The 110,990-nt window shown below is 71.5% G+C and carries 112 protein-coding genes, 1 tRNA gene, 2 pseudogenes and 2 riboswitches (2 of these 117 cut by a window edge); of the genes and pseudogenes, 51 read left to right on the forward strand and 64 right to left on the reverse strand.

Features of this window, described 5'->3' with window-relative positions; translation table 11 throughout:
- Window positions 1-235, forward strand: the 3' end of a protein-coding gene (locus tag AC54T1_RS01025; protein ID WP_496910703.1) for a GNAT family N-acetyltransferase. Its footprint begins 302 nt before the window's first position; the window shows 235 of its 537 coding nt (coding positions 303-537); the start codon falls outside the window, past its left edge; it ends in the stop codon at window positions 233-235.
- A gap of 30 nt (window positions 236-265) precedes the next feature.
- On the opposite strand, the gene AC54T1_RS01030 is transcribed toward AC54T1_RS01025, so the two are convergent.
- Together AC54T1_RS01030 and AC54T1_RS01035 are read right to left on the reverse strand one after the other, a co-directional pair.
- A complete protein-coding gene (locus tag AC54T1_RS01030) occupies window positions 266-868 on the reverse strand; it encodes a GNAT family N-acetyltransferase (protein ID WP_496910704.1) in 603 nt (200 codons plus the stop codon).
- 88 nt (window positions 869-956) lie between these two features.
- The gene (locus tag AC54T1_RS01035) at window positions 957-2,150 is read right to left on the reverse strand and encodes an FAD-dependent oxidoreductase (protein ID WP_496910705.1); all 1,194 of its coding nucleotides are present in this window, start codon (window positions 2,148-2,150) and stop codon (window positions 957-959) included.
- A gap of 144 nt (window positions 2,151-2,294) precedes the next feature.
- Here AC54T1_RS01035 and AC54T1_RS01040 point away from each other — a divergent pair, with 144 nt between their 5' ends.
- From AC54T1_RS01040 to AC54T1_RS01050, 3 genes and pseudogenes are all read left to right on the forward strand, one after another.
- Entirely contained in the window at window positions 2,295-3,113 is an 819-nt protein-coding gene (locus AC54T1_RS01040; RefSeq protein WP_496910706.1) for an alpha/beta hydrolase, read from the forward strand.
- A gap of 158 nt (window positions 3,114-3,271) precedes the next feature.
- Window positions 3,272-3,516 (forward strand): annotated as a pseudogene (locus tag AC54T1_RS01045) (integrase core domain-containing protein); the annotation flags it as partial.
- A gap of 110 nt (window positions 3,517-3,626) precedes the next feature.
- Window positions 3,627-3,917 carry a LysR family transcriptional regulator gene (locus AC54T1_RS01050; RefSeq protein ID WP_496910707.1) on the forward strand — a complete coding sequence of 97 codons (291 nt, stop codon included), beginning with the start codon at window positions 3,627-3,629 and terminating at the stop codon, window positions 3,915-3,917.
- Between the two features lie 44 nt (window positions 3,918-3,961).
- Here AC54T1_RS01050 and AC54T1_RS01055 read toward each other — a convergent pair whose 3' ends face one another.
- From AC54T1_RS01055 to AC54T1_RS01100, 10 genes and pseudogenes are all read right to left on the reverse strand, one after another.
- Entirely contained in the window at window positions 3,962-4,504 is a 543-nt protein-coding gene (locus AC54T1_RS01055; RefSeq protein ID WP_496911250.1) for an ATP-binding cassette domain-containing protein, read from the reverse strand.
- Entirely contained in the window at window positions 4,501-6,045 is a 1,545-nt protein-coding gene (locus AC54T1_RS01060) for a hypothetical protein (RefSeq protein WP_496910708.1), read from the reverse strand. Before AC54T1_RS01060 ends, AC54T1_RS01055 begins: the two co-directional genes overlap by 4 nt.
- A gap of 106 nt (window positions 6,046-6,151) precedes the next feature.
- Window positions 6,152-6,334, reverse strand: a complete 183-nt coding sequence (locus tag AC54T1_RS01065; protein ID WP_496910709.1) for a hypothetical protein — start codon at window positions 6,332-6,334, stop codon at window positions 6,152-6,154.
- Between the two features lie 63 nt (window positions 6,335-6,397).
- The gene (locus AC54T1_RS01070) at window positions 6,398-7,195 is read right to left on the reverse strand and encodes an ABC transporter permease (RefSeq protein ID WP_496910710.1); all 798 of its coding nucleotides are present in this window, start codon (window positions 7,193-7,195) and stop codon (window positions 6,398-6,400) included.
- Between the two features lie 4 nt (window positions 7,196-7,199).
- The gene (locus AC54T1_RS01075; protein ID WP_496910711.1) at window positions 7,200-8,132 is read right to left on the reverse strand and encodes an ATP-binding cassette domain-containing protein; all 933 of its coding nucleotides are present in this window, start codon (window positions 8,130-8,132) and stop codon (window positions 7,200-7,202) included.
- Between the two features lie 3 nt (window positions 8,133-8,135).
- On the reverse strand, window positions 8,136-8,717 hold the full coding sequence (locus AC54T1_RS01080; RefSeq protein ID WP_496910712.1) for a hypothetical protein: 582 nt from the start codon (window positions 8,715-8,717) through the stop codon (window positions 8,136-8,138).
- 11 nt (window positions 8,718-8,728) lie between these two features.
- On the reverse strand, window positions 8,729-9,316 hold the full coding sequence (locus tag AC54T1_RS01085; protein ID WP_496910713.1) for a hypothetical protein: 588 nt from the start codon (window positions 9,314-9,316) through the stop codon (window positions 8,729-8,731).
- 74 nt (window positions 9,317-9,390) lie between these two features.
- Window positions 9,391-9,669: an uberolysin/carnocyclin family circular bacteriocin gene (locus AC54T1_RS01090; RefSeq protein WP_496910714.1), complete on the reverse strand. Its 279-nt coding sequence runs from the start codon at window positions 9,667-9,669 to the stop codon at window positions 9,391-9,393.
- Between the two features lie 529 nt (window positions 9,670-10,198).
- A pseudogene (locus tag AC54T1_RS01095) lies at window positions 10,199-10,357 on the reverse strand (hypothetical protein); the annotation flags it as partial.
- Window positions 10,358-10,375: 18 nt separating this feature from the next.
- Window positions 10,376-10,753, reverse strand: coding sequence for an endonuclease/exonuclease/phosphatase family protein (locus AC54T1_RS01100; RefSeq protein WP_496910715.1), 378 nt, complete (start codon window positions 10,751-10,753; stop codon window positions 10,376-10,378).
- 84 nt (window positions 10,754-10,837) lie between these two features.
- On the opposite strand from AC54T1_RS01100, the gene AC54T1_RS01105 reads away from it, so the two are divergent.
- Window positions 10,838-11,050, forward strand: coding sequence for a hypothetical protein (locus AC54T1_RS01105; protein ID WP_496910716.1), 213 nt, complete (start codon window positions 10,838-10,840; stop codon window positions 11,048-11,050).
- A gap of 31 nt (window positions 11,051-11,081) precedes the next feature.
- Here the strand turns inward: AC54T1_RS01105 and AC54T1_RS01110 are convergent, their stop codons facing one another.
- The 3 genes from AC54T1_RS01110 to AC54T1_RS01120 form a co-directional block, all read right to left on the reverse strand.
- The gene (locus AC54T1_RS01110; protein ID WP_496910717.1) at window positions 11,082-11,996 is read right to left on the reverse strand and encodes a MerR family transcriptional regulator; all 915 of its coding nucleotides are present in this window, start codon (window positions 11,994-11,996) and stop codon (window positions 11,082-11,084) included.
- 159 nt (window positions 11,997-12,155) lie between these two features.
- On the reverse strand, window positions 12,156-14,480 hold the full coding sequence (purL, locus tag AC54T1_RS01115; protein ID WP_496910718.1) for a phosphoribosylformylglycinamidine synthase subunit PurL: 2,325 nt from the start codon (window positions 14,478-14,480) through the stop codon (window positions 12,156-12,158).
- Window positions 14,481-14,573: 93 nt separating this feature from the next.
- On the reverse strand, window positions 14,574-15,389 hold the full coding sequence (locus AC54T1_RS01120; RefSeq protein ID WP_496910719.1) for a hypothetical protein: 816 nt from the start codon (window positions 15,387-15,389) through the stop codon (window positions 14,574-14,576).
- Between the two features lie 79 nt (window positions 15,390-15,468).
- On the opposite strand from AC54T1_RS01120, the gene AC54T1_RS01125 reads away from it, so the two are divergent.
- Window positions 15,469-16,467 (forward strand): ketopantoate reductase family protein, encoded by a 999-nt coding sequence (locus tag AC54T1_RS01125; protein WP_496910720.1) that lies wholly within the window; start codon window positions 15,469-15,471, stop codon window positions 16,465-16,467.
- A 6-nt stretch (window positions 16,468-16,473) separates the two neighbouring features.
- Here the strand turns inward: AC54T1_RS01125 and AC54T1_RS01130 are convergent, their stop codons facing one another.
- Window positions 16,474-17,130: a 4'-phosphopantetheinyl transferase family protein gene (locus AC54T1_RS01130; RefSeq protein ID WP_484343496.1), complete on the reverse strand. Its 657-nt coding sequence runs from the start codon at window positions 17,128-17,130 to the stop codon at window positions 16,474-16,476.
- A gap of 259 nt (window positions 17,131-17,389) precedes the next feature.
- Here AC54T1_RS01130 and AC54T1_RS01135 point away from each other — a divergent pair, with 259 nt between their 5' ends.
- Window positions 17,390-18,079: a DUF2599 domain-containing protein gene (locus AC54T1_RS01135; protein WP_496910721.1), complete on the forward strand. Its 690-nt coding sequence runs from the start codon at window positions 17,390-17,392 to the stop codon at window positions 18,077-18,079.
- Window positions 18,080-18,115: 36 nt separating this feature from the next.
- On the opposite strand, the gene AC54T1_RS01140 is transcribed toward AC54T1_RS01135, so the two are convergent.
- Both AC54T1_RS01140 and AC54T1_RS01145 read right to left on the reverse strand, forming a co-directional pair.
- Window positions 18,116-20,224, reverse strand: coding sequence for an acyl-CoA dehydrogenase family protein (locus tag AC54T1_RS01140; RefSeq protein WP_496910722.1), 2,109 nt, complete (start codon window positions 20,222-20,224; stop codon window positions 18,116-18,118).
- 93 nt (window positions 20,225-20,317) lie between these two features.
- Window positions 20,318-20,965, reverse strand: a complete 648-nt coding sequence (locus AC54T1_RS01145) for a TetR/AcrR family transcriptional regulator (protein WP_484343499.1) — start codon at window positions 20,963-20,965, stop codon at window positions 20,318-20,320.
- Window positions 20,966-21,041: 76 nt separating this feature from the next.
- Between AC54T1_RS01145 and AC54T1_RS01150 the strand changes: the two genes are divergently transcribed.
- The 4 genes from AC54T1_RS01150 to AC54T1_RS01165 all read left to right on the forward strand — a co-directional run bounded on the left by AC54T1_RS01150 (window position 21,042) and on the right by AC54T1_RS01165 (window position 26,198).
- A complete protein-coding gene (locus AC54T1_RS01150) occupies window positions 21,042-22,394 on the forward strand; it encodes an acetyl-CoA C-acetyltransferase (RefSeq protein WP_496910723.1) in 1,353 nt (450 codons plus the stop codon).
- Window positions 22,391-23,767, forward strand: a complete 1,377-nt coding sequence (locus AC54T1_RS01155; protein WP_496910724.1) for a 3-oxoacyl-ACP reductase — start codon at window positions 22,391-22,393, stop codon at window positions 23,765-23,767. The genes AC54T1_RS01150 and AC54T1_RS01155 overlap by 4 nt, the downstream gene beginning before the upstream one ends.
- On the forward strand, window positions 23,764-24,843 hold the full coding sequence (locus tag AC54T1_RS01160; protein WP_484343502.1) for a MaoC family dehydratase: 1,080 nt from the start codon (window positions 23,764-23,766) through the stop codon (window positions 24,841-24,843). Before AC54T1_RS01155 ends, AC54T1_RS01160 begins: the two co-directional genes overlap by 4 nt.
- A gap of 116 nt (window positions 24,844-24,959) precedes the next feature.
- Window positions 24,960-26,198 carry a hypothetical protein gene (locus AC54T1_RS01165; RefSeq protein ID WP_496910725.1) on the forward strand — a complete coding sequence of 413 codons (1,239 nt, stop codon included), beginning with the start codon at window positions 24,960-24,962 and terminating at the stop codon, window positions 26,196-26,198.
- A gap of 31 nt (window positions 26,199-26,229) precedes the next feature.
- Here AC54T1_RS01165 and AC54T1_RS01170 read toward each other — a convergent pair whose 3' ends face one another.
- The gene (locus AC54T1_RS01170) at window positions 26,230-26,520 is read right to left on the reverse strand and encodes a helix-turn-helix transcriptional regulator (protein WP_484343504.1); all 291 of its coding nucleotides are present in this window, start codon (window positions 26,518-26,520) and stop codon (window positions 26,230-26,232) included.
- Window positions 26,521-26,581: 61 nt separating this feature from the next.
- On the opposite strand from AC54T1_RS01170, the gene map reads away from it, so the two are divergent.
- Together map and AC54T1_RS01180 are read left to right on the forward strand one after the other, a co-directional pair.
- Complete coding sequence (map, locus tag AC54T1_RS01175; protein WP_496910726.1) at window positions 26,582-27,355, forward strand: type I methionyl aminopeptidase; 774 nt, start codon at window positions 26,582-26,584, stop codon at window positions 27,353-27,355.
- A 57-nt stretch (window positions 27,356-27,412) separates the two neighbouring features.
- Complete coding sequence (locus AC54T1_RS01180) at window positions 27,413-28,927, forward strand: outer membrane protein assembly factor BamB family protein (RefSeq protein WP_496910727.1); 1,515 nt, start codon at window positions 27,413-27,415, stop codon at window positions 28,925-28,927.
- On the opposite strand, the gene AC54T1_RS01185 is transcribed toward AC54T1_RS01180, so the two are convergent.
- On the reverse strand, window positions 28,917-30,023 hold the full coding sequence (locus tag AC54T1_RS01185; protein ID WP_496910728.1) for an FAD-dependent oxidoreductase: 1,107 nt from the start codon (window positions 30,021-30,023) through the stop codon (window positions 28,917-28,919). The two genes, AC54T1_RS01180 and AC54T1_RS01185, sit on opposite strands and share 11 nt — an antisense overlap.
- A 47-nt stretch (window positions 30,024-30,070) precedes the next feature.
- Entirely contained in the window at window positions 30,071-30,397 is a 327-nt protein-coding gene (locus tag AC54T1_RS01190) for a GNAT family N-acetyltransferase (RefSeq protein WP_496910729.1), read from the reverse strand.
- A gap of 90 nt (window positions 30,398-30,487) precedes the next feature.
- Here AC54T1_RS01190 and AC54T1_RS01195 point away from each other — a divergent pair, with 90 nt between their 5' ends.
- Window positions 30,488-31,120, forward strand: coding sequence for a pentapeptide repeat-containing protein (locus tag AC54T1_RS01195; RefSeq protein WP_484343509.1), 633 nt, complete (start codon window positions 30,488-30,490; stop codon window positions 31,118-31,120).
- 15 nt (window positions 31,121-31,135) lie between these two features.
- On the opposite strand, the gene AC54T1_RS01200 is transcribed toward AC54T1_RS01195, so the two are convergent.
- Window positions 31,136-31,921 carry a class I SAM-dependent methyltransferase gene (locus AC54T1_RS01200; RefSeq protein ID WP_496910730.1) on the reverse strand — a complete coding sequence of 262 codons (786 nt, stop codon included), beginning with the start codon at window positions 31,919-31,921 and terminating at the stop codon, window positions 31,136-31,138.
- A 176-nt stretch (window positions 31,922-32,097) separates the two neighbouring features.
- On the opposite strand from AC54T1_RS01200, the gene AC54T1_RS01205 reads away from it, so the two are divergent.
- The 3 genes from AC54T1_RS01205 to AC54T1_RS01215 all read left to right on the forward strand — a co-directional run bounded on the left by AC54T1_RS01205 (window position 32,098) and on the right by AC54T1_RS01215 (window position 36,225).
- Entirely contained in the window at window positions 32,098-33,324 is a 1,227-nt protein-coding gene (locus AC54T1_RS01205; RefSeq protein ID WP_496910731.1) for an RtcB family protein, read from the forward strand.
- Window positions 33,325-33,387: 63 nt separating this feature from the next.
- Complete coding sequence (locus tag AC54T1_RS01210) at window positions 33,388-34,683, forward strand: AAA family ATPase (RefSeq protein WP_496910732.1); 1,296 nt, start codon at window positions 33,388-33,390, stop codon at window positions 34,681-34,683.
- Window positions 34,684-34,686: 3 nt separating this feature from the next.
- Window positions 34,687-36,225: a tetratricopeptide repeat protein gene (locus AC54T1_RS01215; protein ID WP_496910733.1), complete on the forward strand. Its 1,539-nt coding sequence runs from the start codon at window positions 34,687-34,689 to the stop codon at window positions 36,223-36,225.
- 55 nt (window positions 36,226-36,280) lie between these two features.
- On the opposite strand, the gene AC54T1_RS01220 is transcribed toward AC54T1_RS01215, so the two are convergent.
- Window positions 36,281-37,693, reverse strand: coding sequence for an aminotransferase class V-fold PLP-dependent enzyme (locus tag AC54T1_RS01220; RefSeq protein ID WP_496910734.1), 1,413 nt, complete (start codon window positions 37,691-37,693; stop codon window positions 36,281-36,283).
- 48 nt (window positions 37,694-37,741) lie between these two features.
- A riboswitch (SAM riboswitch) is annotated at window positions 37,742-37,855 on the reverse strand.
- A gap of 107 nt (window positions 37,856-37,962) precedes the next feature.
- Between AC54T1_RS01220 and AC54T1_RS01225 the strand changes: the two genes are divergently transcribed.
- Entirely contained in the window at window positions 37,963-38,397 is a 435-nt protein-coding gene (locus tag AC54T1_RS01225) for a rhodanese-like domain-containing protein (protein ID WP_496910735.1), read from the forward strand.
- Window positions 38,394-39,614, forward strand: coding sequence for an O-succinylhomoserine sulfhydrylase (locus tag AC54T1_RS01230; RefSeq protein ID WP_484343516.1), 1,221 nt, complete (start codon window positions 38,394-38,396; stop codon window positions 39,612-39,614). The genes AC54T1_RS01225 and AC54T1_RS01230 overlap by 4 nt, the downstream gene beginning before the upstream one ends.
- On the opposite strand, the gene AC54T1_RS01235 is transcribed toward AC54T1_RS01230, so the two are convergent.
- From AC54T1_RS01235 to purD, 9 genes are all read right to left on the reverse strand, one after another.
- Complete coding sequence (locus AC54T1_RS01235; protein ID WP_496910736.1) at window positions 39,562-39,903, reverse strand: HAD family hydrolase; 342 nt, start codon at window positions 39,901-39,903, stop codon at window positions 39,562-39,564. The two genes, AC54T1_RS01230 and AC54T1_RS01235, sit on opposite strands and share 53 nt — an antisense overlap.
- The gene (locus AC54T1_RS01240) at window positions 39,818-40,321 is read right to left on the reverse strand and encodes a pyridoxamine 5'-phosphate oxidase family protein (protein WP_484343520.1); all 504 of its coding nucleotides are present in this window, start codon (window positions 40,319-40,321) and stop codon (window positions 39,818-39,820) included. The genes AC54T1_RS01235 and AC54T1_RS01240 overlap by 86 nt, the downstream gene beginning before the upstream one ends.
- Before the next feature lie 130 nt (window positions 40,322-40,451).
- Window positions 40,452-40,916, reverse strand: coding sequence for a GNAT family N-acetyltransferase (locus AC54T1_RS01245; RefSeq protein WP_484343521.1), 465 nt, complete (start codon window positions 40,914-40,916; stop codon window positions 40,452-40,454).
- A gap of 91 nt (window positions 40,917-41,007) precedes the next feature.
- On the reverse strand, window positions 41,008-41,238 hold the full coding sequence (locus AC54T1_RS01250) for a hypothetical protein (protein ID WP_484343522.1): 231 nt from the start codon (window positions 41,236-41,238) through the stop codon (window positions 41,008-41,010).
- Window positions 41,239-41,264: 26 nt separating this feature from the next.
- Complete coding sequence (purQ, locus tag AC54T1_RS01255; RefSeq protein ID WP_484343523.1) at window positions 41,265-41,981, reverse strand: phosphoribosylformylglycinamidine synthase subunit PurQ; 717 nt, start codon at window positions 41,979-41,981, stop codon at window positions 41,265-41,267.
- A complete protein-coding gene (purS, locus tag AC54T1_RS01260; protein WP_484343524.1) occupies window positions 41,978-42,244 on the reverse strand; it encodes a phosphoribosylformylglycinamidine synthase subunit PurS in 267 nt (88 codons plus the stop codon). Before purS ends, purQ begins: the two co-directional genes overlap by 4 nt.
- Before the next feature lie 126 nt (window positions 42,245-42,370).
- Window positions 42,371-43,384 carry a siderophore-interacting protein gene (locus AC54T1_RS01265; RefSeq protein ID WP_484343525.1) on the reverse strand — a complete coding sequence of 338 codons (1,014 nt, stop codon included), beginning with the start codon at window positions 43,382-43,384 and terminating at the stop codon, window positions 42,371-42,373.
- Window positions 43,385-43,507: 123 nt separating this feature from the next.
- On the reverse strand, window positions 43,508-44,455 hold the full coding sequence (locus AC54T1_RS01270) for a phosphoribosylaminoimidazolesuccinocarboxamide synthase (RefSeq protein WP_496910737.1): 948 nt from the start codon (window positions 44,453-44,455) through the stop codon (window positions 43,508-43,510).
- Window positions 44,452-45,747, reverse strand: coding sequence for a phosphoribosylamine--glycine ligase (gene purD, locus AC54T1_RS01275; protein ID WP_496910738.1), 1,296 nt, complete (start codon window positions 45,745-45,747; stop codon window positions 44,452-44,454). Before purD ends, AC54T1_RS01270 begins: the two co-directional genes overlap by 4 nt.
- 189 nt (window positions 45,748-45,936) lie before the next feature.
- Here purD and AC54T1_RS01280 point away from each other — a divergent pair, with 189 nt between their 5' ends.
- The gene (locus AC54T1_RS01280) at window positions 45,937-46,872 is read left to right on the forward strand and encodes an anti-sigma factor RsbA family regulatory protein (RefSeq protein ID WP_496910739.1); all 936 of its coding nucleotides are present in this window, start codon (window positions 45,937-45,939) and stop codon (window positions 46,870-46,872) included.
- A gap of 82 nt (window positions 46,873-46,954) precedes the next feature.
- Here the strand turns inward: AC54T1_RS01280 and AC54T1_RS01285 are convergent, their stop codons facing one another.
- Window positions 46,955-48,241 (reverse strand): adenylosuccinate synthase, encoded by a 1,287-nt coding sequence (locus AC54T1_RS01285; RefSeq protein ID WP_496910740.1) that lies wholly within the window; start codon window positions 48,239-48,241, stop codon window positions 46,955-46,957.
- Window positions 48,242-48,413: 172 nt separating this feature from the next.
- Window positions 48,414-48,872 carry a DUF3151 domain-containing protein gene (locus AC54T1_RS01290; protein WP_496910741.1) on the reverse strand — a complete coding sequence of 153 codons (459 nt, stop codon included), beginning with the start codon at window positions 48,870-48,872 and terminating at the stop codon, window positions 48,414-48,416.
- 98 nt (window positions 48,873-48,970) lie between these two features.
- Here AC54T1_RS01290 and AC54T1_RS01295 point away from each other — a divergent pair, with 98 nt between their 5' ends.
- Entirely contained in the window at window positions 48,971-49,336 is a 366-nt protein-coding gene (locus tag AC54T1_RS01295) for an STAS domain-containing protein (protein WP_484343531.1), read from the forward strand.
- Between the two features lie 16 nt (window positions 49,337-49,352).
- Here AC54T1_RS01295 and AC54T1_RS01300 read toward each other — a convergent pair whose 3' ends face one another.
- Window positions 49,353-51,584 (reverse strand): SpoIIE family protein phosphatase, encoded by a 2,232-nt coding sequence (locus AC54T1_RS01300; protein ID WP_496910742.1) that lies wholly within the window; start codon window positions 51,582-51,584, stop codon window positions 49,353-49,355.
- A 149-nt stretch (window positions 51,585-51,733) separates the two neighbouring features.
- Here AC54T1_RS01300 and AC54T1_RS01305 point away from each other — a divergent pair, with 149 nt between their 5' ends.
- Complete coding sequence (locus AC54T1_RS01305) at window positions 51,734-52,162, forward strand: STAS domain-containing protein (protein WP_484343533.1); 429 nt, start codon at window positions 51,734-51,736, stop codon at window positions 52,160-52,162.
- Between the two features lie 118 nt (window positions 52,163-52,280).
- On the opposite strand, the gene fbaA is transcribed toward AC54T1_RS01305, so the two are convergent.
- Entirely contained in the window at window positions 52,281-53,303 is a 1,023-nt protein-coding gene (gene fbaA / locus AC54T1_RS01310) for a class II fructose-bisphosphate aldolase (protein WP_496910743.1), read from the reverse strand.
- A 205-nt stretch (window positions 53,304-53,508) separates the two neighbouring features.
- Between fbaA and AC54T1_RS01315 the strand changes: the two genes are divergently transcribed.
- Window positions 53,509-53,634, forward strand: a complete 126-nt coding sequence (locus AC54T1_RS01315) for a hypothetical protein (protein WP_496910744.1) — start codon at window positions 53,509-53,511, stop codon at window positions 53,632-53,634.
- A gap of 113 nt (window positions 53,635-53,747) precedes the next feature.
- Entirely contained in the window at window positions 53,748-54,212 is a 465-nt protein-coding gene (locus AC54T1_RS01320; protein ID WP_496910745.1) for an LppA family lipoprotein, read from the forward strand.
- A gap of 19 nt (window positions 54,213-54,231) precedes the next feature.
- Here AC54T1_RS01320 and AC54T1_RS01325 read toward each other — a convergent pair whose 3' ends face one another.
- A complete protein-coding gene (locus tag AC54T1_RS01325) occupies window positions 54,232-54,894 on the reverse strand; it encodes a TrmH family RNA methyltransferase (protein ID WP_496910746.1) in 663 nt (220 codons plus the stop codon).
- A gap of 66 nt (window positions 54,895-54,960) precedes the next feature.
- Here AC54T1_RS01325 and AC54T1_RS01330 point away from each other — a divergent pair, with 66 nt between their 5' ends.
- The 3 genes from AC54T1_RS01330 (at window position 54,961) to AC54T1_RS01340 (ending at window position 57,395) form a co-directional block, all read left to right on the forward strand.
- Window positions 54,961-55,821, forward strand: coding sequence for a hypothetical protein (locus AC54T1_RS01330; RefSeq protein ID WP_484343538.1), 861 nt, complete (start codon window positions 54,961-54,963; stop codon window positions 55,819-55,821).
- Between the two features lie 78 nt (window positions 55,822-55,899).
- Window positions 55,900-56,622, forward strand: a complete 723-nt coding sequence (locus AC54T1_RS01335; RefSeq protein WP_496910747.1) for a DedA family protein — start codon at window positions 55,900-55,902, stop codon at window positions 56,620-56,622.
- 32 nt (window positions 56,623-56,654) lie between these two features.
- A complete protein-coding gene (locus AC54T1_RS01340; RefSeq protein WP_484344233.1) occupies window positions 56,655-57,395 on the forward strand; it encodes an HAD-IIA family hydrolase in 741 nt (246 codons plus the stop codon).
- An 84-nt stretch (window positions 57,396-57,479) separates the two neighbouring features.
- Here AC54T1_RS01340 and AC54T1_RS01345 read toward each other — a convergent pair whose 3' ends face one another.
- From AC54T1_RS01345 to AC54T1_RS01365, 5 genes are all read right to left on the reverse strand, one after another.
- Window positions 57,480-58,391 carry a hypothetical protein gene (locus AC54T1_RS01345; RefSeq protein WP_496910748.1) on the reverse strand — a complete coding sequence of 304 codons (912 nt, stop codon included), beginning with the start codon at window positions 58,389-58,391 and terminating at the stop codon, window positions 57,480-57,482.
- Window positions 58,392-58,474: 83 nt separating this feature from the next.
- The gene (locus AC54T1_RS01350) at window positions 58,475-58,780 is read right to left on the reverse strand and encodes a hypothetical protein (protein WP_484343541.1); all 306 of its coding nucleotides are present in this window, start codon (window positions 58,778-58,780) and stop codon (window positions 58,475-58,477) included.
- A 138-nt stretch (window positions 58,781-58,918) separates the two neighbouring features.
- Entirely contained in the window at window positions 58,919-59,482 is a 564-nt protein-coding gene (locus AC54T1_RS01355; RefSeq protein WP_496910749.1) for a hypothetical protein, read from the reverse strand.
- A gap of 5 nt (window positions 59,483-59,487) precedes the next feature.
- Window positions 59,488-60,078 carry an orotate phosphoribosyltransferase gene (gene pyrE / locus AC54T1_RS01360; RefSeq protein ID WP_484343543.1) on the reverse strand — a complete coding sequence of 197 codons (591 nt, stop codon included), beginning with the start codon at window positions 60,076-60,078 and terminating at the stop codon, window positions 59,488-59,490.
- A gap of 9 nt (window positions 60,079-60,087) precedes the next feature.
- A complete protein-coding gene (locus AC54T1_RS01365; RefSeq protein WP_484343544.1) occupies window positions 60,088-60,879 on the reverse strand; it encodes an SDR family NAD(P)-dependent oxidoreductase in 792 nt (263 codons plus the stop codon).
- Window positions 60,880-60,941: 62 nt separating this feature from the next.
- Between AC54T1_RS01365 and bla the strand changes: the two genes are divergently transcribed.
- The 4 genes from bla (at window position 60,942) to AC54T1_RS01385 (ending at window position 64,433) form a co-directional block, all read left to right on the forward strand.
- Complete coding sequence (gene bla / locus AC54T1_RS01370; RefSeq protein ID WP_484343545.1) at window positions 60,942-61,916, forward strand: class A beta-lactamase; 975 nt, start codon at window positions 60,942-60,944, stop codon at window positions 61,914-61,916.
- Window positions 61,917-61,942: 26 nt separating this feature from the next.
- Window positions 61,943-62,737 carry an exodeoxyribonuclease III gene (locus AC54T1_RS01375; protein ID WP_484343546.1) on the forward strand — a complete coding sequence of 265 codons (795 nt, stop codon included), beginning with the start codon at window positions 61,943-61,945 and terminating at the stop codon, window positions 62,735-62,737.
- 45 nt (window positions 62,738-62,782) lie between these two features.
- On the forward strand, window positions 62,783-63,592 hold the full coding sequence (locus AC54T1_RS01380) for a DUF4190 domain-containing protein (RefSeq protein ID WP_484343547.1): 810 nt from the start codon (window positions 62,783-62,785) through the stop codon (window positions 63,590-63,592).
- 388 nt (window positions 63,593-63,980) lie between these two features.
- Window positions 63,981-64,433, forward strand: a complete 453-nt coding sequence (locus AC54T1_RS01385; protein WP_484343548.1) for a septum formation family protein — start codon at window positions 63,981-63,983, stop codon at window positions 64,431-64,433.
- 18 nt (window positions 64,434-64,451) lie between these two features.
- Here AC54T1_RS01385 and thiC read toward each other — a convergent pair whose 3' ends face one another.
- On the reverse strand, window positions 64,452-66,125 hold the full coding sequence (thiC, locus tag AC54T1_RS01390; protein ID WP_496910750.1) for a phosphomethylpyrimidine synthase ThiC: 1,674 nt from the start codon (window positions 66,123-66,125) through the stop codon (window positions 64,452-64,454).
- Window positions 66,117-66,226, reverse strand: a riboswitch (TPP riboswitch). (Overlaps the previous gene by 9 nt.)
- A gap of 112 nt (window positions 66,227-66,338) precedes the next feature.
- Between thiC and AC54T1_RS01395 the strand changes: the two genes are divergently transcribed.
- Both AC54T1_RS01395 and AC54T1_RS01400 read left to right on the forward strand, forming a co-directional pair.
- Window positions 66,339-66,998 carry a maleylpyruvate isomerase family mycothiol-dependent enzyme gene (locus AC54T1_RS01395; protein ID WP_496910751.1) on the forward strand — a complete coding sequence of 220 codons (660 nt, stop codon included), beginning with the start codon at window positions 66,339-66,341 and terminating at the stop codon, window positions 66,996-66,998.
- A 2-nt stretch (window positions 66,999-67,000) separates the two neighbouring features.
- Window positions 67,001-67,639: a maleylpyruvate isomerase family mycothiol-dependent enzyme gene (locus AC54T1_RS01400; protein ID WP_484343551.1), complete on the forward strand. Its 639-nt coding sequence runs from the start codon at window positions 67,001-67,003 to the stop codon at window positions 67,637-67,639.
- Between the two features lie 38 nt (window positions 67,640-67,677).
- On the opposite strand, the gene clpB is transcribed toward AC54T1_RS01400, so the two are convergent.
- On the reverse strand, window positions 67,678-70,347 hold the full coding sequence (gene clpB, locus AC54T1_RS01405) for an ATP-dependent chaperone ClpB (RefSeq protein ID WP_484343552.1): 2,670 nt from the start codon (window positions 70,345-70,347) through the stop codon (window positions 67,678-67,680).
- A 259-nt stretch (window positions 70,348-70,606) separates the two neighbouring features.
- On the opposite strand from clpB, the gene AC54T1_RS01410 reads away from it, so the two are divergent.
- Window positions 70,607-71,629: an LppM family (lipo)protein gene (locus tag AC54T1_RS01410; RefSeq protein WP_496910752.1), complete on the forward strand. Its 1,023-nt coding sequence runs from the start codon at window positions 70,607-70,609 to the stop codon at window positions 71,627-71,629.
- Between the two features lie 27 nt (window positions 71,630-71,656).
- Window positions 71,657-72,655, forward strand: coding sequence for an alpha/beta hydrolase (locus AC54T1_RS01415; protein WP_496910753.1), 999 nt, complete (start codon window positions 71,657-71,659; stop codon window positions 72,653-72,655).
- Window positions 72,656-72,751: 96 nt separating this feature from the next.
- Here AC54T1_RS01415 and mnhG read toward each other — a convergent pair whose 3' ends face one another.
- The 9 genes from mnhG to AC54T1_RS01460 form a co-directional block, all read right to left on the reverse strand.
- Entirely contained in the window at window positions 72,752-73,117 is a 366-nt protein-coding gene (gene mnhG / locus AC54T1_RS01420; protein ID WP_496910754.1) for a monovalent cation/H(+) antiporter subunit G, read from the reverse strand.
- Window positions 73,114-73,524 carry an MrpF/PhaF family protein gene (locus AC54T1_RS01425; protein WP_496910755.1) on the reverse strand — a complete coding sequence of 137 codons (411 nt, stop codon included), beginning with the start codon at window positions 73,522-73,524 and terminating at the stop codon, window positions 73,114-73,116. Before AC54T1_RS01425 ends, mnhG begins: the two co-directional genes overlap by 4 nt.
- On the reverse strand, window positions 73,521-74,120 hold the full coding sequence (locus AC54T1_RS01430) for a Na+/H+ antiporter subunit E (protein WP_484343557.1): 600 nt from the start codon (window positions 74,118-74,120) through the stop codon (window positions 73,521-73,523). Before AC54T1_RS01430 ends, AC54T1_RS01425 begins: the two co-directional genes overlap by 4 nt.
- On the reverse strand, window positions 74,117-75,661 hold the full coding sequence (locus AC54T1_RS01435; RefSeq protein WP_484343558.1) for a Na+/H+ antiporter subunit D: 1,545 nt from the start codon (window positions 75,659-75,661) through the stop codon (window positions 74,117-74,119). Before AC54T1_RS01435 ends, AC54T1_RS01430 begins: the two co-directional genes overlap by 4 nt.
- Complete coding sequence (locus AC54T1_RS01440; RefSeq protein WP_484344234.1) at window positions 75,658-76,119, reverse strand: Na(+)/H(+) antiporter subunit C; 462 nt, start codon at window positions 76,117-76,119, stop codon at window positions 75,658-75,660. The genes AC54T1_RS01435 and AC54T1_RS01440 overlap by 4 nt, the downstream gene beginning before the upstream one ends.
- An 8-nt stretch (window positions 76,120-76,127) precedes the next feature.
- Entirely contained in the window at window positions 76,128-79,181 is a 3,054-nt protein-coding gene (locus AC54T1_RS01445) for a Na+/H+ antiporter subunit A (RefSeq protein WP_496910756.1), read from the reverse strand.
- A 177-nt stretch (window positions 79,182-79,358) separates the two neighbouring features.
- The gene (locus AC54T1_RS01450; protein ID WP_496910757.1) at window positions 79,359-80,441 is read right to left on the reverse strand and encodes a hypothetical protein; all 1,083 of its coding nucleotides are present in this window, start codon (window positions 80,439-80,441) and stop codon (window positions 79,359-79,361) included.
- A 3-nt stretch (window positions 80,442-80,444) separates the two neighbouring features.
- A complete protein-coding gene (gene dcd, locus AC54T1_RS01455; RefSeq protein WP_484343561.1) occupies window positions 80,445-81,020 on the reverse strand; it encodes a dCTP deaminase in 576 nt (191 codons plus the stop codon).
- Between the two features lie 105 nt (window positions 81,021-81,125).
- Window positions 81,126-81,635: a TM2 domain-containing protein gene (locus AC54T1_RS01460; RefSeq protein ID WP_496910758.1), complete on the reverse strand. Its 510-nt coding sequence runs from the start codon at window positions 81,633-81,635 to the stop codon at window positions 81,126-81,128.
- A gap of 83 nt (window positions 81,636-81,718) precedes the next feature.
- Between AC54T1_RS01460 and AC54T1_RS01465 the strand changes: the two genes are divergently transcribed.
- Window positions 81,719-81,789, forward strand: a tRNA-Gly gene (locus tag AC54T1_RS01465).
- 131 nt (window positions 81,790-81,920) lie between these two features.
- Here AC54T1_RS01465 and AC54T1_RS01470 read toward each other — a convergent pair.
- From AC54T1_RS01470 to AC54T1_RS01480, 3 genes are all read right to left on the reverse strand, one after another.
- Window positions 81,921-82,397 (reverse strand): aromatic ring-opening dioxygenase LigA, encoded by a 477-nt coding sequence (locus tag AC54T1_RS01470; protein ID WP_484343563.1) that lies wholly within the window; start codon window positions 82,395-82,397, stop codon window positions 81,921-81,923.
- A gap of 304 nt (window positions 82,398-82,701) precedes the next feature.
- Window positions 82,702-83,220, reverse strand: a complete 519-nt coding sequence (locus tag AC54T1_RS01475) for a DinB family protein (RefSeq protein ID WP_496910759.1) — start codon at window positions 83,218-83,220, stop codon at window positions 82,702-82,704.
- Between the two features lie 24 nt (window positions 83,221-83,244).
- Window positions 83,245-84,189: a hypothetical protein gene (locus AC54T1_RS01480; RefSeq protein ID WP_484343565.1), complete on the reverse strand. Its 945-nt coding sequence runs from the start codon at window positions 84,187-84,189 to the stop codon at window positions 83,245-83,247.
- Between the two features lie 199 nt (window positions 84,190-84,388).
- Here AC54T1_RS01480 and AC54T1_RS01485 point away from each other — a divergent pair, with 199 nt between their 5' ends.
- Window positions 84,389-85,633, forward strand: a complete 1,245-nt coding sequence (locus AC54T1_RS01485) for an amidohydrolase (RefSeq protein ID WP_496910760.1) — start codon at window positions 84,389-84,391, stop codon at window positions 85,631-85,633.
- Window positions 85,634-85,762: 129 nt separating this feature from the next.
- Here the strand turns inward: AC54T1_RS01485 and AC54T1_RS01490 are convergent, their stop codons facing one another.
- Window positions 85,763-86,464, reverse strand: coding sequence for an HAD hydrolase-like protein (locus AC54T1_RS01490; protein ID WP_496910761.1), 702 nt, complete (start codon window positions 86,462-86,464; stop codon window positions 85,763-85,765).
- Window positions 86,465-86,832: 368 nt separating this feature from the next.
- Here AC54T1_RS01490 and AC54T1_RS01495 point away from each other — a divergent pair, with 368 nt between their 5' ends.
- The 4 genes from AC54T1_RS01495 to AC54T1_RS01510 are packed head-to-tail and all read left to right on the forward strand — an operon-like array spanning window position 86,833 to window position 89,857.
- A complete protein-coding gene (locus AC54T1_RS01495; protein WP_484344235.1) occupies window positions 86,833-87,678 on the forward strand; it encodes a DUF4397 domain-containing protein in 846 nt (281 codons plus the stop codon).
- 13 nt (window positions 87,679-87,691) lie between these two features.
- Window positions 87,692-88,477, forward strand: coding sequence for a class F sortase (locus AC54T1_RS01500; protein WP_496910762.1), 786 nt, complete (start codon window positions 87,692-87,694; stop codon window positions 88,475-88,477).
- A gap of 35 nt (window positions 88,478-88,512) precedes the next feature.
- Window positions 88,513-89,088 carry an RNA polymerase sigma factor gene (locus AC54T1_RS01505; protein WP_484343569.1) on the forward strand — a complete coding sequence of 192 codons (576 nt, stop codon included), beginning with the start codon at window positions 88,513-88,515 and terminating at the stop codon, window positions 89,086-89,088.
- Window positions 89,075-89,857, forward strand: coding sequence for an anti-sigma factor (locus AC54T1_RS01510; RefSeq protein ID WP_496910763.1), 783 nt, complete (start codon window positions 89,075-89,077; stop codon window positions 89,855-89,857). Before AC54T1_RS01505 ends, AC54T1_RS01510 begins: the two co-directional genes overlap by 14 nt.
- 2 nt (window positions 89,858-89,859) lie before the next feature.
- Here AC54T1_RS01510 and AC54T1_RS01515 read toward each other — a convergent pair whose 3' ends face one another.
- From AC54T1_RS01515 to AC54T1_RS01525, 3 genes are all read right to left on the reverse strand, one after another.
- Window positions 89,860-91,716, reverse strand: coding sequence for an NHL domain-containing thioredoxin family protein (locus AC54T1_RS01515; protein WP_496910764.1), 1,857 nt, complete (start codon window positions 91,714-91,716; stop codon window positions 89,860-89,862).
- A gap of 72 nt (window positions 91,717-91,788) precedes the next feature.
- Window positions 91,789-92,469 (reverse strand): histidine phosphatase family protein, encoded by a 681-nt coding sequence (locus tag AC54T1_RS01520; protein WP_496910765.1) that lies wholly within the window; start codon window positions 92,467-92,469, stop codon window positions 91,789-91,791.
- A 56-nt stretch (window positions 92,470-92,525) separates the two neighbouring features.
- On the reverse strand, window positions 92,526-97,127 hold the full coding sequence (locus AC54T1_RS01525; protein WP_496910766.1) for a DUF7927 domain-containing protein: 4,602 nt from the start codon (window positions 97,125-97,127) through the stop codon (window positions 92,526-92,528).
- Between the two features lie 169 nt (window positions 97,128-97,296).
- Here AC54T1_RS01525 and AC54T1_RS01530 point away from each other — a divergent pair, with 169 nt between their 5' ends.
- Together AC54T1_RS01530 and AC54T1_RS01535 are read left to right on the forward strand one after the other, a co-directional pair.
- Window positions 97,297-97,773, forward strand: a complete 477-nt coding sequence (locus tag AC54T1_RS01530) for a hypothetical protein (protein WP_496910767.1) — start codon at window positions 97,297-97,299, stop codon at window positions 97,771-97,773.
- 82 nt (window positions 97,774-97,855) lie between these two features.
- Entirely contained in the window at window positions 97,856-100,135 is a 2,280-nt protein-coding gene (locus AC54T1_RS01535; RefSeq protein WP_496910768.1) for a SpoIIE family protein phosphatase, read from the forward strand.
- 110 nt (window positions 100,136-100,245) lie between these two features.
- Here AC54T1_RS01535 and AC54T1_RS01540 read toward each other — a convergent pair whose 3' ends face one another.
- The 3 genes from AC54T1_RS01540 to AC54T1_RS01550 all read right to left on the reverse strand — a co-directional run bounded on the left by AC54T1_RS01540 (window position 100,246) and on the right by AC54T1_RS01550 (window position 101,906).
- A complete protein-coding gene (locus AC54T1_RS01540) occupies window positions 100,246-100,536 on the reverse strand; it encodes a DUF6458 family protein (protein ID WP_484343576.1) in 291 nt (96 codons plus the stop codon).
- A gap of 103 nt (window positions 100,537-100,639) precedes the next feature.
- Entirely contained in the window at window positions 100,640-100,858 is a 219-nt protein-coding gene (locus AC54T1_RS01545) for a hypothetical protein (RefSeq protein WP_496910769.1), read from the reverse strand.
- Between the two features lie 49 nt (window positions 100,859-100,907).
- Window positions 100,908-101,906, reverse strand: a complete 999-nt coding sequence (locus AC54T1_RS01550; protein ID WP_484343578.1) for a chymotrypsin family serine protease — start codon at window positions 101,904-101,906, stop codon at window positions 100,908-100,910.
- 102 nt (window positions 101,907-102,008) lie between these two features.
- Between AC54T1_RS01550 and AC54T1_RS01555 the strand changes: the two genes are divergently transcribed.
- The 3 genes from AC54T1_RS01555 to AC54T1_RS01565 all read left to right on the forward strand — a co-directional run bounded on the left by AC54T1_RS01555 (window position 102,009) and on the right by AC54T1_RS01565 (window position 105,164).
- On the forward strand, window positions 102,009-102,887 hold the full coding sequence (locus AC54T1_RS01555; RefSeq protein ID WP_496910770.1) for an aminoglycoside phosphotransferase family protein: 879 nt from the start codon (window positions 102,009-102,011) through the stop codon (window positions 102,885-102,887).
- Between the two features lie 136 nt (window positions 102,888-103,023).
- Window positions 103,024-104,577 carry an NCS1 family nucleobase:cation symporter-1 gene (locus tag AC54T1_RS01560; protein WP_496910771.1) on the forward strand — a complete coding sequence of 518 codons (1,554 nt, stop codon included), beginning with the start codon at window positions 103,024-103,026 and terminating at the stop codon, window positions 104,575-104,577.
- A 74-nt stretch (window positions 104,578-104,651) separates the two neighbouring features.
- A complete protein-coding gene (locus AC54T1_RS01565; protein ID WP_496910772.1) occupies window positions 104,652-105,164 on the forward strand; it encodes a GNAT family N-acetyltransferase in 513 nt (170 codons plus the stop codon).
- 83 nt (window positions 105,165-105,247) lie between these two features.
- On the opposite strand, the gene AC54T1_RS01570 is transcribed toward AC54T1_RS01565, so the two are convergent.
- Window positions 105,248-107,278 carry a bifunctional copper resistance protein CopD/cytochrome c oxidase assembly protein gene (locus AC54T1_RS01570; RefSeq protein WP_496911251.1) on the reverse strand — a complete coding sequence of 677 codons (2,031 nt, stop codon included), beginning with the start codon at window positions 107,276-107,278 and terminating at the stop codon, window positions 105,248-105,250.
- A gap of 124 nt (window positions 107,279-107,402) precedes the next feature.
- Between AC54T1_RS01570 and AC54T1_RS01575 the strand changes: the two genes are divergently transcribed.
- The 5 genes in view from AC54T1_RS01575 to AC54T1_RS01595 are tightly spaced (at most 16 nt apart) and all read left to right on the forward strand, a layout consistent with a single transcriptional unit that may run on beyond the window.
- Complete coding sequence (locus AC54T1_RS01575) at window positions 107,403-108,401, forward strand: AAA family ATPase (RefSeq protein ID WP_484343583.1); 999 nt, start codon at window positions 107,403-107,405, stop codon at window positions 108,399-108,401.
- Window positions 108,402-108,417: 16 nt separating this feature from the next.
- The gene (locus tag AC54T1_RS01580) at window positions 108,418-109,317 is read left to right on the forward strand and encodes a DUF58 domain-containing protein (protein WP_484343584.1); all 900 of its coding nucleotides are present in this window, start codon (window positions 108,418-108,420) and stop codon (window positions 109,315-109,317) included.
- Window positions 109,304-109,792, forward strand: a complete 489-nt coding sequence (locus tag AC54T1_RS01585; protein WP_484343585.1) for a hypothetical protein — start codon at window positions 109,304-109,306, stop codon at window positions 109,790-109,792. Before AC54T1_RS01580 ends, AC54T1_RS01585 begins: the two co-directional genes overlap by 14 nt.
- Window positions 109,786-110,838 (forward strand): vWA domain-containing protein, encoded by a 1,053-nt coding sequence (locus tag AC54T1_RS01590; protein ID WP_496910773.1) that lies wholly within the window; start codon window positions 109,786-109,788, stop codon window positions 110,836-110,838. Before AC54T1_RS01585 ends, AC54T1_RS01590 begins: the two co-directional genes overlap by 7 nt.
- Window positions 110,835-110,990, forward strand: partial view of a vWA domain-containing protein gene (locus tag AC54T1_RS01595; RefSeq protein ID WP_496910774.1) — the 5' end (the start) only. 873 nt of this gene lie beyond the right edge of the window; the window shows 156 of its 1,029 coding nt (coding positions 1-156); the start codon lies at window positions 110,835-110,837; the stop codon falls past the right edge of the window. Before AC54T1_RS01590 ends, AC54T1_RS01595 begins: the two co-directional genes overlap by 4 nt.

The following is a 110,990-nucleotide window of genomic DNA, read 5'->3' on the forward strand; positions in this document are numbered from 1 at the left end:
GCTCGGCAGTGCCCTCCTCGCGGAGGCTGAACGCATCGCACGGGAGGAGTGGCGACTCCCGCTCATGCGGATGACGGTCCTCAGTTTCCGCCGGGAGCTCCTCGAGTACTACGGGCGTCGCGGGTATCGCGCGACCGGCGAGGTGATGCCGTTCCCGCCAGCCGGGGTCGAGCACCTCGTCGTCGTCCGCCAGGAGGGCCTGCAGCTGCTCGTCCTCACCAAGGACCTCACCTGACGCCGTCGGCGTCGCGACAGCCGGAGCAGGTCAGGCTGCGGGTGCCACGAGCCACTTCTCGAACGCCAGCGGACCGTCCGCGTCGGTGTGCGTCCGCGCGTCGTAGAGCCGCGTGTAGCCCGTCGCGACGTAGAGGTTCGCGGCCTCGGGCTGCCGGGAGCCCGTCGAGAGGAAGAGACGCTCGTAGCCGGCTGCCGCGGCGCGCGCCTCGAGCTCCGCGAGGACGATGCGGGCGAGCCCCCGACGGCGGTGGTCGCTGTGCGTCCAGATCCGCTTGAGCTCCGCGGTGGGGACGGCCGGAGCGCCGGTGCGGTCCCTGCCCACGTGGGGGTGGGTGCTACGGCTGATGTCCCCCTCCTCCGGTTCGGTCCGGCGGCGGAACGCACCGCCTGCGACGGCGACGCCGGCCTCCATGAGGAGGAGGAAGTCGCCGTCGGGCGGGAGGAACTCGTCGGCCTCGTAGTGGCTCATCTCCGCGCCGAGCAGCTCCTCACCGAGCAGCGCGGCGTACAGCCGGACGTACGTGCTGTGGAGGTCGTCGAGGAGGGGACGCACGAGAGGGTCGCTCAGGTGCACGGAGCGGAGCTCGAAGCCGTTCGGGCTGGAGGTCCGGGTGGGGGTCGCGCAGGTCATCCCTCCATTCTGCGGCCGCCCCCGGCGCGCTCAGGGCCGTCCCGGGTGTGTGCCTGAGCACGTCCGTGTCGAGCGGACCGCCGCCTCCCTAGGCGCCGCGGCCCGCGAACCGCGCCAGCCGGAACCGCTCCGCCGACGCACCGACCGGGCCGTCGACCGGCTCCGTCGCCAGGTCCCGCAGCACCCGCCCGAGTGCCGGCGCGAACTTGAAGCCGTGGCCCGAGAACCCGGCTGCGACCGTCACGCGCCCGAGACGGTCGAGGACGAAGTCGTGGTCCGGCGTCGTCGTGTACGTGCAGGAGATGGGGACGGCCGTGGACGGGTCGATGCCCGGCACCCACTGCTCCACGTAGTCGAGCAGCTGTGCGAGCTGGGTGGACTCCGGCTGGAAGGTGCGGTGGTCGGGGTCCGTCCGCGGCCCGACCCCGTGGAAGCCGACCTTGATGCCCTCCCCCGGCGTCGCGAGGCCGTACGTGCCGCTCGGCCACCGGGCGCCCGGTCCGGCGAGCGCCGGGCCGAGGTCCTGGGTGAAGCTCGGCCACTGGGCCTCGGCGGGCGCACCTTCGCGCAGCGCGAAGTGCGCGGGCTGCTCCTGCGTGACGACGAGCGGCAGCGCCCTGCCGTCAGCCGCGGCACCGCGACCGAGCAGCGGCCCGACCAGACCGGCGCTCCACGCCCCGACCGCGACGACGACCCGCTCCGCCAAAAGCTCTCCACCGTCGGTCACGACGCGGACACCACCAGCCTCGTGCTCGAGCCCGAGGACCTGCACCCCGTGCCGCACCTGCGCGCCCCGCGCCCGCGCCACGGCCTGGAACGCCTCGACGGCACGGTCGGCATGCAGCCGTCCGGCCGTCTCGGACTCGTGCAGGACAGGCCCGTCGAAGCGCAGCCCCGGCCACCGCTCGGCTGCCTCGTCCGCGGAGAACCACGCGTGCGCGATCCCCCGGGCCGCGAACGCCTCGGCGATCGCCGGCCGCGCCGTGTCGCCCGCGCCGCCGCTCAACCCGCCCGTGAGCGTGAGCAGCTCGAGACCGGCGTCCGCCTCCAGCCCGCGCCACAGCCCGAGTGCCTCCTGGGCGAGGTCGAGGTACTCCGGCTCCGGGTACGTCGTGCGGTAGATCCGCGACGCCCCGTGCGACGCGCCCCGCACGTGCCCGGGCTCGAAGCGCTCGAGGAGCACCACCTCCCGGCCCGCACCCGCGAGCGCCCACGCTGCCGCCGACCCCATGACCCCGCCGCCGACGACGACCGTTCCGACCCGCTCCACCTGCTCGACCACCGTTCGTCCCGCCGCCCGGACCGTCCCGAGCGTCCCGCCGACGGTATCCCTCGAGCCACGCCGCGGACGCCGCCGCCCGCATCCTGACGCATTCTGTCGATCCGTCGAACTATCCTCATGGGACTCAACGACGAGGAGAGAAACATGAAGACCCTGGAAGCGATCGTCCTGCGCCACGACGACGTCGAGGACACCACCATCACGCAGGTCGACACCGACGAGCCGTCGGGCAGCGAGCGTCTCCTGCGGAACGTCTCCGTCCCGACCCTCACCCCCTACCTGCCCGATCCCGACAAGGCGACCGGCACGGCCGTCATCGTCGTCCCGGGCGGTGCGCTGCACTTCCTCGCGATCACGAACGAGGGTGAGCGCATGGCGCAGCGCCTCAACGAGCAGGGCATCGCGGCGTTCGTCCTGCGCTACCGGCTCGCGCCCACCCCGGTGGAGCCCTCCGAGGTCGGCCCGTACATGGAGAAGCTCTTCGCGGACCGCGCCCACATGGGTGAGATCTCCCAGTCCCGCCGGGCGCCCGCCCTCGAGGACGGGGTCGCGGCGCTGCGCACCGTCCGGGAGAACGCCGAGGAGTGGGGCATCGACCCGCAGAAGGTCGGCATGGTCGGCTTCTCCGCCGGTGGCTTCGTCACCCTCACGACGCTGTTCGACAGTGCGCCCGAGGACCGGCCCGCGTTCGTCGCGCCGATCTACCCCGCGTGGTGGGACGACGTCGTCGTCCCCGAGCCCGCGCCGCCGATGTTCCTCGCCTGGGCGACGAACGACCAGCTCAACGAGTCGATCGTCCCGTCCTGCCTGCGCCTGTACACGGCGTGGCAGAAGGCCGGGGCAAAGGTCGAGGCCCACGGGTACGTCGACGGCGGGCACGGCTTCGGTGCGCGCATCCAGGGCGACGCCACGGACGCCTGGTTCGACGTGTTCGCCTCCTGGATCCGCCGCGTCGGGTTCTGACCCGGACCATCTGGTCCAGCGACCGCTGACGCTATCGGCCGCGGTTCGCCGCGACGAGCCACACCGGGCACCCCACGCTGGTCGCCACCGTCCTGACGGTGCGCTTCAGGCCCTTCTCCCGGGCTCCGGGAGAAGGGCGGGCTGCTCACTCGTCGTCGCTGACCGACCTGGAGGTCACCCACTCTCATTCCAGGCCGCGGGTCTCCGACGACAACCCGTACTCCGATCCGTGGTTCAAGACGCTCACGTTCGCCTCGGCGTTCCCCGAGCGCTTCGCCTCGGTGGGCGACGCCCGGGCGTTCATAGCCGACGTCGTCGACGGATACAACGATCACCAAAACCACTCACGGATCGGCCTGCCCCCCCGACCGAGGTCCACTACGGCCTGGCCGGCGCCGCTGCGATGGCCTGGACCTGGTCGCCATCGCGGAGACACCGATGCCGTGCACATCGAGCCGTTGACACGCCTGTCCCAGTCTGGGAGTATCGCAACGATATCCGTGGGGACAATCTATGTTAATCGCCGAAATTCAGGCATTCGTAGCGGTGGCGTGCCATGGCACCGTGAACGACGCGGCCAAGTCGCTCCAATACAGCCCGTCCGGAGTCAGTCGCCAGCTCCGGGCCCTCGAGAGCAGCCTCGGACTTCAGCTCTTCTTTCGCGAGAACGGTCGGCTGAAAATGACCCGACAGGGCGCGGAGATCCTGCCGCTTGCGGAGTCGATCCTCGCGCTTTCCAAGGCGCTCGCAGGATCGGCTGAGCGCAACCGTGAATCCCAGCTTGCGGAGCCGCACCTGCGGTAGGTCGTAGCCGTCCAGCACCGGACCGTCGCGGGCCAGGCACTTGCTCACGCAACCTGCGAGCGACCAACAGGCTCGCGTTCCCGTCCACCGAGGTTCAGGGTGACGTCCGGAGCAATCGTGCTGGGTAGCTGGTGCGCAATGAGAACCACCGCCTTGGTGGTCCGCCAGCCCTCGATCTCGTCCCAGAGGACCTCGCACGCACCAGCGTCGAGCCCGTTCATCGGTTCGTCGAGCAAGACGAGGTCGAAGTCGCCCAGCGTGCACATGAGGAGCCACAGCTTCCGAGCGTTTCCCGTCGACAGCTCCTTCGCCTCGTGGTGCAGCCACGGCGAGAGCCCGTACCGCTCCGCCCGGACGCGCGACTCCTCAACGGATCGCCCTATGCAGCGTGAGGCGAATTCCAGGTGCTCGGCAACAGTCATGTTCGGATAGAGCGCCAGTTGCGTGCGACACACCCGCCGTTTCGCGCGAGCTGAGCTGGTGTGCGCGGCGTGGCCGTCCACGAGCACGCTGCCGGACCAAGGCCGCAGATAGCCGCTCCCTACCTCCAGCAGGGTTGTCTTTCCGGTCCCATTGTCGCCACCTATACGGGTGAGGGCTCCGCGGGAGAATGCGAAGCTGACGCCTTCGAGGACAGGACCGCGGTCGCTCCGGTACCCGGCTGTGACACCGCTGAACTCAAGGGCAGGCGTTGGATACGAAGGCTCAGACATTGGATACCTACTCCTAGAAGGATCGTGGCATAAGCGCATTGGGCCAGGCTCCACCACGGGCCGTTTCCCATACCCAGCGCGGGAGCCGTGAGCAACAAGATGACGAAGGGCGCGAGGGGACCCGGGGTTGACGTTCCATCAACTCGGATCCGGGGAGGGACGAGCGTCTCGCCGATGGTCGCGGCACCAACCAGGGCCCACGCCATCGCCAAGGGCTTCAGAGAGACCGTCCCCGACATGACAGTCTGGGCGAGTGCCACCATGATCGCTGGTGGTGTCACGAGGACGAGGTGGAACACCAAAGCGTTCCCCGCGATGTGAATGCCGGTGAGCCCGGAGTTCTCCCACTCGAAACGGTACCGGTTGATCATGGAACTGGGGCCCACGATGCTGAATGTCAGGCCCACCATGATCAACAAGGTGATGAAGAGGTAACCCGTGGTCGCAGGGAAGACCCACTGACGGACGACGGTTGGATCAAGTCGCGCCCCGCCAACCACGAGACCGAGCAGGAACACCATCGCGGCGACTATCGTGCGTGCACTCTTGCCTAGAGTCGCCGCGGACCTGTGTGTCCCGAACTCACGCGCAGCACGATGGTATGCCGTCGTGACAACCCCATACCGGGAAAGTCGCTTGGGGTGGTGCTTCTTCGCAGGAGATCGCTGGCCCAGAAAGAATGAGTGGTGAGAAAGCACCCTCAACCGCCACAGCAGAACCCCTCCCACCAGGGGCACGAGAGCCGAGCCTGCAGTGAGCACCCATCCGGGAGGATCGACGAGCCATGACCCACCGAGCACCTCGAGGCCGCCGACGCTGACCGTTGCGACGACGCGACCGATGCCTACGCCCGCACAGGTGACCAGTCCCAGGACAAGCACAGTCTCGCGGGGATCTACCAGCCGCGACGGGCGTGACCGAACCGCCAATGTGGCCGTGGTGCACAGCGTCACGAGCAGTCCCAGGACAGGCACCAGCAGCACCCACGAGTGGGCCGCGAAGCCTCCGCGCGTGGACTCGAGCAGCCAGAGCGCGACCACGTTCGAGGTCACGATGGCAAGGTAGATGATCAGGGTAGGCACAGCGGAGTAGGCGGCGAAGACGGCCAGCGGCGGCATGTCCAGTGCTCTGAACAGGGCCCCGTTGGGTGGATCCACGACCTGCTGGAGTTGCTGCCCAGTAGCTTGCTTCACCCAGACAGCAGCAATGAGGTAGCCGTCGGCGACCAGGACCACGAAGACTCCCAGCTCGAGCGAGTGGGGGTTGTCCTCGAATAGTCGAGGGACAGCCACCCCCAGCACCGCACCGGCCAGCACTCCGGCAACCACCAGCAAGCAACGCAATGAGAACAGGACTGCGATGAACCCACGCCACCCTATGAGTGGGCGGAACGGCGCGTACTTCTCGAGGGCCACGAACAACAGAGCACACTTCGTGTACCGCGTCCAGGCCTTAGCTGCTGGGACTGACGCAGTCATCGCATTCCCTTCGAGATGACAGCGCGATCCGCAGTCGGACGAATCAGCTGTTTGCCACGCTTCGGAGCACAGCTCCGACGACGCAGACCAGCCCCACGAGCCAAACAGCTGCGAGTATCCAGGACCCAGCGCCGCCGGCGCGAGCAACGGCATCGTAGATAAGTGCAGCAATCATCACGAAACTGACTGCGACGAAGACGCCGAGGATCGGCTTTATCATGTTCATGCTGCCTGTCTCTCTCTTGATGATCCGGTGCGATTGCTTCTTGAGTGTTCAATCTTGATCTCTTCACCCCGTGCGGACGTCTTCCCGCCGGAATGCGACAAGCGCCAGGACCAACAATCCCGTCGCGAAGGCCGCGAAGACTGCCAATGCTGTGGTGACGTCTGAGTGGACGGCCATGATGAGCGGCTCCTCGATCGACAAGCCGGCTTGAACTGTCGCAGCGGCGCGAAATGGCAGGTAGTCGCCGATGAGGCTGAGTTGCGACGAATCAGTTACCAGACCCATCCCTGCCACCGCCCGTTCGACACCGAAGGGAAGCACGAGCAGCGCCGCCAGAGCGACCACCTGATGACGGATGAGCGTGCCGAAAGCCAGCCCCACCACGCACCACCCGATACTCGCGGCGAAGATGCCGCACGTGCCGAGCACCACTTCGCGCGCAGTCAAGGAAGCCCCGGCAGGACTGCCGAGCACAGACAGCGAGATGCCTATGTTGGTCGCCACGGTCACGACTGTGAGGACCAGTGTGAGACAGGCCACCGCCAGTCCCTTGGCAGCCATGACCCGGATTCGGTGCGGTTGGATCAAGAGCGCGGTGCTCAGCGTCCCGTGGCGCCGGTCCCCTGCCACAGAGATCACTGCCAAAATCCCTCCGAACACGGGGGCCAGCGAAGGCTTCATGACGGTGACCATGAGTCGCTCAGGTGCAGAGACCGTGGCGCCATCGTCCACAAGCATCCACACCACGCCACTGTAGGCAGCTGACCCGATCGCGCTCGCGACGATTCCCAGTCCGAGGAGCAGCCAGGTCGTTCGCACGGAGCGAAGGCGCCGCCATTCGTAGCGGACCATTCTCTTCATGCCATCACCTCCCTTGCGGGACTAGAAGCGGAACACCGACGACTGCTGCACGGCTATGCCCCGCCGAGACGGACAGGTATGCCTGTTCGAGGCTGGCTGACTCCGCATACAACTCGTAGAGCGTGACGTCGCACTCTCGCGCGAGCACCCCCACGCTCTCGAGCGAGAGTCCATGAACCCGTAACCGTACCCCGTCAAACACAAGCATATCCGCGCGTTCACCCAGGAAATCGCCTAAACGGCGCATGTTGTCCGCTCGAACGAGGACATGACGTCCTCCGTGGGCTTCGAGAAAACCTGCGAGCGAGTCATGGGCGAGGAGTCTCCCACCGCCGATCACGACGACGTCGTCGACGAACTCCTGGAGCTCCGAGAGGATATGGGACGACAGCAGCAGAGTGTTGCCCTGGTCCGCGTACTCGCGCAGGAATCGTTTGAGCCACGCCATTCCTTGAGGGTCCAGCCCGTTGGCCGGCTCGTCGAGAATCAGGGTGTCAGGGCGCCCAAGGAGCGCACACGCAAGGCCAAGTCGTTGCCGCATCCCGGTGGAGAAGGTTCCGATGCGACGCGAGCCTGCATTCTCCAGCCCAACCAGGCCGAGCGTTTCCTCACATCGCTTGTCCGAGACCCCGAGCCCTCCCGCCACCATCAGCAGGTGGCTGCGAGCGGTACGACCGGGGTGCCACGCGTTGGCGTCCAGCAGCGCCCCGACCCGTCGTCCAGGAGAAGACAAAGACGAATACGGCAGCCCGTCGAAGAGCGTGGTGCCGTCTCCACGCTCAAGACCGAGCATGAGCCGCATCGTCGTGGACTTTCCAGAGCCATTCGGACCGAGCAGCCCCGTCACGCGGCCAGGCAGAGCGGAGAAGGTGAGGTCCGCGACGGCAGGCACCGTTCCGTGGGTCTTTCCGAGCTTGAGCACGTCTACGCGGGCCACGGATCAGCCGATACCGGTCAAGAGCCCGAGCAAGACGGACACGGACACCACGACAAGGGCACGAACCCAGGGAAGCTCACGAAGCTCAGGTAGGAACAGCAACGGAGCCAACAAGCCGGACAAACCTTTGATCACCCACACCGCTGCATGGTTTTCCGTGCCGGTGGGAGGCATTGCGATCGCATACACCTGAAAGCCGATGAAGCAGACCGCGATCGTCAGGCAGAACAGCCCGATCCTCAGCGGACCGACGGATCGCACCGCGGAGAACAAGTGGCGCTCCAACTTGGACGCGACGAGCAAGAACACCGCGAGGGCGAACGCGGTAAGCACGACTCCGACCACGAGCGCGGCTTTGAGTGCCAACCCTTCGAGCCGGACGTCATCAATTTGCTCAGACATTTCTGCTGACAGGTTGGCGCTCAGTAGATCGTAAGCAGCCGGCGCGCGAAAAAGGATCAGCGTCGAGCACACCGCAAAGATGGCCATCACCGTCAAGCGGCCTGTTGCTGATTCCGCCTCTGGCGCATCGTCGTCGACCGCCTGCTCTCCGGCGACGACTGGAAAGCGGATTGCTTCGGTCATGGAGTTGCCTTTCACCGCGATGTGATGAGGGTGGTCTCGATAAATGCACCAACCAAGATAAGAATGAGTCCTAGCGCGAGCAGACGCAGCGAGACGGGAACGGCACCGAGATACTCTCGCCCGAAGCTGGAGCGAACCGTCGAGCCAGCCCACATGGACTTGACGACCGGGTAGAGGCCGGCAGTCGCAGCCAGGAGGATGCCGCCAAATTCGAAGGGCAAGTACGCACCAGTTTCGAGAAGCAGTCGGCCCAGGCCCGAATTTGTGACCCCGACCGACATGGTGGCGCCGACGAACAACGAGGTCATGACGAGCCCCCCTAGGGCGGAGATGCCGAAGGTCAGGATGCCGGAGTACATAAGCAGCGCGGCGACAGTGTTCGTGCCGAGGATCGTGAAGAACCCGATCCCGCCTCGAGTACTCTCGCCCCCCTGAAGGCTCTCGACCGCCCAGTTGGGGTCGATCTCGCGGAAGCCGATCGCCCCCCCGACTGCAGCGATCACCAAGGCGATGCCGAAGGCAGTCAGCGCTGGACCTCGTAGCCGTGACGACGGCGGCGCGACCGCCAGAGCGACCGCGGGCTCGCGAACGCGGGCCATAGAATCCCCTCCCCTTTCCCTTCCCACCGATGGGCGGCCTGCGCACTGGGCACAGGCCGCCCTAGACGAAGACGTCAGGCGATAGCCGCGGTCTTGCCCTTGGTGGTGATGTACCAGGTCACCGTTGCGGCAATGGCACCGATGATTCCGGCACCGAAGACGATGATCACGGCGCGCAGCGCCCAGCCGCCGGCCGCGATGGCCGCCACAATCTGGGAAGCTGCGGCAGTCGAAATGCCGAGAGAGCCGGCGACCCACAGTCCTGCAAAGGACAAGGTCGCAAGTCCGATCACGGCGACCACGACAGCAACACCGTATTCACCGAGGTTGCGCTTAGACACTGCAGATTGCATAGCGTTTTCCTTACTCGTATGAGCACCCCGAATGAGGCGCTTCGGCCCCGATCAAGACCGGTCAAGTTGATGCAACCAGGCTCGCCTGTTCAGCAATCCAACTCTCGCCAGAGCTTCTCGGTGGTATTTAGACCTTAGCGGCGCACAGCGACCTGGCAACCATCCAGCACAATCTGTGGAGCTTCATGACATTCCCGCACGAGGCCTTGACAGAAGGGCCTGAGGGTTCATCAGAATCGCAGCGGGAGGACTGAGATGCGCCGATACGATCGGGGCCCGATGCGGCAGTGGGAAACACCCGGAGTCAGCTATCTCTTTCATTCGGGTCCACGCGAACTCGATGGACTGAAGTCCCGGGTTGACGGCTCGCGAGTGATCTCGTGGGCCAGTACCCCTCACTTTCGGCCGCTGCAGTGACAGGGGACAGTGCGGAGCGTGGGAGCGGCGAAACCGTCCCGCTCGTAGATGGACACGCGCGCGCCGACGCCACCAAGCGCAGGCACGCCTCGATGAGGCATAGAGTCGAGGTCCTTGGGGAGCCGAAGTTTAGGCAGGCAGTGATGGCGCGCGGGTGCGCACCGGGCGTGGCGACGTTGCGGTACGCCTCGGCCAGCGCCGGCCGGTGCTCCGGTGACCGGAACGACGCGTGGTCGTGCGTCGCGTTGAAGTCGCCGAGGAGGATCTGCGGGCGCGGGGCGGCGTGCGCCTACTCCGCGAGCCGGTTCAGCTCGTCGGCCCACGGCCCCGCGCGGCCGCCGACCGGCGGCACGGGGTGGACCGCGGTGATGCGCACCTCCACGCCGTCGAGCGTGAGGAGTGCCGTCGGCATATCGAACGAGCACTCCACCGCGCGGCCGAGGTCCGTCAGCTCGGTCGCGTTCCACAGTCCGCTCCCGTCAGCGCTGCCCGCCGGCGGGTCCCCGACCCGGTACGGCAGGACGTCGTCGAGACCGGCCGCGCTCAGGCGCCGGACCATCGGCTCGGTGAGCTCGACGATCGACAGGACCCCGACGTCGTGCTCGCGCACGAGGTCGACGACCTGCTCGGCGTCCGCCTGACCGTAGAGGGCGTTGACGGAGAGCACCTGACCAAGACGGTCAGCACGGCGCGGACGACACTCCGGAGAGCGCCACGCCGAGGAGGGACGGTTCCTCCGGTGGAGCCGCCGATGTTCCTCGCCTGGGCGACGAACGACCAGCTCAACGAGTCGATCGTCCCGTCGTGCCTGCGCCTGTACACGGCGTGGCAGAAGGCCGGCGCGAAGGTCGAGGCCCACGGGTACGTCGACGGTGGGCACGGCTTCGGTGCGCGCATCCAGGGCGACGCCACGGACGCGTGGTTCGACGTGTTCGCCAGCTGGATCCGTCGCGTCGGGTTCTAGCCTCGGACGGTGGCGGGCCGGGCCGCGGTGCTCACGGCGCGGGTGACTCGCGAGCGACGAGCTCCACGGCCAGCTCCATGCACCGCAGGCGGGCCGAGGAGAAGTCGTAGGGCATCTTTCCGATGGCGTCGAAGACGCTCGCGGCCCCCCGCCCCGCGCCCGGACCTCGGCGGACCTCGTCCTCGCCCTCGTACGCGGTCGCGGGGTGCTCATCGTCGTCCCAGGAGTCGATGAGCGCCTCGTCGGCCTGCGCCAGGCCGGACTCCTCGATGACGGCGTCCAGCGCCCGCTCGAAGGCGGCCCGGGCGGCGGCGACCTGCGCCACGCGCGGGTCGTCGACCGCCACCGTGTCGTCGAGCGCCTCCTCGGCAGCGTCGACGCGGTCGGACTCCTCCCGCAGCTCCGGGTGTGCCGCCAGGGCGACGTACCGGGTGGTGTTGACGGCCGCGACGAGCGGGCCGAGCGTCCGCTCGATGACGAGCAGGTTGTCGAGGTCGGGATGGCGCAGGGCACCCTCAGGCACGGTCTCGAGGCGGCGGGCCACGGCGTCGGAGAGCAGGCCCACCCGACTGCCCCGGGCGCGCATGCGCTGCACGGCGGCCCGCTGCCGCCGCAGCTCCGCATCCTGAGCCGCGAGGCTGCGCTCCAACCGTTCCAAGGCACGTGCGACGTCGCTGGCGCCCGCAGGAGCCGCGTCAGCAGGAGCCGCGTCAGCGAAGGCGTCACGGATCTCGCCGAGGGCGATTCCGGCGTCCGCCATCCTGCGGATCCACAACAGCCGGATCATCTCCTCGTAGCCGTAGCGGCGACGGCCGTCGCTGCCCCGCTCGGGCTCAGGGAGCAGGCCGATCGCGTGGTAGTGGCGGATCGCCCGTGGCGTGGTCCCGACGAACGATGCTGCGTCACCGATCATGACCTGGCGTGGCGGGATGACGGACGAACTCATGAGCGGGCCTTCCTCGGGGGCGGGACGTGGGTCCACCGGACCACATGACGCTACGGAAGGTGCAACTCCACGAGTTCCGCAGCTGAGACGACGCGGGGCGCCACCGGTCTCCGGTGGCGCCCCGTGTGTGGCGCTCGATCAGGCGGATCGTCGGCGAGATCAGCCGAAGATGGCCGGCAGCGTCCGGGTGTGCGCCTCGCGGGCCTCGTCGAGCGGCAGCGTGAACAGGCCCTCGATCTCGAGCGCCTCGACACCGTCGACGTCGTGGCCTGCCTCGCCGATCTTCAGGTACGGCACGCCGCGGGCGACGCACGCGTCGACGAAACGGACCTCCTCGCCGCGCGGCACGGCGACGAGCGCCCGGGCTGCGGACTCGGAGAACAGCGCCTCGAACGGGGTCACGCCGTCGCGCGAGACGACACCGTCGATGGAGACGCGTGCCCCGACGCCGAACCGCAGGCTCGCCTCGATGAGTCCCTGGATGAGCCCGCCCTCGGAGAGGTCGTGCGCGGCGTCGACGAGCTCGTCGCGCGTCGCGTTGATGAGCACCTCCGCGAGCGCCCGCTCGGCGGCGAGGTCGAGCCGCGGCGGGAGGCCACCGAGGTGGTGGTGCACGACGTCGGCCCAGGCGGACCCGTCGAGCTCCGCGCGCGTGGTGCCGAGGAGGAAGATCGCCTCGCCCGCGGTGCGCCAGCCGGACCCGGTGGCCCGGGACACGTCGTCGAGCACACCGAGCACACCGACGACCGGCGTCGGGTGGATCGAGGAGTCGATCTGCCCGGGCTCGCCGGTGCCGTTGTAGAGGGACACGTTGCCGCCGGTGACGGGGACGCCGAGCGTCTGGCACCCGTCGGCAAGGCCCTCGATGGCCTCGACGAGCTGCCACATGGAGTCGGGGTCCTCGGGGGACCCGAAGTTCAGGCAGTCCGTGATGGCCAGCGGGCGGGCGCCGGTCGCGGCGACGTTGCGGTACGCCTCGGCGAGCGCGAGCTGCGCGCCGGTGCGGGGGTCGAGCTTGGAGTAGCGCCCGTTGGCGTCCGTGGCGAGCGCGACGCCGAGACCCGTCGACTCGTCGACGCGGATGACGCCGCCGTCGTCGGGCTGGGCGAGCGCCGTGTTGCCCTGGACGAAGCGGTCGTACTGGTCGGTGACCCACGCCTTGGAGGCGAGGTTCGGCGAGGACAGCAGACGCAGCGCCGTGGCGCGGAGCTCCTCCGCGGTCTCCGGCCGGGCGAGGCCGGCGGCGACGACGGTGTCGACGTTGAGGCCGTCCTGCCAGGCCGGGCGCGCGTAGGGGCGGTGGTAGACCGGTCCCTCGTGGGCGACGGTCTTGGGGTCGACGTCGACGATCCGCTCGCCGTGGTGGTCGATCGTCAGGCGGCCCGAGCCGTTGACCTCACCGATGATGGCGGTCTCGACGTCCCACTTGCCGGTGATCGCGAGGAACGCGTCGAGCTTCTCGGGCGTGACGACAGCCATCATGCGTTCCTGCGACTCGGACATGAGGATCTCGCCGGCGTTGAGCGACGGATCGCGCAGCAGCACGTCGTCGAGCCACACGTGCATGCCGCCGTCACCGTTGGACGCGAGCTCCGATGTGGCGCAGGAGATGCCCGCGGCGCCGAGGTCCTGGATGCCCTCGACGACCTTCGCCGCGTAGAGCTCGAGGCAGCACTCGATGAGCACCTTCTCCATGAACGGGTCGCCCACCTGGACGCTGGGGCGCTTCGCGGGGACGCCGTCCTCGAACGTCTCCGACGCGAGGATCGAGGCGCCACCGATGCCGTCGCCCCCGGTGCGCGCGCCGAAGAGGATGACCTTGTTGCCCGTGCCGGACGCGTTGGCGAGGTGGATGTCCTCGTGGCGCAGCACGCCGAGGCACAGGGCGTTGACGAGCGGGTTGCCCTGGTAGGAGGAGTCGAAGACGAGCTCCCCACCGATGTTCGGCAGCCCGAGGGAGTTGCCGTAGCCGCCGACGCCCGCGACGACGCCGTGCACGACGCGCGCGGTGTCCGGGTGGTCGACGGCGCCGAAGCGCAGCTGGTCCATGACGGCCACCGGGCGCGCGCCCATGGAGATGATGTCGCGGACGATGCCGCCGACACCGGTCGCGGCGCCCTGGTACGGCTCGACGAAGGACGGGTGGTTGTGGGACTCGACCTTGAACGTCACGGCCCAGCCGTCACCGATGTCGACGACGCCCGCGTTCTCCCCGATGCCGACGAGGAGGTGCTTCTTCATCTCGTCCGTCGTCTTGGCGCCGAACGTGCTCAGGTGCACCTTGGACGACTTGTACGAGCAGTGCTCGGACCACATGACCGAGTACATCGCGAGCTCGGCCGCGGTGGGGCGCCGCCCGAGGATGTCGCGGATCCGCTGGTACTCCTCGGGCTTGAGCCCGAGGGCCGCGTACGGCTGCTCCTCGTCCGGTGTGGCTGCTGCGTGCTCGACGGTGTCCAGGGTGGGCTTGCTGGGGGCGGTCATCAGTTCCCTCATCGATGGTGTGCCCGACGACGGAGCACGGCTGGCCGAGACGCGGTCAGTTTAGCCGTGGGGCGCCCGCGGGCGGACGCCGTCTCACCCGCGCCGGGCGCCGCCCTCGGCGGGCACCGGAGGCGCTCCGCGGAGCAGGAGGACGCGCCCGACCGCGAGCGCCATGACGAGCCCGGTCACCACGACGAGCACGAGGGCGCCCTCCGCAGCGCTGGCGTGCGCGACGAGCACCGGCGACGCGCACCCCGTGCCCGCGGGATCCGGGATGCACCCCTGGACGAGCATGCTCTCCCCGTCGGTGACCACGCCCCGGCCCCCGTGCGCGACGGCCGCCACGAAGAAGCCGAGCAGCCGGACCGCCCCGGGCAGCTGCGCCAGGTACACCTCGAACAGGACGCACCCACCCGCGATCGCGACCGTCACGGGCAGCCGCCGGACGAGGGTCTGCAGAGCCACACCCAGGACCGTGAGGATCACGAGGAGGACCAGCCCCCGGCCGATGCCCGCGAGGGTGGCGAGCCACGCCTCGCTCGCGGACGGTGCGAGCTCGTCGTGGAACGCGTAGCGCGGGTCACGGTCGCGGACCGCGTGGACGACGCCGGTCGCGGCGAGCGTGACCCCGAAGGCGGCGGTCCCTGCGACGAGGACCCACCGCACGGCGCCCGCGAGGACCGTCACCAGCTCCCCGGGCGATCCCGGCAGGCTGCTCCCGGACGCCCGCAGCACACCCCACGCGAGCGCGAGCAGCGCCAGGTGGACCGCAGCGCCGGGGACGGCCTCCGGCGCGGCACCCAGGAACGTCGACGCCGGCGTCCACGACCGGAGTCCTGCGACCGCCCCGACGAGGAGCATGCCGATGAGCGCCGTCGCCCTCGTCGCGGCACGGTCAGCGCTCGTCATGCCCGCGACCCTAGGGGGCCACGCACGCAGACACAACGGTCACCGCCCGTGCGCGACACCGCCCCCCTAGGATCGGGCGATGAGATACATCATCGTCGGCGCTGGCGCCGTGGGCGGGACCATCGGTGCCCGACTCTTCGAGTCCGGTCATGACGTCGTGCTCGTCGCACGTGGGAAGCACCTCGACGCCATCGCGTCGAACGGTCTCGTCCTCGAGACCCCGCAGGGCTCCACCACACTCCCCGTACCTGTCGTCTCCGGCCCTGACGAGCTCCGGCTCGACGACGGCGACGTGCTCGTCTCAGCCGTGAAGTCGCAGGACACCGCCCGCGTCCTGGCGGACTGGGCGGACGCACCCGTCGGTGCGCAGGGCACGCCCGCCGCGCACCGGCTCCCTCTCGTCACCGCGCAGAACGGGGTCGCGAACGAGATCGCCGCGTTGCGGGTGTTCCGTCGCGTCTACCCGGTGTGCCTGTGGCTCCCCGCGTCCTACCTCACCCCCGGGGTCGTCCAGGCCGAGGGTTCTCCCCGCTCGGGGATGCTGACGATCGGCCGGATGCCCGGTCAGCTCGACGAGGTGACGGCACAGATGGCGCTCGACCTCGGGAAGAGCCACTTCGCCGCCATCGAGGACGCCCAGGTGATGCGGTGGAAGTACGGCAAGCTCCTGAGCAACCTCCGCAACGGGCTCGAGGCTCTCGTCGGCGGCGACGCGGACGCCCGAGACCTCTCGGAGGAGCTGCGCCGCGAGGGGGAAGCAGCGCTCACCGCCGCTGGCATCGACTTCTCCACACCAGAGCAGGAGGCGGCTCGTCGAGGAGACTCGGTCCAGGTGCTCCCCGTCGGCGACGGCGAACGGGGCGGCAGCTCCACCTGGCAGAGTCTTGCCCGAGGAGCCACAGGTATCGAGGTCGACTACCTCAACGGTGAGATCTCGCTCCTCGGGCGGCTGCACGGCGTGGCGACCCCGGTCAACGACGCGGTGCAGCTCGCTGCCCGCGGAGCCCTGCGTGAACGACGTGGGGCGGCACCGTACGACGTCGCGACGATGCGACAGCTCGTCCTCGCCGCGCGCTGACCCGTCTCAGACGAGGACGACGACCGCGGCCTCGTACCCGGGGCCGACGTCGATGTCGGACATCCACGTCGCGGGGACCGGGCGGCCCTGCCAGCGCAGGAGCTGAGGCGCCTCGTCGGGCGCACTCATCTCGAGGTCCGGCGGCGGGAGGGTCATGCCGTCGCCGGTAGCCTTGAGCACCGCCTCCTTGCGGACCCACCAGCGCGTGAGCGCCGCGCTGCGGTGCGGGAACTCGAGGAGCACCTCACGTTCCGCCGGAGTGAGGAGCACGTCGTCGATGCCACCGGACGCGTCAGCCTCGTCGATGACGTCGTGGGACTCCACGTCCACGCCCACCGGCCCGGAGTCGGTGACGGCGCACACGACGCGGTCCCCGGCGGTCGCGATGTTGGAGAACATCCGCAACGGCGGGTACACGAGCTCGGGCTTGCCGTACTGGCCGAGGCTCTCGAAGACGAGCTCGCGAGGATCCCAGCCCAGGCGCTGGGCGACCATGATCCGTCGCATCGCGTGGGCCGAGATGAACCGGCGCTGGGTAAGGTCGTTATGGATGGCGGACGCGCGGTGGCGCTCGCGGTCGTCGAGCAGGCGGGCTGCGGCATAGAGCTCCGCGCCCGCGAGGGCGACGCCCCACGAGACACTCACGTCGGCATCGGTGAGCACGCTCATACTGTCCTTTTCTGAACCGTGCAACAGGTGGAGAACGACGATGAGAGCCCGCGGCCAGCAGTTCTTCCCATCTGTCCGGGGAGAATCCGCGCGATCTCGGCTCTATTGTTCGATCGTCTGGATCATCGCCTCGTTGGGGCTGTGTGCATGTTCACCCGGTATTTCACCCCCGGAGTCTCCCACGAGCACGGCATCTCCGACATTCACGTCGCCAACGGACAACCCGTCCGAGCCTCCATCCACAGGCCCCGGCGTGACGCTCGTCCCGGTCGATGCCTCAGGGCCGGTCCCGGTGTTCTCGGGCGACGCCTCGACGGCCGTCGCGCCCGACGCCGACACGGGCGCCGTCCTCACGACGATCGTCGGCGTCCCACCGGGCGCGGACACCGCGGGCACGCCGGAGGACCCGCCCCGGGTCCGCTACGTCGTCACCGTCCCCGACGGCACGACCCCCGAGGTCCAGCTCGACCAGACCGCCGCGCTCGTCAGCCCGCAGGGACCCCTCGTCGCGGGGTTCGCGGCGCCGGTCGTCACCGATGCCTCCGGCCTCCCGGTCCGGGTGTCGTGGGAGACACCCGGCGCAACGGACGGGGGCGCGCTCGCGCTCGACCTCGTACTGCCCGGCGACGCCGCGTTCCCCGTGACGGTCACCGTCCATGTCGGGGCCTCGGTGGTCGCCGGGACGGCGTGGGGTGACAACGAGGGCGGGACGTCACTGGCCGTCACACCGTCCCAGTGGGGTCGGGTATCCGGCATGGCTGGGCAGACGTACGGCTGGGCGGACCTCGTCGAGGCGGACGCCTCGGTGGACAGCACCGTCATGGAGCACCAGTTCCGGTGCCACCAGATCGGGGCACCGGACAAGGCGACGTGGAACCTCGAGCCCTGGCGGCCGGACGTCTCGTTCCTCTCGTACGTCGCGGCTCGCTGCAACCCGGTGTGACGCGGCGGAGCCCCGGCCGGGGCCCCGCCGCGTGGATCAGCGCTGGCGCGCCTTGAGCGCCTTCTCCGAGATGGGCTCGTCGCCGCTGGCGCGCCGCAGGCGGTAGTACTCGCGGGCCTCGTCCTGCCGGATCTTCTCCGCGCCCGACGCGATGGCGGCGCGCAGGTGCTCGGGGCCGTAGCCCCAGGCGTCGACGAGATCCTGGGCGTGCGGGCGCAGCCGCGCGATGAGGCGGTCGATGTACGACGTCACGGTGCGCGCCCGCTGCCCGGAGAGCCGGCCGTTGATGAGGTACCAGGCGAGGTTCTTCTCGATGACCGTGAGGCCGTAGAGGTCGCGCACCCACGTGAGGACCTGACGCGTGCCCTCGTCCGAGATCGAGCTCAGCCCCTGCGTGAACGCCTCCCACTGGACGAGGTCGGCGTGGGCGCGTGCGGCCTCGATGAGCTGGTGCTGGTGGGTGTTGAACAGCTGCGCGGCGGCGACACGGGACAACTTGCTTGCCGGGCGCAGCGCGGTGCCGAGCTCCGCGACCATGGCCTCGACGCGGTCCGTGAGGAGCTCTCGCTGCGTCGCCTCCTCGCGCAGGTGACCGGCGGACCGGCGGACCGAGCCGGAGTCGACGATCCCCTGGGCGATCCGGCTCAGGGGTGTCTTGTAGAGCACCGTGTCCGCTGCGCGCTCGACGACGAACCGCGCCATACCGATGCCGTCGATCCCCTTGAGGTCCTTCGAGAAGTCCGTGAGGAGCCGCTTGCCCACGAGCTGCAGCAGGACGGTGTTGTCGCCCTCGAACGTCACGTAGACGTCGAGGTCCGCGCGCAGCGAGACGAGCCGGTTCTCGGTGAGGAACCCCGCGCCGCCGCACGCCTCGCGGGCGGTCTGCAGCACGTCGAGCGCCCGCCACGTCGAGGTCGGCTTGAGGGTCGCAGCCATCGTCTCGAGGTCCTCGCGTGCCTCCGCGGTGTCCATCTCCCCGGAGAACACGGCGTGGAAGAGGTCGAGCAACCGGTCGTGCGCGAAGTGCCCCGCGTAGGTCTCGGCGATGAGCGGGAGCAGGCGGCGCTGGTGCTCGCCGTAGTCGAGGAGCACCTCCTCGTCCGTGTCGGACGCGGCGGTGAACTGGCGGCGCTCGTTGCCGTAGCGCACGGCGATCGCCAGGGCGATCTTGCTCGCGGCGCCCGCAGCGCCGTCGAGGGACACGCGACCCTGGACGAGCGAGCCGAGCATCGTGAAGAACCGGCGTCCGGGGCTGTCGATCGACGACGTGTAGGTGCCGTCAGGTGCGACCTGGCCGTAGCGCGCGAGGAGGTCCTGGAGCGGGACGCGGACATGGTCGAAGTGCAGTCGGCCGTTGTCGATGCCGTTGAGCCCGCCCTTGAGGCCGTCGTCCTCGCCACCGATGCCGGGCAGGAACGCACCGGCCGTGCCGTCGGGCAGCGTCTCGCGGATGGGGACGTAGAAGGCGTGCACGCCGTGGTTGACGGGCCTGCCTCCGGGCGGCGCCGTGACGAGCTGCGCGAAGACGACGGCTGCGGTGCCGTGCTCGCCGGCGTTGCCGAGGTAGTCCTTCCACGCCGCACGGAACGGGGTGTGGATGACGAACTCCTGCGTCGCGGGGTCGTACGTGGCGGTCGTCCCGATGCTCGCGACGTCGGACCCGTGGCCCGTCTCGGTCATCGCGAACGCGCCGGGCACGTCGACGCTCATGGCGCCGGGCAGGAGCCGGTCGTGCTGCTCGGGCGTGCCGAGGTGGAGGATCGCGGCACCGAAGAGCCCGAACTGGACCCCCGCCTTGATCTGCAGCGACGGGTCGGCCGCGAGGAGCTCCTCGAAACCGGCGAGGTTTCCGCCGGCATCGTCCTTGCCGCCGAGACGCTCGGGGAACGCCCGCAGGACACCTTCCTGCTGCACGAGGAGCCGGAGCTGGTCGAGGACGCGGGCGCGGTGCTCGCCGACCGACAGGCCTTCCTGCTTGTGGAAGCGGGGGTCGCCGGCGATCACGCGCGCCGCGGCGCGCAGCTCCGCCCAGCGCCCCAGGAGGTCCTGGCCGAGGGAGGCGACGTCGATGCCCGGGTCGGCGGGCGGGATCCTCGTGTCGGCGGTGGACCGCCCGGACGCGGGACGGTCGGAGAGGGTGGTCATGGCGGTTCCTCCATCGGCGCAGGATCTGCTGGCGTGCGGGTCGGTGCTCAGTGTCGGTGTCCGGGTTCCGGACGGGCTCAGGTGCGGGTGCGGTCAAGTGCGGGTGCGGTCACGGGCGAGGACCCCGACGGGCCCACCCCACAGCCATGCGGTGACGCGGTCGGTGAGCTCCTCGCGGGTGGGTGCACCCGCCTCGGAGCGGTTCTCCAGCCACCACTCCCCGGAGCCGCGCACGAACCCGACGGCACCGGCGCCCCAGGCTGCGGCGTCGGACGGGTCGGCACGCATCTCCTGCGCGAAGGGCTGGGCGACGAGCTCGATCATCGAGTCGAGGAACGGCAGGCCGGGAGCGGTCCGGGTGACGAAGTAGTAGACGTTCGGTGAGTGCTCGATCATCTCGAGGTACACCGCGACCATGGAGCGCAGGGAGTCGCGGGGGGTCGTCGCCGTGCGTGCTGCGTCGGCGAGCGCGTCACGCATCTGCGCGACGACGGCCTCACCGACCGCGAGCTGGAGGCCCGGCTTGTCGGTGAAGTAGCGGTAGACGATGGACTTCGAGGTTTTCGCGTACGCGGCGATCTCGTCCATGGAGATCTCGGGGCCGGCCTTGTGGACGGCTCGTCGTGCGGCGTGCACGAGAGCGATCCGCCGGGCCGCTCGGTGGTCGTCCCAGCGCGTGCTGCGTCCGTCGGCACCGGTCTGGGTGCCGGGAGGCGTCGTCATCTCTGTGGCAGGACTCACAGAACCGACAGTATCAGGTACTGTGGGTGCTGGACATCGGTACGACCTATCCAGCAACGACGCGAGGAGCTCTCTAGTGTCTGGTACCCCGCCCACCCCGACCCCTCCGACCACCCGAGACGCCGTCATCGTCGGAGGGAACCGCACCCCCTTCGCACGCGCGGGCGGGAAGTACTCCACGGCGAGCAACCAGGACCTGTTCACCGCAGCCCTCGAGGGCCTCGTCGCCAGGTTCGGCCTCCAGGGTGAGCGCATCGGCGAGGTGGTCGGCGGCTCGGTGCTCAAGCACTCCAGGGACTTCAACCTCGTCCGCGAGTGCGTCCTCGGCTCCTCGTTGTCCCCCCAGACCCCCGCGTACGACCTCCAGCAGGCCTGCGCGACCGGCCTCGAGGCCGTCATCGGCGTGAGCAACAAGATCCGCCTCGGGCAGATCGAGTCCGCGATCGCCGGTGGGACCGACACGATCTCCGACGCACCCATCGCCGTCTCCGAGGGCCTGCGCCACGTGCTGCTCCGGGCCTCGCACGCCAAGACGCTCGCCGCCCGCGTCAAGGCGTTCTCCGCGCTGCGCCCCCGCGACATCGCGCCGAGCACCCCGCAGACCGACGAGCCCCGCACCGGGCTGTCGATGGGCGAGCACCAGGCGATCACCACCGCCCGGTGGGGCATCACCCGCGAGGCCCAGGACCAGGTGGCCTACGACAGCCACCACCACCTCGCCGCCGCCTACGACGCGGGGTTCTTCGACGACCTCGTCACCCCGTTCAAGGGCCTGACCCGCGACCAGAACCTGCGCGCGGACACGTCCCTCGAGAAGCTCGCCTCCCTCAAGCCCGTCTTCGGCACGACGCTCGACGTCCCGGCGACGATGACCGCGGGGAACTCCACCCCGCTCACCGACGGCGCGAGCGTCGTCCTGCTGGGATCGCGCGAGTGGGCGGCGGAGCACGACCTGCCCGTCCTCGCCCGCGTCGTCGACGGCGAGGCCGCGGCGGTCGACTACGTGCACGGCCACGAGGGCCTGCTCATGGCGCCCGTCCACGCCGTCCCCCGCCTCCTGGCCCGCAACGGGCTCACGCTCGACGACATCGACTTCTTCGAGATCCACGAGGCGTTCGCCTCCACCGTCCTCACCACGCTCGCCGCGTGGGAGGACGAGGACTACTGCCGCACCGAGCTCGGCCTCGACGGTGCGCTCGGGACGGTCGACCGCACCCGCCTCAACGTCAACGGCTCGTCGCTCGCTGCCGGGCACCCGTTCGCGGCGACCGGCGGCCGGATCGTCGCGACCGCCGCCAAGCTCGTCGCAGCGCGCGCCGCCGAGACCGGCCGCCCTGCCCGCGCGCTCATCTCCGTCTGCGCCGCCGGCGGCCTCGGCGTCGCGGCCCTCATCGAGTCGGCGGACGCCGGGAACGAGGCAGCACAGTGACCGACACCTACACCTCGCTCGTCAACGGGGGACTCACCGGGACCCTCGCCAAGAAGCTCGGGCTGCCCCGCCCCGCGATCCTGCGCCGGTACAGCCCGGGCGCACCGCCCGTCCCCGGGCCGGTGCTCGTGCTCGGCGGGACCGTGGGGACCGGCAACGACGCGGACGTCGTGGCACAGCTGCTGCTCAACGACACGGTCGGCGGTGGCACCGAGATCGACGTCCGCCGTCACCCCGCCGGCGCCAACGGACCCCGGTGGGGCGCCATCGTCGTCGTGCTCACCGAGGCGGCCCACCCGGACGACCTCTCCGGGCCGATGCTCGAGCTCGCGGGCGCCCTGCGCTCCCTCGAGCGCGGCGGCCGCGTCGTGACGATCTCCCGGGCCGCCACACCCGACGACGCACCCGCCGTCGCCGCCGCCCGGCAAGGGGTGGACGGGGTGCTGCGGTCGCTCGCGAAGGAGCTGCGGGCAGGCGCGACCGGCAACGGGATCGTCCTCACGGGCGACGTCCCGCTCGCCGCACCGTCCGTCGGCGGGGCGCTCGCGTTCCTGCTGTCGACGAAGTCGTCGTTCGTCGACGGCCAGTTCCTCACCGTCTCCAGCAGCGGTGGCGCGCCGGCCGACGACCCCTCGCGTCCCCTCGCCGGGCGGGTTGCCGTCGTCACCGGGGCCGCGCGCGGCATCGGTGCGTCGATCGCGCGGACCCTCGCTCGGGACGGTGCGACCGTCGTCGCCGTCGACGTCCCCGCAGCCGGTGAGCAGCTCGCCGCCGTCGCCAACGAGATCCACGGCACGGCGCTGCAGCTCGACATCACGACGCCCGACGCCGGGCAGCGGATCATCGAGCACGCCAGCGCGCGCCACGGTGGCCTGGACATCGTCGTGCACAACGCAGGGATCACGCGGGACAAGCTGCTCGCCAACATGAAGCCCGAGACGTGGGACTCCGTGCTGGCCGTGAACATCGCCGCTCAGCTGCGCATCAACGAGGCCCTGCTCGCGTCCAGCGTGTTCCGCGACGCGCCGCGCATCGTGTCGCTCGCCTCGACGAGCGGGATCGCAGGGAACCGCGGCCAGACGAACTACGCGGCGTCCAAGGGCGGGGTCATCGGGATGGTGCGGGCCACCGGCCCGCTGCTCGCCGACGTCGGGGGCACGGCGAACGCCGTCGCCCCCGGGTTCATCGAGACCGAGATGACGGCCCGGATCCCGTTCGCGACCCGAGAGGTGGCACGACGCCTCAACTCTCTGCAGCAGGGCGGGCAGCCGGTCGACGTCGCCGAGGCCGTCGCGTTCCTCGCCTCACCGGCTGCTGGCGGGATCAGCGGGACGGTGCTGCGGGTGTGCGGCCAGAACCTCGTAGGGGCGTGAGCGACGTGACGGCGAACGGTCGGACCGCGGGCACGGACCGCCCGACGACGGTGCGGACGCTGCCCGACGTCCCAGGGCTCGGCGGGCTGTACGCGCGGGCAGTCGCACCACGACCCGGCCGGGTGCTCGCACACCTGCCGGGCCTCGGCCGGCAGGACGACGCCGGCGCGCCGTCCCTGCCCGACGTGACGTACCGGGTGGCCGGCGTCGTCGCGGACCCGGAGCGCCTGCTCGCCTACCAGCGGCTCCTCGGCGAGCCGGCGGACGACCGGCTCCCCGCGGGGTTCGTGCACGTCCTCGCGTTCCCCGTCGCCATGGCCCTCATGGTCCGTCCCGACTTCCCGCTGCCCGTCGCGGGCATGGTGCACCTCGCGAACCACGTGACCGTCCACCGGCAGATCACGGCCGACGAAGAGCTCGAGGTGCACGCGTGGGCGGACAACCTCCGCCCCCACCGACGTGGCACGCAGGTGGACCTCGTCACGGAGGTCGCTGCCCGGTACGGCGAGGGGGACGCGACGCGCGTCGTGTGGCGCGGCGTCTCGACGTACCTCGCCACCTCCTCCTCACCCGCCGCCGCGACACCCCCCGACCTGTCCGACGCCCAGCGACGCGCCCAGAGCCCGGCGTCGGACAACTCCGGGAGCGCGCTCGAGCTGTCCGACGCCTACGGGTCGTCGCCTCGTCACGACGCGGACACCCGGGCTGTGCGGTTCCCGACCGGTCGGTGGACGCTCGACGCTGCCACCGGCCGCCGGTACGCCGCCGTTTCCGGGGACCGGAACCCCATCCACCTCAGCGGCCTCACCGCGAAGGCGTTCGGGTTCCCGCGGGCGATCGCCCACGGGATGTACACGGCGTCGCGCGCGCTCGCCGAGGTGGGCCTCGCTCGCGGCGACGCGTACGAGTGGACCGTGGAGTTCGCCAAGCCCGTCCTGCTGCCCGGTCGGGTCGCGGTAGCGATCACCCCCGACGGTGCGGCCGGGTTCGGGCAGGGCCCTCGCGCCTACCGGTACGTCGGCTGGAACGCGAAGAGCGGCAAGGAGCACTTCACCGGGGCGGTCACGCCTCGCTGATCCGCACCACGTGCGCGCCGGGCACTGCGGGGCTGTGGCGGGTCAGGACCGGACCGCTGCACCTCGCCCCGCGACCTGAGCGCGGCTCGCGCGGCACTCGGGCTACGCTCGGCGCCGTGTCCGACGTCGTCCACTACCGCGAGTACCCGCTGGGCCGTGCCGGGCGGGTGCTCGATGCCGTGTGGGCCGTCGTGTGGCCCGCCGTGGTGGGGGGCGCGCTCGGAGCAGCGGTGCTCGTCCTCGGGCTCGCCGTCATGGAGCAGGACGCGACGCTCACCGTCGACCTCGAGGCCAGCGCGCGCCGTGCGCTAGGTGTCGCCGTCCTCGTGCTCCTCGTGCTGTGGCTCGCCGCGTGCCTCGTGAGCGCGGCGCGGTCGCTGCTCTACGCGCGCCGGCTCACCCGCTACCGGGGCGACCCGGCGTGCCAGGCCACTCCCCCGACTCCCGCCCAGCGCGCGGTCGCCAGGGCCGGTTACGGCACGAGCGACATGAAGCCCTTCTCGACGTTGCGCATCCTCGGGTTCCTCCTCGCAGGGACCGGCACGTTCCTCGTCGTGCTCGCGCTGACGACGCTCGACAGCGACGGCGCAGCGGAGGCGCTCCTCGGCAGCGCGATCGCCGTGGCGGTGGGCGTCGGGCTCGTCCGTCTCGTGACCGTGCTGCGTCGCCGACTCGCGGCGACGCCCGTGTCCTGGCGGCACAGCCCGACGGACCCCGGCAACGCCGAGCAGCCCGTCCGGGCCGTGCCGCTGCCGGGCCGCTACCGCGTCGCTGTGTGGGCGGACCGGGTCGCGCGAGTGCTCGCGCTCGGGGCGGCCGCCCTTCTCTCCGTCACCGCTTCCGTCGCCCTCGGACCCGCAGCCGGCACGCCCGCCCTGGTCCCGTGGGTCGTGGAGAACGGTCCGGAACCCGGAGCGGGGCTCCTCGCCGCGCTCTTCGCGTCCGCGGTGGCGACGGTCGCGCTCCTCGTCGTGGCGCTCGTCGTCGAGGCGGTGCGACACAGCCTCCTGCTGGGAGTGCTCGACGGGATCGCGGCGGGATCGGACCGCACCACGGACGGGATCCCGGCGACCCGCCCCGACCCGCGGCTCACCGCGGAGGTGCTCGGCGACCGCGGGCCGGTGCGGCGGGCGGCCCAGCTGCTCGCCGGCAGCGCGTCGCTGCTCCTCGTGGTGGTGGGCCCGACGACCGCCGCCGTCGAGGCGCGGACCGGCGCGACGTGGGACGGCGGTCCGGTGCTCGTCGTGGGCGCCGTCGTGGCGATCGTCGTGGCCCTCGGCAGCGAGCTCGTCACCGCGGGCCGGGACCGAGAGCGCCGCAACCGGCTGCTGCGGACGTGGCCGCGGTCGATCTGATCCGCACCCGAGGGCACCGGCCGGATGCCGCCTACGAGGCGAGGCGCTCCGCGGACGCCCGGCCCGTGCCGGCCGGCTGAGCGTCGGTGATCTCCGCCCAGACGGCGTCGAGCGACAGGGCGAGGACGCCTGCGATCGCGGCGATCGTCGGGAACGCCGGGGTGGCGACGCGCCCCGTCTCGATCTTGCGGAGGGTCTCGGGTGAGATGCCCGCGTCGAGGGCGGTCTGGAGGATGGACCGCTCACCCCGGGCGGCGCGCAGGAGGGCACCGAGGCGTCGTCCGCGTTCGACGTCGGCAGAGGTGTGCGGCAGTCGGACCATGCCGATGACTATACCGGGATAGTATTACCGGGACAGTGTTGGACCGACGGACGAGGCCCCCGTGATCGAGATCTTCAGCCCCCGCGAGCTCCCCCGTGCACGAGCGACCGGGGCGCTCGTCGCCCACATCCTCCACACGCTGCGCGACCGCGCGACGGTCGGGACGAACCTCCTCGACATCGACCGGTGGGCCAGGGCGATGATCCTCGAGGCGGGCGCCGTGTCCTGCTACGTCGACTACGCACCGTCGTTCGGCCGCGGGCCGTTCGGCCACTACATCTGCACCTCCGTCAACGACGCGGTGCTGCACGGCCTCCCCCACGACTACCGCCTGCGGGACGGCGACCTCCTCACGCTCGACCTCGCGGTGTCGCTCGACGGCATCGTCGCGGACTCCGCCGTGAGCTTCGTCGTCGGCGCAGCGGCACCCGAGGACCTCGCGCTCATCGACGCGACGGAGCGCGCACTCGACGCCGCCATCGCCATCGCCGCGCCGGGCGCGCGCATCGGCGACCTCTCGCACGCCATCGGGACCGTCCTCACCGACGCCGGATACACCGTGAACACCGAGTTCGGGGGGCACGGCGTCGGCTCGACGATGCACCAGGACCCGCACGTGGTGAACAACGGCCGGCCCGGGCGCGGGTACGCCCTGCGCCCCGGCCTGCTCCTCGCGATCGAGCCGTGGGTCATGGCCGACACCGCGACCCTCACGACCGACCCGGACGGCTGGACGCTGCGCAGCGCCACCGGCTGCCGGACCGCGCACAGCGAGCACACCGTCGCCATCACCGACGACGGGGCGGAGATCCTCACCCTGGCGCCGCAAGCCTGAGCCGCAGCCTGTCCCGGACCCGCAGGGACCTGTCCCGATCCACTTAGTATGAGCGGCATGTCCCAGCCCTTCGGTCCGCCGCCGCCCCCACCGCCGCCCCCCGGGCACCTCCCGGACGGGCACGGTGCGTCGCACCAGGGCCCGCCGCACCAGGGCCCGCCGGCCCACCCGCAGAGCGTGGGGGCACGCCCGCCACGTCCCCGGGGCGTCGTGATCACCTGGGTCCTGGCCCTGGTCCTCGTCGTCGGCGCGGCCGCAACGGGGGCGCTCGCACTGACCGGGGTCCTCGGTCCGTCCGAGGACACGCAGGCCACGGAGGATGCCGAGGCCGCGGAGGACACCGAGGAGACGGAACGAGCTGACGACGACGCGTCCGACGACGAGGCCGACCAACCGCCGCCGGACGGCCCGGTCGCTCCTGACGGCACCTGGGCACCCGACGAGTGGACCGTGACTGCCGCGGACGTCGCAGCCTCGGGACTGGCGCCCGACGCCGGTGCGCTCGTCTTCTTCCCGCGGGAGAGCGGCGTGCCGGTCCTCGACGGGGTCGCGCTCATCCAGCTCTGGGCGAGCGAGACATCGGTCGGGCTCATCGGGGTCGATGCTGCGACGGGCGAGCACCTGTGGGTGCTCGACCTGGCGACGGACGGCGGCTACGCCCAGTGCTCCGTGCACACCTTCGACGAGTTCGTCTGCGTGGGCACGACCCCGGCCGACGAAGGCATCCTGTTCACGGTCGATCCGGACACCGGTGCGCGGACCGACCTCTGGTCCGGCGCGAAGGTCCTGCCGCTGATCTCGCCGGAGGGGTTCGTCACCATCGACGGCGCTCGTGTCGAGATGTACGACACCCACGGCGACCCCCTGTGGACACATGACGTCAAGAACGCCTCGAACGTGCGCGTCACGGCCCTGACGGACGATCGACTGGTGGTCCTCACCTCCACGTCGGTCTCGCTCCACGACACGGAGGACGGCGCCGAGCTCTGGAGCAACCCCGTGAGCGGTTCGACCAGCGCGAAGATCCTCGACGACGGTTCGGTGTTCGTGTGGAGCGCAGCGGGGGTGCAGCTCTTCTCAGGAGACGGAGAGGAGCTTGTCGACGCGGAGGGCCAGTTCACGAACATCGACTGGTTCAGCACGACCGCGCCCGACGTCCTCGTCCTCCTGGACGACGAGGACGTCCGGGCCTTCTCGACGGCCGACGGCGACGAGGTCTGGTCGGTGGACAACCCGTCGATGCACTGGTCGATGACGTTCGACGACGTCGTGGTGCTCACCCGCACGGGCACCGACACGGTGACCGCTCTCAGCCTGGAGGACGGCGCGGAGCTGTGGAGCCTGCCCGTGGTGCCGTCCGCGATCACGACGAGTGACGGGGAGAACCTCCTCGTCCAGGATCTCACCGCGGTCACGGCCTACTCGTCGACCGACGGCACGGTCGCGTGGTCCGTGGACGCCGCCGACGTCGGGATCGATGCACTAGCGGCCGTCACGTCACACCACGGCCGGGTCGTCCTCTCGGGCGCCGACGCCGCCGGAGCGCTCGTCACGCACGTCTTCACGCCCTGACGGCGTGACCGGCGTCGGGATGCACGCCGCCGGTCGAGCGGGGGCGACCCCGCGCGGCCTGTGACGCCGCCACCGCAGCGCCCCGCCCGGTCCGGGTCGCCCCGATGGTCGAGGCCCCGGCCCCGTAGCCCGCGAGAAGGACGCGCGGGTCACGGGCCGCGCGTGCGCCGTCCGTCGTGATGCCACCGCCGGACTCCCGCAGGCGCAAGGGAGCGAGGTGCCCGACGACGGGTCGGAACCCCGTCGCCCAGAGGATCACGTCGGCCGGCACGACCTCCCCGTCGGGGAACACCACCCCGTCCTCGACGATCTCCGTGAACATGCCGTGGGACACGAGGATGCCGCCCTCGATCCCCCGCTGGTACTCCGGGATGAGCGGCAGGCCCGTCGCGGCGACGACGGACAGGGTCGGCAGCCCGGCGTCGGTGCGAGCGGCCACGCTGCGCTCGACGTCACGCCCCCACTCGGCATCGAACTCCCGCTCCCCGAACACCGGCGGCCGACGGGTCGCCCACGTCGTCGACGCACCGGCCGCAGCGAGCTGCAGCAGGAACTGCACCGCGGACGTCCCGCCGCCGACGACGACGACGCGCTGCCCGCGGAACTCCTCCGCGGACCAGAAGTCCCTCGTGTGCAGCTGCCGGCCGCGGAAGCGGTCGCGCCCCGGGTAGTACGGCCAGTGCGGCCGGTCCCATGTGCCGGTGGCGTTGATGACCGTCGCGGTCTCCCACGTCCCGGAATCGGTGACGACAGTGAGCGGGCCAGTGGGTCCGTCGTCGGACCGCACCTCCCGGACCGTGACGGGCCGGTGCACCGGCAGGCCGAGGTCGTGCTCGTAGTCGCCGTAGTACCGGGCGACGACGGCGGACGCCGGCTCGGTCGGGTCCGGGGTGCCGAGCGGCACACCGGGCAGGTCGTGGATCCCGTGCGCGGCGCCGAGGGTGAGCGACGGCCAGCGGTGCCGCCACGCACCACCCGGCCCGTCGTTGGCGTCGAGGACGACGAACGACGACCCCGGCTCGTGGCCCCGTCGGAGCAGGTGGTACGCGGCCGAGAGGCCGGCCTGGCCGGCGCCGATCACCACCACGTCGAGCACGTTGCCTCCTCCGGTCGTCTGCCAGGGGAACCCCGCGGCGCGTGGGGCTATTCCGTCGCCGCGTCGGCGGCGCCGCCGAGCCGCGCGAGCAGCCCCTCCCGCACGCCCGGCCACTCCTGCGCGTGCGTCCAGTCGTAGAGCGACGTGCTCCCGCGCACGACGTCGTCGTCCCCGAGGACCGTGAAGGCAAGCCGTCCGGGCGTCGCGTGGGCCGCCTCGATGTCGTGCGTCATCGACGCCGTGGTGTCGGGGACCGCGACGGCCATGCCCGCCCAGAGCTCGTCGTCGACCATGTCCGCGAGCGCCGGGGCGTGCTCGACGGCGAGCGGGACGAGGCGGACCCCGTGGCCGGTGAGAGCGGTGTCGTGGTGCATGCGGCAACCCTGCCAGAGGTGCCGGGCCTGGCTCAGCCTGTTTACCGTGAGCGTGCCGTGGGCGTCGGTGGCGCGTGCCAGAGTGGAGCCATGGCCGACGAGACGACCCCCGACGACGCTTTCGACCCGCCCTCGACGACGCTCGAGCCAGAGGCCTACATCGAGGACGGCGTGTACGACGGTGTCGACCTGCGCGACGTCGACGCGTCGGACTCCCGGCTCATGGACTGCACGTTCAGCCGCACGAACCTCTCGGGCCTGCGGCTCGAGTCGGCCCGCCTCATGGACTGCACGTTCGAGACCGTGACCGCCGACTCCCTCGACGCATCGAGCGGCTCGTGGCAGACGGTGTCCGTGCGGTCGAGCCGCCTCGGTGGCGTCCAGGCGTACGGGAGCGAGTGGGTGCGCGTGACGATCTCGGGCACGAAGATCGACTACCTCAACCTCCGGGACACCCGGCTGACAGGCGTGACGTTCGAGAACTGCGTCATCGGGGAGATCGACCTCACAGGAGTCCGTGCGAGCGACGTCCGGTTCGTCGAGACCCGGGCGGACAGCGTCATCACCAAGAACGCCCAGCTGAAGAAGGTCGACCTCACGGGTCTGCGGATGTCGAAGATCACCGGGCTCGCAGGCCTCAAGGGCGCAACGATCAGCGCCGAGCAGCTGGACGACCTCGCTCCCCTGCTCGCCGGGCACCTGGGCATCGTCGTCGCGGACTAGCGCCGTGGTTGCGGACTAGAGACCGCCCACCGGCTTCACGAGACGAGTCACCACGTACCTCGTCCGCCCGGTGTCGAACGCCTCGAACCCGCGCGACCCCTCGACCGCAGCGAAGCGCCGCATGAGCGGGTGCACCACCCGCGGGAGCCAGGACCCGATGAGCTCGCGCTTGCGGGTGTCGTCGCGCCGCAGGGCCGCCACCACTCCGTCCGTGACGTCCTCCTCATGCTCCAGCACGAGCCCTGAACCCTGCAGCTGACGCATGAGCTCCGGCACGTCGTCGGTAGCCCGGAAGTCGGCGAACAGCAGCCGCCCGCCCGGGCGGAGCACCCGGCGCACCTCCGCGAGGAACGCGGGCACGGACGGGTAGCAGTGCGACGACTCGACGTTGAGCACGACGTCGAAGGATGCGTCCGGGAAGGGCATCGCCTGGGCGTCGCCCCGGACGAACCGCAGCCCGGGCGCCCGCCGGTGGGCGCGGCTCAGCCTCACCGCCGCGGCCGAGAAGTCGAGGCCGACGACGGAGCGCGGCTGGTGGTGACGCGCGACGTACGAGCTCCCGCCACCGCGCCCCGACCCCACCTCGAGCACGTCGAGCCCCTCAAGGCTCACGTCGCCGATGGTCTGCTCGTACAGGTTGATGCACAGCCGGTCCGGCTCGTCCTCGGTCGACAGGACGAGGTCCCCGGCGTCGTCCACCGACGGCGCGTAGCCGTAGTTCATGAACGCCCACTCCGGCCGACGCACCCGCAGCGCGAGCACCTCGTACGCCGCACGCCACCCCAGACCTCGTCTGCTCACGCTCGCCCCCAGCTCGCCGTGGACACCGACGTGCCGCCGGCGGTCCCCACACCCTGGCACACCGGGGTGCGCAGCAGCAGGCTCCGGCGAACAATTGCCTGGGCATCACAGCGCGCGCCCGGCTACGGTCGCAGACCCCGCGCCGCGACATCCGGCGCCCGTCCGAGAGAGCAGCCATGCACACCGAGTTCCCCGTCCCCCTGCCCGGCGCCCAGGCGTCCACCCTCATGTGGGCGCACCCCCACGAGGTCGAGCAGCAGGCGCTGCAGCAGCTGCGCAACATCGCGGCACTGCCGTGGGTCGAGGGCGTACGTGTCATGCCCGACGTCCACCTGGGCAAGGGCGCGACGGTCGGGTCGGTCATCGCGATGCGCGACGCGGTCTCCCCGAACGCCGTCGGCGTCGACATCGGGTGCGGCATGATCGGGGTTCGCACGTCGCTCACCGCGGCAGACCTGCCCGACGACCTCGGGCCGCTGCGTGCCGCGTTCGAGCGCGCTGTTCCCGTGGGTTTCCATGCGCACTCGTCCCCGGTGGACGTCCGGCGCCTGCGTCCGGTCCACGCCGGGCCGGCCAGCGCCGCGTTCGTCTCCGGCACCGAGGCCCTGTGGCGGCGCTTCGAGACGCTGCACGGTGGTGTCCAGCAGCTTGAGGCCCGCGCCCGCAAGCAGCTCGGCACGCTCGGCGGCGGCAACCACTTCATCGAGCTGTGCGTCGACACCGACGACGTCGTGTGGTTGCAGCTGCACTCCGGGTCGCGGAACATCGGCAAGGAGCTCGCGGAGCGGCACGTGTCGATCGCCAAGGGTCTCGACCACAACCTCACGCTGCCGGACCGCGACCTCGCGGTGTTCCTCGCCGGCACCCCACAGATGGACGCGTACCTCAACGACCTGCGCTGGGCGCAGGAGTTCGCGGCACGCTCGCGTGCGGTGATGATGGCGCTCGTGGTCGACGAGGTCCGGCGTGCCTTCACCGGGCTCGACGTCCAGTTCGACGAGGCCGTCAACGTCCACCACAACTACGTCGCGGTGGAGCAGATCGACGGCGCCGAGCTCATCGTCACCCGCAAGGGCGCCATCCGTGCGGGCCGCGGCGAGCTCGGCCTCATCCCGGGCTCCATGGGCACCGGCTCGTACATCGTCCGGGGCCTGGGCAACGACGCGTCCTTCCAGTCCGCGTCGCACGGCGCGGGCCGGCGGATGTCCCGCACCCAGGCGAAGAAGCGCTTCACGACGACCGACCTCGCCGAGCAGACCGCCGGCGTCGAGTGCCGCAAGGACGCCGGGGTGGTCGACGAGATCCCCGGTGCCTACAAGGACCTCGACTCCGTCATCGCCGCTCAGTCCGACCTCGTCGAGGTCGTCGCACGGCTGCGGACGGTGTTGTGCGTCAAGGGGTGAGTGGGGACTCCTCACCGCTCCTGGCGCCGCCCCGGCCGCGACTGCGCCGGTAGGCTCCGGCGCATGAGCGACGCCCTGTTCACGAGCCTGTTCGCCGCCCTCGAGGCGGCCCCCTCGAACACCGAGCTGCGCCTGCAGGTGGCACGGCTCCTGCTCGAGCGGGGCCGCGTCGAGGACGCCGTGACCCACGCGGCGACGGCGCTCACCCACGAGCCGCGGTCGGCGGAGGCGCTCGCGATCCTCAGCGAGGCGACGTCGGCGCTGCGGTCTCCGGCGCCGGCTGATCCGGTCGGTCCGCCCGCGGCGGCACCCGCGGCGCCGACAGACGGTGCAGGCTTCGACTGGGACCGGGCCGAGTCCGACCTCGACGGCGTCGCCGTCCCGCCGCCCTTCGTCGACCCGGCGAACCCGGCGGACCCCGCCGCCGAGGGTGAGCCCCTCCTCGTCGCACCCGGCAGCGGGGAGGTCGCGCCCGTCGTCGACGAGTACACGACCCGCGTGACGCTCGCGGACGTCGGCGGCCTCGAGACCGTCAAGCGCCGCCTCCACGAGTCCTTCCTCGAGCCCATGCGCCACCCCGAGCTGGCGAAGGCGTTCGGCAAGTCCCTGCGCGGCGGGCTCGTCCTCTACGGCCCGCCCGGCTGCGGAAAGACGTTCATGGCGCGCGCCATCGCGGGCGAGCTCGGCGCCCGGTTCCTCACCGCGAACCTCTCCGACATCCTCGGCTCCCACTTCGGGGAGACGGAGAAGAACCTCCACGCGTTGTTCGAGCGGGCGCGCGCACTCACGCCCGCAGTCCTCTTCCTCGACGAGATCGACGCGATCGGCGCCAAGCGCTCGAGCATCGGCACCGGGTGGTCGGGCATGCGCGCCATGGTCGACCAGCTGCTCATGGAGCTCGACTCCATGACGGGGGACAACGACGGGCTCTTCGTGCTCGCCGCGACCAACAGCCCGTGGGAGGTCGACCCCGCGCTCATGCGCCCCGGTCGCTTCGACCGGACGCTGCTCGTCCTGCCGCCTGACGAGCCGGCCCGGGCAGCGATCCTCCACATGCACCTCGACCGGCGCCCCATCGCGGGCATCGACCTCGGCGAGCTCGTCCGCAGCACCGACGGGTTCTCCGGCGCCGACCTCGAGCACCTCGTCTCGTCGGCCGCGGAGCAGGCGATGCTCCGGTCGATCCAGGCGGGCCAGGTCCAGCCGATCACGATGACCGAGCTGCGCCACGTCCTGCGCGAGATCAAGCCGTCGACGGGCGCCTGGATCGCGGCGGCCAAGAACGTCGTCGCGTTCGCCAACACCGACGGGCGGTACGACGACCTCGCGGAGTTCATCGCCTCCCGTGAGCGCCGCTGAGCCGTGACCGACACCGTCGACGCCGCGGTCTACCGCGTCGAGTCGTTCCTCGCGGTGGGTCAGGTGACCCGTGCCGACACCCTGGTGCGCGAGACGCTCGCCCAGCATCCCGGGGACGCGCGGCTGCTGCTCACGCTCGCCAGGCTCCTCGAGCACCAGAAGCGCTGGCCCGAGGTCATCGAGGCCGGCACCGCCGCGCTCGCCGCCGACCCCCGCCACGGGTCGGCCCACGCGGTCGTCGCGTGGGCCGCGATCCAGGTGGGCGACGCCGACCTCGTGACCCAGCACGCCTCTGCCCTTCTCGCCGCGGACCCGCAGCACGGTGTCGCGCACATGTGTCTCGCGTTCGTCGCGGCGACGCACCGCGGACCGGACCGGCGGGAGCGGGTCCGCCGCCACTACCGGCTCGCGCTCGAGCACGGCAGCGGGGAACCGTGGTTCTTCACCAACGCCGCGGCCGTCGAGCGTGCCGTCGGCGACACGGGCGAGGCCCGTCGGATCCTCGATGCCGGGCTGGCGCAGCACCCCCAGGACAGGGAGCTGCTTGAGGCGCGCGCGAAGATCGGGACGACGGACGAGTCGCTGGAGATCATCACCGGGCTCCTCACCGGCTCACCCACCGACTCCACGCTGCAGACCACCTTTCATGCCGTGGTCTCGCGCCAACGCCGGCGCTTCCTCATGATGCTGTGGCTCGTGCCCGCGCTGCTCGCGACCGGGACGGCCCTCGTCGACGGACGCGGTCGCGTCGTGTGGGTCGCGCTCGTCCTCGTCGTGGCGGTGCTCGTCGGGTGCATCCGGTTCTCGTCGGCCGAGAAGCTGCCCATGTCGGTCCGCCGCGAGCTCGCGGCACGGACCCCGTGGCGCAGGGTGGTGCGTGGGTGCAGCACCGTCGCGATCCTCACCGGCACGGTGGGCGGTGTGGTGCTCGCGGGCGGCGGGATCCCCGGAGCGTGGCTGCTCCTGCTCGCGACCGCTGCGTGGGTCGGCGCGCGCGCCGCGAGCTTCTCGTACGAGGTGCGACGCGCGCGGAGCATCGACGAGGTCGCCGCGGCGAGCGTGGAGGCTGAGGGGACGGCGCCCGACGCGCGGTGGGCAGCCCCGGCCATGACGACGCTCGTGACCGACCGGACCGGTCGAGCTCTGTGGACGCCGGTCGTGCTCGTCCCGTTCGTGCTCGTGGCACTGTCCGATGCCGGCCCACCTGCGGACCTCGCTGCCCGGTCCGCCCTGGGTGTCATCGTCGCCGTCGTCGCGCTCACCGCGACCGCCGAGGCTGCCGTCCTTCAGCGCTGGAACCAGGCCGGGTGGTGGCGCCGTGTCCAGGCCGCTGTGCTCGCCCTGACCGCCACCGTGCTGCTCGTCCTTCTGCTCGTGACGTCGTTCGGTCGCCTCCAGGAGGCCACCCGGGCCTGGGGGGACGAGGAGCGCGACACCTCGGGCGAGACGGTGACGGTCCCGCCCGGTTTCCACGAGCCCTCGACGACAGTGCCGCCGATCGAGCTCCCGAGGATCCCACCGATCACGGTCCCGGACTTCTAGGACCGCGCAGCGTCACCGGGAAGCGTCACCGGGGAGCGTCACCGGGTCGCGGGGTTCAGGCGTTCGCGAGCTCGGCGACGATCGCCTGCACCGGCGCCGGACCGCACGCCGACCCGCCCGCGCCGAGCGTCGCGGCCGCCGTCCCGACCAGCCCGGTGAGACCGGTCACCTGCGGCAGCGGACGAGGGTCGTCCACGACGGCCCAGCAGCCGTCGACGACCTCGTACTGCACGGTCGGACCGGCGGCGAGGTAGGACGCGAGCGCCCCGACCAACCGGTCGACCTCCTCGAGCACCGTCCCGACGCCGACGCTCGCGCGGATGGCTCCGGCGTCGTACCCGAGGCGGGACAGGAGCGGGTGTGCGCAGAAGCGACCGTCGCGCACGCCGATGCCGTGCTCGGCGGACAGGTACGCCGCGACGAGGCCGGGGTCGTGTCCCACGACGGAGAAGGTGACGACACCCACTGGGTCGACGGCGTCGGCCCAGGCACGCACGACCTCGACGCCCGGGATCGCTCCGAGGCCGGTGACGAGGCGGTCGCGCAGGATCGCCTCGTGCGCCTCGAGCTCCGCTGCGGGGACCGACGCGAGGGCGTCGCAGGCCGCCGCGAGCGCGACGGCGCCGACGACGTTGGGCGAGCCGGCCTCGTGCCGGGCGGGCGCCGTCGTCCACTCGACGTCGACGAGGCCCACCTGCCGCACGGCGCCACCACCGGCGAGGTACGGCTCACCGGCGTCGAGCCAGTCGCGGCGTCCGACGAGCGCGCCGGACCCGAAGGGCGCGTACGTCTTGTGCCCGGAGAAGGAGACGTAGTCGACGCCGGTCTCCGCGAGCGAGAAGCGGCGGTGCGGGACGAGCTGGGCGCCGTCGAGGGCGACGCGCGCTCCGGCGTCGTGGGCGATCCGGACGAGGTCGGTGAGCGGCAGCGACTCACCGGTGACGTTCGAGGCACCGGTGACGGCGACGAGCGCATAGTGCGTGGCAGCGAGCTCGGCGCGCAACGCCTCGAGCGTCGCGGCGACGGACGACTCGCCCGTGAGGACGGTCGCGCCCCCGGCGCTGCGCTGCCACGGCAGGAGGTTGGCGTGGTGCTCGACGTCGAGGACGAGGACGCGCCCGGGCGTCCCGGACTCGTCCGTCGGGACACAACCGGCGAGCAGGTTGAGGGAGTCGGTCGTGTTGCGCGTGATGATCGTGACGTCGTCCTCGCGGGCGCCGACGAACTCGCCGATGGTCCGGCGGGCCGACTCGTAGAGGGCGGTGGAGACCTGGGAGAGGTACCCGGCACCGCGGTGCACGCTCGCGTACAGCGGGAGCACCTCGGCGACCCGGTCGGCGACGGCGCGCAGCGCCGGCGCGCTGGCGGCGCAGTCGAGGTTCGCGTACGCGACGGTCCGGCCGTCGACGAGCGGCACGCGCGTCTCGGACCCGACGACGGGCAGACATCCTGTGGTGGCGATCGACATGGTGGTCCTCCGGAAAACTCCTGGGGGACCAGCGATGACGACGACCAGACCCCGCGCTTGCCGACGTCGGGCGACGTCGGCCAGGTCTTCACCCGGGGCACCCCACCGCGGAAGGAGGGTTGCCGGCCAGCAAGCCGGGGCTGTCTGCTGGCACTCGTGACCTGTCTCAAGGATCCGGAACGCCTCAGGACGTGTCAACGCGCGAGCCCCATTTGTCTTACATCCTGGACGGGCTGTCTCACGGCGGGGGTCGCGGGTGATCCTCGACCATGACCTACGCCGGAGACCTCACACCCCACGATGCCTGGGCGCTCCTCGCGGAGAACCCCGCCGCCGTCCTCGTCGACGTCCGCACCGAGGGTGAGTGGCGCCAGATCGGCGTGCCCGACGTGAGCGAGCTCCCCGGTGACCGAGAGGTCGCGTTCGTCCAGTGGGTGACCCCGGCCGGACCCAACGAGGACTTCCTCGCCGAGCTCGCGGCCGTCGGTGTGGAGCCGGGCGACGGGCGCCCGGTGGTCTTCCTGTGCCGCTCCGGCCACCGCTCCGTCGCTGCCGCGACCCGGGCCACCGAGGCGGGGTTCAGACCGTCGTACAACGTCCTCGAGGGATTCGAGGGTGACACCGACGCCTACGGTCAGCGGACCGTCAACGGCTGGGTGCGCCGCGGTCTGCCCGCGACGACGTACACCGGGGAACCGTCATGACCGACCGTGACCTCCGTCCCGCGACGCTCGCCGTGCGCGGCGGGCAGGTCCGGAGCAACTTCGAGGAGACGTCCGAGCCGCTCTTCCTCACCCAGGGATTCGTCTACGCCAGCGGCGCCGAGGCCGAGGCGGCCTTCGCGGGCGACGTCGACCACTTCATCTACTCCCGCTACGGCAACCCCACGGTCCACATGTTCGAGGAGCGCCTGCGCCTGCTCGACGGCGCCGAGGCCTGCTACGCGACGGCGACGGGCATGTCCGCGGTGTTCACGTCCCTCGCGGCGCTCGTGACCTCGGGATCGCGGATCGTGTCCGCCCGCGCCCTCTTCGGGTCCACCGTCGTGATCTTCGACGAGATCTTCGCCGGCTGGGGCATCACGGTCGACTACGTCGACGCCCACGAGCTCGACCAGTGGCAGGCGGCGCTGTCCACCCCGGCGGACGTCGTCTTCTTCGAGACGCCGTCCAACCCCATGCAGGACATCGTCGACGTCGCGGCCGTGTGCGAGCTGGCCCACGCCGCGGGAGCCGTCGTCGTGCTCGACAACGTGTTCGCGACGCCCGTGCTGCAGCGGCCGTTCGAGCTCGGCGCCGACGTCGTCGTCTACTCCGCCACGAAGCACATCGACGGACAGGGCCGCGTCCTCGGCGGCGCGATCCTCGGCTCGAAGGAGTACATCGACGGGCCGGTGCAGAAGTTCATCCGCAACACCGGGCCGTCCCTCAGCCCGTTCAACGCATGGGTGCTGCTCAAAGGACTCGAGACCCTGAGCCTGCGGGTCCATGCCCAGACCGCCGCGGCGCTGCGCATCGCCGAGCACCTCGAGACCCTGCCCGGGATCAGCCGGGTGCGCTACCCGTTCCTGCCGTCGCACCCGCAGTACGAGCTCGCCCGGAAGCAGCAGACCGGTGGCGGCACGGTCGTGACGTTCGACCTCGAGGTGCCTGAGGGCACCGATGCGGACACCGCCAAGAAGCGCGCGTTCGCGTTCCTCGACGCGCTCGAGATCGTCGACATCTCCAACAACCTCGGCGACGCGAAGTCCCTCATCACGCACCCTGCGACGACGACGCACCGGCGGCTCGGCCCCGAGGGGCGCGCCGCCGTCGGCATCGCGGAGACGACCGTGCGCCTGAGCGTCGGCCTCGAGGACCCGCTCGACCTCATCGAGGACATCGAGCGCGCACTCGGGCGGGAAGCTCGACGAGCGACCTGATGACGGGATAGCGCCGGTGCGCAGCCAGCACTGAACGGTGCCGGTCGAGCCACACCGCGTCCCACCCTGCCGCGAGCGCGCCCTCGACGTCGGTGGCGGCACTGTCACCGACCATCACGCAGTCCGCCGGCGCGACCCCGAGCGCGTCCGGGCTCCGGGACTGGGTCACCGCTCGAGCGTGACGCTCCGGCGCCACGGCCCCGTCAGAGGTGGACGGTCTCGTTCTCGCCACCGTCGTAGCGCTCACCCTTCCTCTTCGCCTTGAGCAGGCTGAGCACCGTCGCGACACGGCCCGGCCCCTTCCAGTACTCGGCCGTCTCCCCGTGCACGACGACGAGAGCGACACCCGGTGACAACGGCCCGTCAGGGAACCATGCCTGAGCGGACCGGCTCCAGTGCGCCTCGATCTGGAGCGGGTCCGTGACGACCTCCGCCGGCCCGGACACGGAGAGCCACGCGGTGCTCGTCGCGAAGGAGACGTTGGCCCCGGAGCCGGCGCGGATCTGCTGCACCTTGGTGCTGTCGAGGTCCGTGAAGAACCACAGGTCGCCGTCGAAGTCGATGTCCTGCACACCCATCGGGCGGGACACGAGGCGGCCGTCCGACGCGACGGTCGTGAGCATCGCGATGTGCGCGTCCTTGACGATCTCCGTGACCAGGCGCATCGTCTCGTCGTGGGTGGTCGTCCCGTCGGTCTGATCGGTCATGGTGCCTCCTCGGCAAGGGCTCACCGCCCGCTGCGGCGCGCCCGTGCCGTCCACGGTAGGCAGGGATCCGCCGGCCCGCAGGGCGAACCGTCGCGGGCGGCAGACGCCGTGGGCGCGGCCGGCTCCCGGCTCAGACGTCGGTGAGGAGGTGCACCTCGTAGCAGACCGAGGACTCGTGCTCCACGTACGGTCCGTAGCGGGCGATCGGCGTGTACCCGTGGGCGCGGTAGAGCGCGGCCGCCTCGACGAGCAGGTCACCGGTCTCGAGGACGAGGTGCGTCAGCCCGTCGGCACGGGCACGCGCGTGCAGCTCCCGCAGCAGGACGTGACCGAGCCCGCGGCCACGAGCCTCCGGAGCCACGTAGATCCGCTTGATCTCTCCGACCCGTCCCGTCCCGACCTCCGGGTACCAGCCGGTGACTTCCTGCACGGCGCCGCAGCCGACAGCGCGACCGTCCAGGCGCACGACGACGTTCGCGAGAACGTGCTCGCCCCTCGGCACCGGCCCGGGTTCCTCCTCGTCGCCGTAGCGCCCGGCGATCTCGGCGCGCTGCGCGTCACGCAACGTCCCGGCCTCGACGTCGTCCCACGGCACGACGTCGAGGGAGACGAGCCCAGCGGCCGTCAGGGTTGGCGGAACGCCAGCGCGAGGACCAGCGGTGCGAGCACCGCTGCCGGTCGAGGCGTCAGTCGCCGCCACCGCCACCGCCGCCGTCTCCCCCGCCGCCGTCCCCACCCGAGGAGTCACCGCTGTCGCTGCTCCACCAGCCCCCACCATCGGAGCCGCTGTCGCTCGAGTCGCCGCTCCGGCGGGGACGGCCGGCACTGGACGCCCTCCCACCCCACACGGAGATCGCCACGAGGCCGACAATGACGATCCCGACGATGCTGACCCCGATGATCTCCTGCATGTCCATCCGTTCCCGTCGTCGAGCGAGGCGCGTCAGGCCCGAACGAGCGTGCTGAGCACCGAGGTGAAGAACTTCAGCCCGTCGGTCCCGGCGCGCGGTCCGGCGTCACCGGCGGTGCCGAAGCCGACCTCGACCGCGTGCTCGGGGTGCGGCATGAGCCCGACGACGTTCCCGGCCTCGTTCGAGATTCCGGCGATCCCGCGGCGCGAGCCGTTGGGGTTCCAGCCGGAGTAGCGGAACACCACGCGGCCCTCGCCCTCGAGCTCGTCGAGGGTGTGCTCGTCGGCGACGAACTGGCCGTCCTGGTTCTTCAGCGGGACGGTGATCTCCTCACCGACCGTGAAGTCGCGGGTCCACGCCGTGCTCGCATTCTCGACCGTGAGGGTCTGCTCGCGGCAGATGAAGGCGAGGTGGTCGTTCTTCACCATCGAGCCGGGCAGCAGGTGCGTCTCGGTGAGGATCTGGAACCCGTTGCAGATGCCCAGGACGGGCAGGCCGCCCTTGGCCGCGTCGACGAGGGTCTCCATGATCGGCGCGAAGCTCGAGATCGCACCGGCGCGCAGATAGTCCCCGTAGGAGAAGCCGCCGGGCAGCACGACGGCGTCGACCTCCTTGAGGTCGGAGTCCGCGTGCCACAGCGGGACCGCCGTGCCACCGGCTAGCCGGACGGCGCGTGCTGCGTCGCGGTCGTCGAGCGTCCCGGGGAACGTGATGACGCCGACGCGGGCGTCGGTGAGCGCCCCGGTCACAGGCCCTTGACCTCCACGGCAGCGTCGACGACGTTGACGACGTCCTCGATGACGGGGTTGGACAGGACCCGCTCGGCGGCGGCGCGCGCCGCCGCGAGGACCTCAGGGGTGACGTCGCCGTCGACCTCGAGCTCGAACCGCTTGCCCTGGCGGACGCTCGTGAACCCGGTGAACCCCAGCCGTGGCAGCGCCCCGGCGACGGCCTTCCCCTGCGGGTCGAGGATCTCGGGCTTGGGCATGACGTCGACGACTACGCGTCCCACGGGGACTCCTCGTGCTCGGTACGGGCGCAGTGCTTGGTGCAGTGCGGGCTCAGCGGTGATCTTATCGCCCTCCTCACCCGAGGATCAGGGCCGTCCCCCGGGCTGAGACGCACGCGTTCCCGGGCGTCAGTTCTCGGCGCGACCGCGTCGCCAGTACCCCATGAAGGCGACGGAGCGACGGTCGATCCCGAGGTCCCGGACGAGGTGCCGGCGGAGCTCACGAACGACCGCGGCCTCGCCGGCTATCCACGCGTAGCAGTCGCCGAGCGGCCCGGTCTCGTCGGAGTGGTAGAACGGCGTGTCCCACAGGATGGTGGCGTCGATGTCGACGTCCTCCGGCTCGCTCCCGGCGAGCGCATCAGCAGCGGCGAGGATCTGCGCGGCAGCCGCCCGCTCCTCCTGCCGGGCCTGCAGGCACGCACGGACCGCGGCGTCGAGCCGTTCTCCGTGGGGGTGCACCGTGCCGTCGGCCGTGTGCCTCGGCAACCACGTGACCGACACACCGTCGGGCACGGTGACCGGCAGGACGTCGTCGTCGCCAGGGACCTCGATGTAGGCGTGCGCGCGGCTGCCCGCGGGCAGGGACTCGACGATCGCGCTGATCGCCGGCGCGGCCGTCTCGTCGCCGGCGAGGATGAGCGTCGTGGCCGTCGCGGGCGGCGCCCACTCGATCCCGCCCGCAGGACCGTCGTGGAGGAGGTTCGGTCCGTTGAGGACGCACGCGTCGCCCGGGCGGACGGTGGCGACCCAGCGGGCCGCAGGGCCGGGCATGCCGCCGTCGTCGGGGTGCAGGACGAAGTCGACGTCGACCTCGCCGAGCCCCGAGGCGTTGAGCACCGCCGGCCGGGTCGCGCGCACGGTGTACGTGCGGAACGGGTTGCGACGGTCCTCCGGGAGCGCACGCCACTCCTGGTACCAGGACGCTGACTGGAAGTCCTCGGCGCGGGGCACCGAGCCGTCGGGAGCGGGGAGGACCAGCTTGATGCGCTGGTCGAGGCCGTCGCGGCCGAACTCGTCGAGGTCGTGACCGGTGAAGGTCACGCGCAGGAAGGACGAGGTCAGACGGTTGACGCGGCTCACCCTGACGTCGAACGCCCGGTAGGCCGGCTGGGTGCGCTCGACGGTCGCGAGAGTGGTCATGCACCCGAGTATGGCATGCCTAACCTCGCATGGGTATGCCTCTCCTAACTTGAGCTTCGGGGCCTCCCTCAGAGGACATCCGACGCGTCCACGGCCAGGCACGGCCGGGCGCGCAGCTCCGGGTCACGCGAGGTCGGAGCCCGTGATCCGTCGGTAGGCATCGAGGTAGCGCAGCCGGGTCGCCTCGACGACCTCCGCGGAGAGCTCCGGCGGCGGCGCGTCGCCCGCGCGGTCCCACCCGGACGCGGGCGAGACGAGCCAGTCCCGGATCGGCTGCTTGTCGAAGCTCGGCTGGGCGCGCCCCGGCTCCCACTCGTCGACCGGCCAGAACCTCGAGGAGTCCGGGGTGAGCACCTCGTCGCCGAGGACGACCGCGCCCGTCACCGGGTCGACCCCGAACTCGAGCTTCGTGTCCGCGAGGATGACGCCGCGCTCCCGCGCGATCGCCTCCGCGCGCGCGTACACAGCGAGCGTGAGGTCCCGCAGGCGCACCGCCTGCTCGTCCCCGATCCGCTCGGCGACGACCTCGAGGCTGACGTTCTCGTCATGCTCCCCCACCTCGGCCTTCGTGGCGGGGGTGAAGATCGGCTCCGGCAACCGCGAGCCGTCCACGAGCCCGGCGGGCAGCACGACCCCGCACACCGACCCGCTCTCGCGGTACTCGACGAGGCCCGACCCCGTGAGATAGCCGCGTGCCACGCACTCGACGGGGAACATCTCCAGCCGACGGCAGATCATCGCGCGGCCCGCGACGACGTCGGGGACGAGGCCGTCGCCCGGCATCGCTGACGCTGCGGTGGTCACCACGTGGTTGTCCACGAGGTCCGCGAGCTGCTCGAACCACCACAGGCTCAGCTGGGTGAGCACGGTGCCCTTGTCCGGGATGGGGGGCGACAGCACGTGGTCGTACGCGCTCACCCGGTCGGACGCCACGACGAGCAGGACGTCCCCCAGCGGGTGCACGCCCGAGTAGTGGGTGAGGTCGGGTTCGTAGAGGTCACGGACCTTGCCGGAGTAGACGTGCAGCCAACCCGGGAGCTCCGGGGCGTCCGCGGCGAACCCCGCGCTCATCGGACGCCGCCGACAGCAGCACCCGCCGCGGCCGCCGCCGCGATGTCGGTGCGGTGGTGCGACCCGGGCAGCACGACCGCGTCCACGCCGCGGTAGGCGAGGCGGCGCGCCTCGGCGAGGTCCTCCCCCACGCCCACCACAGACAGCACGCGCCCGCCGGCGCTCACGAGCCCGCCCTCGCCGTCGTCCGCGGTGCCGGCGTGCAGCACGTGCACTCCAGGCACGGCTGCGGCCTGGTCGACGCCCGTGACCGGTCGGCCGTGGACCGGGGCCGCCGGGTATCCGTCGGCCGCGACGACGACCGTCACGGCCGCGCGGTCGCTCCACCGCAGCCGCGGCAGCTCCGCGAGACCACCCGTCGCCGCCGCGAGGAGCAGCGCCGAGAGCGGCGTCTCGAGCCGGGACAGCACCACCTGCGTCTCCGGGTCCCCGAACCGCGCGTTGAACTCCACGACGCGCGTCCCGCGGCTCGTCAGCGCGAGCCCCACGTAGAGGACCCCGACGAACGGCACGCCGCGCGCGCGCATCTCGTCGATGGTCGGCTGCGCGATCCGGGTGACGACCTCCTCGGTCAGCCCCTCCGGCGCCCACGGCAGCGGGCTGTACGCGCCCATGCCACCCGTGTTCGGTCCGCGGTCACCGTCGAAGGCACGCTTGAAGTCCTGTGCGGGCGCGAGCGGCACGACGTGCTCACCGTCGCTGATGCAGAAGAGCGAAACCTCCGGGCCGTCGAGGAACTCCTCGATGACGACGCGGGGGTCGCCGCCACGGTCGGGGTTCGCGAAGCACTCCTGGGCGTGACGGATCGCGTCGAGCCGGACGTCCGTGACGACGACGCCCTTGCCCGCGGCCAGCCCGTCGTCCTTGACGACGTACGGCGGACCGAAGGCGTCGAGCGCGTCACCCACCTGGTCGACGGTCGAGCACACGTACGCCTGGGCGGTCGGGACCTCGGCCGCCGCCATGACGTCCTTGGCGAACGCCTTGGATCCTTCGAGCCGCGCGGCGTCGGCGGACGGTCCGAACACCGGGATCCCGGCCGCGACCACGGCGTCGGCGACACCCGCGACGAGCGGCGCCTCCGGGCCCACGACGACGAGCTCGGCCCCGATCTGCCGGGCGAGCGCAGCGACCGCAGCACCGTCGAGCGCGTCGACGGCGTGCAGCCGGGCGAGTCGAGCGATCCCGGGGTTCCCGGGAGCCGCGTGGAGCTCGTGCGCGGGAATCTCCTGCGCGAGCGAGTGGAGGATGGCGTGCTCGCGAGCACCGGAGCCGACGACGAGGATCTTCACAGGCGGGAGTTTAGCCGTGGATGTCTCCGCACGATCGGCGCCGCTCACCCGACGGGATGAGCCGCTACGCGGTATTCTCGGGGCGGTTGGCCGCCCGCTCCACAGGCGGTCGATGCGTCAGAAGGGGGCGCTGGCCACAGGAGCGACCCGAGGAGCGAGATGAGTCAAGCAACGGCTCAGACTGAAGACGTGACCGAGCCTGCTGAGCAGGCGCGCTATACGCACGAGGTGTTCGTGTGGCGCGGCGAGGAAGCATTCCTCGACCGGACCGTCCCGTTCGTCACGGCGGCCGTCGCCGCGGGCGAGCCCATCATGGTGGCAGTGTGCCGTGCCAACGAGCAGAACCTCCGGCAGGCGCTCGGCGCCGCCGCCGACGACGTGACGTTCGTCGAGATCGAGAGCCTCGGACGCAACCCCGCCCGGATCATCCCCGCGTGGCTCGCGTTCATCGAGCAGCACCGGGCGTCAGGAGCCGCGCTGCGCGGCATCGTCCAGCCGGTGTGGGCCGGGCGCCGCGAGGAAGAGCTCGACGAGTGCCTCATCCACGAAGCCATGCTCGACCTCGTCGTGCCGCGAGACGCGCGGATGTCGCTGCTCTGCCCGTACGACGCCGGCGTCCTCGACCCGACGGTCCTCGACGAGGCTCGACGCATCCACCCCGCCCCCGGGAGCACTGCCGGGGCGAGCCACCCGGAGCCCGACGTCCACGTCCGAGCGCTGTACAGCCGGCCCCTGCCCGAGCCGCGCGGCGCCGTGGAGGAGGTCGAGGTGGCGCACGGCCGCCTGGCCACCGTCCGCAGGATCGTCGCCCGGCACGCCAAGGCTGCCGGTCTGGAGAAGAACGAGATCGACGACCTGCGGCTCGCCGTCACGGAGGTCGCCGCCAACAGCGTCGACCACGGTGGTGGTGGCGGACGCTTGCGCGCGTGGCAGGAGCGCGGCGCGCTGATCTTCGAGGTGCGGGACTCCGGGACCCTCGACGACGTGCTCGTCGGCCGGGTCGCCCCGACGCTCGAGCAGCCCCGCGGCCGCGGGCTGTGGATCGTCAACCAGCTCTGCGACCTCATGCAGATCCGGACGACCCCCGAGGGTGTCGTCGTCCGCGTCATCACCTGGCTGACCTGACGCTCCCGCGCACCGCGCGCCTCGGCGGCAACGACGACGGGCGGCGACCAGGAGGTCGCCGCCCGTCGTCTGCTCGCGCTCGTCAGTCGATGAGGTCGAACCGCTGGATCGTCGCCACACGGTCGGGGCCCACGCCGATCGACGAGATCCGGGTGCCGGACATCTCCTCGAGGGCGAGCACGTAGCGCTGCGCGTTGACGGGCAGGTCCTCGAACGTCCGGGCGCCCGTGATGTCCTCGGTCCAGCCGTCGAGCTCCTCGTAGATCGGCTTCGCGTGGTGGAACGCGCTCTGGTCGCTCGGCATCTCGTCGTGGCGCACACCGTCGACGTCGTACGCCACGCACACCGGGATCTTCTCGACGCCGGTGAGCACGTCGAGCTTCGTGAGGACGAGGTCGGTGAGCCCGTTGACACGGCTCGCATAGCGGGCGATGACGGCGTCGTACCACCCGCAGCGGCGGGGACGGCCGGTGGTGACACCGAACTCGTGGCCCGTGGCACGCAGGAACTCGCCCGACTCGTCGAACAGCTCCGTGGGGAACGGGCCCTCACCGACGCGCGTCGTGTACGCCTTGATGACGCCCACCACGCGGTCGATGCGCGTCGGGCCGATGCCCGACCCCGTGCACACCCCACCCGCGGTCGCGTTGGACGACGTGACGAACGGGTAGGTGCCGTGGTCGACGTCGAGCATCGTCGCCTGGCCACCCTCGAAGAGGACGGTCTTGCCCGCGTCCAGGGCGGTGTTGAGCACGAGGGACGTGTCGGCGACCATCGGCCGCAGCCGCTCGGCGTACTGGAGCAGCTCGTCGACCGTCTCGTCGACCGTGATGGCACGTCGGTTGTAGACCTTGACCAGGAGGTGGTTCTTCTGGTCGAGCGCACCCTCGATCTTGGCGCGCAGGATCTTCTCGTCGAAGAGGTCGTGGACGCGCACGCCGACGCGGTTGATCTTGTCCGCGTACGTCGGGCCGATGCCCCGGCCGGTGGTACCGATGCGTCGCTTGCCGAGGAACCGCTCCGTCACCTTGTCGAGCGTCCGGTTGTACGACGCGATGACGTGCGCGCTGCCGGAGACGAGCAGCCGTGAGACGTCCACGCCGCGAGCGATGAGCGCGTCCAGCTCCTGGTAGAGCACCTCGATGTCGACGACGACGCCGTTACCGATGACGGGAGTGACCCCCGGCGAGAGGATCCCGGAGGGCAGGAGGTGCAGCGCGTACTTCTCGCCACCCACGACGACCGTGTGCCCGGCGTTGTTCCCGCCGTTGAACTTCACGACGTAGTCGACGCGCGAGCCGAGCTGGTCGGTCGCCTTGCCCTTGCCTTCGTCGCCCCACTGGGCCCCGACGACTACGACGGCTGGCATGGTTCCCCGCTTTCGAGCTGCCTGGTGATGGGCTCCGGCACACGCGTGGTCGCGCGGGCAGTCAGGTCATCCGGGCGGCAGTCACCCCGATTCCGCGACGAGTTTACCGTCTATTGGCATTTGGTCACGGAGCGGGTGGCCCGGCGACGGGGCTGGCCTGCGCGCCACCACCTCACCGCAGCGCGGCGACCTCCTCCGGGGACGTGCCGGCGTCGCGCAGGAACGTCGCGCACCGCTCGGCCTCGTCCACCTCTCCGATGAGAGCAGCGGCCTCGCCCAGCGCAGCCAGCGCCCGCAGGAATCCCTGGTTGGGCTCGTGGGAGGCGGGCACGGGCCCGTGCCCGCGCCAGCCCGAGCGGCGCAGGTGGTCGAGCCCGCGGTGGTAACCCGTGCGGGCGAACGCGTACGCCGTGACGTCGTCGCCGCGGTCGAGGGCACTCTCCGCGAGCAGCGCCCACACGTACGACGACGCAGGCAGGTCACGGGCGACGTCGCCGACGGCGCGGCCTGACGCGATCTCGGCGCGGGCGGCCACGTCCGGGTGGTCAGCGGCGAGCAGGGTGGGTTCCGGGCCCTGCATGAGGTTCGTCGGGGGGCGCGTGGCGGGCGTCGTGCTCGGCTCGTTGGTCATGGCTCCATCCTCCCCCACCCCACCGGGCAGACCCACTTCGCCCGCCGCGCCGAGCCCAGCGAGGTGCAGCACCGCACCACGATGGTTAGAGTCAGAGGATGATCGAGATCGCGACATCGCCAGCGACGACGACACTCGTGATCGCCGGCGATCTCGATCTCGCCGAACGCGAGCAGTTTCCCGAGATCGCAGCACGGGTGGTGGGCCTGCGGCGCCAGCTGCTCGTCATCGACATGTGCCGGGTGACGTTCATGGACTCCACGGGGGCGGCGTTCCTCATCTCGTTGGCCGACTCCGGCCGCAAGCGTGGCGGTGCGACCGTCCTGCGCGGGTGCGACGACCGTGACCTGTTCGTCCTCGAGGTGTGCGGCGCCCTCGAGCTGTTCCGTATCGACCCGGATCACCAGTGCAACCCGGCGACGCCGGCGAGCGGCATCCAGCTCGCCCCGGCGCCCGAGGCCTGACGGCCACCTGCTCCGGTCAGTGCCCCCCGGCCCCGGCCGGTCGGACCCGCGCCCAGACGATCTTGCCGGTGCCGCTCGAGCGCCATCCCCACTCGGCGAGACGCTCGACGATCTGCATGCCGTAGCCGCCCAGGCGGTTCGCGTGCCCGTCCGTGGTGACGGGAGGGGACGGGTTGGAGTCCTCGACCTCGATGCGCAGGCCCTCGCCCGTGTCGAACAGGCGCAGTGCGATGTGTCCCCAGCCGTGCAGGACGCCGTTGGCCACGAGCTCGGAGACGACGAGCTCGGCATTGGCGACGTCCCGCAGCTCCCACGCCTGGCAGGTGCGCAGGACGGCGTGGCGGGCACGGCCGATCGACGCCGCCTCGCCCGGCAGCAGCCAGCGCCGCGACCGTGGGCTCATCCCGGCCGACCCACCGCGCGCCCCCGGGTCGGGGACCCGCACGACGACGACGGCGACGTCGTCCTCGGGCGCGTCGGCCAGCCGGGCGAGGAGCTCCTCGCCGATCCCCGCAGCGTCCGTCGCCTGCACACGGGCCGCAGCGTGGAGGAGCGTCTCGAGCCCTTCCCGCATGGAACGGTCCCGACGCTCGATGAGGCCGTCGGTGTAGAAGACCAGCGTGTCGCCGGGCCGCAGCCGCGCCGAGTCCGTGACCCGTGAGCGTGAGCCGAACCCGATGAGGGCCCCCGCACCACCGAGGAGCTGGGACACGTCCCCGTCCCGCACGAGGAGGGGCGGGAGGTGGCCCGCCCTCGAGTAGTCGAGGGTCCACAGCGTCCCGTCGTCGCCGGGCGTGGTCCGCAGCGTCGCGTAGACGAGGCTCGCGGACCGGGGGATCCGCATCCCCACGACGAGCTGGTCGACCCGCTCGAGCACCGTTCCCGGCGTCGTGAGCTCGAACGCATACGACCGCACGACCGAGCGCAGCTGGCCCATCGTCGCGGCCGCCTCGATGTCGTGACCCACGACGTCACCGATGACGAGGCCCGCCACGCCGTCGTCGATCTGCAGGACGTCGTACCAGTCGCCACCGACCTGGGCGTGCTCGGACGTCGGCGCGTAGTACGTCCACACGTCGAGCCCCGGCAGGTCCGCCTGCTCCGGCAGCATCGCGCGCTGGAGCGTCTCGGCGAGCTGGTGCTCGCGTGCGTAGAGGCGGACGTTGTCGATCGCCATGCCGACGCGACGCGCGACGACGTGCAGCAGCGTGGTCGTCGCGCTCTCCATCTGCGCCACGACCCGGAGCGCACCCCGGTCGCCCGAGTCGGGGTCGGCCGGAGGTGTCGTCACGAGGACCCCGAGCACCCTGCGCCGGCCGGGGACGGGATGAACGACGACGACCGGGACGCTCGTCGGGTCCGTCACGTCGAGACGAGCCCGCATCTCCTCCGCCAGCGTGCGCGCCGCACTCCGCGCCGGATAGTCCGACCGGAGCGGGAAGCCGATCGGACCCGCCGTGTGGCCGTCGAGCATCTCCGTCAACGGGTCGATGAAGGTGGTGGCGTTCTCCGGGGCCCCGGCGCTGCCGCCCGGGACCCGCGCGTCACCGAGCGCGTCCACCTCGCCGTCGCCCGCGCGGGCACGGTGCACCACGCGGGGCTGACCGGTCCGCACCTGGATCCCCTCGGCGAACCGGAGGCCGGCCCCGTCATCGAGGAAGAACCCCGCCCATCCCGTGACGCTGCGCTGCAGGTGCGCCGCGATGTCGCGGAGCACGTACGGGTAGTCGAGATCGGTGAGGAGGTCCGAGACGAGCGAGATGAGGTCGAGGGTGCTCCGGGCGAGCCGCTCCACGGCGATCGAGTGCTCCTGCTCGTCACGCTCACGGACCTGCTGGGTGACGTCGACGACCATGCACACCCAGTACGTCGGCTCGTCGTCCTCCGCGGGCACGACGGCGACCGAGTACTCGCACCAGATCTCGTCGCCGTCCGCCCGCACGTTCCGCATGCGCCATGTGACCGGCGCGTCCCCTCCGAGCCGGGCACGCAGGGCGGAGTAGTCGAACTCCTCGTCCCCCGGTGCCTGCAGCTCCTCGAGAGAGCGACCGAGGAAGTGGTCCTCGGGGTGGCCGGTGACCCGGGCGAAAGCGGGATTGGCCCAGACGACGAGGGGGGTGTCCGAGGAGGCGTCGAGCACGAGGCTCGCCACCCCGGCTGCGTCGAGCGCGCGGCACCGGAGATCGCCGTCAGCCGCCGCGAGGGCGGTAGCGCTGACGGTGCTCGCCTCCGGCGTCGACGGGGTCACCTCGCTCCTCCGGTTCGTGCGGCGACATGGCAGGGACTACCCTCACTGCAGTGCCGTCCGACGGACCGCACTGCTCCGAGGTCACACAGGGCTACTAGTAAACTCCCTCTGGACCACGACACAATGGTCTTCTGCCGAAGGGAGTACTCGTGGGTGACGCTAACACTCCAGCCGATGGGGGGCCTGTCGACCCGTCGCACCAGAGCGACGATGAGCACACCGCCACGACCGCGACGGACTCCAGCGAACCTGGCACCGTCCACGTCATCGTCGGATCCACGACCGCACGGGTGCTGCTGTCGGGCGAGATCGACGCCGATCTCGTCGCCGACCTGCAGCAGGCGACGCGCGACGTCGAAGAAGCCGGCCTCCCCGTCGAGATCGACGCCCACCACGTGACGTTCATGGACTCCACGGGCGTCGCGTTCCTCGCCCGCCTCACGGCGATCAGCGAGCACCGCGTCCGGGTCCTGCGGGCCCCGCCGACCGTGCGCTTCCTCCTCGAGGTCACCTCCATCGGCGACCTGCTCGACATCGTCGACGATGCCGCGTCCGAGCACGAGGTACGAACGGTCTGACCGCCGCTCGACGCACACTACGCACGACGAACGCTACGCACGACGAACCCACGAAGGGCCCCGGTGGAATCCACCGGGGCCCTTCGCGTGCGTCCGGGCCGGAGCCCGGACACGAGGATCAGCCGAGCTTGTGGCCGGCCGAACGCAGCTGCTGCGCAGCCTCGACGATGCGCTGAGCCATGCCGGCCTCAGCCGCCTTGCCCCAGGCGCGCGGGTCGTAGGCCTTCTTGTTCCCGACCTCGCCGTCGACCTTGAGGACGCCGTCGTAGTTGGTGAACATGTGGCCGACGACGGGACGCGTGTACGCGTACTGCGTGTCCGTGTCGATGTTCATCTTGATGACGCCGTTGTCGACCGCCTCGGCGATCTCCGCCGCCGTGGAGCCGGAGCCGCCGTGGAAGACGAGGTCGAACGGGTTCTCCTTGCCGATGACGGAGCCGACGCCCTCCTGGATCTCCTTGAGCAGCGACGGGCGGAGCTTGACGGCACCGGGCTTGTAGACGCCGTGCACGTTGCCGAAGGTCAGGGCGGTGAGGTAGCGGCCCTTCTCGCCGGAACCGAGCGCGCGGACGGTCGCGAGGCCGTCCTCGACCGTGGTGTAGAGCTTCTCGTTGATCTCGGCCTCGTGGCCGTCCTCCTCACCGCCGACGACGCCCACCTCGATCTCGAGGATCGTGCGAGCAGCGTTCGAGAGCTCGAGGAGCTCCTCGGCGATGACGAGGTTCTCCTCGAGCGGCACGGACGAGCCGTCCCACATGTGCGACTGGAAGGTGGGGAGCTTGCCTGCCTTGACCTGCTCCGCCTCGAGGGCGAGGAGCGGGCGGACCCAGGAGTCGAGGTTCTGCTTGGCGCAGTGGTCCGTGTGGATCGCGACGGTGATGGAGTAGTTCTTCGCCACCTCGGTCGCGTAGGCGGCGAGCGCGAGCGAACCCGCGATGCGGTCCTTGATCGTCGAGCCGGACGCGTACTCGGCGCCGCCGACCGAGACCTGGATGATGCCGTCGCTCTCGGCCTCAGCGAAGCCCTGGAGGGCCGCGGTGATGGTCGAGGAGGAGGTGATGTTCACGGCGGGGTAGGCGAACTTGCCCGCCCGTGCCCGGTCGATCATCTCGGTGTAGACCTCGGGGGTGGCGATAGCCATCGAATAGCTCCTGTACGAGAGGGGTCAGTGGGACTGTCGGGTCAAGTTTGTCACGGATCCGCAGGCCCGGTGCGGGGCCGTTCGACCTGTGACACCAGTGGGCGGGGACTTCTGTCCATCGACCTTCCCGGCCCACGCCGATACGGTCTGCCCGGACCGGGAAAGCGCGGGCCGAACGCCCATCTCGGACAGGAAGGCCCGGCGGATGAGCGGCACGACGGTCGACACGGAGGTGCTGAGCACCGGGTACCTCGACCCCGGCTCGACGAGCCATCACCCCATGGCGGCCGTGGTCGTCGGCAGCGCCGACCGGCTCGTGGGTGCGCCGTGACGACCACGATGACTGCATCTGGTCCGTCTCCCGCACGGCCTGGAGCTCGCCTGGTCAGCGCTCGCCTGGTCAGAGCTCGCCTTGCCAGCACCGTCGCTGTCCTCGCAGCCGTCATGACCGGTTGCTCGCCCACCCCGCAGGAGAACAGCACCATGACCGGACGCCCGTCGATGGAGACTGCCCTCGCGCGGTACGAGGAGATGCGCGAGACGGCGATCGCCCGCCTCGACGCAGAGCTCGGCGGCCGCGGATGGGCGGTTGCCGAGAACAGCCTCGACAATCTCCGGTCGGCGTGCGACGACAGCCGTCTCCCTGACGGCGAGACCGTCCACCTGACGCTCATGAGGTTCACGGGCACGTACGGAGAGGACCAGGAGCGATCGACCGAGATCGTCGAGGAGGTCGCGTCCGAGTTCGGCTTCTCGACGCGCACCACGATCGATCGCCCGGGCGAACGTGAGATCTTCGGTGAGGACTCCCTCGGCGGGTCCTACACGTTCGGTATGGCGACGAACACGACGTTCGCTGTCACCACCGGGTGTCACGTGTGGGACTCCGCCCCGGCCGGGGCCACATAGCTCGCCCGGAGCGAGCGAGCTATGTGATCCGGGCGTGCTGCTGCACCCAGGCGTGCATGGCGATCGCCGCGGCCGCGCCCGCGTTGATCGACCGGGTGGAGCCGAACTGGGTGATGTGCAGGATGTCGAGGCTGGCCTCCCGTGCCTCCTGTGTCAGCCCCGTGCTCTCCTGCCCGAACAGCAGGGCGCACGTGCGGGGCAGCGCGTACCCCTCGAGCGGCACCGAGCCCGGCACGTTGTCGATCCCGATGACCGGCACGCCCGCGTCCTGCGCCCAGGTGAGGAAGTCCGCGACGTCCGGGTGGTGCCGGACGTGCTGGTAGCGGTCGGTGACCATCGCGCCCCGGCGGTTCCACCGACGCCGGCCGACGATGTGCACCTCCTGCGCCGCGAACGCGTTCGCCGTCCGCACGACTGACCCGATGTTGAGGTCGTGACCCCAGTTCTCGATCGCGACGTGGAACGGGTGCCGACGCGTGTCGAGGTCCGCGACGATCACCTCCATCGACCAGTACCGGTAGGGGTCGACGACGTTCCGCCGGTCCCCACCGGCAAGGAGCTCGACGTCGTACCGCGGGTCCGGCTCGCCGCTGGGGAGACGGGGCCACGCGTCGGGGCCGCCGGGCCACGGGCCCACGCCGACCTCGGGCGACGCGTCGGCGGTCGGGTCCTCAGATGTCATGGCGTCATTCTCCCGGCCCGGGCGGGGAGAGGCACCGCACAGCCGTGCACGCACTAGGTTTGCGTCATGGCACTCTTCGGTTTTCTCAGCGGCGGGAAGCCCTCGGCCGACATGGACGCGGCCCAGGCACGCGCGGACACGGTGCGCGCGATGTTCCCCCCGGGGGCCGACGTGTCGGTGGAGGCTCCCGACCGGCAGACACCCCTCACCTACTCGGTCGAGGTGGTCGGCGACCGTTCGCACACCTCCGAACGCCTCGCGGCGATCGTGCCGGTCCTGGCCACGGGCGAGGAGAAGTGGGTCCTCGACCTCGGGGTCAAGGACACGGCCGACGAGGGCACGACCTACTCCTTCATCGTGCTCTCGTCGGCACGCGTCGCGGTGCTCGACCAGGTCCTGCGGGCCCACGAGCACCTGTACGCGCGGCTCCCGGAGCGGACGATCATCCTCGACACGGTCGATTGCCACTACACGATCAGCGACGTGCCTCGCCACGCCGCCGTGTCGGCCGCGCGCACCGCCGGCGAGTGGTGGCGGACCGTCCTCGCGAGCGGCTCCGTCCTCGCGACGGAGTCGACCCTCTCGGTCGACGTCGGCGGCGACGGCATCGTCGCCGACATCTCGTACTCCATCGAGAACGAGCGGGAGTACGACCGTGCGACCTCTCGCGTGCTCAAGGAGAATGCCGGAGCGTGGAACGAGCGCGTCATCGACGCCTGGATGAACAACCTCGGCAACCTCGAGGCCCTCGCCACGCTCCCCGTCCCCGCCCACCACAGCGCCGACATCACGTTCACGGAGAACAAGCTCAAGCCCCGTCTGAGCGTCACGCACCACGAGACGCTCGACGAGGACGAGCGGGCGGCGGAGGAGCTCGTCGCGGCGATCCGCGCCAAGGACCCGGGGTCCAAGATCAGGGTCGGATGACGCCTGGCGTCCTGGACCGGCTTCGGCCTACCTCGGACGACAACATGACCATCCAGGCCGTCCACGTACCCTGGCCCTGTGACTACCGCTGAGATCCTCGCTGCCTCCGGACACGTCGTCGCCCTGGGACCCGAGTGGATGAACGCCGACTCGCTCATCGCGTCGTTCGGCACGTACGCACTCATCGGCATCGCCCTGGTGGTGTTCATCGAGACCGGGCTGCTCTTCCCGTTCCTGCCCGGGGACTCCCTGCTGTTCACCGCCGGCATGCTCGTCGCGCGCGACGACCTCGACTTCCCGCTGTGGCTGCTGTGCGTCCTGCTCTTCGTCGCAGCGTTCGCCGGGGACCAGGTGGGCTACTTCATCGGCCACAAGGTCGGACCCAAGATCTTCCGGCGCCCCGACTCGCGCTTCTTCAAGCAGGAGTACATCGACCAGACGAACGCGTTCTTCGACAAGTACGGCGGTCGCGCCATCATCCTCGCGCGGTTCGTGCCGTTCGTGCGCACGTACGCACCGGTCGCGGCCGGCGTCGGACGCATGCCGTACAAGCGGTTCGTCAGCTACAACGTCATCGGTGCGCTCCTGTGGGGGGTGGGCGTCACGCTGCTGGGGTACTTCCTCGGTCAGATCGACTTCGTGCACGACAACATCGAGTACATCCTCATCCTCATCGTGCTCATCTCCGTCCTCCCGGTGATCGTCGAGGTCTTCCGGGGCTGGTCCCTGCGGCGCAAGGCCGTCGCGGCCGTCGTCCCAGCCTCGGACCCCGGCAACATCGTCTCCAAGGAGAACCCGTGACCCACCGCGTCATCGAGTCCTGGCTGACCGACATGGACGGGGTCCTCGTCCACGAGGGTCGCGCCATCCCCGGGGCCGCTGAGTTCATCCGGACCCTGCGCGAGAAGGAACGCCCGTTCCTCATCCTCACCAACAACTCGATCTTCACGGCGCGCGACCTCCGGGCGCGTCTCGCCGCGACAGGCATCGATGTGCCGGAGGGGTCCATCTGGACGTCGGCGCTCGCCACGGCCCAGTTCCTCTCCGACCAGATCCCCGGTGGGAGCGCGTACGCGATCGGCGAGGCCGGCCTGACGACCGCGCTGTACGAGGAGGGTTACACGCTCACCGAGTCGAGCCCCGACTACGTCGTCCTCGGCGAGACGCGCACCTACTCGTTCGAGGCGATCACGAAGGCCGTGCGGCTCATCCTCGGCGGCTCGAAGTTCATCTGCACGAACCCCGACCCGACAGGGCCGAGCACGGAGGGGCCGCTGCCGGCGACCGGTGCGGTGGCCGCGATGATCACCCGAGCCACGGGACGCGAGCCGTACTTCGTCGGCAAGCCCAACCCCATGATGTTCCGCTCGGCGCTCAACCGCATCGACGCCCACTCTGAGTCGACGGCGATGGTCGGCGACCGCATGGACACCGACGTCGTCGCCGGGATCGAGGCGGGGCTGCACACGTTCCTCGTGCTCACCGGGTCCACCCGCGTCAAGGACGTCGACACGTACCCGTTCCGCCCGAGCACCGTCGTCGACTCGATCGCGGACCTCGTCGAACGCATCTGAGCGGGCGCGGGACTGACCCGCGTCCGTTGCCCGGCCGGCGCGCGCCTCTGACCGTAGCGCCCGCCGGCTCTCCCCCGTGGTCGGCTACCCGAACGCGACGACGACGATGGCGACCGCGACGATGATGAGCGCAGCGACCGCCAGACCGATCAGCATCGGGTGCCGCTCCACCCGGGACGTCGACCCGGGGTGGTACGCCTCGAGCGTCTTGGGCGTGAGGAGCTCGTCGTGGATCCGCGGGGTGACGCCGAACGAGTACGCGAGCCTCTCGAGGTCCTCCGGACTCCACATCGACGAGGCGAGCCGCAGGAGCTTGCGTCCGCCGCGGTCGCGCACGAGGAGGGTGAGCACCAGCCGGCGGTCCTGGGCGGTCGCCTGGAAGGGTGCCAGGACGGTCTCGCCGACGTCGCTGCGAGCGAAGCGGCGGGTGCCGAACAGGTGCCGGTGCACGACGTTCGCGACGTCCATGCGCACCTCGGTCCGCCGCATGTGCAGGAAGATCCCACCCAGGACGATGACGGTGACCACGACGCCCACGATCGCTGCGACGATCCCGTGGCGGAGGTACAGGAAGACGAGCAGGAACACGGCCGCGATGGGACCAGAGCCGATGAACTTGCGGTACTGGTCGAGCGACGGCTTGACGACGGCCTGTCCGGCGAAAGGCGCCGGCGGCACGGAGGGCCCGTCGTGTCCCGAGGGCGACCCGTAGCCGCTCGGCGGAGCGATACCCGGCACGGGAGCTCCGGAGGGCACGGGCGCGGCCGCGGGCATGCCGTACGCCGGCGCTGCGGACGAGGTCTTGCCAGGAACCCCGCCTGGCGCGCCGTAGCCGTAGCTCGGGGCCGTCGGGGCTGGCTCGCCGTAACCCGTCGGGGCTGGCTGGTCGGGTCCGGGAACCTGCCCGAACGCCGGTGCTGCCGGCCCGGGACCCGTCTTGGGACCAGACGTCGGCCGGGCCGGGACCTGCTGCGAGGGATCCATTCCGTAGCTCATGGCCGGGAAGCCTAGCGGAGCGTCGGGGTCATGCCATGGGGAGGACTCCCCGGGTCCGGGCCCGAGCGCCCACGAGGGTGGCGTCAGGCGCCGAGGCTGACCCCGGCGAGGACAGCTGCGGAGAACGCGGCGCCGATGATTCCCGTCGTCCAGGACAGTGGGACGGTGGACCGCAGGAGGGACCGGGACGGGCCGCTCCCGCGCAGCGCGGAGACCGTCGTTGCCGCAGTCCCCCGGCCTGGAACCGTGGCCCGCACCGCGGCGGCGGCGTCGAAGTACTGAGCCGCCAGCTCGTGGCGGGACGCGGCGCTGACGGTCCGGCAGGCACGGACGCCACGTCCGGTGCGCGAACGGGTGGCGGTCAGGCGAGGGGCGGACGTCAGGCTCATGAGGCGCACCCTACGGACCGGGTGAAATTGTGACGATGGGGAGAAGTACCCACGCTCCGGTGCGTCGCGCCACGGCCGGGACGGGCGACCCGTACGATCCGTGCGCTGCACGCAACGGACCGCACCGTCCCCCTGCAGTCACAGGTGCGGGCGCCCGGGCCCACCTGCCCCGACGGCGCCGGCGAGGAGCCGCGTCGCGACCTCGATGCCGTCCCCCGTCGGGTCCCCGGGCCGGACGCTGAGGACAGCACCGTCGACGAAGCGGAGCCCGTCCGCTGTCGCGTCGTCGCGGTCCCAGCCTCGGGCGCCCTGCGATCCGCTCCCCGCACCCTCGGGGACGAGCCTCCCCGCACTCTCGGGGACGAGCATCGCGACGACGTGCCACCGATGGTTGCGTGAGGACGGGCCACGGCCCGTCATGTAGGTGTACCCGAACGACACCAGCTGGCGCCCGCCGACGGCACCGGTCATCACGTGCCGCACCCTGCGGGAGGTTCCGACGGCGAACGGCGGCCCGGCCCACCGGTCCATGAGCGTCGGATCGGTCCCGTGGTACGTCCAGCCGTGCCCGGCGGCCCACTCGCGCAGGACCGCGCCGCGCCGTCGTTCCCGCCAACCGCGGCCGACGAGGACGACGAGCGCCAGGACGATCGCGGCGACCCACCACCAGGTCAGGACGTCGCCGGAGACGGACTCCCGCACGGCGGTCAGGCCAGGCCGAGGTCAGCGAGGCCGAACAGGGACAGGTACGGCACGCCGAGCGCCTCGATCTTCTCGCGGGCGCCGGTGTCGCGGTCGACGATCGTCGCGCAGCCCGCGACCGTCGCGCCGGCCGCACGCGCGGCCTCGATGGCCGCGATCGGCGACCCACCGGTCGTCGTCGTGTCCTCGACGACGACGACGCGCCGTCCCGCGACGTCGGGACCTTCGATCTGGCGCTGCATGCCGTGGGCCTTCGCGGCCTTGCGCACGACGAACGCGTCGAGATCCTGGCCGCGGCTGGCCGCGGCGTGCAGCAGGGCGGTCGCGATGGGGTCCGCTCCGAGAGTGAGACCACCGACGGCGTCGATCTCGGCGGTCCCGAGCCCGGCTTCTTCGAGGGCGTCGAGCAGGAGGTGGCCGATGAGGGGGGCCGCTCGGTGGTGGAGCGTCACACGGCGCAGGTCGACGTAGTAGTCGGCCTCCTTGCCGGAGGACAGCGTCACCTTGCCGTGCACGACGGCGAGCTCGGCGATGAGGTCACGGAGCTGCTCGCGCGGCGTGCGGGACAGGGTCGAGGAGTCTGGGTTCGTGGTCACGCACCCAGGCTAGTTGCCCGGTGCGTCGCCGCGCGTGCCCCTGCTGCCGTCCACGACCGTCTGTGCCGCGCGCACGGCGCTGCGTGGCAGGACGCGCAGCAGCCCGGCGGCCGCGCGGTAGCGCAGGCTCGGGGTGGAGATGACGGTGCCGCGACGCACGTCCGCGAGCGCGGCGGTCACGACGGCGGGTGCGTTGAGCCACGCGATCTCCGGGGTCCGCGTGGTGTCCATGCCCGCGCGCTCGTGGAACTCGGTGTGCACGAGGCCCGGGCACAGGGCGGTCGCCGTGACGCCGGTGCCGCGGAGCTCGACGGCCAGCCCTTCGGTGAAGACACGCACCCAGGCCTTGTGCGCGGAGTACGTCCCGGACGCGGTGAGCGCCGCGATCGAGGAGACGTTGAGGATCGCTCCGCGTTCCCGCGGGACCATCTGTCCCGCTGCCGCGTGGGCGAGGACCATGACGGAACGGACCATGACGTCGAGGGAGGCGATCTGCTTGTCGATGTCACCTCCGACGAACGGCTCGTGGACGCTGTACCCGGCGTTGTTGACGAGGAGGCTCACCGGGTCCGTCGTCGAACGCAGACGCTCGGCGACCTTCTCCGTCTGCTCGGCGTCGGCGAGGTCCGCCGGGAGGACCTCGACCCGGACCCCGGCGGCGGCCGTGAGCTGCCGGGCGAGACGCTCGAGGCGTTCGACGTCCCGTGCCACGAGGACGAGGTCGTGGTGCGCCGTCGCGAGCTGCCACGCGAACTCGAGGCCGAGTCCGGCGCTCGCGCCGGTAATGAGTGCCGTTGCCATGTGGACGAGGGTACCGACACGCGCTGGACGGCCGGCGGAGGTCCGCCGCTAGCCTGGTCGGCATGTCCAGGTCCCCGTCCCTGCGCGCCGTCGTCGTCGTGGCCACCGCGACGTGGTTGTCCGCACTGACCGGGTGCGGTGCGGGCACCGCGACGCCGCCGCAGGTCCCCGCACCCATGAGCCCGACGCCGACGACGGCCGAACCGGAGCCCGGCACGCCGAGCCCCGGACCCGTGTCCGCCGACCCGCAGCTCGCCTCCCTCGAGAGCGAGACGGGGACCCGGCTCGGCGTCTGGGCCCTCGACACAGGCACGGGCCGGGAGCTCGCCTACCGCGCCGACGAACGGTTCGCTCACGCATCCACCCTCAAGGTGCTGGCTGCCGGGGAGGTCCTCGCACGCAGCACACCGGCGGACCTCAGCACCGTGCGGACGTTCTCCGCGGACGATCTCGTCGCCCACTCCCCGGTCACCAGCGGGCGGGTGGCTACCGGCATGTCGTTGCGCGAGGTCGTGGACGCCGCGTTGATCCACAGCGACAACACGGCCGCGAACCTCCTGCTGGCCGAGATCGGCGGGCCCGCGGGCCTGCAGTCAGCGCTCCGTGCGGCTGGGGACGACGTCACCCAGGTGGACCGCTGGGAGCCGGACCTCAACGCGACGGTGCCGGGCGACACCCGGGACACGAGCACTCCGCGCGCGCTCGGTACCGGCCTGCAGCGGCTCGCACTCACCGACGTGCTGGCCGAGGAGTCGCTCAGCGTCCTGCTCGACGGGATGCTCGCCAGCGGGACCGGGACGGATCTCGTACGGGCCGGAGCACCAGCGGGGTGGACGGTCGCAGACCGGTCCGGGGCCGCCGCCTACGGCACCCGCAACGACGTCGCCCTCCTCTGGCCGCCCGACGCCGAGCCGATCGTCCTCGTCGTCCTCTCGGACCGGTCCGAGCCCGACGCGGTGCACGACGACGCCGTGCTCGCACGCGCGACGACCCTCACCCTCGAGGCCCTGGTCGCCGAGCACCCCGGCGGGTCCTAGTGCGCGCTCCCCGCTAGCCTGTGGGCATGCGCCTCACCACGTGGAACATCAACTCGATCCGTGCTCGCGCCGACCGTGCCGTCGCCTTCCTGGAGCGCAGCGGCACCGACGTGCTGGCCCTGCAGGAGACCAAGTGCAAGGACGCCCAGTTCCCGTTCGAGGTGTTCGAGGCCGCGGGGTACGAGGTCGCACACTTCGGGCTGAGCCAGTGGAACGGCGTCGCGCTCATCTCCCGCGTGGGGCTCGAGGACGTGGAGCTCGGGTTCCCGGACCAGCCGCACTTCGGTGAGGAGCCGCACCTCGAGGCGCGCGCCATCGGTGCGACGTGCGGCGGCGTGCGCGTGTGGAGCCTGTACGTGCCGCACGGGCGCGCGCTCGACAACCCGCACTACGAGTACAAGCTCGAGTGGTTGCGGACGCTGCGGGAGGACGCCCGCGGCTGGGTGGCCCAGGACCCTGCCGCGAAGATCGCGCTCGTCGGCGACTGGAACGTCGCGCCCCGGGACACGGACGTGTGGGACCTCGCCGTGTTCGAGGGCGCGACGCACGTGAGCCAGCCGGAGCGTGACGCGTTCGCAGCCTTCGAGGGCATCGGCTTCACCGAGGTGACCCGCGAGTTCGTCCCCGAGGACCGCAAGTACACCTACTGGGACTACCAGCAGCTGCGGTTCCCGAAGAACCAGGGCATGCGGATCGACTTCGCCTACACCTCCCCCGGGCTCACACCTGCCGTGACCGGCGTCGAGATCGACCGCAACGAGCGCAAGGGCAAGGGCGCCTCCGACCACGTCCCCGTCATCGTCGACGTCGCGACGGACTGATCGTCCGACCGTGCTTCCCCGTCGCCCGGCACCCGGGGAACGCCCATGACGTCGCTCGGGCCGGGCCGCTCCCCCTACGCAGCGCCGACGTACGGGCCCGCGGAGGGAACGCCCTCGCCCGTGCCGTCGTCGGCACCGGGCGGCACGCGGCGTCGCGGTGACGGCGCGCGGCGTCCTGCCGACGGGGCACTGCGCCCCGCCGGCCGGAACGGCCTCGCGGTCGCCGCGATCGCCGTCCCGTTCACGGCACTGGGACTCGCCGCCCTCCTCGGCGTCGTGTTCGGGATCGCCGGCCTCGGGCAGATCAGACGCGCTCGGGGCCGGGGCGATCGGCAGCGGGGTCGTGGTCTCGCGGTCGCCGGGATCGTCGTGGGCGCGACCGTCACCGCGCTCTGGGTGGCGGGCATCTGGTTCGTCGTCGACGCGGTCCGGTTCGGTGACCGCAGCGAGCTCTACTCCGACCCTGCTCGCGTCGACGCGCCGACGGAGATCTATCTGTGGGACGTCACCCCCGGCCACTGCCTCGACGCGTCGCTCGCACTTGGCAGCCGAGTCACCGTGACGCCCTGCGACGAGGCCCACACCACCGAGCTCCTGTCCCGCGTCCCGGTCCAGTCGGCACCGGGCGGCGGGTACCCCGGCCGCCCCGGGATGCAGCGCGAGGCCGCCGCCGCGTGCGAGAAGGAGCTGGCGGCCCTCCCACCCGCGTCGGCCACCCTGTTCCGGACGGTGCCGGTCGCCCCGACGTCCGGCCTGTGGGCCGACGGCGAGACGGAGGCGTGGTGCTTCGTCACGTCCAGGCACGGGCCCGTGACGGGGACGATCGCCGCGGACGACGTCGCTCTCGCACACTGATCACCCGCGGCCGCGCGATCGACGGCGCGGGGGACGGGCCCGCGGACGAGGACCAGCGACGATAGTCTTCTGAGAAGTCATCGCGTCCGCCCGGCGGACACGTCCCGAAGGCGGTCGATCACCCGTGACGTCAGTCCCTCCCCCGCCACCGCCGCCCGGGCAACCCACACCCGGCCCTCGGCGCGACGCGGTGCCACCGCCCCCGCCGCCATCGGGCACCGCCCCGCCCCCGCCCCCGCCGTCGTCGTCAGCGCCGTCGTCGTCAGCGCCGTCGTCGTCAGCGCCGTCGTCAGCGCCCGGGGCTGCGTACGGGGCTCCCGACGTCCCTGCACCCACCGCCCCCGCGGCACGTCGCCGGGGACGTCGGACCCTCCTGGTGGCGGTGGGGGTGGCCGTGATCGTGCTCGTCGGTGTCGGCGCGTTCCTCCTCCTCGACCGCGGACCGAGCATCGAGCCGCTCGAGGCCGAGGTGACGGAGGAGGTGGAGGTGTCCTCCCAGCAGGTCGTCGTCGGGAACTGCTTCGACGCACCGCGCACGGGGCGCGCCGTGGACACGGTGACGGTCGTCCCGTGCGACGAGCAGCACCCGTCGCAGGCCGTCGCGGGAGTGACGTACGACGACGCCGACGACTACCCGGGGACGCGACCGCTGCGTGAACAGCTCGCGGAGGTGTGCACCCAGGACGCCGTGAGCACAGGCACGTTCGACCCGGACGACCTCAGCTTCTCGTTGTGGTTCCCGAGCAAGGACTCGTGGGCCGACGGGGACCGGACCGGGCTGTGCGTCGTCACGACACCCGAGGGCACCACGATCGGCGAGAGCATGGCCGCGCAGCTGTGACGGGCGCCGGCCCCGGCGCTACGCCTGGGTGACCGGCAGGTAGACGCGGCCGCCGGCGTCCTCGAACTCTCTCGACTTCTCGGCCATGCCCACCTCGATGGCATCCACCGTGGTGAGTCCGTTCTTCTCGGCGTACTCGCGCACGTCCGCGGAGATCCGCATGGAGCAGAACTTCGGTCCGCACATCGAGCAGAAGTGCGCCGTCTTCGCGGGCTCGGCGGGGAGCGTCTCGTCGTGGAACGCCCGCGCGGTGTCCGGGTCGAGGGACAGGGCGAACTGGTCGTTCCAGCGGAACTCGAACCGGGCCCGGGACAACGCGTCGTCGCGCTCCTGCGCGCGCGGGTGCTGCTTGGCGAGGTCCGCGGAGTGCGCCGCGATCTTGTACGTGATGACCCCGGTCTTCACGTCGTCGCGGTCCGGCAGACCGAGGTGCTCCTTGGGCGTGACGTAGCAGAGCATCGCGGTGCCGGCCCGGGCGATGATCGCCGCGCCGATCGCCGAGGTGATGTGGTCGTAGGCCGGGGCGATGTCGGTGGCGAGCGGGCCGAGCGTGTAGAACGGCGCCTCCTCGCACAGCTCCTCCTCGAGCCGCACGTTCTCGACGATCTTGTGCATCGGCACGTGGCCGGGGCCCTCGATCATCACCTGCACGCCGTACGACTTCGCGACCCTCGTCAGCTCTCCGAGAGTGCGGAGCTCCGCGAACTGCGCGGCGTCGTTGGCGTCCGCGATGGAGCCGGGGCGCAGGCCGTCGCCGAGGGAGAACGTCACGTCGTAGCGACGGAAGATCTCGCACAGCTCGGCGAACCGGGTGTAGAGGAACGACTCCTCGTGGTGCGCCAGGCACCACGCCGCCATGATCGCACCACCGCGGGAGACGATCCCGGTGACCCGGCGGGCGGTGAGCGGGATGTAGCGCAGCAGCACCCCGGCGTGCACGGTCATGTAGTCGACGCCCTGCTCGCACTGCTCGATCACCGTGTCCCGGTACACCTCCCACGTGAGCTTCGCGGGGTCGCCCTTGACCTTCTCCAGCGCCTGGTAGATCGGCACCGTGCCGACGGGGATCGGGGAGTTGCGCATGATCCACTCGCGCGTGGCGTGGATGTCCTTGCCCGTGGACAGGTCCATGAGGGTGTCCGCCCCCCACCGGGCTGCCCACACCATCTTCTCGACCTCCTCCTCGATGGAGGACGTCACCGCGGAGTTGCCGATGTTCGCGTTGATCTTCACGGCGAACGCCTTGCCGATGACCATCGGCTCGAGCTCGGGGTGGTTGCGGTTCGCGGGGATGACCGCGCGCCCGCGTGCCACCTCCGAGCGGACGAGCTCCGGGTCGACGCCCTCGCGGGCCGCGGCGATCCGCATCTCCGGCGTGAGGATCCCGGCACGGGCCCACGCGAGCTGGGTGCTCGCACCGTCGACCGGCTCGGGCCGTTCCCATGCGTCGCGCGTCGGGGCCAGACCCGCGACGACGTCGATCGCCGGGGCGTCCGGGGAGTCGTCCGTGTACGGGCCGGACGTGTCGTAGAGGTCGAGGTGCTCGCCGTTGCTGAGGTTGACCCGGCGGACGGGGAACGTCAGGCCCGGTGCGTCCGGGACGGGCAGGTACACCTTCGACGATCCCGCGATGGGACCCGTGGTGACGGTCTGGGTGGTGACAGGCGTGCGCGCAGCATCCATCGTGCTCATCGAGCTTCTCCCTACGCCGGCATGATCCGGACAGGTTCGAACGGTCGGCGGCGCTGAGCCGCCCTCTCAGCTCGCTGCTGCGAGCTCCCGTGCATGTGTGGTTGTCCGGACACCGTACCCCAAACCGGGCACCCGCTCAGGCAGTAGTCTCGACGATGACGACGCGCGCATCTCCGCGGCGAGCATCGTGGCCCACCACCGGCAGGAGCAGACATGCGTGGGACAGCAGCAGCCGTCTGGCAGACCGTCCGCGCCGAGCGCCGCCGCCTCGTCGCGGACCTCACCGGGCTCCGCGGCGAGCAGTGGCGCGCACCGTCGCTCTGCCCGGGCTGGGACGTGCACGACGTCGTCGCGCACCTCGTGGACACCGCGCGCACCGGCCGCGTCTCGTTCGTCCGCGACCTCGTCGCCGCCCGCATGGACTTCGACCGCGCCAACGAGCGTGGCATCGCACGCCAGAGGCGGGCGGACCCCCGCGAGACGCTCCACGCCCTCGAGCAGGCTGCTGACCTCACCCGGACACCGCCGGTCAATATCGCGACGCGGCTCGTCGAGGCGATCGTCCACGGCGAGGACGTGCGGCGACCGCTCGGCATCGTCGGGACGTACCCGCCCGACGACGTCGGGGCCGCGCTGGCGTACCAGCTGCGCACCCCCGTGTCGTTCGGGGGCGGAAAGGAACGAGCCGCCGGGCTGCAGCTCGTCGACGCACGCACCGGCGCCACCTGGGGGACGGGCGACGAGGTCCGCGGCGACCCGCTCGACCTCCTCATGGCCGTCTCGGGCCGCCCCCTCGACCCCGACCTGCTGGTCGGCCCTGGCGCCCAGCACCTCACGGCCGCCCCAGGACCCACCCGACCCGGAGGAGAGTAGACATGGCCACGCGCGACGACGACCACCTCTGGACCCTGGTCCACGCCGAACGGGCCGCGCTGGCCGACGACCTCGCGAGCCTGGGTGACGACCAGTGGCGGCACAGCACCCTGTGCGGAGCGTGGGACGTCGAGGACGTCGTCGCCCACCTCGTCGCCGCCGCGAGCACCGGGACGTGGAGGTGGGTTCGCAGCATCGTCGGCGCACGCTTCCGCGTCGAGGTGCACAACGACCGCCGGATGCGCGAGCACCGCGGGAGCACACCGGCCGAGACGCTCGCCCGGTTCCGCGCTGTCGTCCCGAGCACGACCGCGGCGACGAGCCACACCCCGGCCTACCTCGGCGAGGTCCTCGTGCACGCCCAGGACATCCGCCGCCCGCTGGGACTCTCCCCGACCCCGAGCATCGAGGCACTGACGCCCGTCGCAGAGTTCTACGCGCGGCGCGACTTCGCCGTGCCGAGCCGCACGCACACGGCCAGCCTCGAGCTGCGTGCCGACGACGGGCCGTTCCACGCCGGCTCCGGGCCCCTCGTCTCCGGTCCGACGCTCGCCCTCCTCATGACCATGGCCGGTCGGCCCGCCTACCTCGACGAGCTCACCGGCCCCGGAGTGCCCGAGATCCGCCGCCGCATCACCTGAACGTCAGGCGTCCTGAGCTCGCCCGCACGGAGGTCCGGTCAGCGCACCGTGAGGACCAGGCCGCCGGACTGGGCCGAGCTGGGACCGGCCACCGCGTCGTCCGCGCCGTCGACGAGCACCTGCTCCGCGCCGACGTCGACCGGGTGGTCGACGACGACGGTCGCCCCGTCGCCCACCTCGCCCGAGAGCATGAGCCGGGCGAGCTGGTCGCCGATCTGCCGCTGCACGAGGCGACGCAGGGGCCGCGCCCCGTACGTCGGGTCGAACCCTTCGATGGCGAGCCACTCGCGCGCCGCCTGGGTGACGTCCAGGACGATGCGACGCGACTCGAGGCGCTTCGCGAGCTCCGCCACCTGGAGGTCGACGATCCGTGCGAGGTCGTCGAGACCGAGGGCGTCGAACATCACGATCTCGTCGAGGCGGTTGAGGAACTCCGGCTTGAACGCGTCGCGGACCGCCGCCATGACGGCCTCCCGGCGCGCGGCGTCGTCGAGCAGCGGGTCGACGAGGTACTGGGACCCGAGGTTGGAGGTGAGCACGAGGATGACGTTGCGGAAGTCGACCGTGCGCCCCTGGCCGTCGGTGAGCCGCCCGTCGTCGAGCACCTGCAGGAGGATGTCGAACACCTCGGGGTGCGCCTTCTCCACCTCGTCGAGGAGCACGACGGAGTACGGACGCCGCCGGACGGCCTCGGTGAGCTGACCGCCCTCCTCGTAGCCGACGTACCCGGGAGGCGCACCGACGAGCCGGGCGACGCTGTGCTTCTCGCTGTACTCCGACATGTCGATGCGGACCATCGCGCGCTCGTCGTCGAACAGGAAGTCGGCGAGCGACTTCGCCAGCTCGGTCTTGCCGACGCCGGTGGGACCGAGGAAGAGGAACGAGCCCGTGGGCCGGTTGGGGTCCGACACCCCGGCGCGGGCACGACGCACCGCGTCGGACACGGCCGCGACGGCGGCCTTCTGGCCGATGAGGCGCTGGCCGATGATCTCCTCCATCGACAGGAGCTTCTTGCTCTCGCCCTGGAGCAGGCGGCCCGCGGGGATGCCCGTCCAGGCCGAGACGACCTCGGCGATCTCGTCCGCGCCCACCTTGTCACCGACGAGGCGGGGCAGCGCGTCCTCGTCCGACTCGGCCTCCCGCTCGGCCTCCTCGGCTCCGGCCAGCTCCTTCTCGAGTGCCGGGAGCTCGCCGTACCGGATGCGCGACGCCGTCTCGAGGTCGCCCTCGCGCTCGGCGCGGTCCCGCTGGGACTCGAGCTCGTCCTTGCGCTTGCGCAGCTCGCCGACGCGGTTGAACCCGCCCTTCTCCGCCTGCCAGCGGGCGGTGAGGGCCGCGAGCTCCTCGCGTCGGTCGGCCAGGGTGGCGCGCAGCTCCGTGAGCCGCTGCTTCGAGGCGTCGTCCTCAGCCTTGGACAGCGCGAGCTCCTCCATCTCGAGGCGCGTCACGGCTCGCTGGAGGGTGTCGATCTCCGTCGGGGACGAGTCCATCTCCATGCGCAGCCGGGACGCGGCCTCGTCGACGAGGTCGATCGCCTTGTCGGGCAGCTGGCGCCCGCTGATGTACCGGTCGGAGAGCGTGGCCGCCGCGACGAGCGCGGCGTCGGAGATCGTCACCCGGTGGTGCGCCTCGTAGCGGGAGTTCAGACCACGCAGGATGGCGATGGTGTCCTCGACCGAGGGCTCACCGACGAACACCTGCTGGAACCGCCGCTCGAGGGCCGGGTCCTTCTCGATGCTCTCGCGGTACTCGTCGAGCGTCGTGGCGCCCACGAGGCGCAGCTCGCCCCGGGCGAGCATCGGCTTGAGCATGTTCCCGGCGTCGATGGACGAGTCCCCGCCACCACCACCCGCGCCGACCACCGTGTGCAGCTCGTCGATGAAGGTGACGACCTCACCGTCGGACCCCTTGATCTCCTCGAGCACCGCCTTGAGGCGCTCCTCGAAGTCGCCCCGGTACTTGGCGCCCGCGAGCATCGCGGCGAGGTCGAGCGAGATGAGGCGCTTGCCCTTGAGGGAGTCCGGGACGTCGCCCGCGACGATGCGCTGGGCCAGCCCTTCGACGACTGCCGTCTTGCCGACGCCGGGCTCGCCGATGAGGACGGGGTTGTTCTTCGTGCGCCGCGAGAGCACCTGGACGACGCGTCGGATCTCGGCGTCCCGCCCGACGACGGGGTCGAGCCGACCTTCGCTCGCCGCCTGCGTGAGGTCGAGACCGTACTGCTCGAGCGCCTTGTACGTGCCCTCGGGGTTGGGTGAGGTGACGCGCTTGTTACCGCGCACCGCGGGGATCGCAGCAGCGAGCGCGTCCCGGGTGACCCCCGCACGACGCAGCAGGTCCGCGGTGGGGGACGGCGCCGCCGCGAGCCCGAGGAGCAGGTGCTCGGTGGAGAGGTACTCGTCGGTGAGGTCGGACGCCTCGGTGCGCGCGTGCTTGAGCACTGCGGTGAGGGCGGGCGAGACCGTCGGCTCCGCGACAGCGTTGCCGGTGACCGTCGGGAGAGCGACGAGGGCACGGCGGACGTCGGCGCCGATCGCCTGCGGGTCCGCACCGATCTCGCGCAGGAGACCGGGAGTGGTGCCCGTGGTCTGGGCGAGCAGGGCGGCGAGCAGGTGGACGGGCTCCACCTGCGGGTTGCCCGCGGCGGTCGCCGACTGGATCGCCTCCCCCAGCGCCTGCTGGGACAAGGTGGTCAGGTGAGCATCCATGGATCCTCCAGCTGGTCGTGCACGGTGTGGCTGAACTTGAGTCTAATTCACTCAACTTCGCCCTGCCAGGGATGACACACCCGACCAGCCCTCCACCTCCCCGCCCCGGCTCGTCCGCGGGAACCGGGCAGACTGGGGAGAACTACCCTCACCCGCTCTCCGGCGGCTGCGCAGGGCCATGCTGTGGAAGAGTTGACCCAGCGCCGAGCAGCACCACCGATCCGGCCCGCCGGCTGCTCGCGGAGACCGAAGGATGACCATGAAGAAGATGACCGCTGTGGCGGCCACCGCCGCCATCGCCCTGAGCCTCAGCGGGTGCATGCGCATGCACACGGCCATGACCATCAACGACGACGACACCGTCAGCGGATCGATCATCATGGCCGTCGAGGACCAGGTGATCGAGGACGCCGGCATGACCACCGACGAGTTCTGGGAGATGTACGGCTCCGACTTCGAGAGCGACATGCCCGAGGAGATGACCTCCACGGACTACGCCGAGGACGGCTACACCGGCAAGGAGCTCTCGTTCGAGGAGCTGCCCCTCGACGAGTTCGAGGGCGCGGACGACTCGCTGTCCATCACCCGGGAGGGCGACGAGTACGTCGTCTCCGGCACGCTCGACCTCGCCGAGGAGATGGGCACCGACATGGGTGACCTCGAGGGCGCGGACGACGACGTCGCCGCCGAGATGCAGGACATGCTCGACTCGATCGACATCCAGTTCATGGTGACGTTCCCCGGCGAGGTCACCGAGGCCACCGGCGAGATCGACGGCAGCACGGTCACCTGGACGGCCGTCTACGGTGAGGTGCTCGAGATGTCGGCCCGCGGCCCGGTCGACGGCGGCGACGCACCGGCCGACGACACGAGCTCCGAGGCGGACGAGGACTCCGACGACGGCAACGGCTGGGTCCTGTGGCTCGTCATCGGCATCGTCGTGCTCGCGCTCGCCGGGCTCGTCACGTGGTTCCTCCTGCGCAACAAGAACAAGAACGGCGGCAACGGCCCCACCGGCGGCCAGGGCCAGTGGGGTCAGCAGCAGTACGGTCAGCCCGGCCAGCCGCAGTACGGCCAGCCCGGCCAGCCGCAGTACGGCCAGCCCGGCCAGCCCCAGCAGTTCGGTCAGCCCGGTCAGCCGCAGCAGTTCGGCCAGCCCGGCCAGCCGCAGCAGTTCGGTCAGCCTGGCCAGCCCGGCCAGCCCGGCCAGCCCGGCCAGTTCGGCCAGCCGCAGCCCCCGCAGCAGGGGCAGCCGCCCCAGCAGCCGTGGGGATCGCAGTAAGCGTCCGCCAGGGCACGACACAGCACGATGAGTGACACCGGTCCGGGGACCACGCCGTACGCGGCGTGGTCCCCGGACGTGCTCGGTGACGAGTGGGTGGCTCGCACCCTCGAGCTCACGCCCGATGACGAAGGCCCCGTCGTCGCGACGCTCGTGCGGCGCGCCGGCACCCCTCGGGGGCGACGCGCCGTCCTGTACGTCCACGGGTTCGTCGACTACTTCTTCCAGGCGCACACCGCCGCGCAGCTCGAGCACCACGGGTTCGACTTCTACGCCCTCGACCTGCGCAAGTACGGGCGCTCGCTGCGCAGCCACCAGACACCCAACGACGTCCGCGAGCTCGCCGCGTACGCCGAGGAGCTCGACCTCGCCGCGAGCATCATCCGGGCCGAGGGCCACACCGAGCTCGTCGTCGTCGGGCACTCCACGGGTGGTCTCGTCACGAGCCTCTGGGCGAACGCGCGGACCCGCCCCGGACAGCCGCGCGTCGTCGACGCGCTCGTGCTCAACAGCCCGTGGTTCGACCTCAACAAGCCGTGGTTCCATCGCGTCGTCGCGACGCGCCTCATCGCCGCCGCCGCGTCGGTCACCCCGCGACTCGTCGTCGGGAACCTCGCGCCGCACTACGGACGCGCCCTGCACGCGGACAGCGGCGGCGAGTGGACGTACGACCTCGCCTGGAAACCGCACGAAGGGTTCCCCGCCCGCGCCGCGTGGGTCCGCGCGATCCGCCGGGGACACGGACGCATCGCTGCAGGCCTCGACATCCGGTGCCCCGTGCTCGTCCTCACCTCTGGGGCGACCGGAGACGCCACGCGGTGGCACGACGCGATCCTCGCCACCGACAGCGTGCTCGACGTCGAGCAGATCGCCGCCCGCGCACCGGGCCTCGGCCCGGACGTCACGCTCGTGCGCATCGAGGGCGGAGCGCACGACCTCGCTCTCTCCGCCCGACCCGCACGGGACGCCTATCACGCGGCCGTCGTGAGCTGGCTCGACGAGACGCTCGGCCCGCGCGGACGCTAGACCGGGCTGCCGACCTGGCTAGACCGGGCTGCCAACCTGCCCGCGCGACGCGGACGCTCGCGTCAGCGTCCCGGTTGCGTCAGGCGCGTCTGTGCCTCAGCCGACCTCGTTCCGCGGCCGCTGCTCCTGGTCCTGGGTGAGCTCGTCGACGACGAGCTCGTCGCTCGGCACCTTGCCCGTGCGGTACCCCGCCCGGCCGACCATGTGCGCCGCGACCGGCGCCGTGAGCAGCTGGAAGACCGCGATGAGCACGAGCATCCCCACGACCTGGAGGTTGCGGACCCGCAGCGCCTCCCCCGTGAGCAGGAGGATGAGGCCGAGCACCTGCGGCTTGGTCCCCGCGTGCATGCGGGCCAGGAGGTTCGGGAACCTCAGCACGCCCACCCCCGCCGCGAACGCGAGGAACGCCCCGGAGAGCAGGCACACCGCCGCTGCGACGTCCGCCACCACCGACCAGCTCATCGGTCACCCACCTCGTCGTCGTCCGTCGCAGCAACCGGCGTGTGCAGGGCGTCGTCATCCGTCGCGGCGCCCCGGAGGCCGGCCTCAGCGGCGTCCTTCTCCGCCTCCTCGAGCGCGAGCTCCTCGGGCGTCCGGATGCGCCCCTCACCCTCCGGCTCGATCGCGGCGAACCGCGCGATGGCCACGGACCCGACGAAGCCGACCATCGCGAGGACCACGAGGACCGGCAGGGTGTCGGTGCGCCGGGTCAGGGCCGACTCGACGACGATCGCGCCGACGACAGCGGTGACGAACACGTCGAGCGCGACCGTGCGGTCGAGCATGCTCGGCCCACGCTCGGCCCGGACGAGTGCGAGGATCGCGGCGCCCGCGAGCAGCACCCCGCAGATGATGGCGACGGCGGTCATGGGCGCACCTCCGGGCTGGACGGGGCGGGCGCGGGCCGCCCGCGCGTGGGCCTCGGGCTGACCCCGGCACGGCTCAGCTCCTCGTCGGACGCCAGGGCGCGCAGCACGCGACGCTCGAGCGACAGGACGTCAGAGCGGACCTTCTCGATCCCGCCGTACGCCTCGATGTCGAGGACGTGCAGGTAGAGCATCCCGGTGAGCCGGTGCGCCTCGATGACGAGGGACCCGGGCACGAGAGAGCTGAGCTCCGCGACGAGGGTGAGGTAGAGGTCGGAGGAGCTGCGCAGCCGCACCCCGACCACGGCGCCCCGCGGCACGTGACCGAACCGGAACGCCTGCAGGCTCACCTGGACCGACGCGACGACGAGGTCGAGACCGAACTTCGCGACGAGGACGAGCAGGCTCAGCGGGCGCACCGTGCCGTGGTACCCGATCGGGGGCAACGGCATCAGGAGGGTCACGCAGAGCCCGATCGCGAGACCGGACACGACGTTCGCCCACGACAGGTCGCCCCACAGCAGCACCCAGACGAGCGCGAGCCCGACGATGGCGGGCCACTGGGCGGCGAGCCGTCGGCGACGACGATGGATCGTCATGCGTCCTCCTCAGCGGTCTCGGTCGACTCCCCCTGGCCCCGGCCGTCGGAGCCGAGCACCTCGTCGATGTAGTTCGCCGGGTCGAGCAGCGTCTTCCCGGCACGGTCCGCGTAGGAGTACAGGGGTCCGGCGACGACGGTGAGCGCCAGGCCGAGCGCCACGAGGACCGCCGTGGGGCCCACCATCGTGCGCGGCAACGTGGCGTCGGGGATCTCCTCCGGCGGTGTCTGCCAGAACGCCTTGTTCCACGCCTTGACGATCGCGTACAGCGTGAGCAGCGACGTCACGACGCTCCCGATGACGAGCGTGTACGCCAGGGGGGTGCCGTGGGCGACGCCGGCCTCGAGCAGTCCCACCTTGCCGAGGAACCCGGACATGGGCGGGATCCCTGCGAGGTTCATCGCCGGGATGAAGAACAGCACCGCGAGGCCGGGAGCGATCTTCGCGAGCCCACCGAGACGGTCGAGCGACGTCGTGCCGCCACGACGCTCCACGAGACCGACGACGAGGAAGAGCGTCGTCTGGACGGTGATGTGGTGGGCCACGTAGAAGATCGAGGCACCCAGCCCGGCCTGGCTCGCGAGAGCGATGCCGAAGATCATGTACCCGATGTGGCTCACGAGGGTGAACGACAGCAGTCGTTTGATGTCGTTCTGCGCGACGGCGCCGAGGATCCCGACGATCATCGTCGCGAGCGAGAGCCACAGCAGCACCGTGTCGAGGCGCCCGTCGGGGAACAGCAGCGTCTGGGTCCGCATGATCGCGTACACGCCGACCTTGGTGAGCAGGCCCGCGAAGACCGCGGTGACCGGGGCCGGGGCCGTCGGGTAGGAGTCCGGCAGCCAGGCCGACAGCGGGAAGATCGCGGCCTTGATGCCGAACGCGAGCAGCAGCATGAGCTGGAGCGTCAGCCGCACACCCGAGTCGATCTCGGGGAGCCGTTGGGCCAGCTGCGCCATGTTCACCGTGCCGGTCGCGGCATAGATGAGGGCGATCGCGACGAGGAAGATGATCGACGACAGCAGGGCCACGACGACGTAGATCGACCCCGCGCGGATGCGCTCGCCCGTCCCCCCGAGAGTGAGCAGCACGTAGCTCGCCGCGAGGAGGATCTCGAAGCCGACGTAGAGGTTGAACAGGTCCCCTGCCAGGAAGGCGTTGGACACGCCTGCCGCGAGGACGAGGTACGTCGGGTGGTAGATGGAGACCGGTGCCGCCTCGTCGCCGTCGCTCACACCCTGACCGAGCGAGTACAGCAGGACGCAGAGCATCACGGTGCTCGAGACGACGAGCATGAGCGAGGAGAGGCGGTCGGCGACGAGGTTGATGCCGACCGGCGCCGACCATCCGCCGACGTCGACGACGACCGGTCCGGAGTCGGCGAGCACGAGCAGCGCCGCGCCGGCGGCGAGCATGAGGGTGAGCGCGACGACGCTGATGACCCGCTGCGCCCGCGGGTGCCGGTACATCGCGAGGGCGAGCCCGGCCGCGAACAACGGCATGACGACCGGCAGGGGGACGAGCCAGGACATGTCGTTCATACGGTCGGCCGTCCCGTCTCGTCGCGCGCCGCGGCGGCTTCCTCGTCGATGGTCTCCGTGCTCTCACCGGCGTCGAGGTCCGTGAAGGACGGTGCGTTCTTCGCGGCGAGCCGCACGATGCGGCGGTCCTCGACGTCGTCCTGGACCTCGTCGTTGCCGTTGAGCTGCCACGACCGGTACGCCATGGCCAGCACGAACGCCGTGAGCGCGAGGGTGATGACGATCGCGGTGAGCACCATCGCCTGCGGCAGGGGGTCGCTCATGTCCGCGGTCTCGGTGACCCCCACGAGCGGGGCGTGGCCCGCCCGCCCGCTCGCCACGAGGAACAGGAGGTTCGCGCCGTTGCCGAGCAGGATGAAGCCGAGCAGCACACGGGTGAGGCTGCGCTCGAGGAGCAGGTACACCCCGGAGATGAAGAGCGCGCCGATCGCGAGCACGAGCACGATGTTGGGGCTCATGTCGATGTTCACTGCTCCACCTCCGCGTCAGCGCTCTCCGGTTCCGAGCCCAGGTCCTCCGTGTCGGAGTCCGAGCCGTCGGCGTGCCGGTCGATCTCGACACCGAGGGTGCGCAGGATGTCGAGGATGAGGCCGATGACGACGAGCAGCACCCCGAGGTCGAAGAACAACGAGGTGACGAGCTTGACGTGGCCCAGCAGCGGGACGTCGACCTCGAGGATGACGCTCTGCAGCACCTCCGCGCCGAGGATGAGGGCGAAGAGGCCGACGCCGGCAGACAGGAAGAGCCCTGTGCCGAGCAGCAGACCGGGCTGCACCGGCAGGGCCTCGCCGAGCTCGTACCTGCCACCTGCGAGGTAGCGGATGATCAGCGCGATCCCGACGACGATCCCTGCGGCGAAACCACCCCCGGGGGCGTTGTGGCCGGAGAACAGGAGGAACAGCGCGAAGACGATCATCGAGTGGAACAGCAGCCGGGTGACGACCTCGAAGATCACCGACCGGCGGACGGGAGCGAGCGTCCGTCCGCCCGGGAGCCACACCCGGTGCCGGGCATCGTTCGGAAGGGGCGCGACCGGCTTCGCCTCCAGGCTCGCGAACGACCGGGTGTCCCGGGCGTCGACGTTGCTGCCGTCCGCGGGCTCGGCCCATCCCTTGTGGTACCACGACGAGCTCTCGTCGCTCACCGGCTGGGCGCGCAGGATCTCCCCGCCGCGACGCCGGATGAACACGAGCGACGCGACACCGGTCGCCGCGACGAGCAGCACCGAGATCTCCCCCATCGTGTCCCAGGCGCGGATGTCGACGAGCGTGACGTTGACGATGTTGCGTCCGCCGCCGAACTCGTAGGCCTCCTCGGGGAAGTCCACCGAGACGGGGTCGTGGATGCGGACGCCCGGCGCGACGAGCGCGAGCCCCATGACGACGACACCCACCGCGACCGCGATGGCCAGCCGCACCCACCGGGTCATGGCGAGCGGCCGGTAGGAGAAGTACGGCGGAAGCCGGCGCAGGACGAGCACCATGACGACGAGCGTCACCGTCTCGACGAGCACCTGCGTGAGCGCGAGGTCCGGTGCACCGTGCAGGAGGAACAGCAGCGCGACGGCGTACCCCGCGAAGCCCACGAGGAGCACGGCCTTGAGGCGGCGGCGCGAGCGTGCCGCGAGGGTCACGGCGACGATGATGATGAGCACCGGCGCGACCTGCGCCGGGGTGTCCCAGAGCCGGACCGCGTCGGGCGGGCCTGTCTGCGTGAGGAGCACGACGCCCGGCCCGGCGACGAGCACCATGAGGATCGCGCCGAGGTAGAACGGGAGCGAGCCGCGCTGCGTCAGGGCGGTGACGTCGGCAGCGAAGTCGTCGAGCACACGCATGAACCGGCGGTACGCGCGGTCGGCGTCGCCGACGTGCGGCAGGGCGGCCTGGAGACGCTCGACGGCGCGGCGCCGCCAGAACAGCAGCGCGCCGGTACCGAGGATGAGCGCTGTGAGCCCGAGCGCCGGCCCGACGCCCGCCCACAGGACGAGGTGGCCGTCGTCGCCCGAGGGGTAGAGCTTGGCCTGGGGCTGGAGCAACGCGTCGCCCACCTGGGGCACGAGGGCGGCCGCCAGGCCGCCGATCGCGAGCACGAGTGGCGGCAGGACGAGGAGCAGTGGCTGCCGGGAGATCTCCGTGGGGTCGATGAGCCCGGTCTCGACCTCGCCGCCCTCCGGGGTGCGCGGCGCGATGGCGATCGCGGGGTTGTCGGACTTCGAGGCGAACGCGCCCCAGAAGAACCGCAGCCCGTAGGCGACGGTGAGGATGGAGCCGAGCACGACGGCCACGATGACCACCCACCCGACCCACGGCTCGCCGCCCGGGACGCCGTCGTGCAGCAGGGACTCGAGGAGGGACTCCTTCGCGACGTAGCCGGCGAACGGCGGCAGGCCGATCATCGACGCCGTCGCGAGCCCACCGGCGACGGCGGTCATGGGCAGGGCGCGCCCGACGCCGGTGAGGCGCCGCAGGTCGCGGGTGCCGGTCGCGGCGTCGATGACGCCGACGGTGAGGAAGAGCGCCGCCTTGAACATCGCGTGCGCGCCGATCATGGCGAGCCCGGCGAGCGCGGCGCCCCGCGTGCCGAGCCCGACGAGCAGCACGATGAGGCCCAGCTGGCTCACGGTGCCGTAGGCGAGGACGAGCTTGAGGTCGTTCTGCCGCAACGCCCGGTACCCCCCGAGCAGCAGCGTGCCGCAGCCGAGGACGACGATGATCCCGACCCAGACGGACAGGTCGGAGTAGGCGGGCGCGAACCGGGCGACGAGGTAGACGCCGGCCTTGACCATGGCCGCGGCGTGCAGGTAGGCGCTGACCGGCGTGGGTGCAGCCATCGCCGCGGGCAACCAGAAGTGCACCGGGATGAGCGCGGACTTCGTCGCGGCACCCACGAGCAGGCACACGACGGCGGCGGTGACCGCGGTGCCCGCGGGCGGGTCGGCGAGGAGACCGGAGAGGCTGAACCCGGTCGGTGCGGTCATCCCGAGAATCACCACCCCCACGAGCATCGCCAGACCGCCCGCGGTCGTGATGACGATGGCCTGCATGCCCGCCCGGCGGCTCGCCTTGCGGTCGTGGTAGTGACCGATGAGCAGGTAGGAGAAGACGGTCGTGAGCTCCCAGAAGACGAACAGCAGGAGCATGTCGTCCGCGGTGACGAGGCCCACCATCGAGCCCGCGAACGCGACGAGGATCCCGCCGAACCGCCCGAGCGACGAGGCTGCGGCGGCGAAGTACGCGGAGCAGTAGGCGAGCACGAGGGCCCCGACGCCACCGACGATGACGAGCATGAGCCACGACAACGTGTCCATGCGGAAGGAGATCTCCATGCCGAGCACGGGGATCCACTCGATCATCTCGACCGGGTGCTCCCCGTCCATGACGCGGCCGGTCCAGGTGAGGGCGTAGACGGAGGCCGACGCGGGCGCGAGCGCCATGATGAGGAACGCTCTGCGGCCCAACCAGGAGACGAGAGCGGGCGCGGCTAGTGCCAAGACAACGTGGGCAACGAGCAGTATCAGCACGTCCGCTCCGTCCTGTTGGGCGGTGGTCGGTCAACCCACGCTGCGCCGGGGCACGGCGCACCTGTGGGGGGTGTGGAGTTGTGGAGGTTCCCGAAGAGTTTACCAACCGTTGAAGCAGGTCAGCGCGCGAGGAAAGCGGTCCTCACGGGGAGAAGCGTCACATGCCGGTCGGGGACCTCAGAGGTCCTCGGGGTCGAGGAGGAACTCGTCCTGGTCGACGACGAGCCCACCCACGGCTCCGTGCACGGCGCGAGCGAGTCGCGCGACGACGCCTGCGGCGCGCGTCCGCGAACGTCGCAGGTCGAACGACGGCACCTCGCGCTGCCAGTCGACGAGGTCCTCAGGGGTCCACCGGACGAGGTACGCGACAGCTCCCTGCGCTGCCCACGAGCAACCGCTGAGAGCCGTCGGGACGGTCTCCACACCCCCGACCTCGACGGTGACGAGACCGTCACGGCCGAGATCGACCTCGACGCCGTACCCGCTGAGCAACGGCGGATGGGACATGGCCTCGACGTCGAACTCGTCCGCGCGCTCGTGCAGGGCGGCGAGCTGTTCGGCGGTGAGCGGGCTGTCGGGGAGGGCGGGCACGATCCCGGTCGTCGCGGGCGGGCCGGCCCAGGGCAGACCGAGGCTGGAGAGCTGCGCACCGGGATGGGCCGCCTGGCACACGTTGAGCGCCGCGTCCGGGTCGAGCCAGACGCCGGAGTACAGCGCGATGTCGACGGCGACGGCCGGGTCAGGCGTGAGGAGGCTGGTCGCCCCGTCACCGACGGAGAACACGACGGACCCACCGAGCCGGCGGGCGACGGCGACGAGCCACGTGACGACGCGCCACTCCTCGCGCACGGGCAGGCCCGCCGCGAAGACGCGTGCGAGGCCGTCCCGGTCTCCTCCACCCTGGTAGGGCGCCGCGCCTCGCTCCCGCGGGCTCTGCACGTCGTACACCATCGACACCGCCCGGCCGAAGCCGAGGGGCGAACCGTCTGCGGCCACCGGCGCGTACGGACCTCTGACGACCGTGTGCCGGGAGGTGCGCAGCGCCCCGGGGTCGAGCTCCGGCGCACCGGCCGCACCGTGCTCTGCCGGCTCGGACTCCCACCGGGTCGCCGGGAACCGCGAGAGCGCGAGCGCCTCGATCTCGAACGGCGCGACGTCGTCCGGGACCCCGAGGAGGTGCCGTTCGTAGAGGTTCGCGATCGGCAGGGTCGAGGTGGGTGGGAGCGGGGACAGGATCGGCGCCGGCGGCAGCGTGCTCATGACTCAGACGTCGCTGCGATGGAAGTTCTGCGACGAGCGGGAGGCCGTCGGCCCCCGCTGGCCCTGATAGCGCGAGCCGTACCGCTCGGAGCCGTAGGGGTGCTCGGCGGGCGACGAGAGACGGAAGAAGCACAGCTGGCCGATCTTCATCCCGGGCCACAGGAGGATGGGCAGCGTCGCGACGTTGCTCAGCTCGAGCGTCACGTGCCCGGAGAAGCCCGGGTCGATGAAGCCCGCGGTCGAGTGGGTGAGCAGCCCCAGGCGACCGAGCGAGGACTTGCCCTCGAGGCGGGCTGCGACGTCGTCGGGCAGCGTGACGGCCTCGAACGTGGAACCGAGGACGAACTCGCCCGGGTGCAGCACGAACGGCTCGTCCGGCTCGGCCTCCACGAGCCTCGTGAGATCGGGCTGGTCAGCCGCCGGGTCGATGAACGGGTACTTGTGGTTGTCGAACAACCGGAAGAGGCGGTCGAGGCGGACGTCGATGCTCGACGGCTGGATCATGGCCTCGTCGCACGGCTCGAGCCGGACGCGCCCGGTGGACAGTTCATCGCGGATGTCGCGGTCGGAGAGCAGCACGGTGCAACGGTAGCGGCTCACTCCCTCGTGGCAACCCCCCTTGACGTCGCTGCCCGGGGAGCGCCCCTCCGGACGGCGCCTGCTGCGGCCGACCCGAGCGCGCGGTCAGTCCCGCAGCGGGCGGCCCGTCGCGTCGTGGGAGTAGGTGCCCTGCTTCGCGGTGAGGTAGAGGATGCCCTCGATGAATCCCCACAGGGACGCGGCGCCGAACGTCAGGACGGACGCGACGATCTGGACGACACCGATGCCGACATACCCGAGGTAGAAGCGGTGGAGCCCCAGTCCGCCGGCAAAGATGCCGAGCAGCCCGGCGACGAGCCGCGACTTCGCGTACGGGTCCTGGGGTGCCCACGGGTTGTTCGGGGCGAATCCGCCCGGCGCAGCACCCTGGTAGGGGTAGCCACCCGGCTGGAAGCCCCCTGGTTGGGAGCCGCCTGGCTGGTAGCCGCCTGGCTGGTAGCCACTGGGCTGGTAGCCACCTGGCTGGTAGCCGCCCGGCTGCTGCGGCGGAGACTGCGGGTTCGGGGTCGTCCCCGGAGTCTGCTTGCGCAGCCAGTCGGGTTGTCCCTGCCCCGTCGGACCCGTGCCGTACGAGCCGCTGCCGGGTGTGCTCACTTCGCACCGTCCTGTCGTATGGGTATGATCGTGTTCGCGTTCCACGGGCGTCAGGGCTCCTGCCCTACCTGCCCGGGCGTCATGCGGATGTAGTTCAATGGTAGAACTTCAGCTTCCCAAGCTGATAGCGCGGGTTCGATTCCCGTCATCCGCTCGGTGTGCACGATGGGCCGGTCCTCACTGAGGACCGGCCCATCGTCGTTCGTGGTGAGTGCTCCGAACGCCGGGCGCGTCGAAGGCCCCGCACCCTAGGTTGGATGCGGGGCCGTCGACGCCCTGGGAGGTTCAGGCCGAGGCGCGGGAGCTCTCGGGGGCGGAGCCGGCGCGGGCAGCACCGGCAGTCTGGGAGGCGTCGGAGTCGATGCGGCGCAGTGCTACTCCGGTGAGGGCGAACAGGACGCCCATGCCACCGGCGAAGGCTGCGACACCGAAGGCGATGACCGAGGTGAAGAGGGAGGACCGCAGGAACGAGGCGTTCATGACCGTGGCGCGGACCGGGTCTTCCTTGTCGAGCTCCGCGTAGGTGCTGCCGTTGGACGATGCGAGCGCGTGCTCGTTGATGATGTCTGCCTGCACGAACGCGTCGAGCGGGCCGTTGACGGTCTTGCCACCGAATGCCATGGCGTCGTCCGGGATGACGATCTGCTCCGCGACGAGCTGGCTGCGGACGGTCACCCAGGTGGCGACTCCGCCGACCACGAGCAGGAGCCCGGCGACGATGAGGAGGGTTCCGATGAGCCGGACAGGCTTGCTGATGTTCATGGTCGTGCCTTTCCCAGGGGGTCCGAGTGCCGGCGACCGGCTGTTCCTCGTGAGTGCGTCTGTCGCCCTCTGGTAGTAAGCATCCTGCACGTGGACAAGGCTTTCCCGGGCCCTAGGTCCCGGTCGCCTGCGACGACCGGGTGAGGTCTTTAGACGTCATCTGCGCGCGCCGCAAGAGGTTGTCCGTACGAGTTCTCCGTCCACACCCCTCCACAGACTTATCCACACCCTGTGCACTGAGATGGGCACATGACGCACAGGCCTGTGGACAACATCTGTGGACGAGCAGCGGTCCGACGACAGCTCAGCCGCTGACGTCGTGCAGATGATGCACGACGTCATGGACGAGGTACTGCCCGAACGTCCGGACCGTGAAGACCGAGCCGTTGGAGCGCCGTCCCGGGCGCCCTGTGTCCTCGGGGGTCACGGAGTCGAACCGGTCGGCAAGCAGGGCCCCGTCGGCGGTGAGCTCGACCGAGACGACCGCCGGGTCCTGTGCGGCGTACTCTCCCTGCTCAGCCGCCTCGTCCTGGTCCCAGTCGTCGAACATCGGGTCGTCCCGGGTGAGCATGAGGTCGAGTCGCTCGAGGAAGAGCCGGTAGACGTCCCGCACGTGCACGGCGTACTCCAGCGGCGACCAGGTCTGCTCGTCGGGCCGGACACCGACGGCGGGCCGGTCGAGGACCTGCGTCCATCGTCGGACCGTGTCCCGGAGCACCGGCCCGACGTCGTGCGGTTCCACGTCCTCGGGCCGGAATCCGCACTCGGGGCACGGCCGCTCGATCACCCAGGTCCAGTCTTTTGTGTCTTTTGTCATGACCATGCCCAGATGCTAGCGGGGGCCCGGTCAGGTCAGGACGTCCACCGGGTGGACGAACCCGTCCTCGTCGACGACCGTCCCCTCGATCGCATCGTGCAGCACCCGCAGCAGTCGGGCGACGATCGGGGCCATGCGGGTCCGTGCGATGTGGTCGCCGCGGTCGGAGGGGCCGTCCCCCTCCAGCGCCGGGGTCCACGCGACGCTGTAGACGAAGGGTCCCGACTCTCGCCACGGGACGGTGGACAGGGCGAGCGGCAACGAACCTTCCCGCCGCACGCTGATCCGCACCGTGCCGTCGTACGGCGTGGCACACCGCAGGCTGTACTCCTGCGGTCCGAGGGATGGCAACGGCTCCACCTGCACGAGCACCGTCCGCGCGAGCGCCAGCGTGTGCTCGGGCGGCAGCAGGTGCGGGCTGAACAACCGCAGCTCGATCCCGCCCCTCGCGACGGGGGCGATGACGGGGGTCCGGCCGTCCACGAGGACCGCACCGCGTGCGTGCCGGGCGGCGGCGACCATCCACCTGACGACGCGCAGCTCGATGCCGCTGGCCATCTCCGCCTCGAAGGCCTCCCCCGAGCGGTCGGGGTCGTCCTCACGACCGGGGCGCGGTCCGCGGGCTCGCAGAGCCTCGTCGACGTGGACGGCGTAGAGCACCGCACGAGGTGCGGTGAGGTCGAGGAACTGCGTCTGCTGGCGCGTGAGGTCGACAGGGCCGGTGAGGACCACGCCGGGCGCCAGGACCAGCTCGCCCGGTCGTGCGTCGACCCGTTGCGTCATGCCCCTGAACCGCGCGCCGCGCAGCGGGACGCTGCCCGCAGCGGCATCCTCCTGCGACACAGGGCGCTGCACCCAGCGGGCGTCGGGGAACCACGCGCGGGCCAGCTTCTCGACGGGTTCCGCAGCGGGCAGCGCCAGGAGGTGCTCACCGGTGTCGAGGCCGGCGGCCGTGGAGCCGAGGAGTTCCGTCATGCGGCCGAACGCTACGCAGCGGGCGCTACCGGCGTGTTTCGCGGAGGAAACGGCTGGTCGACGAATCTTTCCGCAGGTCCGGACGGCGACGACGACGGGGGGCCGTGGTCCCGGCGCGCCCGGGTGTGTCCGAGGGATTCCGGTTGCCCGGCTTGTCCCAGAGTGTCAGTGTTGCGGTATCTCACGAGACGGAGCTCCCATGGCTGCCCACGACAACGTCCGGATAGACCCCTCCCTGGCCGACCTCTACAAGGATCTCCACCGGCACCCGGAGCTGGGGTTCCAGGAGACGCGGACCGCGGGGATCGTCGCCGACCGGCTCCGCGCCCTCGGGTACGAGGTGACGACGGGCATCGCGACGACAGGTGTCGTCGGCCTGCTGAAGAACGGTGACGGCCCCACGGCGCTGTTCCGTGCCGACATGGACGCGCTCCCCGTCAAGGAGGACACGGGGCTCGACTATGCGAGCACCCAGACTGCCACGGACAGCAGCGGCAAGGTCGTCCCGGTCGACCACGCGTGTGGCCACGACTTCCACACCACCTGCCTGCTCGGAGCGGCTGAGGTCCTCGCCCAGGACCGCGGGAGCTGGTCCGGCACCCTCGTGCTCGTCTTCCAGCCGGCCGAGGAGCTCGGCGCCGGCGCCCAGGCCATGGTCGACGACGGGCTGTTCGACCGGTTCCCGAAGCCCGAGGTCGTGCTCGGCCAGCACCTCGCTCCGTTGCCCGCCGGCAAGATCGCCGCGCACGCCGGCGCCGCCTACGCAGGCTCGGACTCCCTGCGGGTGCGACTCGTCGGCAGGGGTGCTCACGGCTCGATGCCCGAGGCGTCGATCGACCCTGTCGTCATGGCCGCCGAGACCGTCCTGCGGCTCCAGACGATCATCTCCCGCGAGATCCCCAGCACCGCCGTCGCCGTCCTCACCGTCGGCTCACTGCATGCGGGCGACGCCGCGAACGTCATCCCCGGGGAGGCAGAGCTCCAGCTGAACATCCGCAGCTACGACGAGCGCACGCGCCAGCACGTCCTGGACAGCGTCGCCCGCATCGTCAAGGGAGAGGCCGCCACCGCGGGCGCCCCGGCCGAGCCGACGATCACCGCGATCGAGCACTTCCCCGTCGTCGTCAACGACGCCGCAGCGCTCGCCAGGACCCTGGGAGCGTTCGGCGAGTGGCTCGGGCCGGAGAACGTCCTCGACCCCGGTGCCGGCGCCGGCAGCGAGGACGTGGGGATCCTCGCGACGAGCTCGGGAGCACAGCTGTCGTACTGGCTCCTCGGCGGCAGCGACCCCTCCCTGTTCACGACGGGCGACATGACCGACCCTGCCCTGCTGAAGGTGCCGTCCAACCACTCGCCGCACTATGCGCCGGTGATCGACCCGACGCTCGGGCTCGGCGTGACCGCGCTCGTGACGGCCACCCGCACCTGGCTGCCGTCCAGATAGGGCGGCAGCCAGGTGCGCGGACCGCGGAGGAGGACTGCTGCCCGGTGCCGGCAGCCGGCCGTCAGAGGTTGCGGGTGGCGTGCTCCACCATCGCGTCGCGCACGAGCACCGCAGTGCGTCGCGTCAAGGTCAAGCCCTCGCGTGCGCGGGAACGCGTCCTTCGCCGTCCGCAGCGAGGACCCGGGCCACGAGTGCGTCCGGCGAGTCGACGACGACGAGGGGGCGCGCCTCAGCGATCTCGCCCGGCGTCGCGTACCCCCAGGCGACGACGATGGTGTCGAGCCCGTGGGCGCGGGCGCCCAGGACATCGTGCTCCCGGTCGCCGACCATGATGATCCGGGCGGCGTCGGGCAGCCCGGCCTCCGTCGCCGCGACGGTGTCCAGGGCGTGCCGGACGACGTCCGCCTTGGTGCTGCGCGTGCCGTCGAGGGTCGCGCCGCAGATGGCCTCGAACTGGTCGTCCAGGTGGAAGTGCTCGAGGATCTGCCGGGCGAACACCTCGGGCTTGGAGGTCGCCAGGGCGAGGCGCACACCTGCGGCACGCACGTCCGCGAGGGCTTGCGCCATGCCCGGGTAGACGCTGTTGTCGAACATCCCGCCGGCGCGGAACGCGACACGGTAGGCGGAGACGAACTCGTCGAGGCGCTCCGGGGGGACGCCGTTGCGCAGGACGCTCTGCTCGATGGGCGGGCCGACCCACGCACGGAGCGCGTCGTCGTCGGGCACCGGGATGCCGAGCTCGCCGAACGCGTACCGGACGGATGCGACGATGCCTGGAGCCGAGTCGGTGATCGTGCCGTCGAGATCCACCAGAGCAAGGTCGTAGGTCATGCCAGCGATCTTCTCACTCCTCGCAGCGGAGGCTAGACTTCACCCGCTCCGCACCTTTCGCCACCCACGGACCATGAGGTACACCATGACGATCCTCCCCGACCGCCCCGCCCAGGAGAGCGTCGCGTTCGGCGACGTCGAGCTGGGCCAGGGCCTCGAGGTGCTCGCCCTCACCCTCACGGGTCTCGAGTCCCTGCCCGACTGACGCCGCATCTGCGCAGGTCACGGCACCGCGCTACCGCTGACAGAAATTACTTGAAGAAACTTCAACCAGGGTGCATCCAGATCGCACTCTCCGAGAGAAGTACCAGGTGTCACAACGATCCGCCCCGCCGATGCAGACGGGGCCCGCACACCTGGAGCACATCATGGCCCACCGGATCCGCACCTCGTCCGTCCTCGCCGCCACGTCGGCCTCCGCCCTCGTCGCCCTCGGCGCCTTCGCCGCACCGGCCTCCGCCGCTGACGGCGACGCGACCCTCTCCGTGCTGCACGGCGTCCCCGACATGACCGTGGACGTCTGGGTCAACGGCGCACTCACCCTCGACGACTTCGAGCCCGGTGACCTCGCCGGCCCTCTCGAGCTCCCGGCCGGGACGTACTCCGTGGCCATCACCGCGGCGGACGCAACCGACGCGAGCTCCCCCGCGATCGGCCCCGTCGACCTCACGCTCGAGTCCAACACGAGCTACACCGCGGCGGCACACCTCGACGCCGCGGGCGCACCGACAGCCACGCTGTTCACGAACGACACGGCCCCGACGGCCGCTGGCGAGGGGCGCCTCACGGTGCGTCACGTCGCCGCCGCTCCCGCCGTCGACGTCCTCGCGGGCGGTACGCCGGTGATCACGAACCTCAGCAACCCGAACGAGCAGGTCCTCAACCTGCCCGCGGGCACGGTCTCCGCCACGATCGCCGCGACCGGCACCACCACGCCGGTCCTCGGCCCGGCCGACATCAACGTCGCCGAGGGCGTCAACACGATCGTCTACGCGTGGGGCAGCCTCGATGCGGGCAACCTCGCTCTCGCGACGCAGACCATCGACGGCCTCCACTCCTCGCCGTCCGGCGTCCAGGCCGGCACCGTCGGTCTCGCGGACACGGGCAGCAGCTCGACGGGCCTCGTCGCGGCGGGTGGCCTCGCGGTCGCCGGTCTCGCGGGGGCGGCGTTCCTCGCCCGCCGTCGTCACGCCGACGCCGTCTCCGGCCGCTGAGGTCAGCAACGACATGAGCACCGCCCACACCCGTGGGCCCCGCAGGCCGGTGGACCCGACGAGCAGCGCGTCGCTCGTCGGGTCCACCGCGACCGTTCCGGGGGCCGCGGCCCGTGCCCGTCGCCCCTTCGTCGTCGCCACCGTGCTCGCGCTCGCGCTCCTCACGGGGTGCGGGAGCGGGGACACGGGGGACCGTCCAGCAACGGTCGACGTCGGGACGACCGAGGCGACAGACGTCCCCACCGAGCCCGTGCCGACGCCACCGGCACCTGAGCCACCCGGCGCGAACCTCGTCGGGCCGTTCGGCGACATCCCGGTGCGCACGGCGGACGAGCAGCCCGCCCCGGCACCACCGGCACCGACAGCTCTGAGCATCCCCTCGCTCGGCATCGAGATGCCGGTCATCCCCGTCGGGGTGGCCGACGACGGGACGATGGGCTTGCCGACGAGCGTGTACGACGTCGGGTGGTACGAGTACGGACCCGCTCCGGCAAGCCCCTCCGGCACCACCGTCATGGCATCGCACGTCGACTCGGCGGCTGAGGGCCTCGGCCCGTTCGCGGAGCTCGTCGACATCGAGGTCGGTGCTCAGGTCGTCGTCACCGACGCGACGGGCACGACCCACGCGTACACCGTGAGCACCACGGAGCGCGTGAGCAAGGCCGAGGTCCAGCTCGCCGACGTGTTCGCCCGGGAGGGCGACCGACGGCTCGTCCTCGTGACGTGTGGTGGCACATTCGACCGCAGCATCGGACACTATGTCGACAACGTCATCGTCACCGCGGTCCCTGCCGCGTGATCCGCGGTGATGGGGCAGCAGCGGGAGGTACCTACGTGACGGACGTCGACGCGGTGGAGGCGGACGACGTCCGCACCCTCGGCGTCGCCTTCGCCTCCGGCGACACGGACGCCCTCTCTGCGGCCTACACGCGGTGGGGATCGCTCGTCCACACGGTCGCCCTGAGGTCCCTCGGCAGCCAGAGCGACGCCGAGGACGTCACGCAGCAGGTGTTCGTCGCAGCCTGGCGCGGGCGGTCCGGGTTCGACCCGGACCGGGCGAAGCTCTCGACGTGGCTCATGGCCATCTGCCGCAACACGGTCGCCGACGCCCACGAGGCACGGTCCCGGGTCCGACGCTCGGAGGCGGCCGCGGTCGTCCTCGCTCCGCAGACGGCCGGGGTCACCCGGTCGGCGTCGCACGGCGTCGCGGACCGCGTCGTCCTCGCCGACGAGCTCGCCCGGCTGGGCGACCCGGGGCGGACGATCATCGAGCTCGCGTTCTTCCGTGACCTCACCCACTCGCAGATCGCCGAGGAGCTGTCCCTGCCGCTCGGTACCGTGAAGAGCCATGTCAGACGAAGTCTCTCGAGACTCCGCACGCGTTTGGAGGTGGATTGTGCAGCACGTTGACCCTGAGGTCCTCGCGCTCCTCGCTCTCGGCGAGGACGTCGCGGACGACAGCGAACGCACCCACCTCGCCGCGTGCGCGCAGTGCACCGACGAGGTCGCCGAGCTCGGTGACGTCGTGCGGACGGGACGCACCGTCACCCTCGACGACGGGCTCGTCGCGCCGCCACCACACGTCTGGGAGAACATCCGCGCCGAGCTGGGGCTCGTGGACGACCAGCCGGACGCGGTGCTGACCCCCGGTGCACACAGCGCGAGCGCCGCCCCGGACGCGCTGGCGCCCGCAGCACCGGTCGACCTCGCCGAGCGCCGGACCCGGCGGACGGTGGGCACGGGCTGGCTCGCCGTCGCCGCCTCCGGGGCCCTCGTCCTCGGTGTGGCCGGTGGTGCCCTGTGGCAGCGCAGCGAGGACCGTCCCGGCCCCGGGCCCGAGGCGGCGACGATCGCCACCGCGCAGCTCGACGCCCTGCCCGACTGGACCGATGCGGAGGGCAGCGCGCGGGTGGAGCAGACGCAGGACGGCACCCGCCAGGTGGTCGTCTCCATGGACGCTCCTGCCACCGACGGCGGCTACCGCGAGGTGTGGCTCATCGCCCCGGACCTCAGCGGGCTCGTGAGCCTCGGTGTCCTCGAGGGCACCGAGGGCCGGTTCGACATCCCTGAGGGGCTGGACCTGTCCGAGTTCTCCCTCGTCGACGTCTCCGAGGAGCACTTCGACGGCGACCCGGCCCACTCGGGCGACTCGATCGTGCGGGGCGCGCTCGACGCCTGACCTCAGCCGTGCAGCGGCAGCGTGAGGACGGTGGGTCCGTCAGGGACCACCCGCACGGGCACGCCCCAGTCCTGCTGCGCGAGGTGGCAGGCCGGGTGCTCGATCGCGGGGTCCGCGTCGCAGCTCGCGGCCTGCGCCGTGACGTGCAGGACGCCGTCGCTGACGGCGGGGTTGATGACGAGCGGACGCGTGAGCGGGACGTTGTCGCCAGCGCCGTCGAGGAGGAGGTCGCTCGGGGTGGCGGACACCCTCAGGCGCGTGGAGGGACCGTAGCGGTCGTCGTACTTCTGCCCGGTGGCGGGCGTGAAGACGACCTCGAGCGACAGCGGTCCGGCTCCGATGTCCGTGACAGGCCGCTGGGTGCGGTGCGCGCCGGCGTCGAGCACCTCACCGGCCAGCCGCGCCGGGAGCGCGACCCGCGTAAGCCGGTGCGCGGACGACTCGACGACGGTGAGCGCCACGACGTCGTCCCCGACGTGCACGACGACACCGCTGGGCTCCGCCAGACCGGTCGCGAGCGTGGTCACCTCGCCGGTGGCCGGGTCGTAGCGGCGCACCGCGCCGTTGTACGTGTCGGCGACGACGACGGACCCGTCGGGCAGCACCGCGACGCCGAGGGGGTGCTGGAGCAGCGCACCGTCCGCCGGACCGTCCCGGTGGCCGAAGTCGTAGAGGCCCTGCCCGACGGCGGTGTGCACGTCGCCGCGCCCGCCGTCGTCGAGCCAGCGCAGCGCGGACGTCTCGGCGTCCGCGAGCCACAGACGTCCGTCCGGGCCGGGTGCGAGGCCGGACGGCTGGGCGAACCACGCACCCGCGCGATCACCGTCCTCGAGTCCCTCGTTCATCGTCCCGGCGAGCGGCTCGGCGTCGCGGCCCGGCTCGAGGGTCCACAGGGTGTGGTTGCCGGCCATGGCGACGACGAACGCGCCGAGCGCGGGCGACCACGCGACGTCCCACGGGGAGGACAGCTTCGGGCCCGACTCCGTGTGGTTGTCGCTCGCGCCGACCATGAGCTGCTCGCCCGTGCCCGCGACCGTGCGCACGTGCCCGTCCGCGAGGCGCACCCCGCGCAGCGCGTGGTTGACCGTGTCGGCCACGAGGACGTCGTAGCCGAGCGTCCCGCGCAGATCCTCGGGCACGAGGCACAGGCCGTTGGGCTCGCTGAAGCGGGCCTCCTGCGGTCCGCCGTCGCGCAGCCCACGCTCACCGGAGCCGATGCGGCGGACGAGCGTCTCGCCGTCGGTCGCGAGCTCGGCGAGGCTGTGGTGACCCGCGTCCGCGACGAGGAGGTTCCCCCCGGGCAGGGCGATCGCCTTCGCGGGGAAGCGCAGGGTGCCCGACGTCGGCTCGGGGGGCACGTACGGGCCGTCGCCGCGGTGCAGCGTGCCTCTCGCGGAGTGCTCGGCGACGAGCTCGTCGACGAGGATCCCGAGGTTGTGCGCGTGCCCCTCCCCCGCCATCTGCGCGACGACGTAGCCCTCCGGGTCAATGACCACGAGCGTCGGCCACGCCCGTGCCGTGTAGGCGGACCACGTGACGAGGTCGGGGTCGTCGAGCACCGGGTGGCGCACGTCGTACCGCTCGACGGCGGCGGCGAGCGCCACCGGGTCGGCCTCGTGGACGAACTTCGGCGAGTGCACACCGATGATGACGAGCTCGTCGCGGTGCGCCTCCTCCAGCTCCCGGAGCTCGTCGAGGACGTGCAGGCAGTTGATGCAGCAGAACGTCCAGAAGTCGAGGACGACGACCTTGCCGCGCAGGTCCGCGAGGGTCACGTCCCGTCCGCCGGTGTGGAGCCAACCGCGTCCGACGAGCGGAGAGGCGCGGACCTTGGGCAGGCGGGAGGGAGTCGTCGTCACCGGACAAGTCAACCGCACACCGCCCAGCGGGCGCCGGTCGTGCCGGTGTCGCGTTCCCCACGCCGCGTCCGCTCAGTCGAGCGCGTCGATCGGCTCGCCCGTCGGGTCGTCGGCCGCCTCGGTGGTGAGGTGCGGTCCGCCGATGGGGCCGTCGGACCAGCGGACGAAGGTCCATCCCCGGACCGGGTCGCCCTCGATCTCGATGAGGCCCGTGTTCGCGAGCTGGGTGTGCGCGAGGGTCTCGATGTCGAGCCCGTCCACCCGCGCCGCCGCCCACGTGCGCAGTGCGGCCCCGTGGGACACGACGACGCCGGTCGCCCACCCGGTGCTCGCCACGGCCTGCAGGGCGCCGTCGAAGCGGGCGAAGAACTCCGTACCGTCCGGACCACCGGGCATCCGACGCCCGAGGTCGCCGTGCACCCACGCGAAGCACGTCTCGAGGTACCGGCGGTGGGCGTCCGCACCGGTGGTCCCCTCGAGGTCGCCCGACTCGACCTCGCGCAGGTCGTCGAGGACGACGGGCTCGAGGCCGCGGTGCGCGGCGAGCGGCGCCGCGGTGAGCGCCGTGCGGGTGAGCGTCGAGATGGCGATCCCGTCCAGGGGCGTGCCGTCGAGTGCCGCGGGGATCGCGGCCGCCTGCCGCTCTCCCAACGCCGTGAGGCCGGGACCGGGTCGGGCGGAGTCGAGCACACCGGCGACGTTCGAGGGGGTCTGGCCGTGGCGGACGAGCAGCAGGCGCAAGGGGAGCTCCATGGGTGGGACGGCGGTGGGAGGGCCCCACCGCCGTCCATCGTACGAGCGTCCGTCGCCTAGTCCGCCAGGTCGTCGTCCCGGACAGCGCCCCGAACGGGACCACCCGTGCGCCGCGCGCCCCACGTGACCGCGATGCCCGCGGCGGTCAGAGCGAGCGCACCGAGCGCGAGCCACATGCCCGGACCACCCGTGAAGGGCAGCCAGCCGCGCCCGGGGGCTCCCCAGAACGCTGCGCCGCCGGACGCGTCCGGCCGCGGCGGCGTGGGGTCGGACGGCGTGGGAGGAGCGACCGTCGGCGTCGGGTGCGACGTCGTCCTGCACTCCTCGTCCTGCGCTGCTGCGGCGCTCACCCCGGCGAGGGTGGGCTCGAGTGCCGGTCCGGCCGGCGCGCACGGCTGGGTGCCGGGGGCTGTCACGACGTTGCGCAGGACGTCCCCGTTCACGTCGTCGTCGACCCGGACCTGGTAGGTGAGGACCTGCGTCCCCACGAGCGTGTCGTGCCGCCACGAGATCCCGGTCCCGGCCCGTGTCGCGACGCCCGCGGTCGAGGTGAGGCTGCCCTCGACAAACGTCGCGTCGTCGAGGACGTCGCTGAGGTCGTCGGTGACGAGGACGTCGTCGGCCCGCTCCCCGGTCACGATGCCCACACGGACGGTGTAGGTGACGACGTCACCCGGGCGGACCTGCGTCCCGGGGGCCGGGTCGCTCGCCTTGTCGACCGTCCAGGTGCTCAGCGTCGGGACCGGGGTGTCGATGTTCGTGATGGTGCACGTCGTGTCGTCACCCGCTGCGAGGTCGAGGACCGTCCCGTCGAACACCACGGGACCGCTCTCGTTCTCGCACACCCAGCCGGGCGTCGTGTACCCCTCCGGCCCGGTCTCGCCCAGCGTGTAGCTCCCCGGGGCCACCCGGACCGCGGTGACGGCGGGGCTGCCCGTCGTCCCGGCGACCGGCTCGGGCCCCTGGGCCGTGAGCGTCCAGTCCTCAGGAACGGCCGTGCCGCCCTCGTCGTTGATGACGTCCTTGACGAGGGTGAGCACGGGGGCATCGAAGGTGTTCGTGATGGTGCAGGTGACGGTCGCGCCGTTGGCGACCGTCACGGTGGACGCGTCGAGCGCGCCACCCTCGCAGACCCAGTCCGACGGGACGTAGTCCGGCACGCCCGTCTCGCTGAGGTCGTACTCGCCCGCCGACACCGCGACGCCCGTGACGGCGGCGCTCCCGGACGGTCCGCTGATCCCCGGCGTCGGCCCCTCGGCCGTGAGGGTCCAGTCGGAGACTGTGGCGGTCCCGCCGTGGTCGTTGACGACCTGCTTGACGAGACTGAGGGTCCCCGGCTGGTCGTCGTTGCTGATGGTGCACGTGACGTCCTGGCCGAGCTGGACGGTCACCGCGCCGTCCACCACCGGGACGGGTGCCCCGCCGACCGTGCAGGCCCACGTGCCCGCCGCGTAGCCCGCGGGACCCGCCTCCGACAGCGCGTAGCTGCCGATCGCGACGGTCGCGCCCGTGATCGCCGGGTCGCCCGTCACCCCTGTGGTGCCTGGCGTCGGGCCGGCAGCAGTGAGGGTCCAGTCAGTGGGTGCCGCCGTGCCCCCGTTGTCGTTCGTGACCTCCTTCTCCAGGGTCAACGTCGAGGGCTGCGCCGTGTTCGTGATCTCGCACGTGACGCTCGCCCCGTTGGCCAGGGTCACCGCGTCGTCGACGACGGACACCGTCCCGCCGTCCGCGTCGACGCACTCCCACGTCCCGGCGTCGAACCCGGCGACGGCCGACTCGCTCAAGGTGTAGCGGCCCGCGGCGACCGGCTCAGCCGTCACGCCGTTCTCGCCGTTCCCCGAGACAGGGTCCTGGTCAGGGATGGCCTGCGGCGTCGCGGTCAGGGTCCAGTCGGCAGGGGTCTGCGTCGCACCCGTCGTCCCGGTATCGACGACCTTGCGCAGGGTGAGCTCCGCGGGGTTGTCGACGTTCACGAAGGTGCACGCGACCGACTCCCCGCGGCCGAGAGTGATCTCGGTGACCTCCTGCGGGACCCCGTCGATGATGCACTCGAGGGACGTCTGGGTGAACCCGGGCGGTCCGCTCTCGCTCAGGGTGTACGTGTGCTCGGGTCGGATCTCGACCGGCTGGGCGACGTCCGGGTCAGCCCCCGCGACCTCCACCGCCTGGAGCCCGGGGACCGTAGGCGTCGAGCTCGGCTCCGCGCGCAACGTGAAGTCCGCCGGGGTGGCCGTGCCACCAGCGCTGTTGATGACCTCCTTCGCGAGCGTGAGCTGGGCCGTCTGGTTGGTCGCCGTGCACTGGATGCGCTCCCCGATCGGCACCGTGACGCCACCGTTGAGACCGTCGCTGAAGCCGGGGACCACGGCCCCGGTGGCGCTGATCCGCAGGCACGACCACGATCCGGTGGAGAGGGGGTAGGTCTGGAGATCGGTGCGCTGGTCGACCTGCAAATAGGTCGCAGACCCTCCGGACTCGGCGAGCTGGTACGGCACGCCGGCAGTCACCGACTGGTCGGTCACCTCAGCGCTGCCCGCGGTTCCGCTCGGCCCGGGTAGCTGCCCGGCGGGGGCAGCGGGCGCCGGGAGCGCGGACAGGTCCCAGAGCGCGGGGTCGGCGTCTCCCTCGACGTCCTTGAGGAGTGTCAGCCTCGACTCGCAGTCGACCGTGTTCCGGATGACGTAGAGGTTGTCACCCTCAGCGAGGGTGGCCGTGTAGCCGTCCGGTCCGACGGGCTCCGAGCTCGCCTCGCCGTCGATCACCACGAGCTCGGGGGTCGACACGGTGCACAGGTCTGCATCGATGTCAGGTGCCTGCAGCGTCACGTCCTCGTTGATCGTCACCGACTCCCCCGCCACGTAGCCCGAGCGCGTCACGTCCCATGCCTGCTCGGTCGCGCCGGCGCTGCCCGGACCGGTCAGCGTCAGCTGCGAGGTGAAGCCCGCCGGCTGGTTCCCCTCGGCGACCGGGTCGGCGCCGTTGATGACCCACTCCTTCTCGACCGTGACGCTGGCCGGCGCGGCCCGCTGGTTGTAGACGGTGCAGCTCACGGCTGTCGTGCTCGGTACGTCCACGGTGAACCCGGCCGTACCGGAGTTCGTCACGGCCACGGCCGCGCCCGTATCAAGGTCGGAGCACACGGCGTTCGCGCCGTCGACAGGGAACACGGCCGTCCCGTCCTGCACCTGCTCCTGGATCTCGATGGTGCCGGACGCTGCGCCACCGGTGTAGGTGAGGGGGAAGTTCACGGCGCTCGAGGCGTCCGTGGTCGCCGTCGCCGGGACGGTCACGCCGGTGGATGTCGTCGACGCGTCGAACGTCCAGCCGGCGCCCCCGAGGGTCGCGTCCGCGATGCTCCCGCTGGTGCCGACGACCTGCTTGACGACGGACAACGAGCCCGCGCAGTCCCCGAGGGCGAGCTGCCGCAGCGCCTGGCCGACGACCCCGTAGTCGGGCACCTGGAAGTAGTCGGCGGTCTGGGCGTTCGTGCCGTCGTAGGCGGTGGGTCCCGAGATCGCGGCGAGGTTGGGTGCCGTGGCGGGCTGGTCGACGCCGGCGCCGACGCCCACCGCGAGCACCCGGGCGCCTTCGGCCTTGACCGCGTTGGCCGAGAAGACGGCGTTCTCCATCTCCCGGATGCGGGTGAAGTTGCCAGGGCCCTCAGCGGGCTGCCCGTAGAAGGTGGGGTTGCCGTCCGTGATGACGACGACGACGTCGTAGGAGTCGCTGGCTTCTGCCGCTGCGGCGAGCCCGCGGTCCCAGTTCGTCCCGCCACCCGACGTCCACGGCGCGTAGCGGGACCTGAACGCGTCTGCTGCTGCTTGTGTGGAGACGGAGACGAGGCCCGGGTAGTTCTGCGTGGCGCCGTCGGCGGGTGTTCCGGAGGAGAACGAGAAGAGCGCCATCTCCGACGGTGTCCCGACGAGGGAGTTGACGAACGTGTCCGCCGCTCCCTTGAGGTCGGCCAGCTGCGACTCGCTGACCGAGCCCGAGAGGTCGAGGGCGATCGCGACGCTCAGACCGCACTGCTGCAGGGGCTCGGGGTTGGTCCTGGACTGCTGCCAGATGCCACCTGATGCGCTGCGGTTGGTGCTGCCCGTCCCGACCATGAAGTCGGTGGTGGAGCGGTACGTGTTGCCTGCGCGCAGCGTTCCGCCCGTGCGGAACTGGTGGGGGGTGGACTGGGAACCGGTGCCGTCGCCGTTGCCGGTGCGGAACGCCGAGTTCTGGGTGAACCCGGCGGGCACCCCGGTCTGGACGATCCAGAACCTGCGGTCGCAGTTGGCGCCCGCACCGGCGAAGCACCCGATCGCACCGGTCTGCGTCTCGGGGACGACGAAGCTGCAGTCGCCGTCGGCGTCCGAGGTGCAGGTGGCCCATGCCTCGTCGACGGGGGTCGTCGGTCCGGTCGTCCCGTCGTAGAGCTGGAGGGTGGTCCCGGCCAGTCCCGAGACGCCCGTCGTCCCGGTGCGGTCGGCGCCCACGCGCACGGTGATGACCGAGGTGTTGCCCGTGGCCGGCGGTACGGCCATGGGCAGGCTCCCCGTCCCGCCTGCCTGCGCGGGCGCGAGGCCGGACAGCCCGATGAGCCCGAGGCCCACCACCCCGGCGAGCAATGCGGCGACGAGCCGCCATACGCGTAGCGAACTGACAGCCATGTCGTTTCCCCCCCGGGCGATCGCACCCCCATGGTGCGATTCACACAATAGGCATGAATGGGATTTCTGGATACCCAGGGACAAAAACTCTCGCCGGCACGTCCCGCCGCGCAGCAGGCACCGAGCGTCGATACGGTGGGCTCCCCATCCCCTTCTCGCGAGGTCCACCATGTCGCCAGCCATCCGCCGAGCCCTGTCCCTCGTGGGCTCCGCCGCACTCGTCGTCACCCTCGTCGGGTGCTCGGACGACCCGGCGGACACGGAGACCGAGCCGACGCCGAGCGCGAGCGCGGAGACGACCGAGCCGGCTCAGGACGAGGAGGCCGACGAGCCGACGGACGAGCCGTCCGAGGACGAGGACATGTCCGGCGACGTGCAGACGATCAGCGCGTCGGACCTCGCCGACCAGGTCGCGGCGTTCATGGACAGCGAGACGGGCACGGAGTACCCGGTCGAGTGCGACGGGGACCTCGACGCGATCGTCGACGAGGAGCAGCGCTGCTGGCGCGTCATCGACGGCCTCGAGTCCGAGGACATCCCCGACGGCTCACGCCTGGGCATCACGGTGACGGTCACGGAGCTCACGCCCGACGGCCCCAACTTCTACGTCCAGGCCGACGACGCCGTGTCGCCGCCGGAGGACTGACCGTCGCGGAACGTCCCGATGTGTCGGACGTGCTGGGTATCGTTGGCCCCATGCTTCTCAGCGCCCAGCTCGGCCGACACTGATGACGGCCCCGGGAGTCGACCCGACCCTCGTCGCCCCCGGCCAGGAGATCGACCTCGACAACTGCGCACGGGAGCCCATCCACATCCCCGGACGCATCCAGCCACGAGGGGTGCTGCTGGCGGTCCGCGAGGCGGACTGCACCGTCCAGCAGGTCTCGAGCAACGTCGGGGAGATGCTCGGCAGGCCGGTCGAGGACGTCGTCGGTAGCACCCTGGCCGACACGCTCGGCCCCGCGGCCGCGACGGTGATCACCCACCACGTGCAGATGTCCCCCAACCTCCTGGCCCGCAACCCCCTGCTCGTCATGGTCGACGTGCGCGGGACGGTCGTCGCCATGGACGCGATCCTCCACCGGTCAGCGGTGTCGCCCGGCGTCGACGACCCCGACGCCCCGGCCGCCGTCCTCGTCGTCGAGCTCGAGCCAGCCGACGGCCCGCGCCCGTTCTCGTACGCGAACACCTACCAGCTCGTCCGGGACGCCGTCGCCGAGCTCAACAACTCCTCGACGCTCACGCACCTCTTCGACCGCACGGCCGTGCACATCCGTGACCTCACCGGCTTCGACCGCGTCATGGTCTACCGCTTCGACGCGGAGTACAACGGCGAGGTCGTCGCGGAGGCGAAGCGACGGGACCTCAACTCCTTCTTCGGTCTGCACTACCCCGCGACCGACATCCCCGTGCAGGCGCGGGCGCTCTACGAGAAGAACTGGGTGCGTCTCATCTCGGACGTCTCGTACGTCCCGAGCGACATCGTGCCGACCGCGGACCCGGTCATCGGTGCGCCGCTCGACCTCACCCACGCCACCCTGCGCAGCGTCTCGCCCATCCACCTCGAGTACCTCGGCAACATGGGTGTGCGGGCGTCGATGTCGATCTCTCTCATCCGGGACGGCAGGCTCTGGGGGCTCATCGCGTGCCACCACTACTCCGGGCCGCACAGCCCACCGTTCGGGGTGCGCGTCGCGGCCGAGTTCCTCGGCTCCTCGCTGTCCCTGCGCCTCGTGGCCCAGGTCGAGGAGGAGCGCATCGAGACGTCGCGGCGCGTCGGCGCGATCCTCGCGCGGCTCGTCGCCCAGAGCCGTCGTGACGAGGTGCCGCTCACCACGGCCCTCACGGAGGACGACGGCCTGCTCGAGCTCGTGCCAGCCGGGGGTGTGCTCGTGCGCTCGCAGGGACGCACCGCGACGCTCGGCACGATCCCCGACGACTCGGTCGTCGACGACCTCCTGCGCTGGGCGCAGTCCACGGGTGAGGAGGTCGCCGTCACCGACCACCTCGTCGGGGCGGCGCCCGGCGTGGCCGGGACGACCGACGTCGCCGGTGTGCTGGCTGTGGTGCTGCCGGACGGCCAGGCCGTCCTGTGGCTGCGGGGCGAGGAGGCCCGCAGCGTCGACTGGGGCGGCGACCCGCACAACAAGGCGATCGCGCTCCAGGAGGACGACACGGTGCGGCTCAGCCCGCGCAAGTCGTTCGACCGGTGGCGCGAGGAGGTCCGCGGGCACAGCACGCCGTGGTCGGACGACGACCTCGAGTCGGCCACACAGCTCCGCAGCCACCTCGTCGAGGCGCTCTACCTGCGCGGTCGCCAGGACCTGCGCGCCGCCGAGATGCTGCAGCGCTCCATGCTGCCCGCGGCTCTGCCGCAGGTGGACGGATGGTCGCTCGACGCGCGGTACGAGCCCTCCGGCGGTGGCCAGGTGGGAGGCGACTGGTACGACGCACTCGTGCTTCCCGACGGTCGTCTCGCAGTGATCATCGGCGACGTCGCGGGGCACGGCCTGCCCGCAGCGGCGACGATGGGCCAGATGCGCAACTCGCTGCGCGCCCTGCTCCTGCGGTCGCAGGACCCCGGGGCCGCGATCACCGAGCTCAACGCGGTCGTGCGCTGGGCGATGCCTGACCAGTTCGCGACCCTCGTCGTCGCCCTCGTCGACACCGCGACGGGCGAGGCCGAGTACGCGTCCGCCGGGCATCTTCCGCCGCTCGTCGCGGCGGGCGACCGCTCTTCGAGGTGGCTGAGCGTGCTGGGCTCACCGCCGCTCGGCGTCGGTGACGTCGTGGCCCGGACGGGCCGGGTGACGATCCCGCGGGGTGGGGCGCTCACGCTGTTCAGCGACGGCCTCGTGGAGCGTCGCCGCGAGATGCTGGCCGTCGGTGTGAGCCGCCTCCAGTCCGCGATCGCTGACGGCTCAGACGTCGACGCCGTGCTGCGGGTCACGCGGGACCCCGCCTCGGTGGACGACGCGACGCTCCTCGTCCTGCGCCGCGCATTCTGAGCCTGCGCGCGCCATCGCCGTGCGGCCATGGACGCCAGCGGACCCCCGTCGACGCATGGTCGGCGGGGGTCCGCTGGGTGGGGCGCGGGCTGGCTCTCAGCCCGTGCCCGTCACAGACCGTCGGTGCGCTGGATGCTCTCCCGACGCGTGGTCGAACCTGCCACCGGTGCGCCGGTGCCGGCCACGGGCGCGGCCGGGGTCGCGGTGTGGTCGACGACCTCGCTGTGCGTCGTGCGGGTGCGCCGGCTGTTCATCGCGAACGCGATGATGAGCGCAAGCACTCCGGCTGCGAGGCAGATGTAGCCGATCGTCACCGTGTCGACTCCCGAGATGGGGTCCTGGACCGCGAAAGCGAGGATCGCGCCGACGACAAGCAGGAAGAGACCGATTCCGAAACCCATGCTGACTCCTTGGTTGGTGGAACGAGCTGGTGCTGCCCCCGGCAGACACCCTCCCGCACAACCGTCGGCTCCGCTCGTCGAACGCGGAGCCGGCCCCGGAGGGTCAGCCCCCTGCGTGGAGGCGCCCGGTGATCCGGACGAGGACGGGCACGCCGTCCACGGTGGCGGGCACGGTGTCACGGTCCGCCTCGCGCTCGACGTCCACCTGCACGAGGTAGCCGTCGTCGCTGCGGGTGATGCCCACACCGCGGATACCGTCCCGGCCGGCGAGCTCCGAGCGCAGGACGACCTTCGCGTGCCGCGCCATCTCCAGGTCAGCCATGCCCACCTCGCCTCGGGGCCGCCCACCGGATCTCGGTGGACCACCGGCCTCAGGCCTCCAGGGCGACCCCGAGCGTGCGCAGGACCGTCGTGACGGGGTTGAGGTAGGTCAGCCCGGACCCATTCTCTCCCCCGCTCTCGCTGCCCGCAAAGAGCAGACCGAGCGCGACGCCGTCGGTCCGGTACACGAGCGATCCGCTGTCACCGCCGCGCGAGAAGGGCCCGACGCCGGTGCTCTCGACCTCGATCTGGTCGTCGAGCCGCAGCTCGCCGAGCTCCTCGCCGTACCCGACGACGACGTCGTCGAGCTCGATCGCCGTCACCCTGCCCCGGGTCAGGCCGGTGGTCCGGCCGACCTTGAGCACCTCCTCGCCACCGGAGGCGTCTGCGACGGCGGTGATGGCCCCGACCTCGGGGTAGCGCAGGTCGACGTCGGTGTCGTCGAGCCGGGCGATGGCCGCGTCGACGGGGGCCACGGTCCCGCGCGCCAGCGGGACGAAGTCCGCGAGTGTCCCGATGCGGTCCTGCGGGTCGCTCCCACCGTCCGCGGGCCCAGGCTGCAGGACCGGGTCACCGACAGCACCTGCGGGCGACCCGACGAGCACGTGGTAGTTGGACAGGGCGTAGAGCACGCCATCACGACGCACGACCGCGCCGAGCGTCCCCGCGCTGACGTCTCGGTGCGCGATCGAGACACCGGGCCGCAACGGTCGCGCACGGCCCGTCTCCCCCACTGCCAGCCTCGTCACGACGGGCCGGCGGGCGTGCGCGGGCGACGGTCGCGGACCTGCGAAGATCCGACCGGTACGGCGCACGTCGACCGCCGGTCCGACCTGCTCCGCCACGCGCCGAGCGACCATCCGCGCACGTGGGACACCCAGCCGGTACCGCACCGCGACACCGAACCCGCCGTCCGGCAACGGCGCGAGACCGAGCGCGACGCCCGGCGTCGGCGGCTCCACCCCGCTCGGCCTGATGCCGTCGTCGACCAGCCCTGCCACGTAGTCCACCAGCTGCCGTTTGATCTCCCGCGCCTCGTCCTGATCCATGCCCGCCCCCCGATCACCACCAGGCACACATACCTGGACATGCGCCCGATACTGACCCTGCCCTCCGACATCGGTTGCCGGTCGCACTACCGTGGTCCCACGATGACCGAGCCCTGGATCCCGCCCGACCCGGACGAGCTCGTCGCCCGGTGGGGCCTCACGGCGGACGGGCGGGCCGTCTCGACGCGATCGAGCCACCTCCGCCCGGTGCTCGTCGACGGCGCACCGGCGATGCTCAAGGTCGCCCGGCTGGCCGAGGAACGCGACGGTGGCCGGCTCATGGTCTGGTGGGCGGGGCGCGGGGCGGCCCGCGTGCTGCGTCATGACGACGCCGGCGCGATCGTCGTCGAGCGCGCCACCGGTCACCGGTCCCTCACGCGCGTCGCAGCGCGCGCGGTCGGGTCGCCGTCGTGGATGCTCGACGACGCCCGTGCCACCCGGGTCCTCTGCCGGGTGGTGGCGCAGCTGCACGCCGTCGGGCGCGAGGACGCGGACGCGGGCCACCCGCCGCCGCCCGCGGGTCTCGTCCCCCTGCACACCTGGTTCCGGGACCTCCTCGACCACCCCGCCGACGCACCGGCGTTCACCCGCCGGGCCGCGGGGGTCGCCCGCGAGCTCCTCGCTGACCAGCGAGAGGTCGTCGTGCTGCACGGGGACGTCCACCACGGCAACGTCCTCGACGGCGGCGGCCACTGGCTGGCCATCGACCCGAAGTTCCTCACCGGCGACCGGGCGTTCGACTACGCGAACACCGTCTGCAACCCCACCCACGACGTCGCGCGGGTGCCCGGGCGCCTCGACCGGCAGGTGCGGGTGATCTGCGAGACCGCGCACCTCGACCGCGAGCGCCTCCTGCGGTGGGTCGTCGCGTGGACGGGACTGTCCGCGACCTGGCACGCCGGGGACCCCGGCGACTCCGCGGCCGCCGCGGTACGGGAGATCGGGCGCACCGCCGACGGGCTCCTGCGCGCCACCCGGTGAGGCACAGGGGCACCCGACCCCTGGGCGAAACAAATCTTCATCCGGCGGAAACCCCTGGTCAGGGGCCCGTGGCTAGCGTGATCGGCACAGCGACCCGCTGTCGATCCCCTCTGCCACCGCCCCTCGAGGAGCGTTCATGACCATCCAGAAGGACGCCGGCTCCGGCCCGCCGACCACGTCGGGCACGCCGTCCGCCCCGGGCCTCTCCGACCGTGTCGCGGCCGCGACGGGCGGGTTCGTCCTCAGCGACCCGCACGCGTCCCTGCACAACGAGGACCTCGCTCCCCTCCCGCAGGAGAAGCGCCGGTGGGGCTCGTTCGAGATCTTCAACGTGTGGACCAACGACGTGCAGAGCCTCGCCGGGTACACGCTCGCGGCGAGCCTGTTCATCACCGCCGGGATCAGCGGCTGGTGGGTGTTCCTCGCCATCGTCGCTGCGGGTGCGATCGTCATGGCGCTCGTCAACCTCACCGGCCGCCCGAGCGTGAAGTACGGCATCCCCTACCCGGTCATGGCCCGCGCGAGCATGGGCGTGCGCGGCGCCCAGCTGCCGGCGCTGGTCCGTGGGATCGTCGCGATCTTCTGGTACGGCGCCCAGACGTACTTCGCGTCCACCGCCGTCGCCCTCGCGCTCAACGCGATCCTCGGGACGCCGGGCGGCGGCACGTTCCTCGGCCTCGACGCCGTCGACTGGGTCTCCTACGTCATCGTGTCCGTCATCCAGGTGAGCCTGTTCCTCAAGGGCATGGACTCGATCACGGCGTTCCTCAACATCGCCGGGCCAGCCGTCTACCTCGTGATGATCCTGCTGCTCGTGGCCGTGTGGGTGCAGGCGGGCGACGAGCTCCTGCCGGCCGTCGGGTCCATCTTCACGAACGACTCCGTGACCGGTGGCGCGGCCGTCACCGCGTTCGTCGGCGTCATCGGCACGATGATCGCGTACTTCTCGGCCGTGATCATCAACTTCGGCGACTTCGCGCGGTTCTCACGCAGCGAGGGCTCGATGCGCCGGGGGAACCTCCTCGGGCTGCCGGTGAGCCTCGCGTTCTTCACGTTCCTGTCGTTGTTCATCACCGCGGGCGCGTACATCGTCTACCAGGACGGCACGGGCGAGCCGCTCACCAACCCCGCGGAGATCGTCGGCCTCACCGGCAGCGTCCCGCTCACGGTCCTCGCGGCCGTGACGTTCCTCGTCGCGACGATCGGCATCAACCTCGTCGCCAACTTCATCCCGCCGGCGTTCGACCTGTCCAACCTCGCCCCTCAGCGCATCAGCTTCAAGCAGGGCGGGTACATCACCGCTGCGGTCGCGTTCGTCATCGGCGCCCTGTGGGTCGCGGTCATCAGCAGCATCGGGCTCCCGACGTTCGTCGACACCCTCGGCGCGGTCCTCGCCCCGCTCTACGGCATCCTCGTCGTCGACTACTACCTCCTGCGCAAGCAGCGCCTCAAGGTCTCCGACCTCTACTCCGCCTCCCCGGAGGGCGCCTACTACTTCACCCGCGGCTGGAACCTGCGGGCGGTCGGGGCGTTCGCCGTCGCGGCGATCTTCTCCGTCAGCGCGGTGTGGGTAGACGCGCTCAAGGACCTCAGCGGGTTCGCGTGGGTCATCGGGGCGCTCCTCGGCGCGACGTTCTACGTCGTCGCGATGCGCGGGGTCGCCCTGGCCGCACCCGCCGAGGCCGAGTGAGCCTCGCGGGTGGGCCGCCACCGGCCCACCCGCGGGCATCGACCGGCGCGACGACCGCAGCTAGGCTCCACGCCATGAACGCCCGTCCTCGCGTCCGCCCTGCTGGCCGCGAGGACGCCGACGCCATGGCTCTGGTCCACGTCCGGTCCTGGCAGGAGACCTATCGCGGCACCCTCATGACGGACACCGTCCTCGACGACCCGGGACTGCTCCCCGGCCGTCAGCGGTTCTGGACCGCCGCGCTCACGGACAGCCGATGGGCGGACAACCGGGTCGCCGTCGCGGAGCTGGACGGATCGGTGATCGGGATCGCGATGTCCGGGCCCGTCGAGGACGAAGCATGGACGCAGCACCTCTACGTGCTCTACGTGCTCGCCGAGCACCACGGGTCCGGTGCGGGAACAGCGCTGCTCGAGGCGGTCGTGCGGGACGACGAGGCCGTCGCACTGTGGGTCGGTGACCCCAACCCACGCGCGCAGGCCTTCTACGCCAAGAACGGCTTCGTCCCTGACGGGACAGCCCGCGTCCACGACGACGTGCGCCAGCTCCGGATGACCCGCCCCGCGCGCGGTGCGCAGCACGGCTGAGCCGACCGCGACACGTCGGTCACACATGAGCGGGAGCGCTCCGCGTCAGCGGGGGCGCGCCACGTCAGCGGGAGTGCGCCACGTCAGCGAGGGCGCGCCGCGTCCTGGTCGGCGATGCGCTGCAGCATCTCGTTGTACTCGTCCATCTCGAGGTCGCCCTCGCGGTCGACCTTGCGGTCACGCCGCTTCGACGCCCGCTCGTCGGACCGCGACCACGACAGGGCGACGATCATCGCGAGGATGATCGTGGGGATCTCCCCGACGCCCCAGGCGATCCCGCCGCCCTTCTGCTGGTCGGCGAGCGCCGTCGGGCCCCACTCCCGGCCCATGAGACCGAACCACTCGGGGACGAGCAGCACCTCGCCGGACATGAGGGTCACGCCGAAGAACGCGTGGAACGCCATGGTCGCGAGCAGCAGCAGCAGCCGCTGGGCGTGGGGCGGCCGCGACGGCCCCGGGTCGATGCCGATGAGGGCGTTCGCGAAGAAGTACCCCGCGAGGGTGAAGTGGGCGACCATGAGGATGTGGCCCACGTGGGTCGAGAGCGCGTACTCGAAGGCCGGCGTGTAGTAGAAGACGATCATCGACCCCGCGAAGTTCAGGGCGGCGACGATGGGGTTGGCGAAGAAGCGCCCGTACCGGGAGTGGACGATCGCGAGCAGCCACTCCCGCGGGCCCCGCGAGCCGTCCTTGCGGATGGGCAGCGCGCGCAGTGCGAGCGTCACGGGTGCCCCGGAGACGAGGAACAACGGCACGACCATCGCGAGGATCATGTGCTGGATCATGTGCGCGCTGAACAGCACGGAGCCGTAGACGGCTCCCCCGCCGTTCGTCACCCAGAACATCGCGACGATGCCGACGGACCAGCACACCGTGCGCAGGGCAGGCCACGCGTCGCCGCGCACGCGCAGGCGCCACACCCAGCGCAGGTAGACCACGAGCGCCGCCGCGCACGCGAACGCGAGCAGCACGTCCCAGCGCCACTCCGTGAACCACCGGGCGAGGGTCGGTTCCGGCGGCAGCTCACGGCCGGTGACGAGGTATGCGGGAGTGGGCTCGACCGGCGGTGGTGACTCGTCCGGGGGGTTGGTCGCACCGAGCGCGACCGCGACGCCGCTCACCGCGCCCATGACCGTGACCTCGACGGCGACGAGCCGCCAGAAGAGCATCGTCGTGCGGGCCGTGGCGCTGCCGACCGTCGCACCCAGCTGTCGTACGACGAACCGGCGGTGCGCCCAGCCGAACCCGCCGAGGACGACGAACAGGCCCACCTTCACGAGCACGAGCACCCCGTAGTCGGTGCTCAACCCGTCCCACCCACCGAGGCGCAGGACGCTGTTGACCAGGCCGGACAGGGCCACCATGACGAAGCACCACGCGGCGACGGAGGAGTACCGGGCGACGACGGGCGCGAGCTCGTCGTCGGCGAACGTCCCGCGCGCCCGCAGGACGGCGATGACCGCGAGCGCGCCGATCCACACGGCCGCCCCCACGAGGTGGAGCATCATCGACGAGACGGCGAGCTCGTGGTCCGCGCTGCCCGCCGCGTGCCCCATGAAGGACTGCAGGACGAGGGCCCCCACGACGGGGACGGCCGTCCACAGGGCACCGAGGGGTGAGGAGACGAGGAGGGCGAGCACCGCTGTCATGGCGGCGATCACCGCGGTGGCGAGCAGGCCCTGCCCGCTCGGGATCTGCGTGAGGTAGGTGCCGAGCTGGTCGCCGAACCCCTCGGCGTCGAGGGGCAGGCCCACCGTGCTGGCGCCGGCGAGCACGGCGCGGGCCAGGGCGCTCACGGCCCACGCCCCCGCACCGACGGCCGCTGTGCCGAGCGCGCGGGAGAGCGCGAGGCCGGGCCGGACGACGAACGCGGCGAGGACGAGGGCACCGAGGGTGACGGAGACGGACAGCTCGCTGAGCACGGTGGCGACCGGCAGACCCCATCGCACGGGAGCCCCCGGGTCGAGGAGGACCCGCGCCGCGAAGGCGGACGACATCCACCCGCCGAGGACCGCGGCGAGCACCGCGACGAGGACCGCCGCGGGCAGCGCCCACAGGAGGATGCGAGGGGCGCGCGACGAGGTCGCCGCGGTCGTCGTGGAGCGCACTGACATCACGGCTTCCAGACTACGTGCGGCCCTGCGGGGATGGGGACCTGGCACCATGAGCGCTCGGTCACTCCGAGCGCGCCCGCTGGCATACTGAGGGCCGACTCGCCCGACGAAAGGTGCATGACGCATGAGCGCAGGCCAAGGCGGCATCACGCCCGCAGAGCTCGAGCGGGCACGGACCCTGCTCGGCACCATCAGTCAGGTGTTCGACCGGCGCGTCGTCGGACAGGAGGCGCTGCGCACCGCTCTCGTGAGCTCGCTCATCGCCGGCGGGCACATCCTCCTCGAGAGCGTGCCCGGCCTGGCCAAGACGACGGCGGCCGAGACCCTCGCCGCTGCGGTCGGCGGGTCGTTCCACCGCATCCAGTGCACACCGGACCTCATGCCGAACGACATCGTCGGCACGCAGATCTACAACTACGGCACGGGTTCCTTCACCACCCAGCTCGGACCCGTGCACGCGAACCTCGTGCTCCTCGACGAGATCAACCGCTCGAGCGCCAAGACGCAGTCGGCGATGCTCGAGGCGATGCAGGAGCGCAAGACGTCGATCGGTGGCACCGAGTACCCGCTGCCCGACCCCTTCATGGTGCTCGCCACGCAGAACCCCATCGAGGAGGAGGGCACCTACGTGCTGCCCGAGGCCCAGATGGACCGGTTCCTCATGAAGGAGATCCTCACGTACCCCACGGCCGCGCACGAGGTGGAGATCCTCGAGCGCATCTCGTCGGGCCGTCAGTCGGCGCCGATCGACGTCACCCCGGTCACGCTCGACGACGTGCGGTTCCTCCAGGGGCTCGTCGACGAGGTCTACGTGGACGCCTCCATCAAGCGGTACATCGTCGACATCATCAACACGAGCCGCTTCTCGGGCCCACGGCCCGTGCAGGGACTGTCCAACCACGTCCGCGTCGGCGCGAGCCCCCGAGGCTCCATCGCCCTCATGCGGGTGGCCCAGGCGCTCGCCATCCAGGCGGGCCGCTCGTTCGTCATCCCCGACGACGTCAAGGCCGTCCGGTACGCGGTGCTCCGCCACCGCCTCGTGCGGACCTTCGACGCCCTCGCGAACAACGTGCAGCCCGAGCAGCTCATCGACGCGATCTTCGACGCCGTCCCCACTCCCTGAGACCCGTGACCACGCCATGAACGAGATCTCCCGGCTCGCGCAGGTCCGCGCGCGACTCGAGCTGCCCGTGGCGCGCCGCGCCGCCGGTCTGCTCGAGGGTCGTCACCGGTCGATCTTCAAGGGCCATGGCCAGGACTTCGACGACCTGTCGCTCTACTCCCCCGGGGACGACGTCGGGGACGTCGACTGGAAGTCGAGCGCGCGGGCGGGGATCCCGATCATCCGACGGTTCGTGCGGCAGTCGAACCTCAACCTCGTCATCGTCCTCGACACCGGGCGCAACATGGCCGCGGTCTCCGCGGGCGGCGAGGACAAGTCCGACGTCGCGTGCTTCATGGCCTCGCTCGTCGCCTACCTCGCCCGCGACCGGGGCGACCGCGTCGCGCTCGTCGCCGGCGACGCCGAGCGGCTCGTGCAACGCCCGCCGCGCGCGAGCACCCAGGACCTCGAGATCATGCTCCACCAGGCCGCGGGCCTCTTCGACATCGACGCCCCGGCGAGCGACCTCAACCGGCCGCTGGAACGTGCGATGACGGCGTTCCAACGACGTTCGCTCATGATGGTCATCACCGACGAGGCCCGTCCCGAGCCCCAGCACGAGCGCCTTCTGCGCCAGCTGCGCGTGCGGCACGAGGTCATGGTGCTCGCCGTCGCGGACGCCTCCGCGCTCACCCTCACGGGCGGCCCGACGAAGAAGCCGGTCCGCGACGTCAACGACGCGCTCTTCCTCCCGCCCTACCTCCAGCAGCGCAAGGCTCTGCAGCACTCCGCGGAGCAGGTGGTCCGCGCTCGACGCCAGGTCGTCGCCGACCTGCTGCGACGCCAGCAGATCCAAGGGATGATCGCCACGAGCACCGACGACGTCGTCCTCCAGTTCATCGATCTCCTGGGGAGGCAGAAGCGTGCCCGTCGATGACATCGTCGCCCCGGTGGCGTTCAGCCCGTGGTGGGCGATCGTCGGGCTCGTGCTCGTCACCGTCGTCGTCGCGTGGCTCGTCACCCTCTTCATCATCACGCGGCGTCGACCCGAGGAGGAGCCGGTGACCCCCGCGCCCCCGCCCACGAGCTACGCCGCCGGCAGCGACCCCTTCGTCGACCTGCGCGTGGTCTACCTCGCGCGCGTCGACGAGGTGGAGCGCGCCTTCCGCGCCGCGGAGATCGACGTCCGAGAGCTCCACCTGCGACTGAGCGGAATCGTCCGGGAGTTCGCCGGGCGCCGCCGCGGGGTCGACACCTCCGTCATGACGCTCACCGAGCTCGAGCACCTCACCGGGGCCAGCCGCCTCGCGAACCTCATCGCCCGCTACTACCAGCCGTCGTTCGCGCGCACGACGACCGAGACCGGTGACGAAGGGCTCGACGGCGCGAGGACGGTGATCTCCTCGTGGTGATCCTCGCAGCGGAGGAGGTCTCCTCCGCGATCCGCTGGCCGTGGGTGCTCGTCGTCGTCCTCCTCGTCACCCTGGGGGCGCTCGCCGTCGCCTGGTACTTCACCCGCCACCCGCGCAAGGTCGAGTCCGAGGAGGCTGTCTGGGTCGCGAACTCCGACTACCTCGAGCAGATCCCGGCGTTCCGCGCGTGGGTCCTGCGGTACCGGCTGCTGCAGTGGACCGGTGTGCTGGGGTTGACCGTGGCGGTCCTTGGAGCGGGCTTCATCGCGGCCCGGCCGGTCGACGTGTCCGTCGTCAACCAGAAGCTCGGCACCCGGGACATCGTCCTGTGCCTCGACGTCTCCGGGTCGATGCTCGAGTACGACAAGGAGATGGTGGAGGTGTTCGCCGAGCTCGTGGAGAGCTTCGAGGGCGAGCGCATCGCACTGTCGATCTTCAACTCGACGTCCCGCACGGTGTTCCCGCTGACCGACGACTACACGCTCGTCCAGGACCAGCTCGAGGAGGCGGCGGTAGCTCTCGACCCCGAGCTCGAGTACTCCGGCGACGAAGAAGCGACCGAGCGCTACCTGCGCTTCACCGCGGGCACGACAGGCACCTCGGAGGGTTCGTCGCTCATCGGCGACGGGCTCGCCAACTGCGCCCTGCAGTTCGACGAGACCGAGACCGAGCGTTCCCGCTCGATCATCCTCGCGACCGACAACGACCTCCTCGGCACCCCGATCTACACGCTCCAGGAGGCGGTGACCCTCGCCGACGAGCGCGGCATCGCCCTCAACGGCCTCTACGGTGCGTCCGACTGGGGCGGCTCGGAGAACCTCGAGCGCGAGTACCGCGAGGCGATCGAGAGCGTCGGGGGCATGTACTTCTACAGCGACGACGGCGACGCCGTCGAGCAGATGGTCGAGGACGTGCAGGCCCAGCAGGCCGTGGACCTCGATGCCGCCCCCGAGGTGACGAGCGCCGACAAGGCCGGACCGTGGTTCGTCGTCGCGGTCGTCGGCGTGACGCTCCTCCTCGTCGTGCAGTGGAGGTTGCGCGAATGATCCTCCAGTACCTGCTCCCGCTGCCAGCACTGCTGGCGATCTTCGTGCCCCTGCTCGGGTTCACGGGGTTCCTCGCCGTGCGCGGCCTCGTCCGCCGCAAGCAGCAGGGCACCGCGCCGGCGTGGGCCTGGCTGCGCCGGTTCGCCGTCGTC

This window comes from Sanguibacter sp. Z41_6 (genome assembly GCF_059621145.1).

Excerpts from the sequence above, each read along its gene's own strand:
- AC54T1_RS01030 (WP_496910704.1), bottom strand. The coding sequence starts at position 868 with ATGACCTGCGCGACCCCCACCCGGACCTCCAGCCCGAACGGCTTCGAG.
- AC54T1_RS01040 (WP_496910706.1), top strand. The coding sequence starts at position 2,295 with ATGAAGACCCTGGAAGCGATCGTCCTGCGCCACGACGACGTCGAGGAC.
- AC54T1_RS01050 (WP_496910707.1), top strand. The coding sequence starts at position 3,627 with ATGTTAATCGCCGAAATTCAGGCATTCGTAGCGGTGGCGTGCCATGGC.
- AC54T1_RS01065 (WP_496910709.1), bottom strand. The coding sequence starts at position 6,334 with ATGAACATGATAAAGCCGATCCTCGGCGTCTTCGTCGCAGTCAGTTTC.
- AC54T1_RS01070 (WP_496910710.1), bottom strand. The coding sequence starts at position 7,195 with ATGAAGAGAATGGTCCGCTACGAATGGCGGCGCCTTCGCTCCGTGCGA.
- AC54T1_RS01080 (WP_496910712.1), bottom strand. The coding sequence starts at position 8,717 with ATGACCGAAGCAATCCGCTTTCCAGTCGTCGCCGGAGAGCAGGCGGTC.
- AC54T1_RS01085 (WP_496910713.1), bottom strand. The coding sequence starts at position 9,316 with ATGGCCCGCGTTCGCGAGCCCGCGGTCGCTCTGGCGGTCGCGCCGCCG.
- AC54T1_RS01090 (WP_496910714.1), bottom strand. The coding sequence starts at position 9,669 with ATGCAATCTGCAGTGTCTAAGCGCAACCTCGGTGAATACGGTGTTGCT.
- AC54T1_RS01105 (WP_496910716.1), top strand. The coding sequence starts at position 10,838 with ATGTTCCTCGCCTGGGCGACGAACGACCAGCTCAACGAGTCGATCGTC.
- AC54T1_RS01110 (WP_496910717.1), bottom strand. The coding sequence starts at position 11,996 with ATGAGTTCGTCCGTCATCCCGCCACGCCAGGTCATGATCGGTGACGCA.
- purL (WP_496910718.1), bottom strand. The coding sequence starts at position 14,480 with ATGACCGCCCCCAGCAAGCCCACCCTGGACACCGTCGAGCACGCAGCA.
- AC54T1_RS01120 (WP_496910719.1), bottom strand. The coding sequence starts at position 15,389 with ATGACGAGCGCTGACCGTGCCGCGACGAGGGCGACGGCGCTCATCGGC.
- AC54T1_RS01125 (WP_496910720.1), top strand. The coding sequence starts at position 15,469 with ATGAGATACATCATCGTCGGCGCTGGCGCCGTGGGCGGGACCATCGGT.
- AC54T1_RS01140 (WP_496910722.1), bottom strand. The coding sequence starts at position 20,224 with ATGACCACCCTCTCCGACCGTCCCGCGTCCGGGCGGTCCACCGCCGAC.
- AC54T1_RS01170 (WP_484343504.1), bottom strand. The coding sequence starts at position 26,520 with ATGGTCCGACTGCCGCACACCTCTGCCGACGTCGAACGCGGACGACGC.
- AC54T1_RS01180 (WP_496910727.1), top strand. The coding sequence starts at position 27,413 with ATGTCCCAGCCCTTCGGTCCGCCGCCGCCCCCACCGCCGCCCCCCGGG.
- AC54T1_RS01190 (WP_496910729.1), bottom strand. The coding sequence starts at position 30,397 with ATGCACCACGACACCGCTCTCACCGGCCACGGGGTCCGCCTCGTCCCG.
- AC54T1_RS01195 (WP_484343509.1), top strand. The coding sequence starts at position 30,488 with ATGGCCGACGAGACGACCCCCGACGACGCTTTCGACCCGCCCTCGACG.
- AC54T1_RS01205 (WP_496910731.1), top strand. The coding sequence starts at position 32,098 with ATGCACACCGAGTTCCCCGTCCCCCTGCCCGGCGCCCAGGCGTCCACC.
- AC54T1_RS01210 (WP_496910732.1), top strand. The coding sequence starts at position 33,388 with ATGAGCGACGCCCTGTTCACGAGCCTGTTCGCCGCCCTCGAGGCGGCC.
- AC54T1_RS01220 (WP_496910734.1), bottom strand. The coding sequence starts at position 37,693 with ATGTCGATCGCCACCACAGGATGTCTGCCCGTCGTCGGGTCCGAGACG.
- AC54T1_RS01225 (WP_496910735.1), top strand. The coding sequence starts at position 37,963 with ATGACCTACGCCGGAGACCTCACACCCCACGATGCCTGGGCGCTCCTC.
- AC54T1_RS01230 (WP_484343516.1), top strand. The coding sequence starts at position 38,394 with ATGACCGACCGTGACCTCCGTCCCGCGACGCTCGCCGTGCGCGGCGGG.
- AC54T1_RS01240 (WP_484343520.1), bottom strand. The coding sequence starts at position 40,321 with ATGACCGATCAGACCGACGGGACGACCACCCACGACGAGACGATGCGC.
- AC54T1_RS01250 (WP_484343522.1), bottom strand. The coding sequence starts at position 41,238 with ATGGACATGCAGGAGATCATCGGGGTCAGCATCGTCGGGATCGTCATT.
- AC54T1_RS01265 (WP_484343525.1), bottom strand. The coding sequence starts at position 43,384 with ATGACCACTCTCGCGACCGTCGAGCGCACCCAGCCGGCCTACCGGGCG.
- AC54T1_RS01270 (WP_496910737.1), bottom strand. The coding sequence starts at position 44,455 with ATGAGCGCGGGGTTCGCCGCGGACGCCCCGGAGCTCCCGGGTTGGCTG.
- AC54T1_RS01285 (WP_496910740.1), bottom strand. The coding sequence starts at position 48,241 with ATGCCAGCCGTCGTAGTCGTCGGGGCCCAGTGGGGCGACGAAGGCAAG.
- AC54T1_RS01290 (WP_496910741.1), bottom strand. The coding sequence starts at position 48,872 with ATGACCAACGAGCCGAGCACGACGCCCGCCACGCGCCCCCCGACGAAC.
- AC54T1_RS01295 (WP_484343531.1), top strand. The coding sequence starts at position 48,971 with ATGATCGAGATCGCGACATCGCCAGCGACGACGACACTCGTGATCGCC.
- fbaA (WP_496910743.1), bottom strand. The coding sequence starts at position 53,303 with ATGGCTATCGCCACCCCCGAGGTCTACACCGAGATGATCGACCGGGCA.
- AC54T1_RS01315 (WP_496910744.1), top strand. The coding sequence starts at position 53,509 with ATGAGCGGCACGACGGTCGACACGGAGGTGCTGAGCACCGGGTACCTC.
- AC54T1_RS01320 (WP_496910745.1), top strand. The coding sequence starts at position 53,748 with ATGACCGGTTGCTCGCCCACCCCGCAGGAGAACAGCACCATGACCGGA.
- AC54T1_RS01325 (WP_496910746.1), bottom strand. The coding sequence starts at position 54,894 with ATGACATCTGAGGACCCGACCGCCGACGCGTCGCCCGAGGTCGGCGTG.
- AC54T1_RS01330 (WP_484343538.1), top strand. The coding sequence starts at position 54,961 with ATGGCACTCTTCGGTTTTCTCAGCGGCGGGAAGCCCTCGGCCGACATG.
- AC54T1_RS01340 (WP_484344233.1), top strand. The coding sequence starts at position 56,655 with ATGGACGGGGTCCTCGTCCACGAGGGTCGCGCCATCCCCGGGGCCGCT.
- AC54T1_RS01345 (WP_496910748.1), bottom strand. The coding sequence starts at position 58,391 with ATGAGCTACGGAATGGATCCCTCGCAGCAGGTCCCGGCCCGGCCGACG.
- AC54T1_RS01350 (WP_484343541.1), bottom strand. The coding sequence starts at position 58,780 with ATGAGCCTGACGTCCGCCCCTCGCCTGACCGCCACCCGTTCGCGCACC.
- AC54T1_RS01365 (WP_484343544.1), bottom strand. The coding sequence starts at position 60,879 with ATGGCAACGGCACTCATTACCGGCGCGAGCGCCGGACTCGGCCTCGAG.
- bla (WP_484343545.1), top strand. The coding sequence starts at position 60,942 with ATGTCCAGGTCCCCGTCCCTGCGCGCCGTCGTCGTCGTGGCCACCGCG.
- AC54T1_RS01375 (WP_484343546.1), top strand. The coding sequence starts at position 61,943 with ATGCGCCTCACCACGTGGAACATCAACTCGATCCGTGCTCGCGCCGAC.
- AC54T1_RS01380 (WP_484343547.1), top strand. The coding sequence starts at position 62,783 with ATGACGTCGCTCGGGCCGGGCCGCTCCCCCTACGCAGCGCCGACGTAC.
- thiC (WP_496910750.1), bottom strand. The coding sequence starts at position 66,125 with ATGAGCACGATGGATGCTGCGCGCACGCCTGTCACCACCCAGACCGTC.
- AC54T1_RS01395 (WP_496910751.1), top strand. The coding sequence starts at position 66,339 with ATGCGTGGGACAGCAGCAGCCGTCTGGCAGACCGTCCGCGCCGAGCGC.
- AC54T1_RS01400 (WP_484343551.1), top strand. The coding sequence starts at position 67,001 with ATGGCCACGCGCGACGACGACCACCTCTGGACCCTGGTCCACGCCGAA.
- clpB (WP_484343552.1), bottom strand. The coding sequence starts at position 70,347 with ATGGATGCTCACCTGACCACCTTGTCCCAGCAGGCGCTGGGGGAGGCG.
- AC54T1_RS01410 (WP_496910752.1), top strand. The coding sequence starts at position 70,607 with ATGAAGAAGATGACCGCTGTGGCGGCCACCGCCGCCATCGCCCTGAGC.
- AC54T1_RS01415 (WP_496910753.1), top strand. The coding sequence starts at position 71,657 with ATGAGTGACACCGGTCCGGGGACCACGCCGTACGCGGCGTGGTCCCCG.
- mnhG (WP_496910754.1), bottom strand. The coding sequence starts at position 73,117 with ATGAGCTGGTCGGTGGTGGCGGACGTCGCAGCGGCGGTGTGCCTGCTC.
- AC54T1_RS01425 (WP_496910755.1), bottom strand. The coding sequence starts at position 73,524 with ATGACCGCCGTCGCCATCATCTGCGGGGTGCTGCTCGCGGGCGCCGCG.
- AC54T1_RS01430 (WP_484343557.1), bottom strand. The coding sequence starts at position 74,120 with ATGACGATCCATCGTCGTCGCCGACGGCTCGCCGCCCAGTGGCCCGCC.
- AC54T1_RS01435 (WP_484343558.1), bottom strand. The coding sequence starts at position 75,661 with ATGAACGACATGTCCTGGCTCGTCCCCCTGCCGGTCGTCATGCCGTTG.
- AC54T1_RS01440 (WP_484344234.1), bottom strand. The coding sequence starts at position 76,119 with ATGAGCCCCAACATCGTGCTCGTGCTCGCGATCGGCGCGCTCTTCATC.
- AC54T1_RS01450 (WP_496910757.1), bottom strand. The coding sequence starts at position 80,441 with ATGAGCACGCTGCCGCCGGCGCCGATCCTGTCCCCGCTCCCACCCACC.
- AC54T1_RS01470 (WP_484343563.1), bottom strand. The coding sequence starts at position 82,397 with ATGAACATCAGCAAGCCTGTCCGGCTCATCGGAACCCTCCTCATCGTC.
- AC54T1_RS01475 (WP_496910759.1), bottom strand. The coding sequence starts at position 83,220 with ATGGTCATGACAAAAGACACAAAAGACTGGACCTGGGTGATCGAGCGG.
- AC54T1_RS01480 (WP_484343565.1), bottom strand. The coding sequence starts at position 84,189 with ATGACGGAACTCCTCGGCTCCACGGCCGCCGGCCTCGACACCGGTGAG.
- AC54T1_RS01485 (WP_496910760.1), top strand. The coding sequence starts at position 84,389 with ATGGCTGCCCACGACAACGTCCGGATAGACCCCTCCCTGGCCGACCTC.
- AC54T1_RS01490 (WP_496910761.1), bottom strand. The coding sequence starts at position 86,464 with ATGACCTACGACCTTGCTCTGGTGGATCTCGACGGCACGATCACCGAC.
- AC54T1_RS01495 (WP_484344235.1), top strand. The coding sequence starts at position 86,833 with ATGGCCCACCGGATCCGCACCTCGTCCGTCCTCGCCGCCACGTCGGCC.
- AC54T1_RS01500 (WP_496910762.1), top strand. The coding sequence starts at position 87,692 with ATGAGCACCGCCCACACCCGTGGGCCCCGCAGGCCGGTGGACCCGACG.
- AC54T1_RS01520 (WP_496910765.1), bottom strand. The coding sequence starts at position 92,469 with ATGGAGCTCCCCTTGCGCCTGCTGCTCGTCCGCCACGGCCAGACCCCC.
- AC54T1_RS01525 (WP_496910766.1), bottom strand. The coding sequence starts at position 97,127 with ATGGCTGTCAGTTCGCTACGCGTATGGCGGCTCGTCGCCGCATTGCTC.
- AC54T1_RS01530 (WP_496910767.1), top strand. The coding sequence starts at position 97,297 with ATGTCGCCAGCCATCCGCCGAGCCCTGTCCCTCGTGGGCTCCGCCGCA.
- AC54T1_RS01535 (WP_496910768.1), top strand. The coding sequence starts at position 97,856 with ATGACGGCCCCGGGAGTCGACCCGACCCTCGTCGCCCCCGGCCAGGAG.
- AC54T1_RS01540 (WP_484343576.1), bottom strand. The coding sequence starts at position 100,536 with ATGGGTTTCGGAATCGGTCTCTTCCTGCTTGTCGTCGGCGCGATCCTC.
- AC54T1_RS01545 (WP_496910769.1), bottom strand. The coding sequence starts at position 100,858 with ATGGCTGACCTGGAGATGGCGCGGCACGCGAAGGTCGTCCTGCGCTCG.
- AC54T1_RS01550 (WP_484343578.1), bottom strand. The coding sequence starts at position 101,906 with ATGGATCAGGACGAGGCGCGGGAGATCAAACGGCAGCTGGTGGACTAC.
- AC54T1_RS01555 (WP_496910770.1), top strand. The coding sequence starts at position 102,009 with ATGACCGAGCCCTGGATCCCGCCCGACCCGGACGAGCTCGTCGCCCGG.
- AC54T1_RS01560 (WP_496910771.1), top strand. The coding sequence starts at position 103,024 with ATGACCATCCAGAAGGACGCCGGCTCCGGCCCGCCGACCACGTCGGGC.
- AC54T1_RS01565 (WP_496910772.1), top strand. The coding sequence starts at position 104,652 with ATGAACGCCCGTCCTCGCGTCCGCCCTGCTGGCCGCGAGGACGCCGAC.
- AC54T1_RS01570 (WP_496911251.1), bottom strand. The coding sequence starts at position 107,278 with ATGTCAGTGCGCTCCACGACGACCGCGGCGACCTCGTCGCGCGCCCCT.
- AC54T1_RS01575 (WP_484343583.1), top strand. The coding sequence starts at position 107,403 with ATGAGCGCAGGCCAAGGCGGCATCACGCCCGCAGAGCTCGAGCGGGCA.
- AC54T1_RS01580 (WP_484343584.1), top strand. The coding sequence starts at position 108,418 with ATGAACGAGATCTCCCGGCTCGCGCAGGTCCGCGCGCGACTCGAGCTG.